This window comes from uncultured Tenacibaculum sp. (genome assembly GCF_947495995.1).
Classification (GTDB): Bacteria; Bacteroidota; Bacteroidia; order Flavobacteriales; family Flavobacteriaceae; genus Polaribacter.
In genome coordinates, this window is the sequence record NZ_CANMAX010000003.1 from 57672 (window position 1) to 173014 (window position 115343).

At 30.8% G+C, this 115343-nt stretch carries 113 protein-coding genes and 2 tRNA genes (1 of these 115 only partly in view); 48 read left to right on the plus strand and 67 right to left on the minus strand.

Going from position 1 to position 115343, the window contains the following annotated elements; translation table 11 throughout:
• The 3 genes in view from Q1A15_RS09365 to Q1A15_RS09375 are tightly spaced (at most 56 nt apart) and all read right to left on the minus strand, a layout consistent with a single transcriptional unit that may run on beyond the window.
• Window positions 1-2372: the 5' portion of a carboxypeptidase-like regulatory domain-containing protein gene (locus Q1A15_RS09365; protein WP_299622312.1), read on the minus strand. It extends 199 nt beyond the left edge of the window; only the first 2372 of its 2571 coding nucleotides appear in the window; it begins with the start codon at window positions 2370-2372; its stop codon lies off the left edge, out of view.
• The gene (locus Q1A15_RS09370; RefSeq protein WP_299622315.1) at window positions 2372-3280 is read right to left on the minus strand and encodes a FecR family protein; all 909 of its coding nucleotides are present in this window, start codon (window positions 3278-3280) and stop codon (window positions 2372-2374) included. The genes Q1A15_RS09365 and Q1A15_RS09370 overlap by 1 nt, the downstream gene beginning before the upstream one ends.
• A gap of 56 nt (window positions 3281-3336) precedes the next feature.
• A complete protein-coding gene (locus Q1A15_RS09375; RefSeq protein ID WP_299622318.1) occupies window positions 3337-3846 on the minus strand; it encodes a sigma-70 family RNA polymerase sigma factor in 510 nt (169 codons plus the stop codon).
• 104 nt (window positions 3847-3950) lie between these two features.
• Here Q1A15_RS09375 and Q1A15_RS09380 point away from each other — a divergent pair, with 104 nt between their 5' ends.
• The 12 genes from Q1A15_RS09380 (at window position 3951) to Q1A15_RS09435 (ending at window position 17512) form a co-directional block, all read left to right on the plus strand.
• On the plus strand, window positions 3951-4946 hold the full coding sequence (locus Q1A15_RS09380; protein WP_299622320.1) for a putative zinc-binding metallopeptidase: 996 nt from the start codon (window positions 3951-3953) through the stop codon (window positions 4944-4946).
• A gap of 5 nt (window positions 4947-4951) precedes the next feature.
• A complete protein-coding gene (locus Q1A15_RS09385) occupies window positions 4952-5344 on the plus strand; it encodes a DUF6438 domain-containing protein (RefSeq protein ID WP_299622323.1) in 393 nt (130 codons plus the stop codon).
• Window positions 5345-5481: 137 nt separating this feature from the next.
• Complete coding sequence (locus Q1A15_RS09390) at window positions 5482-7014, plus strand: tetratricopeptide repeat protein (protein ID WP_299622326.1); 1533 nt, start codon at window positions 5482-5484, stop codon at window positions 7012-7014.
• Between the two features lie 142 nt (window positions 7015-7156).
• Complete coding sequence (locus Q1A15_RS09395) at window positions 7157-9997, plus strand: TonB-dependent receptor (protein ID WP_299622329.1); 2841 nt, start codon at window positions 7157-7159, stop codon at window positions 9995-9997.
• A 19-nt stretch (window positions 9998-10016) separates the two neighbouring features.
• Entirely contained in the window at window positions 10017-11030 is a 1014-nt protein-coding gene (locus Q1A15_RS09400; RefSeq protein ID WP_299622332.1) for a phytase, read from the plus strand.
• A gap of 326 nt (window positions 11031-11356) precedes the next feature.
• A complete protein-coding gene (locus Q1A15_RS09405; RefSeq protein ID WP_075343776.1) occupies window positions 11357-11581 on the plus strand; it encodes a hypothetical protein in 225 nt (74 codons plus the stop codon).
• Window positions 11582-11650: 69 nt separating this feature from the next.
• Window positions 11651-12118 carry an SRPBCC family protein gene (locus Q1A15_RS09410; RefSeq protein ID WP_299622350.1) on the plus strand — a complete coding sequence of 156 codons (468 nt, stop codon included), beginning with the start codon at window positions 11651-11653 and terminating at the stop codon, window positions 12116-12118.
• Entirely contained in the window at window positions 12108-13418 is a 1311-nt protein-coding gene (locus Q1A15_RS09415; RefSeq protein ID WP_299624045.1) for a deoxyribodipyrimidine photo-lyase, read from the plus strand. Before Q1A15_RS09410 ends, Q1A15_RS09415 begins: the two co-directional genes overlap by 11 nt.
• Before the next feature lie 69 nt (window positions 13419-13487).
• Window positions 13488-13850 carry a nuclear transport factor 2 family protein gene (locus tag Q1A15_RS09420; RefSeq protein WP_299622353.1) on the plus strand — a complete coding sequence of 121 codons (363 nt, stop codon included), beginning with the start codon at window positions 13488-13490 and terminating at the stop codon, window positions 13848-13850.
• Window positions 13851-14152: 302 nt separating this feature from the next.
• Window positions 14153-16702: a M20/M25/M40 family metallo-hydrolase gene (locus Q1A15_RS09425; RefSeq protein WP_299622356.1), complete on the plus strand. Its 2550-nt coding sequence runs from the start codon at window positions 14153-14155 to the stop codon at window positions 16700-16702.
• A 78-nt stretch (window positions 16703-16780) separates the two neighbouring features.
• Window positions 16781-16855: transfer RNA gene (locus Q1A15_RS09430), tRNA-Pro, on the plus strand.
• Between the two features lie 60 nt (window positions 16856-16915).
• Window positions 16916-17512 carry a DUF4230 domain-containing protein gene (locus tag Q1A15_RS09435; RefSeq protein WP_299622359.1) on the plus strand — a complete coding sequence of 199 codons (597 nt, stop codon included), beginning with the start codon at window positions 16916-16918 and terminating at the stop codon, window positions 17510-17512.
• A 44-nt stretch (window positions 17513-17556) separates the two neighbouring features.
• Here the strand turns inward: Q1A15_RS09435 and Q1A15_RS09440 are convergent, their stop codons facing one another.
• From Q1A15_RS09440 to pdxA, 8 genes are all read right to left on the minus strand, one after another.
• On the minus strand, window positions 17557-18801 hold the full coding sequence (locus tag Q1A15_RS09440; RefSeq protein ID WP_299622364.1) for a glycosyltransferase N-terminal domain-containing protein: 1245 nt from the start codon (window positions 18799-18801) through the stop codon (window positions 17557-17559).
• Window positions 18802-18866: 65 nt separating this feature from the next.
• Window positions 18867-19718 (minus strand): DUF2911 domain-containing protein, encoded by an 852-nt coding sequence (locus tag Q1A15_RS09445; protein ID WP_299622367.1) that lies wholly within the window; start codon window positions 19716-19718, stop codon window positions 18867-18869.
• Window positions 19719-19818: 100 nt separating this feature from the next.
• On the minus strand, window positions 19819-21156 hold the full coding sequence (accC, locus tag Q1A15_RS09450) for an acetyl-CoA carboxylase biotin carboxylase subunit (RefSeq protein ID WP_299622370.1): 1338 nt from the start codon (window positions 21154-21156) through the stop codon (window positions 19819-19821).
• 48 nt (window positions 21157-21204) lie between these two features.
• The gene (accB, locus tag Q1A15_RS09455) at window positions 21205-21696 is read right to left on the minus strand and encodes an acetyl-CoA carboxylase biotin carboxyl carrier protein (protein WP_299622406.1); all 492 of its coding nucleotides are present in this window, start codon (window positions 21694-21696) and stop codon (window positions 21205-21207) included.
• Window positions 21697-21721: 25 nt separating this feature from the next.
• Window positions 21722-22717, minus strand: coding sequence for a beta-ketoacyl-ACP synthase III (locus Q1A15_RS09460; protein ID WP_299622410.1), 996 nt, complete (start codon window positions 22715-22717; stop codon window positions 21722-21724).
• A gap of 136 nt (window positions 22718-22853) precedes the next feature.
• On the minus strand, window positions 22854-23048 hold the full coding sequence (gene rpmF, locus Q1A15_RS09465) for a 50S ribosomal protein L32 (protein WP_095069128.1): 195 nt from the start codon (window positions 23046-23048) through the stop codon (window positions 22854-22856).
• A 2-nt stretch (window positions 23049-23050) separates the two neighbouring features.
• Window positions 23051-23593, minus strand: a complete 543-nt coding sequence (locus tag Q1A15_RS09470) for a DUF177 domain-containing protein (protein WP_299622420.1) — start codon at window positions 23591-23593, stop codon at window positions 23051-23053.
• A gap of 63 nt (window positions 23594-23656) precedes the next feature.
• Window positions 23657-24691 (minus strand): 4-hydroxythreonine-4-phosphate dehydrogenase PdxA, encoded by a 1035-nt coding sequence (pdxA, locus tag Q1A15_RS09475; RefSeq protein WP_299622423.1) that lies wholly within the window; start codon window positions 24689-24691, stop codon window positions 23657-23659.
• 57 nt (window positions 24692-24748) lie between these two features.
• Between pdxA and Q1A15_RS09480 the strand changes: the two genes are divergently transcribed.
• A complete protein-coding gene (locus Q1A15_RS09480; protein WP_299622426.1) occupies window positions 24749-25339 on the plus strand; it encodes a riboflavin synthase in 591 nt (196 codons plus the stop codon).
• A 19-nt stretch (window positions 25340-25358) separates the two neighbouring features.
• On the opposite strand, the gene Q1A15_RS09485 is transcribed toward Q1A15_RS09480, so the two are convergent.
• The 24 genes from Q1A15_RS09485 to Q1A15_RS09600 all read right to left on the minus strand — a co-directional run bounded on the left by Q1A15_RS09485 (window position 25359) and on the right by Q1A15_RS09600 (window position 36537).
• Entirely contained in the window at window positions 25359-25571 is a 213-nt protein-coding gene (locus tag Q1A15_RS09485; RefSeq protein ID WP_299622429.1) for a hypothetical protein, read from the minus strand.
• Between the two features lie 60 nt (window positions 25572-25631).
• Window positions 25632-25808, minus strand: coding sequence for a hypothetical protein (locus Q1A15_RS09490; RefSeq protein ID WP_299622432.1), 177 nt, complete (start codon window positions 25806-25808; stop codon window positions 25632-25634).
• A 32-nt stretch (window positions 25809-25840) separates the two neighbouring features.
• On the minus strand, window positions 25841-26056 hold the full coding sequence (locus tag Q1A15_RS09495) for a hypothetical protein (protein ID WP_299622435.1): 216 nt from the start codon (window positions 26054-26056) through the stop codon (window positions 25841-25843).
• An 18-nt stretch (window positions 26057-26074) separates the two neighbouring features.
• Window positions 26075-26293, minus strand: coding sequence for a hypothetical protein (locus Q1A15_RS09500; protein ID WP_299622438.1), 219 nt, complete (start codon window positions 26291-26293; stop codon window positions 26075-26077).
• 23 nt (window positions 26294-26316) lie between these two features.
• Complete coding sequence (locus Q1A15_RS09505; protein ID WP_299622441.1) at window positions 26317-26529, minus strand: hypothetical protein; 213 nt, start codon at window positions 26527-26529, stop codon at window positions 26317-26319.
• Between the two features lie 12 nt (window positions 26530-26541).
• The gene (locus Q1A15_RS09510) at window positions 26542-26748 is read right to left on the minus strand and encodes a hypothetical protein (protein WP_299622444.1); all 207 of its coding nucleotides are present in this window, start codon (window positions 26746-26748) and stop codon (window positions 26542-26544) included.
• Window positions 26749-26771: 23 nt separating this feature from the next.
• Window positions 26772-26984 carry a hypothetical protein gene (locus Q1A15_RS09515; protein WP_299622447.1) on the minus strand — a complete coding sequence of 71 codons (213 nt, stop codon included), beginning with the start codon at window positions 26982-26984 and terminating at the stop codon, window positions 26772-26774.
• Window positions 26985-26995: 11 nt separating this feature from the next.
• Complete coding sequence (locus tag Q1A15_RS09520) at window positions 26996-27211, minus strand: hypothetical protein (RefSeq protein WP_299622450.1); 216 nt, start codon at window positions 27209-27211, stop codon at window positions 26996-26998.
• Window positions 27212-27231: 20 nt separating this feature from the next.
• Window positions 27232-27438 carry a hypothetical protein gene (locus Q1A15_RS09525; RefSeq protein ID WP_299622453.1) on the minus strand — a complete coding sequence of 69 codons (207 nt, stop codon included), beginning with the start codon at window positions 27436-27438 and terminating at the stop codon, window positions 27232-27234.
• A 58-nt stretch (window positions 27439-27496) separates the two neighbouring features.
• Window positions 27497-27688, minus strand: coding sequence for a hypothetical protein (locus Q1A15_RS09530; RefSeq protein ID WP_299622456.1), 192 nt, complete (start codon window positions 27686-27688; stop codon window positions 27497-27499).
• 172 nt (window positions 27689-27860) lie between these two features.
• A complete protein-coding gene (locus Q1A15_RS09535; protein ID WP_299622459.1) occupies window positions 27861-28067 on the minus strand; it encodes a hypothetical protein in 207 nt (68 codons plus the stop codon).
• 127 nt (window positions 28068-28194) lie between these two features.
• A complete protein-coding gene (locus tag Q1A15_RS09540) occupies window positions 28195-28407 on the minus strand; it encodes a hypothetical protein (protein ID WP_299622462.1) in 213 nt (70 codons plus the stop codon).
• Between the two features lie 20 nt (window positions 28408-28427).
• A complete protein-coding gene (locus Q1A15_RS09545) occupies window positions 28428-28619 on the minus strand; it encodes a hypothetical protein (RefSeq protein WP_299622465.1) in 192 nt (63 codons plus the stop codon).
• 20 nt (window positions 28620-28639) lie between these two features.
• Window positions 28640-28813 (minus strand): hypothetical protein, encoded by a 174-nt coding sequence (locus tag Q1A15_RS09550; protein WP_299622468.1) that lies wholly within the window; start codon window positions 28811-28813, stop codon window positions 28640-28642.
• A gap of 261 nt (window positions 28814-29074) precedes the next feature.
• Window positions 29075-29239 carry a hypothetical protein gene (locus Q1A15_RS09555; protein ID WP_299622471.1) on the minus strand — a complete coding sequence of 55 codons (165 nt, stop codon included), beginning with the start codon at window positions 29237-29239 and terminating at the stop codon, window positions 29075-29077.
• Window positions 29240-29315: 76 nt separating this feature from the next.
• Window positions 29316-30605 carry an HlyD family efflux transporter periplasmic adaptor subunit gene (locus Q1A15_RS09560; RefSeq protein ID WP_299622474.1) on the minus strand — a complete coding sequence of 430 codons (1290 nt, stop codon included), beginning with the start codon at window positions 30603-30605 and terminating at the stop codon, window positions 29316-29318.
• A 115-nt stretch (window positions 30606-30720) separates the two neighbouring features.
• On the minus strand, window positions 30721-30963 hold the full coding sequence (locus Q1A15_RS09565; protein ID WP_299622477.1) for a hypothetical protein: 243 nt from the start codon (window positions 30961-30963) through the stop codon (window positions 30721-30723).
• Window positions 30964-30972: 9 nt separating this feature from the next.
• Window positions 30973-31167 carry a hypothetical protein gene (locus Q1A15_RS09570; protein ID WP_299622480.1) on the minus strand — a complete coding sequence of 65 codons (195 nt, stop codon included), beginning with the start codon at window positions 31165-31167 and terminating at the stop codon, window positions 30973-30975.
• A gap of 30 nt (window positions 31168-31197) precedes the next feature.
• Window positions 31198-31449: a hypothetical protein gene (locus Q1A15_RS09575; protein ID WP_299622483.1), complete on the minus strand. Its 252-nt coding sequence runs from the start codon at window positions 31447-31449 to the stop codon at window positions 31198-31200.
• Window positions 31450-31659: 210 nt separating this feature from the next.
• Window positions 31660-31893, minus strand: a complete 234-nt coding sequence (locus Q1A15_RS09580; RefSeq protein ID WP_299622486.1) for a hypothetical protein — start codon at window positions 31891-31893, stop codon at window positions 31660-31662.
• An 88-nt stretch (window positions 31894-31981) separates the two neighbouring features.
• Window positions 31982-34168 (minus strand): peptidase domain-containing ABC transporter, encoded by a 2187-nt coding sequence (locus tag Q1A15_RS09585; RefSeq protein WP_299622489.1) that lies wholly within the window; start codon window positions 34166-34168, stop codon window positions 31982-31984.
• Window positions 34169-34252: 84 nt separating this feature from the next.
• Entirely contained in the window at window positions 34253-34522 is a 270-nt protein-coding gene (locus Q1A15_RS09590; protein WP_299622492.1) for a hypothetical protein, read from the minus strand.
• Between the two features lie 25 nt (window positions 34523-34547).
• Window positions 34548-34802 carry a hypothetical protein gene (locus Q1A15_RS09595; protein ID WP_299622495.1) on the minus strand — a complete coding sequence of 85 codons (255 nt, stop codon included), beginning with the start codon at window positions 34800-34802 and terminating at the stop codon, window positions 34548-34550.
• A 124-nt stretch (window positions 34803-34926) separates the two neighbouring features.
• On the minus strand, window positions 34927-36537 hold the full coding sequence (locus tag Q1A15_RS09600; protein ID WP_299622498.1) for a vitamin K epoxide reductase family protein: 1611 nt from the start codon (window positions 36535-36537) through the stop codon (window positions 34927-34929).
• A gap of 250 nt (window positions 36538-36787) precedes the next feature.
• Here Q1A15_RS09600 and Q1A15_RS09605 point away from each other — a divergent pair, with 250 nt between their 5' ends.
• From Q1A15_RS09605 to Q1A15_RS09625, 5 genes are all read left to right on the plus strand, one after another.
• On the plus strand, window positions 36788-37543 hold the full coding sequence (locus tag Q1A15_RS09605) for a helix-turn-helix transcriptional regulator (RefSeq protein WP_299622501.1): 756 nt from the start codon (window positions 36788-36790) through the stop codon (window positions 37541-37543).
• A 157-nt stretch (window positions 37544-37700) separates the two neighbouring features.
• A complete protein-coding gene (locus Q1A15_RS09610; RefSeq protein ID WP_299622504.1) occupies window positions 37701-37922 on the plus strand; it encodes a helix-turn-helix transcriptional regulator in 222 nt (73 codons plus the stop codon).
• Between the two features lie 164 nt (window positions 37923-38086).
• Window positions 38087-39682: a DNA cytosine methyltransferase gene (locus Q1A15_RS09615; protein ID WP_299622507.1), complete on the plus strand. Its 1596-nt coding sequence runs from the start codon at window positions 38087-38089 to the stop codon at window positions 39680-39682.
• Window positions 39675-42497 (plus strand): ATP-binding protein, encoded by a 2823-nt coding sequence (locus Q1A15_RS09620; protein WP_299622510.1) that lies wholly within the window; start codon window positions 39675-39677, stop codon window positions 42495-42497. Before Q1A15_RS09615 ends, Q1A15_RS09620 begins: the two co-directional genes overlap by 8 nt.
• The gene (locus Q1A15_RS09625) at window positions 42498-43421 is read left to right on the plus strand and encodes a hypothetical protein (RefSeq protein ID WP_299622513.1); all 924 of its coding nucleotides are present in this window, start codon (window positions 42498-42500) and stop codon (window positions 43419-43421) included.
• Between the two features lie 235 nt (window positions 43422-43656).
• Here Q1A15_RS09625 and Q1A15_RS09630 read toward each other — a convergent pair.
• Together Q1A15_RS09630 and Q1A15_RS09635 are read right to left on the minus strand one after the other, a co-directional pair.
• Window positions 43657-43730: transfer RNA gene (locus tag Q1A15_RS09630), tRNA-Ile, on the minus strand.
• A 52-nt stretch (window positions 43731-43782) separates the two neighbouring features.
• Window positions 43783-44754, minus strand: coding sequence for a polyprenyl synthetase family protein (locus Q1A15_RS09635; protein WP_299622516.1), 972 nt, complete (start codon window positions 44752-44754; stop codon window positions 43783-43785).
• 127 nt (window positions 44755-44881) lie between these two features.
• Here Q1A15_RS09635 and Q1A15_RS09640 point away from each other — a divergent pair, with 127 nt between their 5' ends.
• The 5 genes from Q1A15_RS09640 to Q1A15_RS09660 all read left to right on the plus strand — a co-directional run bounded on the left by Q1A15_RS09640 (window position 44882) and on the right by Q1A15_RS09660 (window position 52170).
• The gene (locus Q1A15_RS09640; protein WP_299622519.1) at window positions 44882-45490 is read left to right on the plus strand and encodes a TetR/AcrR family transcriptional regulator; all 609 of its coding nucleotides are present in this window, start codon (window positions 44882-44884) and stop codon (window positions 45488-45490) included.
• Between the two features lie 5 nt (window positions 45491-45495).
• Entirely contained in the window at window positions 45496-46905 is a 1410-nt protein-coding gene (locus Q1A15_RS09645; protein WP_299622522.1) for a TolC family protein, read from the plus strand.
• An 8-nt stretch (window positions 46906-46913) separates the two neighbouring features.
• Complete coding sequence (locus tag Q1A15_RS09650; protein WP_299622525.1) at window positions 46914-48086, plus strand: efflux RND transporter periplasmic adaptor subunit; 1173 nt, start codon at window positions 46914-46916, stop codon at window positions 48084-48086.
• Between the two features lie 12 nt (window positions 48087-48098).
• On the plus strand, window positions 48099-51611 hold the full coding sequence (locus Q1A15_RS09655) for an efflux RND transporter permease subunit (RefSeq protein ID WP_299622528.1): 3513 nt from the start codon (window positions 48099-48101) through the stop codon (window positions 51609-51611).
• A 70-nt stretch (window positions 51612-51681) separates the two neighbouring features.
• Window positions 51682-52170 (plus strand): regulatory protein RecX, encoded by a 489-nt coding sequence (locus Q1A15_RS09660; protein WP_299622531.1) that lies wholly within the window; start codon window positions 51682-51684, stop codon window positions 52168-52170.
• 32 nt (window positions 52171-52202) lie between these two features.
• On the opposite strand, the gene Q1A15_RS09665 is transcribed toward Q1A15_RS09660, so the two are convergent.
• The 3 genes from Q1A15_RS09665 to Q1A15_RS09675 form a co-directional block, all read right to left on the minus strand.
• Entirely contained in the window at window positions 52203-55628 is a 3426-nt protein-coding gene (locus Q1A15_RS09665; RefSeq protein ID WP_299622534.1) for a T9SS type A sorting domain-containing protein, read from the minus strand.
• Window positions 55629-55751: 123 nt separating this feature from the next.
• Window positions 55752-56246: a nuclear transport factor 2 family protein gene (locus Q1A15_RS09670; protein WP_299622537.1), complete on the minus strand. Its 495-nt coding sequence runs from the start codon at window positions 56244-56246 to the stop codon at window positions 55752-55754.
• Window positions 56243-56812 (minus strand): hypothetical protein, encoded by a 570-nt coding sequence (locus Q1A15_RS09675; protein ID WP_299622540.1) that lies wholly within the window; start codon window positions 56810-56812, stop codon window positions 56243-56245. The genes Q1A15_RS09670 and Q1A15_RS09675 overlap by 4 nt, the downstream gene beginning before the upstream one ends.
• 183 nt (window positions 56813-56995) lie before the next feature.
• Between Q1A15_RS09675 and Q1A15_RS09680 the strand changes: the two genes are divergently transcribed.
• The 4 genes from Q1A15_RS09680 to Q1A15_RS09695 all read left to right on the plus strand — a co-directional run bounded on the left by Q1A15_RS09680 (window position 56996) and on the right by Q1A15_RS09695 (window position 64924).
• On the plus strand, window positions 56996-57964 hold the full coding sequence (locus Q1A15_RS09680) for an NAD-dependent epimerase/dehydratase family protein (protein WP_299622544.1): 969 nt from the start codon (window positions 56996-56998) through the stop codon (window positions 57962-57964).
• Between the two features lie 47 nt (window positions 57965-58011).
• Window positions 58012-58605, plus strand: coding sequence for a thioredoxin family protein (locus Q1A15_RS09685; RefSeq protein WP_299622547.1), 594 nt, complete (start codon window positions 58012-58014; stop codon window positions 58603-58605).
• Window positions 58606-58683: 78 nt separating this feature from the next.
• Window positions 58684-59160 (plus strand): ABC transporter ATPase, encoded by a 477-nt coding sequence (locus tag Q1A15_RS09690; RefSeq protein ID WP_299622550.1) that lies wholly within the window; start codon window positions 58684-58686, stop codon window positions 59158-59160.
• Between the two features lie 100 nt (window positions 59161-59260).
• Window positions 59261-64924, plus strand: coding sequence for an Ig-like domain-containing protein (locus tag Q1A15_RS09695; protein ID WP_299622553.1), 5664 nt, complete (start codon window positions 59261-59263; stop codon window positions 64922-64924).
• Window positions 64925-64982: 58 nt separating this feature from the next.
• On the opposite strand, the gene Q1A15_RS09700 is transcribed toward Q1A15_RS09695, so the two are convergent.
• Entirely contained in the window at window positions 64983-65519 is a 537-nt protein-coding gene (locus tag Q1A15_RS09700; RefSeq protein WP_299622556.1) for a hypothetical protein, read from the minus strand.
• 94 nt (window positions 65520-65613) lie between these two features.
• Between Q1A15_RS09700 and Q1A15_RS09705 the strand changes: the two genes are divergently transcribed.
• Window positions 65614-66117, plus strand: a complete 504-nt coding sequence (locus tag Q1A15_RS09705; RefSeq protein WP_299622560.1) for a hypothetical protein — start codon at window positions 65614-65616, stop codon at window positions 66115-66117.
• On the opposite strand, the gene truB is transcribed toward Q1A15_RS09705, so the two are convergent.
• The 9 genes from truB to Q1A15_RS09750 all read right to left on the minus strand — a co-directional run bounded on the left by truB (window position 66106) and on the right by Q1A15_RS09750 (window position 72212).
• Window positions 66106-66798 (minus strand): tRNA pseudouridine(55) synthase TruB, encoded by a 693-nt coding sequence (gene truB, locus Q1A15_RS09710; RefSeq protein ID WP_299622563.1) that lies wholly within the window; start codon window positions 66796-66798, stop codon window positions 66106-66108. The genes Q1A15_RS09705 and truB overlap by 12 nt on opposite strands.
• A 2-nt stretch (window positions 66799-66800) precedes the next feature.
• Window positions 66801-67595, minus strand: a complete 795-nt coding sequence (locus Q1A15_RS09715) for an undecaprenyl-diphosphate phosphatase (RefSeq protein ID WP_299622566.1) — start codon at window positions 67593-67595, stop codon at window positions 66801-66803.
• A gap of 2 nt (window positions 67596-67597) precedes the next feature.
• The gene (locus tag Q1A15_RS09720) at window positions 67598-67843 is read right to left on the minus strand and encodes a DUF3098 domain-containing protein (protein ID WP_299622569.1); all 246 of its coding nucleotides are present in this window, start codon (window positions 67841-67843) and stop codon (window positions 67598-67600) included.
• 3 nt (window positions 67844-67846) lie between these two features.
• Window positions 67847-68725, minus strand: a complete 879-nt coding sequence (locus Q1A15_RS09725; RefSeq protein WP_299622572.1) for a permease-like cell division protein FtsX — start codon at window positions 68723-68725, stop codon at window positions 67847-67849.
• A 159-nt stretch (window positions 68726-68884) separates the two neighbouring features.
• A complete protein-coding gene (locus tag Q1A15_RS09730) occupies window positions 68885-69511 on the minus strand; it encodes a hypothetical protein (protein ID WP_299622575.1) in 627 nt (208 codons plus the stop codon).
• 121 nt (window positions 69512-69632) lie between these two features.
• On the minus strand, window positions 69633-70037 hold the full coding sequence (gene mce, locus Q1A15_RS09735) for a methylmalonyl-CoA epimerase (protein ID WP_299622578.1): 405 nt from the start codon (window positions 70035-70037) through the stop codon (window positions 69633-69635).
• A 39-nt stretch (window positions 70038-70076) separates the two neighbouring features.
• Window positions 70077-70619, minus strand: a complete 543-nt coding sequence (locus Q1A15_RS09740; RefSeq protein ID WP_299622581.1) for a hypothetical protein — start codon at window positions 70617-70619, stop codon at window positions 70077-70079.
• Between the two features lie 2 nt (window positions 70620-70621).
• Window positions 70622-71296 carry a hypothetical protein gene (locus Q1A15_RS09745; RefSeq protein ID WP_299622584.1) on the minus strand — a complete coding sequence of 225 codons (675 nt, stop codon included), beginning with the start codon at window positions 71294-71296 and terminating at the stop codon, window positions 70622-70624.
• Between the two features lie 16 nt (window positions 71297-71312).
• Window positions 71313-72212, minus strand: coding sequence for a DUF2589 domain-containing protein (locus Q1A15_RS09750; RefSeq protein WP_299622587.1), 900 nt, complete (start codon window positions 72210-72212; stop codon window positions 71313-71315).
• Between the two features lie 433 nt (window positions 72213-72645).
• Here Q1A15_RS09750 and Q1A15_RS09755 point away from each other — a divergent pair, with 433 nt between their 5' ends.
• The 6 genes from Q1A15_RS09755 (at window position 72646) to Q1A15_RS09780 (ending at window position 77913) form a co-directional block, all read left to right on the plus strand.
• On the plus strand, window positions 72646-73281 hold the full coding sequence (locus tag Q1A15_RS09755; RefSeq protein WP_299622590.1) for a hypothetical protein: 636 nt from the start codon (window positions 72646-72648) through the stop codon (window positions 73279-73281).
• Between the two features lie 247 nt (window positions 73282-73528).
• Complete coding sequence (locus Q1A15_RS09760) at window positions 73529-74077, plus strand: hypothetical protein (RefSeq protein WP_299622593.1); 549 nt, start codon at window positions 73529-73531, stop codon at window positions 74075-74077.
• Between the two features lie 616 nt (window positions 74078-74693).
• Window positions 74694-75443: an ATP-binding protein gene (locus tag Q1A15_RS09765; protein ID WP_299622597.1), complete on the plus strand. Its 750-nt coding sequence runs from the start codon at window positions 74694-74696 to the stop codon at window positions 75441-75443.
• A gap of 56 nt (window positions 75444-75499) precedes the next feature.
• The gene (locus Q1A15_RS09770; RefSeq protein WP_299622600.1) at window positions 75500-76144 is read left to right on the plus strand and encodes a response regulator transcription factor; all 645 of its coding nucleotides are present in this window, start codon (window positions 75500-75502) and stop codon (window positions 76142-76144) included.
• Between the two features lie 136 nt (window positions 76145-76280).
• Window positions 76281-76676, plus strand: a complete 396-nt coding sequence (gene rbfA / locus Q1A15_RS09775) for a 30S ribosome-binding factor RbfA (RefSeq protein ID WP_299622603.1) — start codon at window positions 76281-76283, stop codon at window positions 76674-76676.
• 40 nt (window positions 76677-76716) lie between these two features.
• Window positions 76717-77913 (plus strand): FtsX-like permease family protein, encoded by a 1197-nt coding sequence (locus tag Q1A15_RS09780; RefSeq protein ID WP_299622607.1) that lies wholly within the window; start codon window positions 76717-76719, stop codon window positions 77911-77913.
• Window positions 77914-78165: 252 nt separating this feature from the next.
• On the opposite strand, the gene dusB is transcribed toward Q1A15_RS09780, so the two are convergent.
• Window positions 78166-79167, minus strand: coding sequence for a tRNA dihydrouridine synthase DusB (dusB, locus tag Q1A15_RS09785; RefSeq protein WP_299622610.1), 1002 nt, complete (start codon window positions 79165-79167; stop codon window positions 78166-78168).
• Between the two features lie 79 nt (window positions 79168-79246).
• Here dusB and Q1A15_RS09790 point away from each other — a divergent pair, with 79 nt between their 5' ends.
• From Q1A15_RS09790 to Q1A15_RS09805, 4 genes are all read left to right on the plus strand, one after another.
• Complete coding sequence (locus Q1A15_RS09790; RefSeq protein WP_299622613.1) at window positions 79247-79984, plus strand: prolipoprotein diacylglyceryl transferase family protein; 738 nt, start codon at window positions 79247-79249, stop codon at window positions 79982-79984.
• Entirely contained in the window at window positions 79974-81368 is a 1395-nt protein-coding gene (locus tag Q1A15_RS09795; protein WP_299622616.1) for a radical SAM protein, read from the plus strand. Before Q1A15_RS09790 ends, Q1A15_RS09795 begins: the two co-directional genes overlap by 11 nt.
• On the plus strand, window positions 81365-81562 hold the full coding sequence (locus Q1A15_RS09800; protein WP_299622619.1) for a hypothetical protein: 198 nt from the start codon (window positions 81365-81367) through the stop codon (window positions 81560-81562). Before Q1A15_RS09795 ends, Q1A15_RS09800 begins: the two co-directional genes overlap by 4 nt.
• 96 nt (window positions 81563-81658) lie before the next feature.
• The gene (locus Q1A15_RS09805) at window positions 81659-82654 is read left to right on the plus strand and encodes a Gfo/Idh/MocA family oxidoreductase (RefSeq protein WP_299622622.1); all 996 of its coding nucleotides are present in this window, start codon (window positions 81659-81661) and stop codon (window positions 82652-82654) included.
• A gap of 19 nt (window positions 82655-82673) precedes the next feature.
• Here the strand turns inward: Q1A15_RS09805 and Q1A15_RS09810 are convergent, their stop codons facing one another.
• Genes Q1A15_RS09810 through Q1A15_RS09825 form a run of 4 tightly spaced genes read right to left on the minus strand, consistent with a single transcriptional unit; the run spans window position 82674 to window position 84859 of the window.
• A complete protein-coding gene (locus tag Q1A15_RS09810; RefSeq protein WP_299622625.1) occupies window positions 82674-83573 on the minus strand; it encodes a DUF5777 family beta-barrel protein in 900 nt (299 codons plus the stop codon).
• Entirely contained in the window at window positions 83555-83944 is a 390-nt protein-coding gene (locus Q1A15_RS09815) for a hypothetical protein (protein WP_299622628.1), read from the minus strand. Before Q1A15_RS09815 ends, Q1A15_RS09810 begins: the two co-directional genes overlap by 19 nt.
• Window positions 83922-84455: a YceI family protein gene (locus tag Q1A15_RS09820; protein WP_299622631.1), complete on the minus strand. Its 534-nt coding sequence runs from the start codon at window positions 84453-84455 to the stop codon at window positions 83922-83924. The genes Q1A15_RS09815 and Q1A15_RS09820 overlap by 23 nt, the downstream gene beginning before the upstream one ends.
• 41 nt (window positions 84456-84496) lie before the next feature.
• Window positions 84497-84859, minus strand: coding sequence for a hypothetical protein (locus Q1A15_RS09825; protein WP_299622633.1), 363 nt, complete (start codon window positions 84857-84859; stop codon window positions 84497-84499).
• A 357-nt stretch (window positions 84860-85216) separates the two neighbouring features.
• Here Q1A15_RS09825 and lepA point away from each other — a divergent pair, with 357 nt between their 5' ends.
• Together lepA and Q1A15_RS09835 are read left to right on the plus strand one after the other, a co-directional pair.
• Complete coding sequence (gene lepA, locus Q1A15_RS09830; protein ID WP_299622636.1) at window positions 85217-87013, plus strand: translation elongation factor 4; 1797 nt, start codon at window positions 85217-85219, stop codon at window positions 87011-87013.
• Window positions 87014-87060: 47 nt separating this feature from the next.
• Window positions 87061-87780, plus strand: a complete 720-nt coding sequence (locus tag Q1A15_RS09835; protein ID WP_299622639.1) for a Bax inhibitor-1 family protein — start codon at window positions 87061-87063, stop codon at window positions 87778-87780.
• Window positions 87781-87854: 74 nt separating this feature from the next.
• On the opposite strand, the gene Q1A15_RS09840 is transcribed toward Q1A15_RS09835, so the two are convergent.
• From Q1A15_RS09840 to Q1A15_RS09865, 6 genes are all read right to left on the minus strand, one after another.
• Window positions 87855-91001, minus strand: a complete 3147-nt coding sequence (locus Q1A15_RS09840; RefSeq protein ID WP_299622642.1) for a S41 family peptidase — start codon at window positions 90999-91001, stop codon at window positions 87855-87857.
• An 86-nt stretch (window positions 91002-91087) separates the two neighbouring features.
• Window positions 91088-91852, minus strand: coding sequence for a LytTR family DNA-binding domain-containing protein (locus Q1A15_RS09845; RefSeq protein WP_299622645.1), 765 nt, complete (start codon window positions 91850-91852; stop codon window positions 91088-91090).
• Window positions 91853-91861: 9 nt separating this feature from the next.
• A complete protein-coding gene (locus tag Q1A15_RS09850) occupies window positions 91862-92869 on the minus strand; it encodes a histidine kinase (protein WP_299622648.1) in 1008 nt (335 codons plus the stop codon).
• Window positions 92850-93986, minus strand: a complete 1137-nt coding sequence (locus Q1A15_RS09855) for a hypothetical protein (protein ID WP_299622651.1) — start codon at window positions 93984-93986, stop codon at window positions 92850-92852. The genes Q1A15_RS09850 and Q1A15_RS09855 overlap by 20 nt, the downstream gene beginning before the upstream one ends.
• Before the next feature lie 25 nt (window positions 93987-94011).
• The gene (locus Q1A15_RS09860) at window positions 94012-94788 is read right to left on the minus strand and encodes a CPBP family intramembrane glutamic endopeptidase (RefSeq protein WP_299622654.1); all 777 of its coding nucleotides are present in this window, start codon (window positions 94786-94788) and stop codon (window positions 94012-94014) included.
• A gap of 5 nt (window positions 94789-94793) precedes the next feature.
• Window positions 94794-97175, minus strand: coding sequence for an outer membrane beta-barrel protein (locus Q1A15_RS09865; RefSeq protein WP_299622657.1), 2382 nt, complete (start codon window positions 97173-97175; stop codon window positions 94794-94796).
• A 660-nt stretch (window positions 97176-97835) separates the two neighbouring features.
• Here Q1A15_RS09865 and Q1A15_RS09870 point away from each other — a divergent pair.
• Window positions 97836-99815 (plus strand): M12 family metallo-peptidase, encoded by a 1980-nt coding sequence (locus tag Q1A15_RS09870; protein ID WP_299622660.1) that lies wholly within the window; start codon window positions 97836-97838, stop codon window positions 99813-99815.
• Between the two features lie 28 nt (window positions 99816-99843).
• Entirely contained in the window at window positions 99844-103125 is a 3282-nt protein-coding gene (locus tag Q1A15_RS09875) for a discoidin domain-containing protein (RefSeq protein WP_299622663.1), read from the plus strand.
• Window positions 103126-103165: 40 nt separating this feature from the next.
• On the opposite strand, the gene Q1A15_RS09880 is transcribed toward Q1A15_RS09875, so the two are convergent.
• Both Q1A15_RS09880 and Q1A15_RS09885 read right to left on the minus strand, forming a co-directional pair.
• Complete coding sequence (locus tag Q1A15_RS09880) at window positions 103166-103672, minus strand: hypothetical protein (RefSeq protein WP_299622666.1); 507 nt, start codon at window positions 103670-103672, stop codon at window positions 103166-103168.
• 68 nt (window positions 103673-103740) lie between these two features.
• Window positions 103741-104445: a zinc metallopeptidase gene (locus tag Q1A15_RS09885; RefSeq protein ID WP_299622669.1), complete on the minus strand. Its 705-nt coding sequence runs from the start codon at window positions 104443-104445 to the stop codon at window positions 103741-103743.
• A gap of 101 nt (window positions 104446-104546) precedes the next feature.
• On the opposite strand from Q1A15_RS09885, the gene Q1A15_RS09890 reads away from it, so the two are divergent.
• The 6 genes from Q1A15_RS09890 (at window position 104547) to Q1A15_RS09915 (ending at window position 108843) form a co-directional block, all read left to right on the plus strand.
• Window positions 104547-105578 carry an asparaginase gene (locus Q1A15_RS09890; protein WP_299624048.1) on the plus strand — a complete coding sequence of 344 codons (1032 nt, stop codon included), beginning with the start codon at window positions 104547-104549 and terminating at the stop codon, window positions 105576-105578.
• A gap of 228 nt (window positions 105579-105806) precedes the next feature.
• On the plus strand, window positions 105807-106520 hold the full coding sequence (locus Q1A15_RS09895) for a MotA/TolQ/ExbB proton channel family protein (RefSeq protein ID WP_299622672.1): 714 nt from the start codon (window positions 105807-105809) through the stop codon (window positions 106518-106520).
• 52 nt (window positions 106521-106572) lie between these two features.
• The gene (locus Q1A15_RS09900; protein ID WP_299622675.1) at window positions 106573-106971 is read left to right on the plus strand and encodes a hypothetical protein; all 399 of its coding nucleotides are present in this window, start codon (window positions 106573-106575) and stop codon (window positions 106969-106971) included.
• Between the two features lie 6 nt (window positions 106972-106977).
• The gene (locus Q1A15_RS09905) at window positions 106978-107610 is read left to right on the plus strand and encodes a biopolymer transporter ExbD (RefSeq protein WP_299622678.1); all 633 of its coding nucleotides are present in this window, start codon (window positions 106978-106980) and stop codon (window positions 107608-107610) included.
• An 18-nt stretch (window positions 107611-107628) separates the two neighbouring features.
• Complete coding sequence (locus Q1A15_RS09910) at window positions 107629-108102, plus strand: biopolymer transporter ExbD (RefSeq protein WP_299622682.1); 474 nt, start codon at window positions 107629-107631, stop codon at window positions 108100-108102.
• 81 nt (window positions 108103-108183) lie between these two features.
• Window positions 108184-108843: a porin family protein gene (locus Q1A15_RS09915; RefSeq protein WP_299622685.1), complete on the plus strand. Its 660-nt coding sequence runs from the start codon at window positions 108184-108186 to the stop codon at window positions 108841-108843.
• Here Q1A15_RS09915 and Q1A15_RS09920 read toward each other — a convergent pair whose 3' ends face one another.
• From Q1A15_RS09920 to Q1A15_RS09935, 4 genes are all read right to left on the minus strand, one after another.
• The gene (locus Q1A15_RS09920; protein WP_299622688.1) at window positions 108844-109443 is read right to left on the minus strand and encodes a hypothetical protein; all 600 of its coding nucleotides are present in this window, start codon (window positions 109441-109443) and stop codon (window positions 108844-108846) included. It abuts the gene before it with no gap.
• Window positions 109443-110906 carry an RNA polymerase factor sigma-54 gene (rpoN, locus tag Q1A15_RS09925; protein ID WP_299622691.1) on the minus strand — a complete coding sequence of 488 codons (1464 nt, stop codon included), beginning with the start codon at window positions 110904-110906 and terminating at the stop codon, window positions 109443-109445. Before rpoN ends, Q1A15_RS09920 begins: the two co-directional genes overlap by 1 nt.
• An 87-nt stretch (window positions 110907-110993) precedes the next feature.
• On the minus strand, window positions 110994-112427 hold the full coding sequence (gene asnS / locus Q1A15_RS09930; RefSeq protein ID WP_299622694.1) for an asparagine--tRNA ligase: 1434 nt from the start codon (window positions 112425-112427) through the stop codon (window positions 110994-110996).
• 524 nt (window positions 112428-112951) lie between these two features.
• A complete protein-coding gene (locus Q1A15_RS09935; RefSeq protein WP_299622698.1) occupies window positions 112952-115315 on the minus strand; it encodes an efflux RND transporter permease subunit in 2364 nt (787 codons plus the stop codon).
• Window positions 115316-115343 lie beyond the last annotated feature (28 nt).

A 115343-nucleotide genomic window follows, 5' to 3' on the forward strand; every position in this document is an offset into this window, starting at 1 on the left:
GTAGAAAAATCTAAACGATGATAAGGGGTTAAACGTTCTGCATTTACATCGCCAGCAATAAATTCTGTAAGTCCATTATTCGTTGTTTCTGTAACACCAGTAAAAGGAATTCCAGTTCGATACAACCAACCTAAAGAGAAATCTAATCGGCCTAAATTATAACTGTGAGACCAAATAAAATTATGTCGAATATCATCATTTCCAGAGAATGATTTTACTTCATTAGTAAAAGGAAAAGTAAATGTTGTTTCTCCTAAACTATAACTTACCCAAGATGTATATTTCCCAATATTCTTTTTCACCAAAGCAGTGATACCTTTTGTATTACTTTTTCCGCTTGTAATAATATCTGGGTTTGTAGATACACCTCTAGATAACGAAGTTAATCCGTTTACTTCTTTCATATAAAGATTTAAGTCTAACAACCAACCTTTGTTTTTATAAACTAAACCACCAGACAATTGGTCGGCTTCTAAAATCGGAATTTCTTCATTGTTAGATAAACTCCAAACTTTATTTTCTAAACCAAAATCGCTAGTAGAGAATTCAATCAACTGACTTAAGTTTTGATATTTCTTTTCATAAGATGCATTTAACCATAATTTCGGAATAATTCTAGCTTGAAAATTGATTCTTGGTGAAACTAAAAACTTTTTATTCAGTGAAAAATAAGAACCACGCAAACCAGCACTAAAGTTAATTCTCTCTTCTTTCTGATGTTTAAATTCAGAGAATATTGCGATTACATTACTAATATTATTCTCTGTAACATTGTAATAAAAATTAGGAGTTAAAGAAAGCGATCTGCCTAAGGTAAAATCAACTCTATTTCTAACATATTCTGCTCCAAATTGAATAGCATTTACATCACTGAAAGATTTGTTTAATGCAGTTTTAAATCCGTATTCGCTAATGGAATTCTCTTTTATCGAAGATTCTCTATAAGCAACTCCAATAGTTTGTTCACCATTAAATGTATAATCTAAATTGTAATTCGAATAGTATAAAGTAGTTTCTTGACTGATATCATCATTCCATATTCTTTCCCAAGTTCCGCTAATTCCAAAGTTTTGAACAGAAAGTTTATCAGTTTGTATGAATGCTTGATTTAAACTTCCAAAACGATAATCTAATTTATTATTTATGTAAAGCTGACTAAGTGAAATTGTGTTATTATCGTCAAGTTCAGTAATGAATTTAGTTTGAAAATCTTGAAAGTAGAACTTGTTATCCTTATCAAAGAAATTTTCACTATCATCAATTCTATTATTTGCAATAATGGTATTTTGAAATACACGATCTGATATTTTCTGAAATGTAATACTATTAAAAACATCGGTTAAAGATCGTCTTCCAGAGATTTGCAACGAAGTTTTCTTTCCTAAAGGAAATCTAATAAAAGCATCGGCATGAGTTAGGTTAGATCCAATTCCACCAGAAATTTTAGAAGCCAGTCTTTTATTTGTTTGAATATCGATTATTCCAGCAATGTGATTTCCATATCCAACACCAACACCATTCGTTTGTACTTTTACTTTATCTATAACGTATGGATTAAAAGCAGAGATCATTCCGAAAAAGTGTGCAGAATTATATATTCTAATTCCATCAAATAACACAAGGTTATGATCAGGCGTTCCTCCTCTTACATGTAAACCAGAAGTGGTTTCACTCGGACTTTGAATGTCTGGTAATAACTGTAAACTTTGCAATACATCAGGTTCTGTTAAACCTGGAAGAATACCTCTTTTTTGAGGTGAAATTACGATTGAACCATCATTACTTTTGGTGATTCCATCAGTTAAATAACTATTAATTAAAATCTCACTGAGTTGAGCAGAATATTCTTCTATAAAATAATTACCACATTTCGATTTTTTACTTTCTGAAAGTTCGGTAGTAATAGTTTTGTAACCTAATAAAGAAATGATAATACTATTGTTTTTTTGAACTTCAGATAACTCAAAATAACCATCTTCGTTAGTCGTTGTTCCTACGGAATTATTAGATGCATATACATCTACGCCAAGTAGAGGTTGTAAAGAGAATTTATCGATTACATAACCGCAAATTGTATGTTTTTCATCTTTTTCTAAAATCAAGAAATAGCGAGCTGTAATCTTTTTAAAAATAAGTCCGGTTTGGTTTTGTAAATCAATTAACTGATCTTTCAAAGCAGTAGCTTCTGAAAAGCGACTCACTTTTTTATCAGCAATAAGATGCTCAGAAAACGAAAATTTAATTTCATGTTTCTTTTCTATAGCTATAAGTACTTTTTTTAAAGGAATTGAACTATCATCATTTCCTTGTGAATAAAGTAGCTTTACAGATAAAGCGAGTGTAAGAAAAAGGAATCTTATTTTAAATCTCATTACCTTTTAACGAGTAAAATAGTGTTTTTATTAGTGAATTCTGAACGAATTTTTAAAGGAGCACAAACAGTTTCTAAAGCAGTTTTTAAATCATTATGTGTAAAAACTCCTGTAAAAAGATGATTTTTATCTACATCATTAGAAAACTTTATTGAGATATTGTATTGTTCTTCAATGGCTTTAACTACATTTTTTAAAGGCACACTATCAAAAGTACTTTCTCCAAATTGCCAATTAGGTTGTGTTTCCGTAAACTCCCATTCTCTAGAATTGGTTGTACTGGCACTAAAAGCTTTTCCTTTAGTTAAAACAACTTCTTTAGAGTTTGTACTTACTTTTACTTTTCCTTCGTAGCAACTTACTTGAATTAAATCGTCATCTAAATCTACATTAAATTGTGTTCCTAAAACTTCAACTGCACCTAAAACTGTATTTACAGTGAATTTCTGACCTTTTTTAACTTTAAAAAAAGCTTCACCTGTTAAGTTTAAACTGCGATCTTTTTCCCATTTTCTTGCTTTAAATGAAATAGAAGATTTTGCATTTAAAATCACTTCAGAACTATCAGGTAGAAAAACAGTTAATTGTTCACCAAACTGAGTCTTATGTGTTGTTGAATTATTAAAAAAGAATATACTGAAGAAAATTAATACAGCCGCAGCTGCTAAAGATGCTATTTTACTGTAAAGCGGTATTACTTTTTTCGTAGATTTTTGTTCTAAATTATCTTTTACTTTTTGTAGAAGTTTTTGCTTATCATACGGTGGAGCAGCTAACTTATCTGATTTGAAAATTATCTTTTCATAAGTTTGAAAATCAGGATGCTTTTTAAATGCTTCAAGTTCTGAAGCACTTAATTCTCCGTTCATCCAACGGGCTAAAAAAGTTTCATCTTTATTGATTTCCATATCTAAGTTTTAGAACTTTATAATTGTATAAACAGTTTTCCGAAAATTTACCCTACTTACAGTCCGTCTATTTTTTCTCTAAGCTTTTTTAAAGCGGCAGAAATTCTTTTTTCAACAGCTTTTACAGAAATGCCTAACATTTCAGCAATTTCAGAGTATTTCTTTTTATCGATTCGATTTAATAAAAAAACTTCGCGTTGTTTTTCAGATAATTCACTGATTGCATTTTGGAGTTTTGTCATAAACTCTTGTTCTTCTAAAAGAAATTCAGGAGTCTCGTAAGTGTATTTTTTTCTTTGTGTATTCTGATGTTTATACACTACTTTTTTATGTGCAACATGATTTAAAAATAAATTATTTGCTACTGTAAATAAAAAAGATCGTGCTTTTTGTAATAATACTTTAGCACAGTTTTTCCATAACCGAACATAACTTTCTTGAACGAAATCTTCAGCTAAATCTACATCTCCACATTTATAAAACATATAATTCCGTAAGCTTTCAGAATGCTCGTTAAAAACATCCTCAAAAACTTTGGGTTTACATATTGAATTTTCTGACTCCATATGAGACAAACATAAAAAAAATAATCAAAAAAGTAGGGTAGAATTCGAAGTAGCGGTTTACTATCAAATTAAACGAAAATTATAAATCATTAAAAAGGATGAGTATGAAGAATTTTAAACGCCCTCTTAAGTTTCTATTTTTAGCAGTATTAGCATGTACAACTTTATTAAGCTGTAGCGACAACGAATTAGTTTTACCACCAGACACTGTTGTGCCTGATAATACTGGTGGCGATAATACCGGCGGAGGAGATAGTCAAGGAAGTAGTCAAGAAAATGGAGAAATTACGTTATACAAGGTTGAAGGAGACAGAATAAGTAAGATTAAAGATTACACGGTTACAGGTCAGGATTTAGAATATCAAAAAGATGTTACGAAGCACAACGAAATATGGGATTTAGTAAAAAAGATAGTTCCTATCGCACAATTACAAAAAGTTGGTGAGTTTGTAATTTATAACGGAACGCCTACTGGAAGTGCTGGATTTGTAGTTGAAATTAAACAAGATCTTTCAAGCTGGAAAATGGGAATCGCAATCAATTATGCTTACGAAGGTGGATTTAATGCTAACGGAGAATTAGCTTACACAATTATTCATGAGTTTGGTCATGTGTTAACATTAAACGATACACAGTTAAATTCAAGTCAAACAAATTGTACTACATACAATCCAGGAGAAGGATGCGCGAAACCAAACGCATACATTAATGAATTATATCAAAACTATTGGGCAGATATTTGGAGTGCTTATCAAACTGCTTCTAATCAAGGAGAAGATGCATTAAATAGTTTTTACCAAACCAACAGAGATCGATTTGTTACCAATTATGCGGCAACAAATCCAGCAGAAGATATTGCAGAAGTTTTTGCTACGTATGTAACTAAAAAAGATATTCCTGCAGGAAATACAGTAGCAGAAAAGAAGATTCTTTTAATGAATAATAGAAGTGAGTTAATAGAATTTAGAAATCATATACGAACAAATTTAAACTTACGAAGTAGAGGAAAAAATACCGGTTTTATTTTACCTGAACCAGGACAATGGAAGCAAGCAAGTAAGATTGGAAAATCATGTAGAAGACATCATTTTAAGAGATAAGAAGTATGAAATATGTGTATTTATTTATTATAGCAACTCTATTGAGTTGCTCATCGTCTAAGCAATTTGCTACTGATGTAATTCACTATAGAAAATCGAGATGTTTAGGGAAATGTCCAGTATTCGATTTATATGTTTACGATAACGGAAAAGTTATATTCAAAGGCGTAGATCATGTAAAAGTGAAGGGAGAAGCTGAATATCAAATATCAGAGCAAAAAGTAAAACTTTTAAAAGGAGAATTAACAAGATTATCGTCTGTTAATCCTAAAACTCAAAAAGGAAGAGATCTTCCAAAAACAATTGTGAGTTTTGAAAATAGAACATTGACTTTCAATGGAAATAAAGACTTAACTGTTTTTAATATTTTATTGAAAGAACTAGATGTTGTTAACTAAGAATTCCTAAACATAGTTAATTAAAAACACCTTATTTAAGGTGTTTTTTCATGTAAATACCCTTCTGATAATCTTGAATAAATAAGATAACAATTCGTTAACTATAACTTTATTGAAGATTAATTCTTTTGCTGATAATGAAGATTGAAGTCAATTTTATTCTCAGTTTAAGTGTAAGTTTTTGGGTATTAATCGCTAATAGTACTAATTCGTTTTCTGATATTGATAACGAAAAGTTTGTCAGTAAAAACGATAAAAGATACAATCACTTTTCTAAAGGTTCTTTTTATGCCAAAAATGGATTAAACACAGAGGCTATAAAAGAGTTAAACAAAGCATTACAGGAAACAATTACAAGCGATATACTTTCGGTTCGTATTAAAAATCAAGTCGGAAACGTATATTTTATCATGAAAAGCTTTGTAACGGCTGAAGAATATTTTCGGAAAGCTTTACAAGAATCGAAAGATTTAAAATACAAAAAAGGAGAAGCTAATTCATTAGCAAATATTGGAAGTGTTTATGAGAAAAAATCAGATTATTTAAAAGCATTAGAATATCAAGAAAAGAGTTTAAAAGTATTTTCAATAACTAAAGATAATCACGGAGTTGCTTCTGTAAAACTCAATATTGGTAGTATTTACGAAGATTTAAATCAGTTTGATAAAGCTTATGAATATTTTTTTGAAGCGTATCAGTTACTCGAGAATGAGAATTCTTATCAAGAAGTTGATGTTTTAAACAATCTAGGTGACGTTTTTCGAAAAAGAGGAAAAGTATTAGAAGCTATAGAGTTTTACAATAAAGGTTTGGTTTTAGCTATTCAATTAGATAATAGTGAGTTGTTAGAATCAGCATATAAAGATCTCTCAAAATCATTTTCTGAAATAGAAAACTTTGAAAAAGCTTATGCTTACCGAGTAAAATCCGAAGAATATAAAGAAATCACATTAACAAAACAGAAATCGAATCAGCTTAATATTTTACAAACAATTTACGAATCAGACCGAAAAGAAGCAGAAATAAAATTATTAAAAGAAACAAATAAAGTAAGTGAATCGAATCAAAAGCTACTCTTGGTAACACTTTTAAGTTCAGTGTTATTATTGAGTTTTTTCTTGTTTTTTTATTTAAAACGACAAAAATCTAAACAGAAATTACATGAATACAAACAAAGAGTTTTACAAGCTGAATTAGATAACAAAAGAATGATGGAAAAATCATTAAAAGACGATATTCAACTAAAAACAGCATCACTATCCAAATACAGTTTACAATTATCTGAGAAGAATAAAATGTTATCAGATGTTTCTTCTAATTTAAAGAAAATTACAAAAAGAGAGCACTTAGATTTTAAAAGGAATTTACAAACGTTAGCTAAAGAAATTGATTTTAGATTAAAACAAGAAGATGAGTGGTTAGACTTTAATAATCTGTTTTCAGAAATACATCCAAACTTCAGCAAAAAAATAACAGAAATAGCCACGAATAAATTATCATCTTCAGAAATAAAATTGGCGATGTTATTACGCTTAAATATTTCCTCAAAAGAGATTGCAACAATTCTAAGAGTAACTCCAGATAGTGTTCGAGTAGCAAGACATCGGTTACGTAAAAAATTACCTATTCAATCGAAAGAAGATTTAGTAAATTTCATGTTATCTGTGTAGATATTTCCATAATATTTCCCAAGTGTAAATTTAACCTTAATGTTGCCTGTTTGTTTCCTGTGTTTTTACAGTTTGTTGCCTTAAAAAAAACGATAAAAAATCAATAAACATCTAGTTTTGAGCGGAACAAAACTATATAAAAATGAAACAGTCGAACTTTATTAAACTACTATTTGTAACGCTTGTTTGTATGCTATTTCATGCTAAAATGCATGCACAAGCTGGAACTGTAAATGGGATAATTACAGATGAAAATGGTATTTATGTTCCTGGGGCAAATATTTACATTGAAAACACAAAAAAAGGAGCTGTATCTGATTTTGATGGTCGTTTTACTTTGCTAAATGTTCCTTCAGGAGAACAAAAATTAATCGTTACTTTTTTAAGTTATCAAAAGATTGAAAAAGCGATTAAAATTACACCAAATCAAACCACGTTTGTAAAAATTAAAATGACTCCAAACACAACGGTTTTAGATGAGGTAACAATTTCTACAGCTATCGGAGGAGAAGCCAAAGCAATTAACAAACAAAAGTCGAATATTAATATTACGAATGTAATTTCTACAGATCAAATCGGTAAGTTTCCTGATACAAATATTGGAGATGCAATAAAAAGAGTGCCAGGAATTACGATGCAAGTAGATCAAGGTGAAGCAAGAAATATTATTGTTAGAGGTTTATCTCCACAATTAAACTCGGTTACTTTAAACGGAAGTAGAATTCCTTCGGCAGAAGGTGATAACAGAAATATTCAAATGGATTTAATTCCATCGGATATGATTCAAACTATTGAAGTTAACAAAGCCGTTACACCAGATATGGACGGAGATGCTTTAGGTGGTTCGGTAAATTTAGTAACGAGAACTGCACCGCAAAACTTTAGATTATCGGCTACTGCAGGTTCTGGAATTAATTTCATTAACAACAAGAGAATTTTAAATGGTTCTTTTTTAGTTGGTGATAGAACAGCAGATAAAAAGTTTGGATGGATGGTTTCTGCTTCTGTCAACGATACAGATTTTGCGTCTCATAATGTTGAAGCAGAATGGGACAACGAGTTCGAATATGATGCTGGAGAAGTTGATGTTAATCCGTATACAAAAGAAACCCAAATAAGAACATATTTAGTACAAAGAATTAGAAGAAGTATTGCTGCTAATCTCGATTTTCAATTAGATAATGAAAATAGTTTATACTTCAAGTCGATGTACAATTGGAGAGACGATCGTGAAAATCGTTTACGTTTAAAACAAGAAATTTTAGATGGAGACGATATAAGTGCAGGACAGTTTGTAGTTACGCCAAACAACGATTTAGTACAATTTCCAGTAGAAGTTTCTAGAGAAACTAAAGGAGGAATTGATAATAATAGAAATCAAAACAGACGTTTAGAAGATCAACGTATGCAAAATTACTCTTTAGGAGGAAATCATTTATTAGGAAACATAAAAGCAGATTGGTTGTTTTCTTATGCTGAAGCTTCTGAAGAACGTTTGAATGAAAGGTATGCAAGTTTTCAAAGTGAATACATAATTACTAATGATAATTCTAATCCGAGATTTCCAATTTTTACTCCAGTAAATTCAGCTGATGCGAACAATTTAAGCAATTTCGAATACGACGAAATCACAGAAGAAAATCAATTTACAAACGAACAAGACTTCAATATGTTTGTGAATTTTGAAATGCCTTTGCATCTTTTTAATAGTGATGACGGAACATTTAAATTCGGAGCTAGAACTCGTTTAAAAGAAAAGAAAAGAGATAACGACTTTTTTGAGTACGATTTAGAAGGAATTTTCCCAACATTAAGTTTAGCTCCAGTAAAAGATTATACAAACTCAGATTTTTTAGCAGGTAGCCAGTATCAAGCAGGGAATTATGCTTCAGAAGTTTGGTTAGGAAATTTAGATTTAAATCCCAGCGATGGAGAATTGGTTTTTGATGAGTTTTTAGGTGAGAATTTTAATGTAAGAGAAGATGTGTATGCAGCTTACGCGATGACACAGCAAAAGTTTTTAGATAAGTTTACGGTGTTAGCAGGAGTTAGAGTTGAACATACAAAAACAAACGCAACTGGAAATATCGTGAATTTTGATACAGATGGTGATTTTGAAAGTTTTCAGCCTGTAACAGATGCTGGATCGTACACAAACTTTTTACCAGCGGTTCATCTTAAATACAATTTCAATCCAAATGCAGTAATCAGATTTGCGTATACAAATACAATTGCTCGTCCGAATTATGTAGAGTTGGTTCCTTTCAGAAATATTATTCGTGAAGATGATGCAATTCAATTAGGAAATCCAGATTTAGAGCCAGCAAAATCAATGAATTTAGATTTAACTGCTGAGTATTACTTTACCAACATCGGATTAATTTCTGTTGGTGCGTTTTATAAAGATATCGAAGATTTCTCTTACGTTTCTTTTTCTGAAGCTACCGATAATAGTTTAGGGGCAAATACTCAAGGTTTCACAGTTTTTACTCCAAGAAACGGAGATAATGCTACTGTTCTAGGAGCTGAAGTAGCTGTTCAAAAAAAGTTAAACTTCTTACCTGGTTTTGCAAGAAACTTTAGCGTGTATGCAAACTATACATTCTTAACTTCTAAAGCAAACGGAGTAAACGATAGAAGCGATGATTTAGAGTTGCCAAATACAGCACCAAATATGTTTAACGGATCTTTAGGTTACGATGATGGTAAATTAACAGCTCGTATTTCCGCTAATTTTTCAGATGCTTATGTAGATGAATTTGGAGGTAATGAATTCGAAGACAGATATTATGATCAACAGTTCTTTTTAGATTTTAATATCGGATATGCAATAACGAAAAATCTTCGTTTGTATGCAGATTTTACCAACTTAACAGATCAGCCATTACGTTTTTATCAAGGTGCAGTAGATAGAACAATGCAAGTAGAATTTTATGGTAGACGTTTAACTTTTGGATTAAAATATGATGTATTTAAAAAATAAAAACAATCTTATAAATAATATGATTTTTTTCTTCGCAGGATTTCTTTTGATTTCCTGTGAAGTTAACAACAAGATTGAAAAAATAACTCCAGACATTATTACAGAGAAAACTGCAAATGATGCAGATGATCCAGCAATTTGGATTAACAAAAATGATCCATCAAAAAGTATTGTTTTTGGAACAGATAAAGCATCAGAAGGAGCAGTTTATGCCTTCAATTTAGAAGGAAAGATTATAAAAGAGAAGTCAATATTTAATATCGCAAGACCTAATAATGTTGATATTTCTTACGATTTTGTATTAAGTGATAGTACAAAAACAGATATTATAGTTTTTACTGAACGTGAAAAAGAGCAAATCCGTTTATTTTCTGTGCCAGATATGAAACCCTTAGATAATGGCGGATTTAAAGTTTTTGAAGATGAAAAAGAACAATCGCTAAGATTACCAATGGGAATTGCATTATACAAATCGTCAATTTCTAATAAAACATATGCTATCGTTGGTAGAAAATCTGGACCAAAACAAAAGTATTTATATCAATATGAATTGATTTCCGATAGTACTACAGTTAAGGCTAAATTAGTTCGAAAGTTTGGTGATTTTAGTGGAAAAAAAGAAATAGAAGCTATAGCTGTTGATGCCGAATTAGGATATGTGTATTATTCTGATGAACAGCATTGTATTAGAAAATATTACGCAGATCCTGAAAAAGGAGATAAAGAAATTTCTTGTTTTGGAGGTGATTATTTCAAAGAAGATATTGAAGGAATAGCAATTGCTAGAACTCAAGGATACCAAGGGTTTATTATTGTTTCCGATCAGCAAAGAGGAACGTTTAATGTTTTCGATAGAAATACAAATGATTTTATAAAAGCCGTTAATCTTTCTACTTTAGAAACTGATGGTTGTGAGGTAACTACTGTTTCGTTGGGAAGTAAGTATCCGAATGGATTATTTGTAGCCATGAATGATGAAAGTAACTTTTTCTTTTACGACTTAAGTAGGCTTTCGTTATCTAATGTAGAGTAATGATTTTGAATCTTTTTTGAAGAATACTAATGTCTTACATTTCTTAAAAATGACCAATATATTTTGTTTTGTTTAATTTTTTTATAAATTTGCTAAACAGAATGGTTTATATAAGAAAAAATAATTAACATATTGTTTAAATCAATCGAAAAATATGTGTATATGTCAAAGATATATATACATTTGTTGCCCCAAGTTTCTTTATCAGAAAAATAATGTCCTTTTTTTGAAAGATTCCATTCGTAAAAACGACAGAAATTTGGAGACGATTTATTTATTCAAACCGCATATGTAGTTTGACAGAACATTATAATTATTGAATAGTTATGACATTAATAGAAAAAGCATTAGAGTTTGAGAACCGAAAATTTAAATTCGTAACTACCAGCGATAGAATTTTAGCTTCAAGAGAAGCAAAAGCTCTTATTTTAGAAATAAATGAAGAGTACAAGAAAAGTAAAGATGGTGAGCTAATGGATTTAATGAAAAGGTTAACCGTTGTTAAGCAAAGAATTGAAAAAAGGCTTAAAGGGAAACCTCTAACTGCATAAGAATTTAAATGAAAAGCTGTTGATAATAATTAACAGCTTTTTTTATACACAAAATTTACGTTTTTATATATGAAAATTTATCGTCTTCACAAGAAACAAAACTTACCAATTAGTATAGATAAGGCATGGGAGTTCTTATCGAGCCCTAAAAACTTAAAAATAATTACTCCAGATTATATGTGGTTTAATATTTTATCTGGTGCAGATCGACCTATGTATCCAGGACAAATTATCCAGTATATTGTTACTCCGATCTTAGGAATTAAAACAAAATGGGTAACTGAAATTACACATGTTCAAGACAAGAAATATTTTGTCGATGAACAACGTTTTGGTCCTTATGCATTATGGCATCATAAACACTTTATTCATGAAATTGAAGGTGGAGTAGAGATGGAAGATATTATAGATTATAAAATTCCATTAGGAATTTTAGGTCAAATGGTTCATCCGTTTTTAGTGAAACCTAAATTAGAAGAGATTTTTAGTTATCGTCAGAAAAAATTAATTGAACTTTTTGGAGAGTATAATGGATAGTATTTCAATTTTTTGGTTTAGAAGAGATTTAAGACTAGATGATAATAAAGGTTTTTTCGAAGCTCTGAATAGTGGAAATAAAGTTGTACCAATATTTATTTTTGATAAAAATATTTTAGATAAACTTCCGAAGAAAGATACTCGGTTAGATTTTATTCATTCGAGAATTACTCACATTCATCATAAACTTCAAGAAAAAGGAGGAAATCTACTAACTTTTTATAGTACACCAGAAGAGGCCTTTGAAAAATTAAGTCAGCAATTTGAAATAGATACGGTTTTTACAAATAAAGATTATGAACCGTATGCAAGAGAACGTGATCGTAATATTGAAGCTTTTTTATCATCAAAGAATATAGGGTTTAAATCATTTAAAGATCATGTGATTTTTGAAGAGAAAGAAGTTGTTAAAGATGATGGAAATCCATATAAAGTATACACACCATATTCTAAAAAATGGTTAGCGAAATTTTCAACCATTGATTTTAATTTTTACCCATCTGAAGCACATTTAGATCAAATATTTACTTCAGAAAGTAAAGCTATTCATTCAATGTCTGATTTAGGTTTTGAACCTTCAGGAATTGAAATTCCTGATTACGATGTAAGTCAGCAAATTATAGATGAATACGAAGCAAAACGAAATTTTCCAGCTGTAAAAGGAACTTCAAAATTAGGATTACATCTGCGATTCGGAAGTTATTCAACAAGAAAAGCTGTACAAGAAGCTCGCAAGAGCGATAATATTACGTTTCTAAAAGAATTAATTTGGCGAGAGTTTTTCATCCAAATTCTTTGGCATTATCCGCATACAGTAGATCAAGCATTCAAACCTCAATACGATAGAATTGAGTGGAGAAATAATGAAGATGATTTTAAACGTTGGTGTGAAGGAAAAACAGGATATCCATTAGTTGATGCTGGTATGCGTGAATTGAACGCTACAGGTTTTATGCATAATAGAGTGCGTATGTTGGTGGGTAGTTTTTTATGTAAACATTTACTAATTGATTGGAGATGGGGAGAAGCTTATTTTGCAGAAAAACTTCTAGATTTTGAGCTAGCAAGTAATGTTGGAAATTGGCAATGGGTTGCAGGTTGTGGAGTAGATGCAGCGCCATATTTCAGAATTTTTAATCCAACGACGCAGATTAAAAAGTTCGATAAAGATTTGCAGTACATCAAAAAATGGGTTCCAGAATTTCAAGAATTGACTTACGCTAAAGAAATAGTAGATCATAAATTTGCAAGAGAACGTTGTTTAACAACTTATAAAAGTGCGTTAGCCGTTGATTCTTAACGAGTAATTAATAATTAGTGCGCTTGTTTTGTGTAACTTTAAAGCAATTAACAAGTAAATTAAATTATTATGACCACACAAGAAGTTGCAAATCAATGGGCACAAATGTGCAGAGAAGGAAAGAACCTAGAATGCATTACTGAATTATATGCAGAAAATGTAGTAAGCAAAGAAATGCCAGGAGTACCATACGGAGAAGTTGTTTCTGGAAAACAAGAAGTTTTTGAAAAGAGCAAACAATGGTTAGATAACGTTGTTGAATTCCATTCTTCTGAAATTTCTGATCCAGTAGTAGCACATAATCATTTCACTTCAAAAATGGCTTTCGATGTTACTTTTAAAGATCGAGGAAGACAACAAATGGAAGAGGTTTGTGTATTTGAAGTACAAGAAGGAAAAATTACAAACGAACAGTTTTTCTACTCGATGTAATCATCAAAATAAATAAAATAATAAAAAGGTATTGTATGTTTTTACAATGCCTTTTTTGTTAAAAAAATCTTTCTTATTTAAAAGTTGTTTGAAATCTAACTATCAGTAAATTAACTTTTAAGAATTCATTAGAAGTTTCGCTTTTTTTCTATATTAAGCATTGTAAGGTAATTAGTTAATGTTTTTCCTCCTATGTCAAATATTATCTAACAGCTGCTATTCTTCTTGCAGTAACTCCCAGAAAAGGATAATAAGTATACTCTTTTCTTAACCTAAAGTAATTAACTAAAAAACCCTATAAAATGAAAACAATCCGAACAATTTGTCTCGCTGTATTATTATGCAGTACACTTTTGGTATCTCATGTTTTTTATGCACAAGAAACCAATGAAATGTTTTATGCAACTATGCAAACTCGAGACGCACAAGGATTAAAAATTAACCATCCTAAAGAAATTAAGATTATACATTCTCTTAATGGTTTTAGTGCAGTATTGTTAAGTCATAATGCTGCTGAAGAATTACATCATAAAGTTTTAGTTCATGGTCCAGGTTTTATTTTTGAACCTTCAAGAGAAAGTGCTTTAGCAGCAATCAATTCAGCAAATAAAATTGCATCTAAAGTTTCTTCAAATAACAGTTTAGTTTCTTTTTCTATTACTCAAGAGCCTTTAGTAAGGCAGAGTTTAGATTTAGTCAATAACTTAAACATAGCAAACCATATTCAAGAATTAGAAGCTTATGGAACTAGGTATCACACAACGAATAGTGCAACTCAATCTGTTTTAGATTTAAAAACAAAATGGGAAAATATGGCTTCTGGTAGAAGTGATGTATCTGTAAGAATTGTAAATCATACAAGTACGAATATGCCTTCTGTAGTTATGACTATCACAGGAACTGAAGCTCCTGAAGAATTTGTAATTATTGGTGGACATATAGATTCTACAGCAAGAGGAAATAATAATAATGCTCCTGGTGCCGATGATAATGCTTCTGGAATTGCAACATTTACTGAAGCAGCGAGAGTATTATTTGAAATGAATTTTAAACCAAAAAGAACGATTGAGTTTATGGCTTTTGCTGCTGAAGAAGTTGGGCTAAGAGGTTCTAGAGAAATTGCTGAAGATTACAGACAGCGTAATGTAAACGTAGTAAGTTATATGCAACTGGATATGACTAATTATAAAGGTTCTACTAATGATATTTATATTTCTACAGATTCTTATAACGATGATACGCTGAATAATTTCCTAATTCAACTTATGGATTTTTATAATGCATCTGGAACACATAAATTAACTTATGGAACTTCACAATGTAACTACGGATGTTCAGATCACTACAGTTGGGCACAAGAAGGTTATAATGTGGCTTTTCCTTTTGAAGCTAGTTTTAATCAAAGTAATCCTAATATTCATACTTCTCAAGATACTTTTGATAGATCTCCTACGCCTAATGCTACACATGCAGCTAAGTTTGCTAAGTTGGCTTTAGAGTATTTAATTGAAATTTCAAACGGAATAAATTCATCTCCACCTGTAGGATGTTCACAAACTGTAAATTCTTTTCCTTATGAAGAAGGTTTTGAAAATTCTTTAGGTTTTTGGACAGATGATACAAACGATAATTTAAACTTCACAAGAAATTCTGGAGGAACACCGTCTAATAATACTGGACCTACTGGAGCTGCATCAGGGAATTTTTATGTTTATGTTGAAGCTTCAGGTAACGGAACTGGTTTTCCTGATAAGAAAGCAATTTTAAATTCACCTTGTTTTGATTTTAGTCAGTTAAGTACACCACAACTAAGTTTTCAATATCATATGTTAGGAAGTGCAATAGCTTCTTTAGAGGTTGAAGCAAAATTGAATAGCGAAACTACTTGGAATACAATTTTTATTAAAAATGGAGCTCAAGGAAACAACTGGGAAACAGCAACAGTGGATTTAGGAACTTATGCAAATACTGCAGATGTTCAAATTCGTTATGTTATTGCTACTGGTTCAGGAAATGAAGGTTGGCAAAGTGATATTGCTATCGATGAAATTTCAATTGCAAATAATACAACACCACCACCGCCTGCTTGTGAACCGTTAAGTTTTAATGATTACACAATAACTTCTTTTTCAAACCAAGATTCTGACGGTACATTTAGTGTCACCAATGCAGGAAATTCATTAAGCTTAACGAATAACACTTGGAAATATATTGATTATAATTATACTGTTACAGCTAATACGGTTATTGAATTTGAGTTTAGCAGTTCTTCACAAGGAGAGATTCACGGAATTGGTTTTGAAGATGATAATAGTTTAACATCAACAAGGTATTTTAAAGTTCACGGAACTCAAAATTATGGTGTTACAAATTATGATAATTATGGAAGTGGAACTCAAACTTATGTTATTCCAGTAGGAAGTTTTTATACAGGAAATATGGATCGATTAGTATTTGTAAATGATAACGATGCAGGATCTGGAAATACTTCTGTATTTAGTAATGTGAAAATTTACGAAGGTTCATGTAACAATTCTACTGTAAATCGAGTTTCTTCAGCTTCAATAGCACCAGTAATTGGAACCGATAAAGAAGGAATTTTACATTCAGTAGTAGTGAGTCCTAATCCAAGTACAAATTTTTTCTTTATCAATACTCAAAAAAGTTCAGTTGCTTACGAAATCTATGCATCTATGTACGATATAACAGGTAAGGTGGTAACTAAAATGAAATTAAGTACAGGTGAAAATAAAATATCAGTAAAGAAACATAAATTAAATACAGGAGTATATTTAATAAAAATAGAAACAGAAGGAGAAGACCAAGTAATTAAAAAAATTATTATTAATTAATATTTCAAACTTAGTTGATCTTCAGTATAAGAGGCTATTGATTTAGCCTCTTTTTTTATATTTGTTTTAGAATTAATTCGGGATGTAGCTTAGTCCGGTTAAAGTGCTGGTCTGGGGGACCAGAGATCGAAGGTTCGAATCCTTTCATCCCGATTTTAATTGCTACTTCTGTAAAATAATTAGTAATTTACTATCAATAAATTTTGAATTGTTATGCGCTTTCTTAAATACATTGCTGTTTTTTTATTAGGTTTTTTAATCGCCAAATTGTGGTACGATAGGAAAGAACAAAAACATCAGAAAGAAGAAATTAAAGTGATGTTAGCTGGAGTTAAAAATCTAAGCAAGTTAGTGGTTTCTGAAGGAACATATTCTGAGATGTATAGCTTTTCGGATACTAAAAAGTACTTTTTTGATTATGTTGAATTTCAGAAAAAAGCAATGTTATCTGTAAATGCAAAAGTCGAAGTAGGTTACGATTTATCGAAATTAGATATACAAATAGATAGTGTTGCCAAACAGATTGTAATTAATAAAATTCCTCAAGAAGAGATTAATATTTCACCAGATATTAAATATTTCGATTTACAACAAAGTAAGTTTAATACATTTTCAAACGAGGAACTAAATAAACTGAGTGATAAAGCTGTAGCAATGATAAAAGAAACCATTGAGTTTACTACACAAAAAAAAGAGGCTAAAACACGCTTATTTGAAGAATTATCTAAAATCTATCAGTTGTCAAGAATATACAATTGGGCTGTAGTTGATAACACAAATACGTTTAAAGAAATACCGTTGTTAGATTGATTTTCTTTTTGATCATTTTTCTGAAATAAAAAAAAAGATAAAATTCAGGAATTAATATTCTTTTCAATAAAGTCAAGTATTTTACTTGTTGCGCCAATATTATTTTGAATGTATTCGTTATTGATGTTCCCCATGGTTACACGAACATTTATATCATTTTTCAATTGACTAAAGATATTGGAGAAATCAGTTTTGTTAAGTATCGTTTTTGCTCCACCTAATGCTATTAAATCCTTAGCTTCTTGAAATTTTTCATGTTTAATTCCTCCAAAAATCACAGGAATACCAAATGTAGCAGGTTCTAAAATATTATGAAGTCCTGTTGCTAAACCACCACCAACATAAGCAGCATTTGCATACGAATATATTTTAGTGAGCAATCCTATATTATCAATAATAAGAACTTTGTAATCTGTTAAATTCACATTATTTCTTTCAGAATACAGAATAGTTTTCTCTAGAATGCTATTTCGTAATTCTTCTATTTTATTTTTATTGATGTTATGCGGAGCAATAATAAATTTCTCTTCCTTATTTGAGTTGTTATTAATGTAATTAACAATACATTCTTCATCCTCTTTCCAAGTACTTCCAGTGACAACAGTATAGGTGTTGTTTTTAAATACTTCTATGGGTTCTATAGTGTTATTTTGTTTTAAAATTTCAGAAACGCGATCGAATCTCGTATCACCAGAAATAATAACATTATCTAATTTAATACTGTTTAGTAAGTTTTTAGAAATTTCATTTTGAACAAAAAAGAATGAGAATGTTTGTAAGAATTTACGCATCCACTGTCCGTAAGATTTAAAAAATAGTTGATCTTTTCTAAAAATTCCAGAGACTAGTATCGTTTTGGTGTTAGACTTATTTAATGCGCCAAGTAAGTTTGGCCAAAACTCATATTTTACAATAATTGCTAATTCTGGATGAACTAATTTTATAAATCGATTTACATTTTTTTTCGTATCGAAAGGTAAATAACAAACAACATCTGCAAGATCATAGTTTTTTCGAATTTCATATCCTGAAGGGGAGAAGAAAGTAACTACAATTTTATGATTTGGATAATTAATTTTTAGCTTTTCAATTATTGGTCTCGCTTGTTCAAACTCACCTAAAGAAGCTGCATGAATCCAGAACACACGATCACTAGATGAAATCGCAGTTAGTTTTTTAAAAGTTTCTTTGCGCCCACTAACAAAAAACTCTAGTTTTTTATTGAAAAGGCTTATAACCTGTATTATAAAATACGCAATATGTATTAGGATATTATAAAAGAAACTCATGCATCAAAAATATAAAAAGGCTAATTATAATTAGCCTTTTAACACGTCAAAAAATATTTCTTGAGTTATTTTATAGCTTTTAAAAGCAAAGAACATTTCGCAATGTAGCCATAATCTGAGCTCTTACTATTTTTAGCAGCTTTTAAACATTTTTCTGCTCCAGCTTTAGCGATATCTTTTTGATTCAATTTTAAAGCTAATTCCGACTTATAATACGTGTACCAAAATGCTTGAGGTCTTAATTCTTCTGCTTTTGCAAACCAAGCTAAGGCTTGTTTTAAATCTTTGTTTTTTTGATAGTAAAATTGAGCAGCATCGAAATATGTTTGCGGACTCACTTTACCTTCAGCATTAGTTATTTTAGAAGTAATTTGTTCTTCTATAATACGATCTGAATTTACTGTAACTGGGATTTTAATGATAGTATATTCCCATGCGATTACCATAGTTGCACCATCAATTGTAAAATCTTCAAAGCTTATAGCAAGAGTTTCTCGTAATTGCTTTGAAGTTGTTACAGGTATTTTAAAATGAATAACATCATTTTCTTTGTTATATCCTGCACTTCCCCATAAGTTACTTTTATTATTGAATATGATTGTCCATTCTTTCTTTCCCGGAATAGAGTATAAACCATAAGTCCCAGCAGGAAGTTTTAAACCATTAATGGTAATTTCTTGATCTGTCGTGAATTTTGTTGAAGCATTAGCACCAGTTCTCCATAATCTATTATACGGAATTAAAGAACCAAAAATTGTTCTTCCTTTCACACTTGGTTGACCATATTGTAAATCAATAGTTGCTAATCCTACTTTTTGTTTTGAGGTAATTTTCGGACTTAAACTTGGTTGAGCAATTTGAGCCGTTACCGCTACAATACTTAACAAAAATAGAAGTATGGTTGTTTTGATTTTCATAAGATAAGTTTGTTTTATAATGAAGTAGACGAGAAAACTAGAATTAATTACAAATAGCCATAAATAAAAAAGACTGCCTATTTAGACAGTCTTTTTGAGTTTATTTAATTTCGAAATCTTCCATGAATTTCGTAGTGTAATTACCAGCTACGTAATCTGGATGATCCATTAATTGTCTGTGGAAAGGAATAGTAGTTTTAATTCCTTCGATGATATACTCATCTAAAGCACGCTTCATTTTGTTAATTGCCTCTTCACGAGTTTGTGCAGTTACAATTAATTTAGCGATCATAGAATCATAGTTTGGCGGAATTGTATATCCAGCATAAGCATGCGTATCAATACGAACTCCGTGTCCACCTGGCTCATGGTAAGAAGTGATCTTTCCAGGAGAAGGTCTAAAGTTCTTGTGAGGATCTTCAGCGTTAATTCTACATTCTATAGAGTGTAATTGAGGTGTATAGTTTTTACCAGAAATTGGCACACCAGCAGCCACTAAGATTTGCTCACGAATTAAATCATAATCAACAACTTCTTCAGTAATTGGATGCTCTACCTGAATACGAGTATTCATCTCCATAAAGTAGAAGTTACGGTGCTTATCTACTAAGAATTCAACCGTACCAGCTCCTTCGTATTTAATATACTCAGCAGCTTTAACAGCAGCTTCTCCCATTGCATCTCTTAATTCATCAGTCATGAATGGAGAAGGAGTTTCTTCTGTTAATTTTTGGTGACGACGTTGTACTGAACAATCTCTTTCAGATAAGTGACAAGCTTTACCAAATGAATCACCAACAATTTGAATTTCAATGTGTCTTGGTTCTTCAATTAATTTTTCCATGTACATTCCGTCGTTTCCGAAAGAAGCTTTTGCTTCCATACGAGCAGAATCCCAAGCTGGTTTTAAATCTTCTTTGTTCCAAACAGCGCGCATACCTTTTCCACCACCACCGGCAGTAGCTTTAAGCATTACAGGGAATCCCATGTCAACTGCTATTTTCTCAGCTTCTTCGTAAGAATCTAAAATTCCTTCAGAACCTGGAATACAAGGTACACCAGCAGCAATCATCGTTGCTTTAGCTGTTGCTTTATCTCCCATTTTAGAGATCATTTCTTCAGAAGCACCGATAAATTTAATATCATGTTCTTCACAAAGTTTAGAAAACTTCGCATTTTCAGAAAGGAATCCATATCCTGGGTGTATTGCATCTGCATTAGTGATTTCAGCAGCAGCAATAATTCTATCCATTTTTAAGTAAGATTCGTTACTTGGTGCAGGACCAATACAAACTGCTTCATCAGCAAATCTTACGTGTAAACTCTCTGCATCTGCTTTAGAGTATACAGCAACGGTTTTTATGCCCATTTCTTTACAGGTACGAATTACACGTAGTGCAATTTCACCTCTATTGGCAATTAATATCTTTTTAAACATAATTGTAATAGTTTATAAATAGCTCAATCGATTAAGCTATACGATAAATTAAGATGGGTCAACTAAGAATAAAGGTTGATCGAATTCAACAGGAGTTGAATCATCTACTAATACTTTTACGATTTTTCCTGAAATCTCAGATTCAATCTCGTTGAAAAGTTTCATTGCTTCAATGATACAAACAGTATCTCCGGCTTTAATCTCATCACCAACTTCAACAAAAACAGGCTTGTCTGGAGATGGTTTACGGTATAAAGTACCAATGATTGGTGATTTTATAGCTACGTATTTAGAATCGTCATCTGATTTAGCAGGAGCAGCCGGTGTAGCAGCTTCAGCAACTTGTTGTTGTACTACTGGAGGTGCAGCAACAACTTGTGGTGCAGCAGCAATAGGGGCAGCAGCTTGAATAATTTTTGTTTCTGGTGCATCTGATCCAGTCTTGATAGTGATTTTTACATCATCCATCTCTAGTTTTACTTCACTAGCACCAGATTTCGCTACGAACTTAATAAGATTTTGAATTTCTTTAATGTCCATTGTCTATAATTTTAGTTGATTGTGTCTATTTATTATACGCCCATTTTAGGTAAATGGCTCCCCAAGTGAAACCACCACCAAATGCAGCAAAAATTAAATTATCACCTTTTTTAAGTTCTTTTTCATAGTCTGCAAGTAATAATGGTAAAGTTGCAGATGTAGTGTTACCATATCTGTGAATATTCATCATTACTTTTTCTTCAGCTAAACCAATTCTGTTGGCTGTAGCTTCAATAATTCTTTTATTAGCTTGATGAGGTACTAACCAGTTTACTGTTTCTTTAGTAAGGTTATTACGCTCTAATATTTTTTCTGAAACATCTGCCATGTTAGAAACTGCAAATTTGAATACAGTTCTTCCTTCTTGATGTACATAATGTTGTCTGTTCTTAATTGTATCTTCAGAAGTTGGTAAGATAGAACCTCCAGCATCAATCTTTAAGAATTCTCTTCCTATTCCATCACTTCTTAAATACTCATCTTGAAAACCTAAACCTTCTTCATTTGGTTCGAATAAAGCTGCACCAGCTCCATCACCAAAAATAATACAAGTAGCCCTGTCTGTATAATCAATAATTGAAGACATTTTATCTGCACCTATTAATAATACCTTTTTATAACGTCCAGATTCTATATAACTAGAAGCTGTAGACATACCATATAAAAAGCTAGAACATGCTGCTTGTAAATCGTAAGCAAATGCATTAACAGCACCAATCTTAGTAGCAGTGTAAACAGCTGTAGAAGCAACTAACATATCTGGTGTAGCTGTAGCTACAATAACTAAGTCAATTTCTTTTGGATTGATATTGTTTCGGGTAATTAAATCTTCAGCAGCTTTAATGGCTAAGTAAGAAGTACCTTCGCCTTCTTCTTTTAAGATTCTTCGTTCTTTGATACCAGTTCTACTAGTTATCCATTCATCGTTGGTCTCTACCATTGTTTCTAACTCTTGGTTGGTTAGAATATAGTCAGGAACATATTTTCCTACTGCTGTAATTGCTGCAGTTATTTTAGCCATGTTTGTTACTTCTAGTAAATTTAGTTTTCAAAAGTAGTGATTTTTTTTTCACTTGAAAACGAAAAAAACGTCAAAAACTTTCGTTTTTGACGTTAAATATGTTAAACTACATAAACTTCTAAGAAGTTATAATGTATTAAGCTTCAGCTTCAGTACTATCAATTACTACTTGACCACGGTAATATAACTTACCTTCGTGCCAGTGAGCTCTGTGATATAAATGTGCTTCTCCAGTAGTAGGATCAACAGCTATCTGAGGCATAGTAGCTTTATAGTGAGTTCTTCTCTTATCTCTTCTAGTTTTTGATATTTTTCTCTTAGGATGTGCCATTTCTATGTGTTTTTTCCTGTTAGTAAATCTTTTAACTTATCCCACCTCGGGTCGGTTGCTTCATCTTCAACCGATTTTTCTTTATTAATTTCTAATTCCTTTAACTTCTCTAAAGTTTCAGATTTCATTGTTCCGTTAAGTACATCTGGATGCACTCTTTTTTTAGGAACAGATAGAATGATTAATTCGTAAATGTATTGTGCAATGTTTAATTGGTATTCTTCAAAAGGAATTATTAAAATTTCTTCATTGTCATCATTAAATTCTTGACCGAACTTAACAATTAACTTGAACTCTCCTTCAATTTCTTGGTCAAATGGTTCGCTTGTAAGATCACAAGGAACATTTACATGTCCATTAACAGAGAATAAAATTTCGAATAATGTACTTTTTTTTACAAACTCAACATCAACTTTTACATTAGTTGCATTAAATTCTTCGTACTGAAATTCTTCAAAGAACGTGTTTTCAATTTGGTATTGAAATTGGTGGCTGCCTTCCTTAAGTCCGACAAAAGGAATAGTATATTGTTTTAAACCTTTCATTTACAATATCAATTTGAGGGCGCAAATATAATAAAATATTTTTTTAAAAAAGAAGAATTAATACTATTTTGATTTTAATGTATTAGACTCTAATTCAATATTTTCTTTTCTGTTTCGATAAATTTTCAAAGAACTAAATAAAGCTTCTTTGAAAGATTCAACGTTTGCTTTGTTTTTTCCTGCGATATCAAAGCCTGTTCCGTGGTCTGGTGATGTTCTAATTTTATCAAGTCCAGCAGTGAAATTTACACCGTTTCCAAAAGAAAGTGCTTTAAACGGAGCTAAACCTTGGTCGTGATACATTGCTAAAACACCATCGAATTGCTCATAAGTCTTAGATCCGAAGAAACCATCAGCAGCGTAAGGTCCGAAAACTAACTTACCTGTTTCTTTAATTTCTGCTACTGTAGGCCTAATAATTTCATCATCTTCTTTACCCATTACACCTTTATCACCACAATGAGGATTTAATCCTAAAACTGCAATCTTAGGTTTATTAATGTTAAAATCTCTTTTAAGTGATTTATGCATTATCTCAACCTTCTTCTTAATTAGTTCTGGAGTGATAAGTTCTGAAATTTGTGATACTGGTACATGACCAGTAATAAGTCCTATCCTTAAATCACCACACATTAGTATCATTAAACTTTCACCTTCGAGTTCATTTTCTAAAAATTCTGTGTGTCCAGGGAAATTAAATTCTTTAGACTGTATATTTTCTTTATTGATAGGAGCTGTTAACAATACATTAATATCTTCATTTTTTAAAGCTTTTACAGCTTCCGCTAAAGATTTTAATGCATATTTACCTCCGTCTGGTGTTGTTTTACCGATGTCAACTTTTACATCTTCTTTCCAAATGTTTAGTAAATTAATTTTACCGTGAACTATTTTATCGAAAGATTGAATACCGTGGATGCTGTTGTTTAAGTTTAAAGCTTTCTTATGAAAAGAAATTACTTTATTAGAACCAAAAATTACAGGAGTACAAAATTCTAACATTCTCTTATCCTCAAATGTTTTAAGAATGATTTCTATACCGATACTGTTAATATCTCCAATAGATATACCAACAATAATTTTATTTGTTTTTTCCATATTTAGAATCCGGATGTTGTATTTTTGATATCAACAAAAGTAACTAAATTTTAAGGAATGTTTACAGGTATAATAGAAACACTTGGTAGTGTTACAGAATTGGTAAAAGAGCAAGAAAATATACACTTAACTTTAAAAAGTACGATTACTGGAGAGTTAAAAATCGATCAAAGTGTTGCGCATAATGGAGTTTGTTTAACTGTAGTTGCTATTGATAATGATGAATATGTAGTTACAGCAATTAAAGAAACTATAGATAAGAGTAATATAGGAGATTTAAAAATTGGTGATGAAGTTAATCTTGAACGTGCCATGAAATTGGGAGATAGATTAGATGGACATATAGTTCAAGGTCATGTTGATCAAACAGGTGTTTGTACAAATATTCAAGATCAAGAAGGAAGTACTTTATTTACTTTTAAGTACGATACTGAAATGAATAATATTACTATTGAAAAAGGTTCGGTAACTGTAAACGGAGTAAGTTTAACTGTAGTGAATTCAAAAGAAAATGAATTTAGCGTGGCTATTATTCCTTATACACTAGAGCATACAGTTTTTAAACACTTTGAAGTTGGAACAAAAGTAAATTTAGAGTTTGATGTAATTGGTAAATATGTAACAAGATTACAGAGTTTACACAAATAAAAAAACTAATAAATAAAGGCTACTTACTAGCCTTTATTTGTTTTATAAATTGTGATAACAAGCGATCTGCCAAATCTGTGTAAGCAAAAACCCATCCACAAGGTCCATAATCCCATGCACCTTTTACTTCTTTTAATTGCTTTTTGTTTAATACTTTTCCTAAGTCTGCAAATAATTGAACTTTAATAATAAATAGTAATAGTAGAAAAACAAAAAAGAGCAATGTAAACATTGCCCTTTAGTACTACATGAGTTGTTTTATTTCATAGAAATAAACAACTTATTTATTATTTTAGAATGGATTTGTATTATATACGCAGTAGTTTCCATTTAGAGCTGGAGTCCAATCTACGCACAAACATGCTGTCCCATCAAAAGAAATAGCTTCTCTACAACCTAGACCTCCGTTTATTTGTCTTTGTTGTTGCTTGTCTAAAGCAATGCCGATATTTGAAATTGATTTTTTCATAATAATTAAGATTTTAATTGATTAATTTTTATTTAGATTCCGAAACAAGTAACGCTTACTAAAACTCTAGATTTACAAGCATTAGGTAAAGCGTTATATTGTTCACAAGTTCCGCAAGAAAAATTAAAAGGACCTTGAAAAGCACCATAACAAATAGGAGTAGAAGGGCAATTTGCATTTCCACCATGAATATTTTTTTGTTCTGATTTACTTAGGTTTTTTCCAATATTTAAGATTGATTTTTTCATGATTTTGAGTTTTTAATTTTAAATAGGGAAGCAAAAAACGCTCACTTTAACACGTATCCTACATTCATAAGGTAGGTCATGATATTGCGCGCAAGTTCCACAACTAGAGCTATCAATTCCGTCAAAATACCCAAAACAAGTTGGTGTAGGGAAACAACGAACATCGCTACCTCCATTAATATTTTTTTGAGTGTTTTTATCTAGGCTTTTACCTAAGTTTAAAATTGTTTTTTTCATAATAAAGATTTAATTAAAGTTTTCTATTGTTGGAAACAACTTACACCTACTTTAACTCTCATTTTACATTCTTGAGGTAAAAGGTGGTATTGTTCGCAAGTTCCACATGGAGTAGGTACTCCTGAAACCCCATAACATGTTGGAGAAGACGGACAATTTGAAAACATACCTCCATTAATGTTTTTTTGAGTTTTCTTATTTAAAGATTTTCCTAGAAATAAAATTGATTTTTTCATGTTTTTTAATTTTTAGAAAGGAAAGTTTCCACTACGACAAGAACCATAATTTTCGCAACGATACATTGGATCGTTTCCTAAAAATGGATAGTTACTTAACCAAAATCCTTGAGTTCTAGTGCAACAGAACTGGTATGGTGTAGGAATAAATCCTCCATGAACTTCTTTTTGTTGAGCCTTATTTAAAGTTACTCCTAATTTTAAGATTGAATTTTTCATAATTTTTAAAGTTTTTAGATTTTTTAATACACAATTCCTCCACCGTTTGGAGTACAAGAAACATCTTCACAATCCCATCTTGGTCTAAAACCATATTCGGCTATCCAAGCACTTACGGGTATTGGTAAACAACAAAAATTATATTCAGTAGGAGCTGGAAAGCCACCACTTCCTTTAACTTCTTTTTGAGCTTTTTTATTTAAAACTGTACCTAAGTTTAAGATTGATTTCTTCATGTTTTTAAGTTTTAGTAAACAATATCTCCAGCTGGTTCACATACATATCCTTCACAGGTATAATTAGGTCTGTAGCCATATTCAGCTATCCAAGCACTAACAGGAAATGGAAGACAACAGAAATTATATTCTGTTGGCGCAGGAAATAATCTTATCCTCCCGCCTAAAATTTCTTTTTGAGATTGTTTGTTTAATGCTTTTCCAATATTTAAGATTGATTTTTTCATAATTTTTTGTGTTTTAATAATTAGTCATAAAAGCATCCGAAGTCTATTTGAGGACAAGTCTCTGCTCCAGGATAATTATGTAATTGATTGCAAGGAATACATAAAGGATCGTTGTCGGCAAAGCAAAAATTTTGGTTTGCATAATAATAACAATTGTCGCCACCTTTAATAAACTGTTGTTGATTTTTGTTTAATTGTTTTCCTAAGTTTAAGATTGATTTTTTCATTTGTATAGTTTAACAAAGAGGAGTTATAAAACTCCTCATTTGTTTGTTGAATATTGTATTAATAGTTTACCCAACCACCGCGTCCATCGCATACACCAGGACAGTGTGGAGGTCCGCATTTTATTGTTGTAGTTGCTGTTGGGCAGGCTTCAGCGCAAGTTCTTATTCTAATTAAGTCAATTCCCCCATTAACTTTTGTTTGCTCAGCTTTATTTAAAGCTTTACCGATGTTTAAGATTGATTTTTTCATAATCTAAAGATTTAAAAATTGATTAAATCCTTGAACATTTAAAGACACTCAAGGTTTGTGTCTGATCTTCGCGAAAAAATTGTTCAAAAAAGTCAAGACTTTTAATTAATGAACAATACTGTTGTGTGTTTTAATACAGTTAAAAGACTGTATCTAAGTTTTTGTAGTTAGATTAACTACAAGGAATTTCGAAATAAATTCCACGAACACATATGTTATCTGAGTTACAGATGTATCCATAAGACAAGTTACTTGGAAATGTTAAAAAACAGTCGCAATCGCTACTGCATCGGTTTACAGATAAACCACCACTTCCTTTAATCTCTTTTTGCTCAGTTTTAGCTAAAACTTTACCAAGTTCTAAGATTGATTTTTTCATAATAATGAAAGATTTAAAAAATGATTAAATCCTTGAACATTTAAAGACACTCAAGGTGTATGTCTATTCTTTGCGAGAGAATTGTTCAAAAAAGCAATTGCTTTACGAACGATATTTTGATTAAAGCTTAAAAACAAGCACATAAATCTGTAGTACCGTATTGACCAGGATAAGTATTAGCAATTATACCTCCGGTTTCACCACAATGTTGTGGAGTACAACAGATACGATCTCCAGTGTTTACTAAACATCTAAATTTAATTAGAGTTCTTCCACCAGTGATTTCTTGTTGTGTTGTTTTATGTAAAGCCTTACCTAAACTTAAAATTGATTTTTTCATGATATTTAATTCTTTAAATATTAAAATTGACAAGCTCCATGAGTAGGTAAAACACACATAAAGTTACAGCAGATATGATCTGGTACTCCACAGAAGAATCCAAATCTTGTTCTACATAATCCATATTCATCAGGATCGTTAAAACTACCTGTGATATTTTTTAATTCGTTACTTGAAAGTTTTTTACCTAAGTTTAAGATTGATTTTTTCATGATAATTTTTGTTTAAATATTTAGATACACACTGGTCTTGAAGAAAAACTATAACGGCAGTTTCTTGTTCCGCCTGGTCTACAACAATGTAATGCAGGGTCGCAACAAATAATTAATGATAATCTACCACCATTGATTTCTCTTTGTTCGGTTTTATTTAAAGCCTTACCAACGTTTAAAATTGATTTCTTCATAATGTTTTGATTTTAAAAGGTTAATTAAAAAGTGTAGTGTTTTAACTTTAAAACAGTAATAGTTGAAAAGCTAAATTTCTTCATTTACGAATTGCATCAAATAGTCGAGTGACTCAAATTTTATAAATATGAGGTATACGAAAATTTAAAAGCAATTTTAACAACAGTATAGACAGTAAGTTCTCTAAAAAAGACGTTGAATAGTTACTTTTTTAAGTAAGGGATATACTCTAGTATATCCTGTATTTTAAAACAAAGTGTTTAACAAACACTAGAACAATTGTCGAAGCAAATACCGAGTTCCATTCTATCTCTAGAATTGGCTACGCAATTGTCGTAACATTCATAACATGATGTTCCACCATGAATTCTTTTTTGTTGAATTTTGGAAATAGGAGTGCCAAAATTTAGGATCGATTTTGTCATAATCGAAAGATTTAAGGTTAATTAAATCCTTGTTTGTTTTAAGACATCAAGGTTTATGTCTATTCTTCGCGAAAATTTATTTTATAGCTTTTTTAAGTTGATAAAAGAATCGTTCTATCAACCTAAGATCTTCAGTAATTATATCTGCACTACCTTGCATTTCTTGTCTAAATTCCAATTGTTTTTGGTATGTAGTTTTTAAGTTTTCAGGTAGTTCAACATCAATTATATAATTTCCTTCTTGATCTGGTACAAATGATATGTGTTTTACTTTTCCATTAAGTTCACCAAATTCATCTGAAGGATAATTTAATAACTTGATTTGTACTTTTTGTCCTAATTTTATTTTACCAGAATTGGCAATCGGAGCTTTAATTTTTCCGATAAAATCTTTTGAGTTCTCTGGTATAATTGTAAATATTAAATCACCTGCTTTTACAGTTTGATTTTCACTCCAAAAAGAAAGGAAAGAAACTTTTCCACTCATAGAAGTTGTTAAAGCATAACTGTTTTCCCAATCACTTATTGCTTTCTTTAATAATAAGAAAGATTGTTTAGCTCTTTTTTGAAGCCCTCTATCGTTTTGAGTTTGTTTTATAGTGGTGTCGTCTAAATTTTGAGATGAACTATTAATTAATTCTCTAATCTGTAAAATAGATGCTTCCATCGATTTGTCGTTTCTTACAGCTTGTATATATTGAATCTCTCTTTGTTCCATCTCTTTAGCAGAGATTACACCTTTTTCAAAAACTTTCTTACTTCGTTCAAAATCTGTTTTTTTATACTCAAGTTCTTTCTCACTTAATTTTTTTTGATAAAGCATATTTTGTAGCCTTCTGCGAGCTTCAATTACACTCATCTTATTTGCCATCACTTGAGATTGAAATGGTGCTAGTTCTTTGTTTAATTGGTAGCTTTGATAGTCATTTTCAAATTGAGAATAGCTTGAGTTTATGTCACCCAAGATTAATGGAGGAATATCATCTATAGGAAAAGTGAATTCTTCATTGTTAATCGTAATTGTATCAACTATACTCTTTAAAAAAAGTACATTTTTATACGATGCACTGTTTTCTATTACAGCAATAATTTCATCTTTTTCTACTTCACTTCCTTCGTTTGCTAATAATACCTCAAACTGACCAGAAGCTTTTGCATAAATTTTTTCTGGTGGAATTGCTGTAGTAACCATTACTTGAGTGGTAATTACATCTGGGTATTTAACGAACCAAGAAATAAAAAGTAATATTAAAATTAATACTAAGATTAACATATTACCATACCTAATCATCCAACTTGGAACTTTGTTAAGTATTTCTTGAACTTCTTCGCTTCTAATCTCTATGTCTTGACTATTCTGTGGCATCTATTTGAAAAAGTAAGGGGAAATGTTTCCCCTCACTATTTTTATGAGTTAATTTTAAATATAAATAAAGAAAATTCATAGCTTTTTATGTCGAATGAATGTTTCTTTATTTTGTTTACAATACTGATCCTACTCTAACTTTAAAACCAGATTCTCCAGATTCTGTTATGCAAGAAACACAACGACCATCATTAGGGTTGGCTCCATATCCTAAAACAGAACTAAGTGCAGCTAAACAAGAACTTTGTTCAGCGTAACATCTGCTTTCTAAAAAGCTCCCTGTTACAGAAGAACCTTTTATGTTCAAAAGTTCTTTTTTGTTAAGAACTTTACCTATGTTTAAAATAGAATTTTTCATAATGTTTTATTAGTAAGCTTGAACACAACAATTTCTGAAACAGAAAGTTGGGCCGTTAGGTATAATTGTGTTTACACATTGGTTACAAGAGCTAACTGGGTATTGTGCAAATCCAGAACAAGTAGATCCAAAACCTCCACCGTTAATATTTTGTTGTGCTTTTCTATCTAAAGCTTTTCCTATGTTTAAAATTGATTTTTTCATGTTTTTTTAATTAAAATAATTGATGTTGTCCTAGCACAAAGGATGTGTAGGGTTTAGTAAGCAAAAAGAAGTTAAATCTATTGGAGGTCCAATCGGTGAAGGACCAATAGGATTTTCAATTTCAATTTCTCTACAATCGAAGTTTCCACATATTGGATGACTCCATCTACCAGTACTGTAATTACATGTACAAGCTGGTAATTGTATATCGCTACTACCTTTTATATTAATTTGTTCTTGTTTATTAAGAACTTTACCTAAATCTATAATTGATTTTTTCATTCTATCTGATTAACAGTTTCCGATACAGATGTTAAATACACAAGTGTAACAAATTACAGAGCCTACTGGGCAACCTGTATTTTCACAACTTGGACAATCTGAATCAACGTTACAAGAGCTTATACCAACCCCACCACTTATTTTTTTCTGCTGAGATTTGTTTATTGCTTTTCCTAGATTTAAAATTGATTTTCTCATGATTTGGATATTTTAGAATCCTCCTGAGAATCCTCCTCCGTCTTCACAGCTAACATGAGTAAATAAACCACATTCTCTAGCGTTTACATAGTCATCAATACGACCGCATGGTTGACATCCTGGAAGAGGTCCAAAACAAAGATTGTATTGACGATAATATGCACATTGGAAAGGTTCTCCACCTGTAACCTTTTTTTGTTCAGCTTTGTTTAAAGCTTTACCTACATTTAAGATTGATTTTTTCATAATTATATAGATTTTAAAAAAATAAATCCCTGAACATTTAAAGACACTCAAGGTTTGTGTCTATCTTCGCGATAATATTGTTATATGTTTAGTTCCCTAGTTCAAGTTGATTCTTAACTAGGTGATAATAACTTCCTTTTAATTTAATAAGTTCTTCATGATTTCCTTGCTCTACAACTTTACCTTGATCTAGAACAACAATTTGATGAGCATTTTTTACTGTACTTAAACGGTGTGCGATTACAACCGCAGTTTTATCAGCAAAAAAGTTATTTAAATTCTCCATGATTACTTTTTCATTATTTGCATCTAAAGCAGATGTTGCTTCATCAAAAAATAAGAATTTCGGGTCTTTATATACAGATCTAGCAATTAACATACGTTGCTTTTGTCCTGTACTTAAACCATTTCCTTCGCTACCAATTTTAGTGTTGTATCCTAAAGGTAATGCTTCGATGTAATCAGAAATATTGGCAACATTAATAGCATGACTTAATTTTTCTTTATCTACATAATCTTCTCCAACGGCAATGTTTTTAGCAATACTGTCATTAAAAATATAACCTTCTTGCATTACCACACCACAATTCCTTCTCCATTCTTTTTGTGAAATATTTTTTAAGTTGAAATTACCTACCATAATTTCTCCTTTTTCTATTTGATAGAAACCAAGTAAAAGTTTCATTAAAGTAGTTTTACCACTACCACTTACTCCAACAATTGCTGTGGTTTTATTTGCTGGAATTTCTAACGATAAGTCTTTGATAACAGGTTCTAATCCTCCGGTATATCTAAACGAAACATTTTTTAGTTGTATAGCTTTGTTTACCGGGATATTTACAACTTTTTCGTCGCCAGGTTTTTCTTCATCCTCCATGTTGTGAATTTCACCTAAACGATCTAAAGATATTTGAGCATCTTGAACGTCTCTCATGAAATTGATCAGTTGCATAATCGGACCATTTAATTGTCCAACAATGTAACTAATGGCCATCATCATACCTAAAGTGATATCTCCATCAATAACAAGCTTAGCAGATAAAATAGTAATGAACATGTTTTTAAGCTCATTGATAAAATTAGAACCTACACTTTGTGTTTGTTCTAAAGCTAAGCTCTTTGTAGCAACTTTAAATAATCGTGCTTGAACATATTCCCAGTTCCATCGCATGCGACGCTCAGCATTATGCAATTTAATTTCTTGCATTCCATTAATAAGCTCAATAACCTTACTTTGTTCTTGACTTACCTCTGAGAATCTTTTATAATCGAGTTCTTTTCTTTTCTTGAAGAAGAATAGTACCCAAGTAAAGTAAAGTACACTTCCTAATACGAAAACACCAAAGATCTGTAAGCTGTAAAAACCTAAAACGAAACTGAATATAATTAAGTTTATAAATGAGAATAGAACAGTTAAAGACGATGTCGTTAAAATTCTCTCGATTCTTTTATGATCGTTAATTCTTTGTAATAAATCTCCTGTCATTCTTACATCGAAGTAAGAAATAGGAAGTTTCATTAATTTAATAAAGAAATCAGAGATTAATGAGATGTTTATTCTCGTACTTAAGTGAAGTAAAATCCAGCTTCTAATAATTTCAAGAGATGCTTTTCCGAAGAAAAGAAACAATTGAGCAAATAGAATAAGATATACGAAATTTAAATCCTGATTCTTAATACCAACATCAACTACACTTTGCGTTAAAAAAGGTAATATCAGTTGCAGTAAACTTCCAGCTAATAATCCAATAATTAACTGTGCAATGAATTTTTTGTATTTGATTAGATATCTAAAGATGAAAGAAAACCCAAACTTTTCATCTTCTTCAAATTCTTGAGAGTAAAATGCAGCAGTAGGTTCTACTAGTAAAGCAATACCTTCTTCTGTGTTTTCATCAGCATTGTTTCCAATCCAATGCTTTATAAATTCTTCTTTGGTTAGTGTAATTAAACCGTGAGCTGGATCTGAAATATAAACACTGTTCTTTTTGATTTTATAAAGAACTACGTAGTGGTTTTTGTTCCAGTGTACAATACAAGGTAACGGAGCTTCTTTTAATTTTTCAAAAGCTAATTTGATACCAAGAGATTTGAATCCCATAGATTCAACAGCATCACTTAAACCAAGTAAACTACTTCCTTCTCGTGTTGTTTCACTTAATTCTCTTAGCTGTTGCGTGTTTATAGTTTTACCATAATGTTTAGCTATAATTTTTATACAAGTAGGTCCGCAATCCTTTGCTTCAGTTTGTTTATAATGTGGAAATTTTCTCAAGTAATTTATTTAAAATACTGGAGAACATAAAGCTCTCCAGTTTGGTTGATTAATACAATATCTAATTTTAAAAAATGAAATATTCTAAGCCATTGGACCGTCTATTGGTCCGTCTCCTCCGCCGTTTGATGGACGACAAACAGGATGATTATATACGAAATAAGGAAGTTCTAGATAGCAACTTTGTGATTGTCCTCCGTCTAAACTTGCTCTACCAGATCCAATCATTAAGGTACATGAATATTTACACCATGTTCCAGATCCAGTTCTTCTGTGAAAAAAAAGTCCCCCTTTAACTTCTTTTAATTGTTTTTTGTTTAAAGCTTTTCCTAAGTTTAAAATGTGTTTCTTCATAATTAAAAAATAAAAGGTTATTGGTTTAGATACAACATGTATCAAATTCATCTACACAGAAGTGAGTTGGTAATGTACATCCAATTCCACCACCGTTTCCGCCGCCATTTCCTCCTCCATTATCAGAGTTGTCTTCGTAACATAAGTGGTTATCACAATAACTTCCTTGAGGGCATTCTCCATTAGCATCACAAAATGCTATGAATCTTCTGCCTCCATTAATTTCTTTTAATTTTTGCTTGTCTAAAGCCTTTCCTAAGTTTAAAATTAATTTTTTCATAATAATTAAAATTTTAAAACTACATTTGTGGCGAACATTTTAAGACACTCACCGAGTGTGTCTATTCTTCGCGAGAGAATATTGTTCAAAAAAGCAAAGTCGTGAAAACGACTTTGCTTATATTTTATAGTTCTGTATGTTGTGGGATGTTACTACAACTTTCTTCTAAATCTTCAATAAAGAAAATTAAGTCAGGTCTGTTGTACTCTTTCGGATAAGATTTACCGTTAATAAGAATTTCTGGAGTAAAGTTTATTCCATTAGCAACGCACCAATCTTTCTCAGATTTTAAAACTTCAATTGGATTCGTAGTGTGGTCGTTTTTGTTCCATTTTTCTAGCCATTTTTCGTGATTTTTTCCGCTGTATATTTCGTCTAAAGCAATTTTACAATCTTCAATTTGCCCTCTGTTGTATAAGTCTATTAAAGTAGTTGTTACTTTAACTCCAGGGTTTTCAAGATCATCTATACCAACATTAAATCGAATAACGATTTTAACAAGGTCGTTGTATTTTTTTAATATTTCATCTACGATTTCATGCACTCCTTTACAGTGTCCGCAAAAAGGATTTGTTACCGTAATGATTTCAAGAGCAGCATCTTTGTTTCCAAAAATAATTTCATTCGGAGAATCTATTGCAGTATTTAAACTTGGTGATTTTACAAGTAAGCTGTTAAATAAGTTGAAATTTCGTTTAAACTTTACAAAATCTATTTTCTCTTTTTGTAATTCACTCAATTCTTTAGCTCTAGGTTTAGTAAAACTCCATGCTAAATATGTAGCAACAAAAGAAAGTACTGTTACGGCGATTGTTGTAACATCTATACTATTGAATAAAGTAACAGGATTGTTACCAATAAAAGCTAACGAAGCTTGTAGCCATAAAACTCCAACAATTGTTAAACATAATAAACACCAAGATTTAACAACTTTGTATTGGTAGTAAATTGAGTATACCGTGATTGGTAATGAAGCTAAGCTGATTAAATATAATGTGCTTAGGTTTCCTGATAGGAGAGAAGTTAACAAGACACTTGAAAAATAAATGATACTTAAATCACTTAATTTATGTCCTTTAATTATTTCAGCTCCTTTCGAGTTTAATACTGCATCACAATCTTTTTTCTCATCAGTACCAGAACAAAAAGCATTTCCAATAGCTGTACTTTCACCTAATTCTTGTTTTAAAATACTGTAACTAGTTATAACTCCTAGAATAGAAAGGATCGTATAAGCAAAAGAAGTAATACTGGTTTCTCTATTAATAAGTAAAAATATTACAATGGCAGAAGCAATAGCTGCGAGAGCAATACTCTTGACTTTGCTTTCTTCTTTAGTTGTTGTAATATCATCAGTTTTTTCAACAGCAACAATAATACCTGTAAACTGAGTTAAAAATTCACCTTCAGATAATTTCTTTTCTTTATTATCTTCTCCGCTAACTAATGTGTAAATAGCGTTTTTAGGATTTCTTTTAACGGTAACAAGATCGTTTCCTTTGTCTGTTGAAACTTGAGCAATAAAACTATCTGGTAGTTGTTGTAGCGTTTGACTGTCAGTTGGAACTTCAGCAGCAATATTTTCAATATTGAAATGATCTAAAACTCCTGTAATTGCGTGTAAACTTGGATAAGAAGGATGACTTTGAATTTGAAAGGCTAATTCTTTCTTATCATAAACAATTCCGTTATAAGATAGTAACTTTTGTACTATCAGAGATAATGCATTTTTCATAGGGAGGCAACGGTATTTCAACTTAGAAATACCAATTTAATTTATTGGTTGATGCCAATAAAGTTACAATTTTTTTTAAATAACCAATTTCTTGTTGTTAAATTTAACATTTTTTTCTTTTTAATAAGATTGTGTTTTTTATCTTGAAAAGGTAATTTAAAAGTTAAAAAATTATTGATTTTCAAAAAAGTAGAAGGGATTCGTTGAAAATTATTTTACTTATTAAATTAGCAAACGTTAAGAATATTAAATGAAGGGAGAAATTTTAAAAAAGCATATAGAGGAACTTCACAACTCTAATGTTATAGATAAAAACGATCTTAACTCGTTTTTAGAAAAGTATAAAGTATTAGGTGATATAGGTATTAATTCAAACTCGTTATTCTATATTTTGAATTTAAATACAATGAAGTATGAATATGTTAATAATGCTTGTTACAGTTTTACAGGTTATAATACTTCTGATTTCTATGATTTAGGAATGGCTATTTTACCTAAAATAATGCTCGAAAAAGATTTTGAATTACTATCAAATGATTTATTTCCTAAAATGAATGAGTTTTCAAAAAACTTAAACGTTACTCAGCAAGGAAAAATTGTATTTGAAATTTATTATAAGGTAAAGCATAAATCTACAGGAAAGATTGTTCAGCTAGTAGAGTTTAGTTCGTACACGAAGTTTGATGTTAATAATGTGCCCATTTTATCTACAGGTTTATGCTATGAATCTAGTCAGGAATTAAATGGAGTAAAAGGAATTGTACGTTTAAATGAAAACGAAAAGCAAACCACTTTGTTTGAAGAAAAACTAAGTTACAAAAATGTGAAGTTAACCAAAACTGAAAACATAATTTCTCAATTACTAATTAGTGGTTTGTCAAGAAAAGAAATTGCATTAAAACAAAATACTTCTCTACATACAGTAAATACACATATAAAGAATATGTATAAAAAACTGAATGTAAATAAGGTCTCTGAACTTATAAAAATTATAGGAGAGCGATAGTTTTCTGATTGCTAACAGTATAAAAACAAAAATTAATAATTTTAAAGCATTACTTTTTTTATGTCAAATTTATCTTAGATGTTGGGCGTAAGGCAAATATAAAGGTAATGACCGAATAGTCATTAATATTTTTACTCTAAAAAATGACCTTGCTGTCATGGATAATAAAGAAGAAAAGGCTATCCTAACTTCGTTAGCCAAGAGAGTAAAAGAATTAAGAAATCAAAAAGGAGTAACTCAGGAACAAGCCTATAACGATACAGGAATTCATTTTGGGAGAATAGAGCAAGGAAAAAGAGACGCATCTTTTATAACATTGAATAAAATTTGTTCTTATTTTGAAGTCAGCTTACATGAATTTTTTAAAAAAGGTTTTTGATGTATTAAACAAAGACCCTCTATTATGCATAGGTATTTTTACCAGTTTTGAGTTGTTTTTTTAACAAACTAATTTAACTAGTAGAGTATTATAGGAAAAATGAAAATCTTGTACCGTAGCAATAATATGGTTATATTTCGAGGTTTATAAAGTTATATAGGAGATTGAGTAAGAAACTGAAATATATTGAACTTTTTTCTGGATGTGGAGGAATGAGTTTGGGATTAGAAAATGCAGGTTTTGATTTAGTATTTGCAAATGAATTATCCCCAATGGCAGGAGAAACGTATGCTTATAATTTGTTAAGTAATAGTTTGTCAGATAATGAATCTGACAAGGTTTTATGGTTAGGGAGTAATTATAATAGAAATAATATTGAGTCTAGACTCAGAGAAAATCCATTTGAAGCTGAAAAAGGAGGATTTTCTGATATGGAGTTATTTAATATTGAAGACAAAAAACTCTTAATAGGGAATGTGGACTTATTATTGGAAAAAATTACTAACAATGAGAAAATTCAAAAATCTTTAGTAGAATTAGATGTTGATTTAATTTCAGGAGGACCACCATGTCAAAGTTTTAGCTTAGCAGGTAAGAGAATTAAGAATGATTCGAAAAATTTATTGCCTTTATCTTTTGCTAGATTAACAGGTCTAATAAGACCAAAGGCAGTTCTTTTAGAAAATGTTAAGGGTATAACATCACCATTTAAAGAAGAAGGAAATAAATACTATGCTTGGTTAGAAGTTTCTAAAGCTTTTTCTTTAGAGGGTTATGTGCCAGTGTGCATGATGTTAAACTCTAAATATTTTGGAGTGCCTCAAAATAGACCTAGGTTTATTCTTCAAGCTTTTAGAGAAGATATTTTTGATAGGATATTTAAAACCGAGGTGAATAAAACTATTTTAAAAAAATCAAGAACATTTTACAATTTAGTAAATAGTAATAGAGAAGAATTAGAGAATGTTACTATCAAAGATTTTAAATATTATGATATAGAAAATGAGCCAGAGTGTTTTGATGGAACTTTATTGCCTAAAATAAGTCACTTTGAAAAGAGTTTTATAGGTGTAAATGAGGCTATAGGGGATATTAGAAGAACTGATATTGACTACATATTAGAAGATATGAAAGGTAGTTATATTGAGTCTCTTAATGAAAGTTTTAAGAATAAAAATGAAAATAATGTTCTAAAAAATCATGAACCTAGAACCCATAGTTTTACAATCAAATCAAGGTTTAGGTTTTATCAAGTTATATCAGAATTTAGAAATGGTTTAAAGAAGAGTGCAACTGAGTTGTTTACAGGAAAGAAAGTTTCTGATGAAGATAAAGAAAAGCTGATTAAAGAGTTTTCGAATTATAACTTATTATTCAGAGATTCAAGAAAAGAAGAGTATTATAAAAAGCCAAAGACAATTAAAGAGGTAGAAAAATTAATAGATTCTATACCAACAAAAAAACATTCACAAAGAGCTCTCAAAGAATTTGAACCTGCTCCAGCTCAGTTAACAATTCCAGATGATATATGTCATTATCATATTGAGCAGCCTAGAACTCTAACGGTTCGAGAAATGGCAAGAATTCAATCATTTCCCGATTGGTTTGAGTTCAAGTCAAAGGTGACAACTGGAGGTAAGATGAGGAAATTTGAAGTGCCTCAATATACACAAGTCGGTAATGCTGTTCCTCCTTTGTTAGCACTATCTTTAGGTAAAAATATTAGAGCTATATTAAGAAAAATAGAAAAAAATGGCTAAGTATAAAAGAGTAAAAGGAGGAGAAAAAAATAATCTTTCAGGAAAAACATTTACGAGAGATGAATTAGAGAGGGTATATGAATTGTATGTAGAGTTAGAAGGAAAAGGGATACATGAGAACAACCCTAAAATACATGCTTTATCTTCTGAATTAGGGAGGACTATTAGGTCGGTAGAAAATCAACTTTTAGGTTTTAGAGCGGTTGATACCAAAAAGACGGGAAGAGCTAATTATAATAAATTGATTCCTAAAATATGGAATGAGAAAAAAAATGAGTTAGAAAACTTAGAAAAAGAAAAAGAAAAAAAATTAGAAGAGAAGAGAAAAGCTAGAGGAGATTTTGAAGATTTTAAATTTAGAATTAGCTCCAAATTAAAAAATATAATAGGAAAAGACTTAATTACTGATGAATTTATTGCAGTTTTTGAATTGGTTAAGAACTCCTTTGATGCCCATTCCAAAAAAGTAGAAATAGTTTTTCTAGAAGATAAAATTATAATAAAAGACTCTGGAAAAGGTATGAATAAGCATGACCTAATTAATAAATGGTTGTTTGTAGCTTATTCTGCAAAAAATGAAGGAAAAGAAGATGAAGAATTATTAAAGAGTAATAATTCTAGTTACAGAGATAAATTACTTTTAAGGAATAATTATGCAGGAGCTAAAGGTGTTGGTAGGTTTTCCACAGATAGATTAGGAGCTAAACTGAAGTTAATAACGAAAAAAGTTACTAAAAGCTCAAAATTATGGCAACTAGAGTTCAGTTGGGATGATTTCGAGTTCGATGCTGAAGAAGAGTTTCAAAATATTGATATAAAATATAATAACCCTAGTTCTATTGAATATAAAAACTTTGAAAATGGTTTAATTTTAGAAATATCAGAATTAAGGTCAGTTTGGGATAGAAAAAGAATACTACAGTTAAAGAAGTCGTTAGAAAAATTAATTAATCCATTTGCTTCTTTTAGTGGTAGGAGTTCAGATTTTGATATTGAGATAATTTGTGAAAGAGAAAGAGAGAGAGATAAAGAAGTAAGGGAAAAAGATGGGTTTAGTAATAGAGATGTTGTTAATGGGAAGGTTGAGAATTTTGTTTTTGAGACACTTAACTTAAAAACTACGAGTATAAAATCTTACATTAGTGATGATGAAGATTATATTATTACCGAGTTAAATGATAGAGGTAATTTAATATATGAAATTAAAGAAGAGAATCCCTATTTACATATCCCTTCAGGTTCTAGAATAAATTTATTTTACCTCAATACATCTGCTAAAATTAACTTTAAACATTTAATGGGGGTGTCTTCTAGAGGATTTGGTTCTGTTTTTCTTTTTAATAATGGTTTTAGGATTTTCCCTGTTGGTGAACCAGGAGATGATACTTTTGGAATAGATTCAAGAAAATCTCAGGGTTATGCTAGATATATTGGAACAAGAGATTTAATTGGAGATATTGAAATTTGGGGAAAAACAGAGGGGTTTAGGGAAACTTCAAGTAGAGACGGGGGGCTTATCGAAACTAGTGGGACTAAAGAGTTGGAAACTTTTTTAAGGTTGACTCTAATAAAGTTAGAGAATTTTGTTACTCCGATTTTGTGGAAAATTAAAAAAAGAACTAAAAAAGATGACCAAAAGTTAGATTTTGATTCTTATGAACAAATTGTTGATTTAGTAGGTGATTTAGTAGAAAAAGATAATGTTAGAGTTTTAAAGTATCACGATAATTTTTTATCATTAATTGATGATAAAATAGATGCAGTTTCTCCTCAATCATTTTTGAAGTTAAAATTAATAGCTTCAGAAACAAAGGATGAAAAGTTATTAAAAGATGTTGTAAAAAGTGAGCAAGACTATTATAAAATATTAGAAGAGAAAGAAGAAGAAGAAAGGAAGAGGAAAGAGGAAGAGGAAAGAAGAAAAAAAGCCGAGAAAAAAAGAAGAGAGGAAGAAGAGAGAAGAAAAGAAGCAGAGAGAAAAGCAAAAGAAGAAGAAGAGAAAAGAAAAGTAGCAGAAAGAAAGGCAGAAGAAGAAGAGTATAAAGCTTTGAAAGCTCAAGAGGAAGCAAGAAGGGAAAGAGCAAGAAGAGTTGAGGAAGAGCAAAGAAGGAGGCAGAAGGAAAGTCAAGTACGGTTTTTAGAGTCTGTTAATTCATTAGATATTGAAGATGTTTTAAATTTACATCATCAGATAGGAATTGATTCTAATACTATTGATACTTTATTGGCAAACATTAAAAGAAAAATTGATAGAGGAGAAGAAATAACGAATGATAAGGTTCGTGATTTTATAGAACGTGTCTCTTTGGCTAATAAAAAGATATTAGCAGTTAGTAAGTTTACTACTAAGAATAATTTCATGGCTGCTGCTAGGGTTACAGAAGATGATTTAATAAGTTTTTTGAAAAATTATATACTCAATATTTATAAATATCATTTAGGTCAAGAAATAAATATTAAAATTATAGAGCATGAGGATATTGGCTATGTAACTAGATTTAAGCCCATTGAGTTGACTATAATAGTTGATAATTTAATTAATAACTCAAAGAAAATGAATGCTAAAAATTTAATTTTTGAGTTTGAAAGTGTTGATGATAAAAATACTTTAATAATGAATTATTATGATGATGGAAAGGGGTTTGATGCTAAAATTGATGATTTAAATCAAATTTTTGATAGAGGATATACAACCACTAGAGGTTCTGGATTAGGGCTTTACCATGTGAAAAAAATAATAGGTGAAATGAAAGGAGAAGTAAAAGCCGAAAGATTAGATAAAGGAATAAAACTAACTTTTAAATTTAAAAAATAAATGAGATTGAATTACAAAATTCTATGGATAGAAAATGAAACAGAATGGTTAGAATCAGCGATTGAGTTCCCTAAGGAAGTAGTTGAAGATGCTGGTTTTGAGTTTGTATATGAAAGAATATCAAGAGAGCAGGAAATTGATGAATTATTAAGTCAGCCTGAACCTTTAAAAGATTTTGATTTAATATTGGTTGATTTCAATTTGGATAGTGGAGATAGGGGAAATGTTATTATAAATAAAATAAGGGATCATGATATTTATACGGATGTGATTTTTTATTCTCAAGATATAGAAGGGATAAGGAACGTGCTTAAGGCTGAATGGATTGATGGAGTTTATCATACTAGTAGAAATAGGGGCGATTTTGAAGATAAATTTGAAAAAGTTTTTTTATCAACAATAAAAAAAATACAACATATAAGTGCTATTAGAGGGCTGGTTTTATCTAGTACTAGTGAGTTAGATAATGTTATAGATGATATTACGGAAGCTTTTTGTGATAAAAATAAAGATGAAGGAAAGGACTTAATTAAATATCTGGTTAAAAAGATTAAGGATTCAGCAAAAGGAAATAATAACAAGGCTGGAGGGCTTAATTATGATACTTTATCAATTGTAGAGTTAAATAAGTTAAGAATTTATGATGCTGATAAAAGAAAGCTTGCTATAGGAAAGATTTTAGAATTCTTAGGTGATGAAAAATTGGGTACAAAAGAAAAGTTTAATACAAGTTATAAGGAAGAAGTACTTGATGTAAGAAATGAATTAGCTCATTCAAAAGAAATAGAAGTTGAAGGAAAACCTGTTTTAAGAACTAATAACGGAGGTAAAAACTTTGATGAAGCTTCATGTGTCGAAATTAGAAAAAACCTTAAGAAACACCTTAAAAACCTAAATGAGGTTAAAGTGTATTTGAATAATTGATTTAATGTGTGTGATGACTAACCCCCTTCATGTTTTACGGGGGTGGTATTTGTTTTTTTGGGTAGCCCCCCGTCTTAAATATTTAAGTTTAGAATTATATAATATTAATTTTTAAAGATAAGAGTTTTTATTAGTTAAAATGAGGAAATCTTTTATTGTTGTAACAAATGTTGTTACGTTATAAAACACGAAATCCATAACTACTTAATTAAAAGTGTGTTATGGATTTTTTGTGTGGTCCCACATGGGCTCGAACCATGGACCCCCTGATTATGAGTCAGGTGCTCTAACCAACTGAGCTATAGGACCAGTAAAATGGATTGCAAAAATAAAAACTTTTTTGAAATTAAAAAGCCTTTTTCTACACTTTTCTTACCATTAAATTTTTTCCGAAATTAATTAAACTTTCTCTTGCTGATTCTGAGATGTTTAGTCGTTTTAAATTTTCGAAAGATTTATTCGTGTAATCTTTAATTAAGTCTTGAATAAGGTTTGGAATATCGTTTTGTTCAAAGATTCGAGTCACTTCAGTTATCTTTGTTCCGTTATCTTCAAGTTTTTGATTGAAGAAAAATTTAAGTTTTTCCTGATCATTCTCATTGGCAACTTCTAAACACTTTAAATAAAGGAAAGTCTTTTTGTTTTCTATAATATCACCTCCGATTTGTTTTCCAAAAGTTTCTGGGTTTCCAAAAGTATCTAAGAAATCATCTTGTAATTGAAATGCAATACCAAGATTTACTCCAAAAGCATAAAGTTCATCAGCTTGATCATCTGAAGCTTCTGCAACTATAGCTCCCATTTTTAAAGCAGCACCAACTAAAACAGAAGTTTTTAAAGTAATCATTTTAATATACTCATCGATAGTAACATCATTACGAGTTTCAAAATCAACATCAAGTTGTTGTCCATCACAAACTTCAATAGCAGTTTTACTAAATAACTTGGCAAGTTTTTGGAAAATTACTGGTTCATAATTCTCAAAATATTGATACGCTAAGATCAACATAGCATCACCAGAAAGAATTCCAGTATTAATATCCCACTTTTGGTGTACAGTTTCCTTTCCTCTTCGTAACGGAGCTTCATCCATAATATCATCATGTACTAAAGTAAAGTTATGGAAAGTTTCCACAGCCATAGCAGCTGGCAAAGCTTGCTCAAAAGAACCTGAAATAATATCAGAAGCAATTAAAGTAAGAATAGGTCTTAATCGCTTTCCGCCCAATTGTAAAATATAGTCTACTGGAGCATAAAGATTTTTAGGTTCTCTGTTAAAATCTTGATTATTAAGATAGTTTAAAAATGATTGTTGGTATTTAGATAATTCCAAAAGTAAAGTTTTTGTTACAAAAATAAGTCAATTATGAGAACTGAGTAAGGCTAATGTTAAAAAATGATTAAAACTTAGGAAACTTTTTTTGTTTCTTAAGTTTCCTTGTGTAACTTTGCACCGTATTATGGAAGATAAAATTATAAACAAAGCAGGAGAAATGTTTTTAACCTTAGGGTTTAAAAGCGTTACTATGGATGATATTTCTAGTGAGTTAGGAGTATCTAAAAAGACCTTATATAAATATTTTTCTAATAAAGCCTCTTTAGTAAGTGCATCTTGTGCAACGATTCATAAGTCTATTGAAGGAACAATAGATTTAATTAAAAGTCAAAATCATAATGCAATAGAAGAAGAATTTGCTATCAAGGCAATTTTTAAAGAAATGTTTAAGAATGCTAAAGCATCTCCTATGTTTCAGCTTAGGAAGTTCTACCCAGAAACTTATGCAAAGTTAATGGAAAGAGAAGTATGCATGTTTAAAGATTACAATAGTGATAATTTAAAAAAGGGAATTGAACAAGGTTTATACAGAGCAGATATAGAACAGCCTTTAATTACAGATTTCTATTTCACTTTGATATTCGGTTTTTTTGAAAGCGACATGTACGGACAAAATATTCAAGAATTAGTGAAAATAGAATATAAGATATTAGAATATCATATAAGAGCCATTGCGACAGAAAAAGGATTGGTAGAATTAGAAAAACAACTAAAAATAATTAATCAAAATTAGAACTAATGAAGAAATACATAACAAGTGTATTTGTTTTATTTTTTGTGAGCATTGTAGTGAATGCTCAAGAAAAAGTATTGCACTTATCAATGCAAGATGCTATTGATTATGCAATCAAAAATAACTACGATAATAAAGTTGCAGCTAAAAATATAGATGCAGCTAAGGAAAGAAAGTGGGAAACAACGACTATAGGTTTACCACAAATTAACGCCAAAGTAGATTATCAATATTGGCTTAAGCAACAAGTATCATTGTTGCCTGCAGCAGCTTTTGATAATAGACAATCTGTTATTCAAACTGTAGAAGATTTCTTCGGTTTAACGGCAAACGGTTCACCAGTTCCACCAGAAGGCTTTATTCCTTTAGTATTCGGAACCAAGCAAAATGTAAATGCGGCAGTAACCTTAAGTCAGTTAATTTTCGATGGTTCTTACTTAGTAGGATTACAATCTGCAAAAACGTATTTAAAAATCTCAGAACAAGCTAAAGAGAAAACAGAATTATCTACTAGAGAAGCTGTTGTAAATGCTTACGGAAATGTTCTTGTAGCAGAAAAAACGTTAGAAATTCTTGAGCGAAACAAACAAGTTTTATCTAAAAACTTAAATGAAACACAAAAGATTTTTGATAATGGTTTAACTGAAGAAGAAAACGTTGAGCAATTACAAATTACTTTAGGAAACTTAGAAAGCAATATCAATAACACAAAAAGGTTAAAAAAGATTGCTTATCAAATGTTAAACATTGCTTTAGGAATCAATATTGAAAAGCAAGTTGCACTATCTGATAACTTAGAAAACTTGGTAGTTAAGAATACTGATTTAGAATTGTTATCAAAGACTTTCAGTTTAGAAAATCATATCGATTACAGAATAGCTGAAAATAACAAAAGAGCTAACGAACTTTTAGTAAAGTTAGAAAAAAGTAAAGCTTTACCATCGTTAAGTGCATTTGTAAACTACGGAGCTAACGCAAATTCAGATACGTTTTCATTTTTCGATAGGGAGCAACAATGGTTTGATTATTCTTTATTAGGAGTTTCATTAAATATTCCGATTTTCAGTAGCTTCGGAAGAAGATCAAGAACTGCACAAGCAAAAATCGAATTAGAAAATACTGAGATTAGATTACAAGAGATTGAACAAAAATTAGACTTACAAGCACAAACAGCTAGAAGTCAATATCAATTAAGTATTGAGAATTTCGATACAGCAAAGAAAAATTTAAGATTGGCAGAGCGAATTGAGAAGAAACAACAAGTAAAGTTTTTCGAAGGATTATCATCAAGTTTTGATTTATCTCAAGCGCAAAATCAATTATATAGTCAGCAAACAAATTACGTGCAATCAATGTTAAACGTAATTGCTAAAAAAGCACAATTAGAAACAGCATTAAATATACCTATAAAATAACCAACTCAATGAGAAAGATATTCATACTAACAATAGCTACAGTTCTTTTAGCTTCATGCGGAAAAAAAGGACAATCAGTAGACGCTGTAATTGCATCAGGTGATTTGAAGCAAATTAGAGTCAAGAAAGACGAATTAAGCACAAAGAGTCAAGAGTTATTAAGTCAACTTAAACAACTTGACGGAGCAATCGCAAAATTAGATACGAATAAAAAGATCCCTTTAATAACAACGATAAATGCAAATTCTTCTGAGTTTATCCATTACTTAGAGTTACAAGGAAATGTACAAACAAAGAAAAACGTATTAGTATATCCTGAAGTACCAGGACAATTAGTAAGTGTTTTTGTAAAAGAAGGACAAAAAGTTGCTAAAGGACAATCTTTAGCTAGAATAGATGATGGTGGAATGACTAATCAATTAGCGCAATTAGAGGCTAATGCTGCTTTAGCAGAAACAACTTACCAACGTCAAAAGCGTTTATGGGAACAAAAAATAGGATCTGAGATTCAGTTTTTACAAGCTAAAACAAATTACGAAGCGCAAAAAAATGCAGTAACAAACTTACGTAAAACTATAGCAAAGTATACAATTAAAGCTCCTTTCACAGGAATTATTGATGACGTAATTAAAGAGCAAGGAACAGTTGTAGCTCCAGGACCAGGTGCTGAAATTTTCAGAATTGTAAACTTAGGGGACATGTATATCGAAACAGATGTTCCAGAAAGTTATATCAGTTCAGTTCAAAAAGGAAAAGATGTTGAAGTTGATTTCCCAATCTTAGGAAAGAAAATCGATTCTAAAGTTCGTCAGGCAGGAAACTTTATCAATCCTGCAAACAGAACATTTAAGGTAGAAATAGGAGTTCCTAATAAAGATAGAAGTATCAAGCCAAACCTAACAGCTAAACTTAAGATTAACGATTACACGAATCCAAATGCAATCTTAATTCCACAAAGTATTATTTCAGAAAACGCAAAAGGACAACAATATGTTTATGTAGTAAATACAAAAGACGGAAAGTCGATTGCGAAACAAGTAATTATTAAAACTGGTAAAACTCAAGGAGATGTAATTGAGGTGCTTGAAGGAATTAAAAGTGGTATGAAGATTATCAACGACGGTGCAAGAAGTGTAAAAGATAGTCAGGAAGTAAAAGTATTACAACTAGCCAAAAAATAAAAAAACATTCTGATGACAGAACAACAAAAAAAAGTAGATAAAGAGTTTGGTTTATCTTCTTGGTCAATAAACAATAAAACTACTATTTATGTATTAATGGTAATTATATTGTTCTCTGGAATCTCAGCATTTATTAACATGCCGAGAGAGAATTTCCCAGAAATCAAGGAAACCAAAATTTACGTAAGCTCTGTTTTCCCAGGAAACACAGCTGAAGATATAGAAAAGCTTATTACAGATCCTTTAGAAGAAAAGTTAAAAACAGTAAGTAATGTTACTAAGATTAATTCTACTTCTCAAGAGAATGTATCGATGATCACGATCGAATTTAACGAGAGTGTCACCGTTGATGAAGCAAAGCAGAAAGTTAAAGATGAAATTGATGAAGAAGTTTCAGGTGAAGATTGGCCAACCTTTAACGGAGCAAAAGTTGAACCTAATGTTTTCGAATTAAACATAGCTGAAGAAACACCTATTTTAAATATTAATATTTCTGGTGATTATACTGTAGAACAACTTAAAGAGTATGCAGAATACCTTCAAGATGAAATTGAAGATTTAAAAGAGATTAAGAAAGCAGACATTCGTGGAGCTGAAGAAAAGGAAGTTGAAGTTGCTGTAGATATCTATAAAATGATGGCTGCTCAAGTTAGTTTTAACGATGTGCTTCAAGCTATTGGAAATGGAAATGCTACAATTTCTGCGGGTAATATTATTTCAAGCGGACAAAGAAGAACGATTAGAGTTTTAGGAGAAATTACGCAACCAGATGAGTTAGATAATTTCGTAGTTAAAACTGAAAGAGGAAATGCAATCTATTTAAAAGATATTGCAAAGGTTACTTTTAAAGACAAAGACAAAACTACTTACGCTCGTGAAAATGGTGAGTCTGTAGTAATGCTTGATGTAAAAAAACGTTCTGGAGAGAACATGGTTGAGGCTACAGATAAAATTAGAGATATTGTAAAAGAGGCTCAAGAATCTGAAGCATTACCAAAGAATTTACAAGTAACATTAGCGAACGATCAATCATCTAAAACCGTTGGTCAAGTAGATGATTTAGTAAATAATATCATTTTCGGAGTTATTCTGGTAGTAACAGTTTTAATGTTCTTCTTAGGATTAAAAAATGCGCTATTCGTAGGTTTTGCAATTCCAATGTCGATGTTTATGTCGTTAATGATTCTAAACATGATGGGTTACACAATGAATACCATGATCCTATTCGGATTAATTATGGGACTGGGAATGCTGGTAGATAACGGTATTGTTGTTGTAGAAAACGTGTATCGTTTGATGGATGAAGAAGGAATGTCTCGTTTAGAAGCAGCAAAGAAAGGTATTGGAGAAATTGCTTTCCCAATTATTATTTCAACAGCAACAACTGTAGCAGCATTTATTCCTTTAGGAATGTGGCCAGGAGTAATGGGACAATTCATGATCTATTTCCCAATTACATTATCTGTAGTATTAGGATCTTCATTATTCGTAGCAATTTTCTTCAACTCAGTATTAGTATCTCAATTCATGAGTACAGAAGATAAAAATATGCCATTAAAAAAGATTATTCGTTTAACAATAATCTTAGGAGTTTTAGGATTGCTTTTCGTGATTTTTGGAGGAGCGATTAGGCCATTAGGAACATTGTTAATTTTTGCTGCAGCAAACTTTTGGATTTACAGATTTATTATGCGTCCAGCTGCAAACGGATTCCAAGCAAGAGCATTACCAAGATGGGAACGTTTTTACGAAAGAATGATTAGTGGTGTATTAAAGGGTTGGAAACCTCAAGTAATTACAATAATTACTTTTGTAATGTTGATTGTTGCTTTCATGGGATTCGGAAATTCTGTTCAAAGTAAAAGAACTAAAGTAGAATTCTTCCCAGATAATACTCCAAATCAGATTATTGTATATGTAGAATATCCTCAAGGAACGGATATTGAGAAAACAAACGCAATAATGAAAGATATTGAACAGCGTGTTACTAAGGTGATCAATTCTTCAGATTATTTAGATGGAGAGTATAATTTCTTAGTAGAAAGTTCAGTTACTCAAGTAGGAGCAGGTTCAGGAAATCCACAAACAGATGGAGGTTCAACAGCAGAAATGCCACACAGAGGAAAAGTTGTAGCATCGATGCGTGAATATAAGTACAGAAAAGGTGCTGATAGTAAAGTGTTGAAAAAAGCAATTACAGATGATTTAAAAGGAATTTATCCTGGATTATCAATTTCTGTTGAGAAAGATCCTGTTGGCCCACCTGCTGGTTATCCAATTAATATTGAATTAGAAGGAAAAGATTACGTACAGTTAATTAATGTAGCTGAAAAAATGCGTGATTTTATCAATACGAAATCTATTCCAGGAATCGCAGAGCTTAAGATCGATGTAAATAAATCTAAGCCAACAATGTTAGTTGATGTTGATAGAAAGAAAGCAGGAGAGTTAGGTGTTAGTGCTGCACAAGTAGGAACACAATTACGAAATTCTATATTTGGAGCGAAAGCTGGAGTATATAAAGAAGATGGTGAAGATTATGATATTTATGTAAGATTTAATGAAGAGAATAGATATAATACAAGTGCTATTTTCAATCAAAATATTACATTCAGAGATCCTTCAAATGGTCAAGTAAAATCTATTCCAGTTTCTGCTTTAGCAACACAAAAGAATACTTCTGGTTTTAGTGCAATTAAGCACAAACAAGGAAAAAGAGTAGTTACGGTTTACTCTGCTTTAGCGCCAGGTTTTACAGATGCAGGAGCAATTGTAGCTAAAATTCAGAATGAAATGAAAACCTTTACAGATTTGCCTGCTACAATTAAAGTAGATTATACAGGTCAGATTGAAGAGCAAAATAAGCAAATGGCTTTCTTAATGGGGGCATTCTTCTCTGGTTTAGGTTTAATTTTCTTAATCTTAATTTATCAGTTTAACTCAGTGTCTAAGCCTGCAATTATCATGTTGGCAATATTCTTAAGTTTAATTGGAGTATTTGGAGGTATTGTAATTTCTGGTTCTTCTTTCGTAATTATGATGACAATGATGGGAATTATTTCTCTCGCCGGAATTGTAGTAAACAATGGTGTGGTACTACTCGATTATACCCAGTTATTAATTGATAGGAGAAAAGTCGCTTTAGGTTTAGATGAAGATGAGTTTGTGAGTATAGAAGACTTAAAAGAGAGTATTATAAAAGGAGGTAAAGCAAGATTACGTCCAGTATTATTAACGGCTATAACAACAATTTTAGGTTTAATTCCGTTAGCTACTGGATTGAATATTAACTTTTACACTTTAGTATCAGAATTAAATCCGCATATCTATGTCGGAGGAGATAACGTAATTTTCTGGGGACCATTAGCTTGGACAGTTATTTATGGTTTAATTGTAGCTACTTTCTTAACGTTAATTGTAGTGCCAATTTTATTTTATCTGATCACGAAATTTAAAATGTGGATCAAAAACAGAAATAGTGTAACAGAAGAATCTTTTGATGAAATTGCTGAGATCGGAAATTAAAAGATAATTATGTTTGTATTAAAAAGAGTTAGTAGTTGTTTCTTACTAACTCTTTTTGTTTTTTTGAGGTATGATTAAAAAGAGTGTGTTAACGGTAGATGAGGTAAAGAGAAAACTTGAACGTTATTGCGTTTATCAAGATCGTTGCCATAAAGAAGTTGAAGAAAAATTAAGAGGTTATCATTTAATTCCAGAAGCTAGAGCATTTATCTTATTGCATCTTTTAGAACATAATTTCTTAAATGAAGAACGCTTTGCTAAAAGTTTTGCTCGAGGTAAGTTTAGGATTAAAAATTGGGGTAAAGTTCGAATTACTAGAGAACTAAAATATAGAGATATTTCTGCTTATAACATCAAACATGCACTTTTAGAAATTGATGAAGAAGAATACATTGCTAAACTCAATAATTTAGCTGAAAAAAAGTGTGATTCAGTAAATGAAACAGATGTATTTAAAAAGCGAAAAAAAGTATTCGATTATCTAAATTACAGAGGCTACGAAATTAGTTTGATTAATGAAGTTTTGAATATTACTATAAATAAAAAAGAGTCTAATTAGGCTCTTTTTTATTTATAGTAATTAATGTTTCTTTATTTTAAAATTAGTTTTTGTGTTGATGTTTTCCCTTCTGAAGACATGTTTAAAATATAAATACCTTTAGCATAATTCCCTAAGTCTATAGAGATGTTTAAATTTTTATCATTTTTTCTAGTGAAAACTTCTTTACCAGATAGATCAAAAACTTTTATATCAAGGTCTTCGTTGGTGTTTCTGGAGATATTAAATATGTTTTCTGAAGGATTAGGGTATAATGTGATCCCTGTAAGAGCTGTAGTTTCATCGTTTATAGATAATACTCCTCCTATTACTAGATTATCAATTATTACACCTTCTTCATTAGTGTTTTGATCGCTAAAAAACTTAAATCTAAAAATAATATTAGTTTCGCTAGCAAGTGCAGAAAGATCGTGACTATACTCTTTAATAGTTGCATTAGTTAAACCATCAACAGGATTAGTGCTTTCGCCTACACCAGTCCACTGTTTGCCAGGTAAACCATTGTCTGTTGTATTACTATTATACCAATTAGGATCTGTTGAGTTTCCTAAAATAGACCACGATTGTCCGCGATCATTAGAATATTCAACAACCAAATAATCGTAATCAGCTTCAATATCAAATCCCATATCAAATTTTAAAACTGGATTTGTAATTTGGGAAAGATTATAGCAAGAAGTATATAAATACCCAATAGATCGATCAGCATAATTACCAGCTCCAGTACTATATGCTTTGTTTCCGTCAGGTATATTTAAAAGAGTTTTGTTGGATGTTATTATAGACCAAATATCAGCATTTGTAGTTTCAGTAAGTAGTTCGTTATTTGTGTTTTCAAAAGTGTTGATAGTTGTAGGCGTGTCATTGCTGACATTGATAGTAAAGGAAGATGAAAGGCTATTGTTATCAAACGTGTCATTAGTAATATTAACTTCTACATTTAGTTCATGTTCACCTTTGTTAGAAGTTATTTGAGGTAGTTCAATAGAAGTACTTTCATTTGAAGCTAAACTTCCGTTCCAGTTAAAAGTATTATTGGTTCCTCCGTCTAAATTGTAATTAATTATAACATTATTAATTGTTTGATTTCCTTGATTCAAAATAGTGATTTCAGGAGTTACTTGGTCGCCACAGGAAATTAAATTATCTAAATTATTGATTGAAATTAATCTTACATCATTGTCAGGTAATTGCCTAGGTATATCAGTTGAAAAAATTCCTCTACCATAAGTAGCAGCATATAGTTTGGAATCTTCTTCGTTTATATCTAAATCTGTTATTTGCGTATTAGGTAAATTGTTGTCAAAACTTTGCCATTCCATCAAGTTATCATTAATGAAATATACACCTAAATTTGTTCCTAAATATACAGTGTTATTTCCACTTCTTTCATGGTGTTTTATGATTAATTTGTTTTCTGATGGTAGATTGTTTGTAATATCAGTAAATGTAATGAAGAATCCTGATAGAGCAGTGGTTTTATATACTTTGTTATTAGTAGTTACCCATCCTGTACTAGAATCACCATTGCTTATCTCAATTGAAGTGATTGTTTCTCTTGAGAATGTAAATATATTTGAAAAGGATTGACCTTTGTCTTGGCTTCTAAATAATGAATTTCCAGTAGTTACATATATTATGTTACTATTATTTGGATCAATTTCCATATGTGTAATATCAGATCCAAAAGAATTTGATATCTTTTGCCAATTATTATTGACAAGTTGATACAAATGACTATATCCAGCAAATAATTCTCCTTCCTTATTCATAGCCATAGGAGTGATCCATTCTCCTCCATCATCGTTAGGGCCTGTTTCATCTGAAGGGGCATCTATAGAAGTTCTACCCCCAAAAGTAGTACTGTTCCCTTGATTTTCAGTAATACTTAAGCTGCCTCCAAATTGAGTGAAGCCATAAAATTTATTAGGATTATTTACATCAACAATTCCTTCCATACCATCACCTCCATGATAATTCTTCCAATCATTACCATTAAAACCAAATCCTCCATTGTCTTGTAGTCCACCAGCTATTACATTCAATTTTTTCTGTGATACAGAAAGTCTATAAAATTGACTAATCGCAAGATTTTTAGTTAAGTCCGTGAACAAATCGCCATTATTTGTAGATAAATATATTCCGCCATCAGTACCAGCAAAGAATTTACCATTAAAGTACCTTAGGAAATGTATGTCGGCATGAGTGTAAGAGGGTTCATTAGGATTAAACCAATTATTAATTTTCGTAAAAGAATCTCCTCCATCTAGTGATCTCCATAAATCTAATACTCCTACAAAGATCATATTTTCATTAGTATCTGAAACTGTTAATGCTAAATCAAACCATGCTTGTGTACTTCCAAATATATCTGATGTTTCAGTTGTTTTAGAGAAAGTGCTTCCACTGTTAGTAGATTTATAAACACCGTTGAAAGCGTAATTAGATGCTCTGGTAGCTGCACTAACAAAATAAACATAATTAGGGTTAGCGGGAGTAACATCCATAGTTATTCTCCCTGAGTTTGTTAATTCAGGTATAGAGATAGCTGTAAAGGATTCACCACCATCAGTAGACTTATAAAATGTATCATCACTAGTTGCATACCATGTCATTGAGTCACCAGGTTTCATTTTTAAATCATCTATATTAGCTGGCAATGTATTAACCCATGTTGCTCCTCCATCGGTGGTTTTTTGAACTCCTCTGTTTGTAGCTAACAGTAAAGTTTGGGTGTTATTAGGGTTAAAATAAATTTCATTCATTTTAGTCGGATTAGCTTGTAGGCTTCCTGTAGTATTCCATGTTACTCCACCATCTTCAGATTTCCAAACCCCAGCTGTAAATGAATCGTTAGCATCATCATCACCAGTTGCTATGTAGATTATATTTGAGTTATCTGGGTTAATAGCTATACCAGAAACACCTATATGAGGTAAAAAATCAGTTAAAGGTGTCCAGTTTAATCCTGCGTCTGTTGATTTCCAAATACCTCCAGCAGGAGCTCCAATGTAAAAAGTGTTAGAGTTGTTAGGGTCTACGATTATAGCGTTAATTCGTCCTTGTCCAGATTGTTTAAAACTATTCGAACTATATGTGTTAGAGTTCGAATAAGGGCCTAATGGCTTCCATTCACTGGTGTTGTTGTTAGATCGAGATCTTAGTTCTTTCTTCTCTAACCATGAGTTCTTCAAATCATTGAAAGTCTTGAATGAACCATCAGGTTTGAGATAATGCGACCAATGATTTTCCCATCTTTTAAAAGGTTTAAAACCACTACCTTTTTTGTTTCTATCTACTGTTTTGAAGTATTCTTCAGCTCTTTTAGAAACTTTTTCAAGAGTTTCTTTTTCTCCTCTTTTTTGAATATTATTTTTATTCCAGGGTGCGTTATGTTGAATTTGTCCAAATCCCAAAAATGTAACGCAAAAAAATGCGATAACGTAAATCTGCTTCATAAGGAAATTTATATAATTAAATTAAGGATAGCAAATTTACATAATGTTTTGTTAAATAATATAATTTTTAACACTCATGAAGTGTTTTAATTATCTATAATTCAATTTTTTTCTAAAAAAAACTTATTTAATTGCTTCTTTATCCTTTTTCAAAGGAATGACATCATTAACAATTTCGTTAGGTATAGTTATAGATAATACATAATGTTTAATTACAAATTTATTGCCAATTTGTTTTAAAACTCCTGAACCTCTACAAACGCCCATCCATGTATCTAAAATTTCATCAAACCAAATGAAGTTTGTTCCTTTTTCGGTGTAAATATTACGTTCAATTTTTTTAAAAGACCAAGCTTTCCCTTTATCAAAAAAAGGTTTGCTAAAATCTTGAAATTGCTTTTTAGACCATACTTCACTAGCATCTGTTCCTACAAAAACAGAGACTTTGTCCATAGCATCAAAATAATTATTATAGTTTGCTTCTGAAGCTGCTTTATGCCAATTGTCAAGAAATTGATTTACATTTTCTTTGTTGAAAGCAATTGTGTTTTGTTTTACAGTTTGACAAGAGCTAAGAAGAATTTGTAATGTTATCAGTAGGAAGATTAAATTTCTCATTCTTTCTTAGGTATAGTTTTAGTCTTGGTTTCAGTTTCAGTATCTAGCTTAAAAAAATCATCTAAATTAATTTCTTCATCAAACTCTTTTTTACTGTAAATTGTATTCACTTTAGCATTGTAACTACCAAAAATTAATAGAATTTTATCGATTTGTTCATTTACTTCTTTTGCTTTGATTGCAGGAATCATTGTCATGTCATTCAATCGTAACACTTCATTTTCCAAAACATTTGTTCTTGCTTTAAGCGCGTTTGTTTTTAAAGTTTCAATTTTCAAACTATCGTTTAAATTCTTGGCTAATGTTGTTAATTCATTTGCCATTTGTAATGCTTGATTGGGTGAAATTGAAGAAAATCGATCTAGAAAATCGTTAATTTCATTGTATTCTGTCCAATCTTGGATTTTCGACTTAGCTAAATCAGATAAATTAGAAGGCTTACTGTGTTTGCTAACTACACTCATGTCAGAGGTAACAGTTTCTTCTACCACAGTTTTTTGTTCTCCTTTACAAGACAAAAGAAAAAGACTAATTAAGAACAACGTAAGACTAAAATATCGATACATTACAAATCTGTTATTTTGTCCAAAAATACATTATTTAATTTCGTTTTTTCTAAAACTAAACTTAAAGCTTAATTATCAGTTTTTTAAATTTTTGTTTTTATTGATAGTTAAAAAATAACAAATAAATATTACGAATATTTAAATTCATTAACTTTGTAGAGCATTAAAAATAGATTTTTGTAAATGAGTGATACCATTTTAATCCTTGGAGCTTGTGGTCAAATAGGTACAGAATTAACCCAAAGACTACGTGAGATTTATGGAAGTGAGCAAGTAATTGCTTCAGATATTAGAGAGGGAGATGCAGCATTTTTAAATTCTGGTCCGTTTGAAATCATTAATGTATTAGATCGGGATAGAATATTAGAAGTAATACAAAAATACAAAGTTACTCAGGTGTATTTAATGGCTGCAATGTTGTCTGCAACAGGAGAAAAAATGCCTTTAAAAGCTTGGGACTTAAATATGCAATCGCTTTTGCATGTATTAGAATTAGCAAAAGACAAACATATTCAAAAAGTATATTGGCCAAGTTCAATTGCTGTTTTTGGAAGTACTTCACCAAAAATTAATACACCTCAACAAACAGTTATGGAACCTTCTACCGTGTATGGTATTAGTAAAGTTTCTGGAGAACATTGGTGTAATTATTATCATAGTAAATATGGTGTAGATGTTAGAAGTTTACGTTATCCAGGAATTATTAGTTGGAAAACTAAACCAGGAGGAGGAACTACAGATTATGCAGTAGATATCTATTTTAAAGCTAAAGAAGAAGGTACTTATGAGTGTTTTTTAAGTAAAGACACAAAGTTGCCAATGATGTATATGAATGATGCTATAGAAGCAACTATTCAAATTATGCAGGCTAAAAAAGAAGATATCAAAATGAGAACTTCTTACAATTTGGCTGCAATGAGTTTTACTCCTGAAGAAATTACGGAAGAAATTCAAAAGCATATTCCTGAATTTACAATTTCATATTATCCAGATTTCAGACAAGAAATTGCTGATAGCTGGCCACAAATTATTGATGATAGTGCTGCTAGAGCTGATTGGAATTGGAATAATAAGTTCGATTTAGAACTAATGACTAAGGAAATGTTAAGCAATATTGGAACTAAAAATAACGAACTTTTAACGGCGTTGTAAGTTTATCAAATTACTCACGTCATAATCATTGTAAAATGGTTTAAAACATGAAAGAAGTTATAGAAAAGAGCCTTGAAAGCGCACTAACATATTCAGAATATAGAACATTAGTATCAGATTTATTAGAAGAGAATAAATCAACAGGAGAAAATCAATCTGAAGCATTATACAATTATAGTTTTTTAAACGATAGACGTATGAAGCGTTTAGATAAAACATCTAAGTTAACTGAAGATACTTTAACTAAAATTAAAGATGTTGAAGAAAAGCAAACTTGGATTGTTTTAACAGAAGGTTGGTGTGGAGATGCTGCTCACAACATTCCTGTATTAAATAAAATGGCAGAAGAGAATCCGAATATCGATCTTCAATTGGTGTTAAGAGATGAAAACTTAGATTTAATGGATAATTTCTTAACGAATGGCGGTAGATCTATTCCGAAGTTAATTGCTGTTGATCAAAATAAAGAAGTATTATTTACTTGGGGACCAAGACCTACGGTAGCAACTAAAATGATTGCTGATTATAAAGCTGAGCATGGAGTTGTAGATGCTGATGTTAAAAAGGATTTACAAGTATGGTATAACAAAAACAAAGGAACTAATGTTCAAGAAGATATATTAGATCTTTTAGAGAAGTAGAATTTAAATTGATTCGTTTAAATATTTATAAAGCCTCATGATATATTTGTCATGGGGCTTTATTTATATTTGTAGCCTATGATTGTACAATTTAAAGATTTATCAGAAGAGGCGAAAATTTGGATATATCCATCAAGTAGAAAGTTTTATCCGCAAGAGGTTGAGCCAATAAAAAATAAAATAGAAGATTTTTTAAATTCTTGGATTGCTGATAAAGAAGCAGAAGTTGCTTTCACTTTACTTTATAATCGATTTATTGTGTTTTCTGTTGAAGAAGGCGTCGTTATTTCAAATCAAGATTTAGATAAACAGGTTATGTTTATTCTAGAATTACAAAAAGAATACGAGATAGAATTACTGGATAAAATGAATGTATGTTTTAAACAAGGAGAATTCGTTCAGTACAAAGAAGTAAAAGAGTTTAAAAAATTATTGAAGAACAAATCAGTGAATAGTAAAACTGTAGTTTTTGATAATTTGGTGCAAACAAAATATGACTTTGATAACTTCTGGGAAGTACCAATAACAGAGAGTTGGTATAATCGATTTTTGTAGTAAAAACTTAATTTAAAATTTACATTTATTTTTAGTTTAAGTATTTTCAAATCATAGGTTTTCTTAATTAATATTCTACTTTTGTAGAAAAATTAATTATATGAAAAAACTATTACTCCTATTTACAATTTACCTTACCTCTTTATTAAATTCTTATGCTCAAGACGTACCGTTTACGCAAAGGTTACTGCCCAATGGTAGTAACGTTAGAGGTGACATTACTTTCGTGTCAAATAATATATTGAATAGAGAAGATAGTTCATTTTCAGCTAATGATCCATACAATGGAACCGGCTCAAATGGACAATTAAATATTCAATATATAGATGTAGACGACGACCCCACAACATTTTCTTCTTCAAGTGCATTGTTAAATTTACCATTATGTTCAAGAGTTACATTTGCAGGATTATATTGGTCAGCAGTATATCCTTATGAAACTTGGGAAGGAGAAGCTCCAAGATCTGGTGATTTTAGAAATATAAAATTTAGATTACCTGGTCAGTCATATCAAGATATTACAAGTGATGAAGTAATATATGATAATGGAATTGCAACACAGCGACCTTATTTATGTTTTAAAGATTTAACTTCAGAAGTTAGTAGTTTATCTAGTCCTAATGGAGATTATTTTGCCGCAAACATAAGAGGAACAATAGGTGCTGATCAAAACAATGGTTTAGGTGGAGCTGCAGGTTGGGTTTTGGTAATTATTTATGAAAACTCAAATGAAACCACAAAAAACATTTCGTTATTTGATGGTTTTTCTACAGTGAATGTTTCTAATACTTCTGATGTTTTATTTTCAGGAATTACAACTACACCAACAGGGTCAGTTAGAGCAAAAGCTTTAGTGGCAGCTTTAGAAGGAGATCAACCTTTTGCAGGAGATCATTTTCAAATAAGAGGTAGTAGCGGATTTTATACAGATGTGTTTAACCAAGTAAATCCTCAAAATAACTTCTTTAATAGTTCTATTACTCAATACGATAATTATGTTATCGATAGAACTCCTGCTAGTGAAAACACACTAGGTTTCGATGTAGATTTATTTCAAATTAATAATCCTGGTAATTCTGTTATAGCCAATAATCAAGCTGACATTCAAGCAAGATTCACTACTGATAGTGATATGTATTGGCCTTTTTTAAGTGCAATTGCGGTAGAGATTTCAGAGCCAGATTTAAGAGTAGTCAATACAATAGATGATGGTGCTGGTAATGATTTATCAGGATCAGTATTAAGTTTGGGAAGTGATTTTTGGTATAACTTTGAATTTCAAAATATAGGGAACGAAGATGCTACTAATGCAGTAATTAGTTCACGCTTACCTAAAAATATTAGTATAATACCATCTGATGTAATTGTTCCTTCTGGAGTAAACTTCACATATACTCCACCATCAAATGCAAATGGTTTTAGAGGCGAAGTAACATTTAGTATAAACGATAATTTAGTTCAAGAAAGTAATTCGTCACAAAGTATACGTTTTCATGCGCAGTTATCGAGTAATTGTAGTGAATTTACAGAAGCTTGTTCGAATATAATAGAGACGCAAGCATTTTCAAATTTTTCTGGAATTAACAGTGGAATTCAAGTTTCTAATAAACCTAGTGTATCAGGTGTAGACGCATGTAATCAAGGTATTGTTGGAGGCACAAGTTTTTTAGCAGATACATCTTCCTGTGCTGATGTAACAAAAGATGTAGGTTTTTGCGGAGTACCTGTTACTTTAACTGCTGCTGATGGATTTGCTACTTATCAATGGGAAGACAGTAGTGGAACTGTATTAGGAACTACTCAATCTATAACAGTTAACTCTTTAGGAGTATATAAAGTTGCAAAAGGTAGTGGTGCTGGAGCTCCAGCAGCTTGTTTACCTCTTACAGAGTCGTTTAATGTAATTTCAGGTTTTTTAGATTTTACTGCGTTTTCAAATGATGCAACATGTACAGGAAATGATGGTGGTATCACAGTAAATGTTACTAATGGTCAAGCTCCTTTTACATATACAATAATTCAAGCGACAGGTGTTGGAACTGGTTTTGTAGAAGTAACTGAAGATTCAAGTTCGTACTCATTTGTTGGTTTAACTGCAGGAGCTTATGAAGTACAGGTTACTGATGCGAACGGATGTACATCTTTATTAACATTAGTATTATCAGAATTCCCACCTTTAACAGTAACACCATTAACAGTTAGTCAGTTCAATTGTTTTTCTAATAATGTTGCCAACAACGCTAATATTATTATAAACACAGCAACTGATATTACAGGCGGAACTGGAACATATACTTCTATTGAATTATTTAATGAAAACGGAACGCCAGGAAATACTAGTGATGATGTTAAAATCGATGGCGTTGATATGGGGTTAGGCTACATGTATGAAATTTCTGATTTTAATGGAGGTAGTTTTTACGCAAGAATAGTAGATAGTAATGGTTGTATAGCTTTCTCACCTGTTGTGAATATAGATCCTTTAGATGTTTTGCTAGGGTTAACAATTGATCAGGTAGATCCAATCAATTGTTCTAATACAGGAGAAAAAATTAACATTACTTACAATTCTAGTTTAGGTTCAATAAATGCTGATATTGTAATATCAGATAGTACTGGAGTAGTTATAGAAACAATTAATAATGTACAAAATAATGTTGCTGTTACTAACAACTCACGTTTAACATCAGGAATTTATTCAATAAAAGTAATTAATCCAATTACTGGATGTGAAATAAATGAAGTTTATAGTGTAGATGATGTACAAAACTATACAACGAATATTATAAGCTCAACTCCAGGTGCTTGTTTCGGAGATAATAATGCTTCGTTAACTCTTAGCATTGAAGATGCTGGAGGAAATCCATATACTGGAACTTATAATTACGAAGTTTTTACTGATGGAGGTGCTTCTTCAGGGGGTATAAGTGTTGCTACGTCTAATCCATTAACTATTAATGATCTTTCCTCAGGAGTTTATTTAGTAGAAATTACTATGAATGATTTTCCATTCTGTGTATTAAGAACACAAGAAGTCGTAATTGATGGACCAAATGCTGCTATAGCAACTTCAACAGTTGTTAGTGACGATGTGATTACAGTTGAAGCAACAGGAGGTATTCCACCGTATGAATATGCTTTAGACGGAACAACTTTTACAACGAATAATATTTTTATTGTGCCTAATGCTGGAGAATATAATGTAAGTGTTAGAGATGTAAATGGATGTACTGTAAATACAGTGGTGATAGTTCCGGATTTCGGTAATGATCTAATTTTAGCTGATGATGCAGTTGTAACGTTATCAGGTTCGCCATTGATTATTGATATTTTATCGAATGATACAAATATTCCTTCAGTAGGTAGTTTAACTGTAAATAATCCATCTAATGGTTCTGTAACAATTGATGATTCAGGTACAGTTGATGATTTAAGTGATGATATTATTACATATACACCAGATCAAGATTTTGTAGGTTTAGATAGTTTTACTTATACAGTTTGTGATCTTACAACTAACTACTGTGATTCTGCAACAGTATTTGTTACTGTTGATCCAATTTTAACTCCATTAACAGTAGCTTTTAATTCTACTAATATTAGTTGTTCTGGAGATGACAATGGAATTATTGAAGTTTCAGCTACAGGTGGAATTGAGCCATATTCATATGCTTTATCTTCTGAATCATCGGTTATATCGACTAACCCTACAGGTGTGTTCTCAAACTTATTTGCTGCGAATTATAATGTAGAGGTAACAGATAGTGTTGGTAATAAAGAAAATATAGAGGTTGTAATCACAGAACCTACACAAATATTGGTAGGAATCACATCTTCATCGGTAAATTGTAATGGTGGAAATGATGGATTCATATTAGTGGTTTCAACAGGAGGTAGTGGAAATTATACCTACGAAATTAGTTCAGAGCCTGGTGTGTTTAAAACAGGAAACCTTTTCCCAGAACTACCAGCTGCTGATTACGTTGTCACTGTCAAAGATGATTTTGGTTGTACAGTATCTAGAACTGTAACAATTTCAGAACCAGAAAAATTAGAAATAAATCCAGTTGTTGATGGAAATACGGTTACTGTTAATGCAATAAATGGTGTACCTCCTTATAAATATGCAATTGATGGAGGTCCAATTACTACAACAAATGTATTTACTAATTTGAGTGAAGGAACTCATGAAGTTTCAGTAACGGATTTTGAAGGTTGTTTTAGCTCAATTTCAATTGAGATTAGTAATCAGATGGTAGTTTTAGTTGACGATGCTATAGATGTCTTTTCAAATACGCCTTCAATTATTGATGTTTTTGCGAATGATGTAAGTATTCCTACTGAAAGTGATATGATAACTACTACACCATTAAATGGTTCGTTAACAATAGATGATTCAGGAACTACAACTGATCCGAGTGATGATGTTATTACATATACACCGAATCAAGATTTTGTTGGAGTAGATAGTTTTACTTATACCATTTGTGATTTTGGAGGTAATTCTTGTGGTACAGCAACAGTTCTTATTACTGTAAACCCACAAATAACTCCAATATCAGTAGCTTTAACTTCTTCAGATGTAATTTGTAATGGAGAAAGTAATGGAACAATTCAAGCAGTTGCTAATGGAGGAATTCCACCTTACACTTACAAACTTATAGATTCATTCTCAACAACAATTGATAATAATACTAATGGTTTCTTTGTAAATATTGTTGCAGGATATTATACTGTAGAAGTTACAGATAGCACAGGGTCAATAATAATCGATAATGTAACTATTTTTGAACCAGAGTTATTACAAGCTACCTTGGTAACAGAAAATGTAAGTTGTAATGGAGAAGGTGACGGAACTATAACAGTAAATGCAATTGGAGGTAATGGTAATTATGTTTATGAAATTAGTTCTAATCCAGGTAGATTTCAAACAGAAAATACATTTACAAATTTAATCCCAGGTTTTTATAATATTACAGTTTTAGATAGCTCAGGATGTATTAGTGTTATTCCTGCAACTATTGAAGAACCAGAAACCTTATTTATAAGTTCTGTTGATATTAGAGCCACAGGAAGATTCCCTAGTGGAAGAATTAAAATAGGAGCCGAAGGAGGAACACCAAGATATAAGTATAGTATTAATGGAGGAACATTTAAAAGATCTAATAGATTTTTAGATTTAGAAGATGGATCATATATCATTTTAGTTAAAGATGCGAATGGATGTATTTCAAATCCGTTAACTGTTCGCATTGATAAAATTGAAATTAATAATACAGTAAATCAAGTTTTAGATATTCTAGAGGCTTCTTACAAAAATGCTGTTTCTTATCAATGGATTAATGTTGATGATAATACAAGAATCCCAGGAGCAAATCAGGCTGCATATAAACCAACAGAATCTGGTAGATATCAAGTAGAAATGGTAATTAACGAAACGTCTACTAGAATGCAAAATAATACAGTGATTAGAAGAGAAAACAATCAAGTAGTATTATCGCCAGTTATAGAGTATAAAGCTGAAGTTTTAAGTGTAGAGGATGTAGAAGAAAAGATTTTAAAAGTATACCCTAATCCAACTTCTGAAAGATTAATACTACCAGTAAACTTGATGAATAAGTCTTATAAAATTTATTCAATCATAGGGAAAGAAGTAAAATCTGATGTTATTTCTTCTGAAGAAATTCAAGTAAATGAATTAGCTAGAGGAGTGTACTTACTTAAAGTAGATGGTTATCAACCATTACGTTTCATTAAGAAGTAAGAATTATTCCTATACATATAAAAGAAAGCGTTTAGTTATCTAAACGCTTTTTTATGTTTTAAAAGAAAGAAAATCCAATTCCTAAGGATATACTATCTAAGTTTCCGTTTTCAAATTCAGCTATTTTCTTTCTGTGAAAATCTAAACGAATTAAACCATTCCATCGGTTAGAACTAAAGTTCATTAATCCAATTCCAACTTTATAATAATTTCCATTGCTAAAACTTTCCGAAGGACGCCACATTCTTCCTAAACTAGCATCAATAAAATAAGCAGAGCTACTTTTTGCAATAAAATTATAACGTACAGTACCGAAATAAGGAATAGAGTTTATATCGTATCTAAAATGATGATCGTATCCCATACTAACGCTACTAGACCATCTTTTGTCAAATTGATATCCGACTTCAGCTCTTAGTAAGATAGATTTAGGAGTAATAAACGGACCATTACCTTCTTCTGAAAGTCTAAATTGTTGGTTAATACCAAATGTGGTTCCTAAGTTTCCGATAAAAAATGGCTTTTTCTCTTGTATTTGGGCTTCTGAAGTAAAATAACTGACTGTAATTAAAATAGTAAGTAATAGTTTTTTCATATTGGTTTTTAAGTTTTCATCTACTAATCAATAACTGTTCCATGAAATATTTTTGTAACAAAAAATATTTTGTTCGTCCTATAATAAAAAAGTTATGGGAGGATATGGAAGCATACAACCTTTGTTGAATAGTAATAAAGATTTACTACGAAAGAAAAGTTTATTTAAGGATAAAGGGAAGAACTTAAAATCGGAAGAAGGAAAATTAGAGTTTGTAAAACTATCTGAAGAAGAACTAGATGCTCTAAAGAATGAAATAAACAAAAAATCGACTAAAGAACGATTGTTAGGTGTTTTTGGAGTAATCTTTCTTGTTGTTTTTATAGGTTTTACAGCGAATTATCTTATCCAAGGAAATGAAACTTATAAATCTAGTATAGATTCGAAGAATCATCAAATTAGATTAGATGAATTCAATGTAAATATGAAAAAAGGAGATGAGTTTTATTACCAAGCTCATTATAAGAATGCTTTATTCTTTTACAATAAGAGTTTAGTGTTATTTCCAGAGAATACTTTGGTGAAAACTAAAATAAACAATTGTTATCGATTACGTTGTGAAAACGAAAATATAGATTGTAACAAATTAGTTCGTTAAGCTTTCAATAAAACCATCTATACTTTGTGCATTGTCAACTGAAAAATTACCAATTTTAGTGCGTCGTAAAACCGATAAATGAGCTCCAGAACTTAATTCTTGACCGAAATCGTGAGCTAAAGATCTAATGTATGTTCCTTTGCTACAAACAACTCTAAATTCAACATTATTTGAGTTGATAGCTGTAATTTCAAATTCGAAAACTTCTATTTCTCGAGATTTAATTTCAGTTGTTTTTCCCTGGCGTGCTAATTCATACAAACGTTTGCCATCTTTCTTAATAGCAGAGAAAATAGGTGGTTTTTGTTGAATTTTACCTATAAATTTTTCAGTTGTTTTATGAATTAATTCCGAAGTAATATGTTCTGTAGGAAAAGTTTTATCAATTTCAGTTTCTAAATCGTAACTAGGTGTAGTGGCCCCCAAAACGATCGTACCTGTATATTCTTTTACTTGTCCTTGATAGGTTTCTATACTTTTAGTTTGTTTTCCGGTACAAATTATTAGTAATCCTGTAGCTAAAGGATCTAAAGTACCAGCATGACCAACCTTTATTTTCTTAATATCAAAGCGTTTTCTAATATGCCAACGCAGTTTATTTACAACTTGAAACGATGTCCATTCTAAAGGTTTATCAATTAATAAAACCTTTCCTTCTTTAAAATCTTCTAAGGTGTTCATTGTTATTTAAATAAAGCGTATCCAATAGCGATTAAACCTACTATTGCACAGTAAATGGAAAAGTATGAAAGTTTGCTCTTTTTTACTAAAGCTATCATCCATTGACAAGCTAGTAATCCGGTAACAAAAGCAGCAACAAAACCAGCAGAAATCGGAACAATTTCAGAAGATTGAAAATTAATATCTCCGCCTAAAATATCTTTCGCAATTTTACCAAAAATTAAAGGTACAACCATTAAAAATGAAAAACGTGCGGCTTTTGTTCTATCTATTCCTAATAATACAGATGTCGAAATTGTTGCTCCAGACCTAGAAATTCCAGGTAACATTGCTATTGCTTGAGAAATACCAATAACTAGAGAGTTAGAAAAAGACACATTTTTTTCTGTGTTTTTTGCTTTATCTGCAAACAATAAAAGTAAAGCAGTTACTAAAAGCATAAAACCAATTAGTAGTATGTTTTTGCTGAAAAAGGTTTCTAATTGCTCTTCAAACAACAATCCAATAATTACTGCAGGAATCATTGAGATTACAATTTTGGCTGAAAATTGAGATTCTTCATTCCATTTAAATTGAAATAAACCTTTGAAAATTTGGGCAACTTCTTTTCTAAAAATTACCAACGTACTTAAGGCAGTTGCAAAATGCAAAACAACAGTAAAAGTTAAGCTTTCTTTTGGTACAGAATTGTCACCTAAAATAGCTTTTACCAATTCTAAATGTCCACTAGATGAAACAGGTAAAAACTCTGTCAATCCTTGAATAATTCCAAGGATAATCGCTTCTAAAATATCCATAATTACTTTTTAGGATCGGCAAAAATAGCATATATTTCAATACCTAAACCAATAATAACAAGAGTAGGCGCTAAACGAATTCTTCTCCAACTATATAGTTCTTCATTAAAAACATTTGGATCATCACTTCCTCCTCCAGACATTAAAATAAAACCTAGTGCGATTACAGCTAAACCAATTAGCATAATCTTATAATTTCGTTTACCGAATAAAAATTCTGGTTGTTCTGAATTTTTATTTTTTTCCATAGTTTAATAATATAAATCGTTGGTTTGTAAGTTTAAGAATCGTTGTGTTGCAAAATAAGTGCTAATCCAAGAAATAAGGAAAGAAGCAGTTATAATACCACTAGATAAGTAAATTAGTGACATGTAATCTTTCAATAATTCTAAGGCTGGTATGTTTTTATCTATATAATAGATCATTACACCCAAAGCAATAAGTGCAAGTACAGCACCAATAAAACCTAATCGTATACTTTGCCAAATAAATGGTTTTCTAATAAAACGTTTTGTTGCGCCAACCATTTGCATGGTTTTAATATTAAAACGTTTTGCATAAATAGAAAGTCGAATAGAACTGTTGATTAAAATCACAGACACAACAGCGAAGAATCCACTTAAAATTAAAAGCCAAAAACTTATTTTCTTAATGTTTTTGGTAAGTTGTTCGACTAGAGGTTTATCGTAAGAAATGTCTGCAATAAAATCGTTTTTCTCAAACTTAGCTCTAAGTTCCTCCATTTTTTCAGGAGTAACATAATCTGCATTTAAATATAAATCGACTCCGTTTTTTAAAGGATTTGTTCCTAAAAAATCAAGGAAATCTTCTCCAAGATCTTTACTGTAAGTTTTAGCAGCATCTTCTTTAGAAATATAGTACAATTCTCTAGTAAAAGCTTCATTACCCAAAGATTCTCTAAAAGATTCGATTTGTTCTTTGGCTACATCATCTTTAAAGAATAAAGACATAACTACTTCTTGCTTAAAATGATTGGCAACTTTAGTAGATTTTAATAAGACTAAGCCCAAAATACCAATCATAAACAACACAATAGCGATACTTATAATTACCGAAGCATAAGAAGATCGTAATCGTCGTTTTTGAAAAGAATCAAAAGAATTTGTCATTAGTGTAACCTATTTAAAACGCAAGGTACAAATAAATGGAATAAACTGATACATAATATCTGTTTAAGGTATTTTTTTAGGAAAGTATTATAAAAAATAGGAGCGAAGAAGTAATTTCGCTCCTATTTGGAAGGATGTTGAAAAAAGTATGAAGTATGTTTATTGTTTTACAAAATTCACTGTGATACAGTCTGAAAACTTACCACATTTTGGAGATTCAGCTTCGTAACAAACTTCTACTGTACCTGATTGTTGAATGTGATCTTCAATTAATACAAATCGTGGACTTCTTGGCGTTACTTCAGTACCGTTAATTGTCCATTTTACAGAACCGTTTACGATATCAGTAATTCCTAAAGTTTTAACTCCTACGAATTGTTTATTACGTACTGTAAATTCAAAAGTACCATCGTAAATAGAACAATCGATTGGTCTTGGTGGACCAGGAGTTTCTTCTTCTGGATTATTACCATCTTGTCCGTTACCATTATCTCCAGTATTTCCGTTATTATCATTATCTGAACCTTCATCGGTATTGTCGCCATTATTGTCTGAATCAGAACCGTTATCAGAATTATCGCCATTGTCACCATTATCTCCGTTATTGTCGTTATCTGAATTGTCTGACTCGTCTTCGTCATTATCATTATCAGATTCTCCATCTAATGCTCCTTCAGCTTCATCTATAATTTCTGATAGGGGATTTTGCTCGTCAACTAAGTTTTCATTTTGCTGACAAGAAGTAAGAACTAATGTGAATACAATTAAAAGCTTTAAAAATTTCATTATGTAAATAGTTTTATGTTTTTAACAGTACTAATACAACTGAATAAAAAAACACCCTACACTTTTTTCGAAAAAAATGCAGGGTGTTTTTTAAGTTTTTTATTTTTAGTCTTTTAGAAGTCTAATTTTTTATTTCTTGACAAAGTTCTATAAGTACTCCGTTAGTAGATTTAGGATGTAAAAAAGCAACTAATTTATTATCAGCTCCTTTTTTAGGTGTTTCATTTAAAACGATAAATCCTTCACCTTTAAGTCGTGCGATTTCAGCTTCAATATCTTCAACAGCAAAAGCAATATGATGAATTCCTTCGCCTTTTTTTTCAATAAACTTAGCAATCGGACTATCTGGTTTTGTAGCTTCAAGCAGTTCTATTTTATTTGGTCCAGTTTTAAAGAAAGAAGTTTTTACGCCTTCGCTTTCAACTTCTTCGATTTTATAATGTGCTTCACCAAAAAGAGAAGCAAATAAAGCATTCGATTTTTCGATACTTTTTACAGCGATACCAATGTGTTCGATTTTATCCATAAACAAAGTAAAATTGATCACAAAATTAAAGAAATAGATTTAAAAATCGTTTAAATCTATTTCTTCTGCCATTACTAATAAAACGTCTGATTTATGTAGTAAAGCCAAAACTTGTAGTGTAATACTTCGTAATTGTTCGTGTGTATTACAAAAATGCCAAATGCCCTCTAAGAAATGTGTGAAATCTGTTTTTCTGTCAAAACTGAAAGCTTTGGTTTGTGCTACTAAATTTAGTAATTGCTGAATAAGTTCTCTTGCTTGTTGTGTTTTCTGAGTGAATAATGCATTTGTTTCCCAAATATCATGTTGAGCCTGTTTTAATAAACGCGCTACTAAACTGTATAATTCTTTACGTTTTCCTTTTACACTCGGAACATAAGTTACAAGTTCTGCTCTAATAGCGGCGAGTTGTGAAACCTGCGGAAGATTATTTTTTGTCAAAATTTCTTCGGTAGTAAACAACCAATTTCTAAACTCAGAGATACTAGTACTATTTTTTGATTCTATTAGATTTGTTAGCTGATGTACTTCTAGTAACTTTTCATTTAGAGCTTTAACGATATTTATTTTTGAAGGGCGCATAATTATTCAGGTAATAGTTTCATGTTTGTACTGCCATCTTCATTAGCAGATGAATGCCATTCCATTCCATCTTCACTCAATTTCAATTTAATTTGAATAATGTTTTCAGGTTTAATTTCTCTTAACTCATTGGCTTGAACTATCACTTTTGTTTGATGTTGTATTACTTGTTTTTTCTGAATACGAGGTGTAAGCTCAGTTTTTATTTTCTGAATTAAACTTTCCATATTAATATTATCATCAATACGAGTCGTGTATAGTTTTGCTAAGTTTTTTGAAAGCGACTCCATTGCAGCTTCTTTTTGAGTTTCGTCGGCTTTAATTCGCTTTTCTAAGTTTTCAGTTTCCTTAGCAATTGCACTACGTAACATGGTAGAGGTTTTTCGATCAAACGCAGATGTTTTTGAAAAATCTTTCAGTACAGTATAGGTAGCAGAGTTAAACTGAATGTTATCTATAGGTTGATAGTCTTTTGTTTGCTCACTCTCTAAATTTCCAATAGCAACAGGAATATTTAATTCAATATCTGGAGTACGAAAACGAGGAATAGAAAATGTTTTTAATAAGTTGTCTTTAGCATAAATCTCGGCAATTCTGGCAGACTCAAGGTCTGCCATCATTCTTGCCTGATTAATTCCTACGACTAAAGAACTTAAATAGTCTTTTAAATCAATCATTGTCTTATGTTTTTATTTATTCTACTGGTTGAGATACAATAGCATCTTCTAAAATTCCAAGAAGTTTTTCCATTCCTTCTGGCATTTCATCTTGACTCACTTTTACTTTTACACCTAAGTGGAAAGTTTTGTCAATTTTATGTCCTTGACGCGTGTTTCTCTGATAAGATATACTCGTATTTAACTTAACTGTACTCGTATTTTTATTCGAATTCAAGAAACCTGGTCCTAACGCATAATTTTTATTCGTATTCTGATTACTAAAAGAAAAACCAGTATTGAATTTAAATTCGCTTCCTACACGTTTATATTCCATTGAAGTAATTTTCGCATTAAAGTCGATATTACCTTCTTCAACACGAATAAAAGGAATAGGCATCATAGTAATAATAGGAACTTGTAATTGCATTTCCTCAAATGATGCAGGAACAGAAGCAATATCTTCAACAGTAATGTCGAAAGAAGCTCCAGATCCACTACCACCAGTTGCAGAAGCATCTGTTGCAGCAGCAATTCCAGCAGCATCTAAATTTGGAGAAATAGTTAAAATATCACCACTAGCACCTACACTAGCAACAGTAACAGAAACTCCGTTTACATTTAATGTGTCTCCGTTTACGTAATCAATACCAGCTTTGTTAATTGTAACCGTTTTTGGTTTTCCTTTAATTGCAGGCTGGTATGGCTCTACCATTTTAGGATATTTAAAACTAACGTAAACTGGTTCACCTGGTTTTATTTCACCAGTTGTTTCATCTTCAGTATCTGGTGTAAAACCAATACTCTTTACAAAATCTACAGTAGATAAGGCAGCTTTAGACTGTGCGTCTACAATAGCACTTAATGGTCCCCCAATCATACCTGCAAAATCAATACTGGACAATTCCTGACCAGGATTGTAGTTTGATAAACTCATAATAGTAATTTTATTGATTAATGCCTACTCTGTTTCTGTGGTTTTTCGGCTATCACCACTTATGTATTTCGAAATAGCATCAACAAAATTCCATAAAAGAAGAAGCTAAATAGCAAGTCATAGCGCCTGAAAAATTAGAGTGATTATCCTGTGTTTTTTATGGTGCTTTTCTAAAAAGAGAAAGGAAAAGTATGTGGAGGTTTTTTCGTTAAATTGTTTATGAGGTAGACTTTGATTTTTGTTTAAACAGATGAAATAGAATGAAATATTCTTAATCAGGAAAACGCAATCATTGATTTTTTTTATTAACCCATACTTTAATTTTTGTAACTTTGATAAAAATTGTTAGCCTAAATTTTCTTTTAAAAATTGCATTTCAAAATATAGAAAATTAGCTATTAACTTATTTATTAACCATTATTATAATTTAATTATGAAAACAATTAAAATTGTTAAGCTTGCCGTATTGGTAAGTGTCGTTACGTTTGTTGCGTGCCAAAAAGATGAAGAAGCTATGAATCAAAACTTGGAAGTAAGTAAAGTTGAAAGACCTTACAATGCTTTAATGTATAAAGAAATGATTGATATGCTTGAGCATTATGATAAAACAAGAAAACCAGTTTTAGAAGATGCATTAGGATATGAAGATACTCGTATTAACTTTTATTCTATTGAAACTTTAGAAAATTACATAGCGTATGTGAAACAACTATCTAAAGAAAAAGGAATAGAATTAACAGGAATCAATTTTGTTTCAGGTTCTTATCCTGAAAATACAAGCCACGGTAAGCCAGGTTATCAGAATATAATGTTAATGCCTACAACTAGCATTAATGGAAAGAATATAGCATTTGACCCTGTTCATTCTCAAGAAAATAAAGTAAAAACAATGAAAGAAATGTTTGCTACTTATGGATACAATTGGGTGTATGACAGTAAAGAAGATTACAATAATAGATTTGTAACGAATAGCAAGTTACAGAAAAGTTATGCGAAAAGAATACAGACTTCTGATATAGAGAGTTCAGGAGCTAATTGGGGAAATGCTACTCCTCCTTATGATGATTAGATCTAAAAGAAATTTAAATTTTATTAAGCTGCTTTACGATGTAAAGTAGCTTTTTTATGTAGGATTAAAAATAATAATAAAAGCTCATATTATCCTGAAAACTGAACAGGAAAGACCCTTTGAAGCAAAAGGTGTTTTTCCTGTATTTTGTTTTTAAAAACTTGATTTACTTGATGTATCAAAAAAAAAGCTCTTTTTTTTCAATTTTTACCGTGTATTTTTGGCTATGAATTAAAACAAAAACATCATGAAAACAACGAAACTACTACTAACTTTACTTTGTGTATGTACACTACTATTAACTTCTTGTAAATTTTTTCCTGGAGATGGAAATACAGGAGGAGGAGAAAAATGTGAAAACTGTTACGATTTTAATGGGCAAAAACCAAAACAGACTATTTCCAAAAAAAAGGCTATAGTTTTACAAAAAGAATATATAGAAACACGATCAAGGTTTTTAAATGAATTTTTAAATGATAAAGGGCACATCAAAGGAGAAGATACTAGAGAGGTTAGTTATGATTTAGAAACTATTAAACAATATATAGCTTATGTGGAAGCTGAAGCTAAGAAGAAAGGCTATGATGGTTTAGGATTACGACTATATTTTGGAGCTTATCCAAAAGGAAGTAACTATAAAGATGCGGGTTACAGTACTATATTTTTTATGCCCACTTATAAAAAGAAAAGTGCTACAATGAATTTTATCTATGATCATGGAGGAGATCATATAATGGAAGGAGTAGACGGACTTAATTTTGGAGGTATGGGAAGACCACCTAAAGATTTACACTAAATATGATATTTTCTGATCTATTATTACTAACTGTTTTTTTCGAGATACTAGCTTTTTTATTTGGAATTCTTAATTATAAAAAGATTAAAAATTCTAAAGAGAAATACTTTATTTATCTTTTGTTTTACACGTTCATTAATGAATTGATTGGGAATTATTTTATTTATTTTGAGAAAGTTAATTTTTCAATTATTTATCAAGTTTTTGCAATAATATCATTCTTGTTTTATAATTGGTGGTTCAATACAATTTTGATTTCCAGTTATCAAAAGTTAATAATTAAATTAGGAAGCATAATTTTTATTATTCTATCAATTTATAATTTGATAAGTTATAGTTGGGATGAATATCATTACACAACTTTTTTATATGGAGCGTTTATATTAATACTTTCGGCTTTATTTTATTTTGCACAATTACTTAACGATAAAGAGGAGATTGACGTTATTTATAATTTGAGATTTTGGATAACTACAGGCTTATTATTATTTCATGTAGGAATGATACCATTAACTTTGTTTTCAGAACAATTTGACGGTAATAATGAAATAAGAATTATTATTTTAGTTACACTTAATTTAATTTTATATGCTTGTTATTCTATAGGATTTATTTTATGCAAACCGATCAAAGATTAGTTTTTATTCTTACAACATTAATAGTGGTTTTAATGGCTTTAGTCGTTATCACTTTATTTGTTGTGTTTTCAAGAAAAAAGAACCGGTTGTTAAGAGAAAAAGCTACCGAAAAAAAACGTTTTGAGCGTGAAATCGCAGAAACACAAATAGAGATTCGAGAAGAAACTTTAAGAAATATTAGTTGGGAGTTACACGATAATATCGGGCAACTCCTAACTTTAGCTAAAATACAATTGCAAAATGCAACTCCCGAAAGTTTAGATGATATTTCAGAAACAATAACTAAAAGTTTAAATGAAATTCGTTCACTATCTAAACTCATCAATCCAGAATTTATAAAGAATATTGCTTTAAAAGACGCTTTACAATTAGAAATAGAACGCTTTAATCGTTTACAGTTTATTAATGCCAGTTTAAAAATTGTTGGAGAAGAAAAAGAACTCAATCAAAAACATGGTATTATCCTATTTAGAATCCTTCAAGAATTCTTCTCAAACACCATTAAGCATGCAAGAGGTTCTAAATTAGAAGTTTGTTTAGAATTTAATTCAGATAAACTTACAATAAAAGCTATAGATGATGGTATAGGTTTTAATATGGAAGATATCCAGAAAAAAGGGATTGGCTTAGAAAATATGAAAACAAGAGCCAAACTTATTAATGCGGATATAAATTTGGAATCTAAACCAAATTATGGTACAGAATTAAATATTTATTACTATTTTTAAAAAGTGTAATCCCCTTATGCAGTAGTATTTTTACTAACTTATTAACCCGTTTAACTATGAAGTATTCAGTTGTTGTGGTTGACGATCACACGTTGTTGTCACAGGCTATTGAAGGCATGGTTAATACTTTCGATAAATTCAAAGTATTATACACATGTAAGAACGGTGGGGAAGTAAAAGAAAAGTTTAAAGCTTCCCCCCGAAACATTCCGGACATTGTCCTCGTAGATGTTAATATGCCAGTAATGAATGGTATAGAAACAACAGAGTGGATTGTGTCTAACTACCCAAACGTTCACGTATTAGCGCTTTCTGTAGAAGACGCAGATGGAACTATTCTTAAAATGCTAAAAGCAGGAGCAATTGGTTATCTTTTAAAAGATACTCAAAAGCAAGTGTTAGAAAAAGCATTATTAGAAATAATGGAGAATGGTTTTTATCACACAAGGAATGTTACGAACTTATTACTAGATTCTGTTTCTGGGAAAGGAAATAGAAATCAGGTTAGTTTTAAGGAGAATGAAATTAAATTTATGCGATTGGCTTGTTCCGAGCTCACGTACAAAGAGATTGCAGAGAGAATGTTTTTGAGTCCAAAAACAATCGATGGCTATCGAGACAGTTTGTTTACCAAACTCGATGTACGAAACAGAGTAGGATTGGTTATGTATGCTATAAAGAATAAGATCTATACTCCTTAAATTAATTAAGAATTGCTCCCTATATTTCATTTATCTCCTCGCTCACTCTATGTAAAAAGTAGAGATAGGTTTATAATGACTATACTTTTAGCATTTTTAGAAATGGTTTTACACAATAAATCAATAAATTTGCAGTATGGAAGAAACTAATAGACAGCGAAAGATAGCAGCAGTTTTACAAAAAGATCTTGTAGATGTTTTACAAAGAGCTGCTCAAAATGGAATGAAGGGAGTAATTATTTCTGTATCGAAAGTATCGGTTACAGCAGATTTAGGTGTAGCTAAAGTTTTCCTAAGTGTTTTTCCTTCAGATAAAAGAGATGAAATTCTTGAAGGAGTAAAATCGAACACACCACTTATTCGTCATGAATTATCTCAAAGAACTAGAAATCAATTAAGAAGAATGCCAGAATTAATGTTCTTCGGAGATGATAGTTTAGATTATATTGAAGAGATAGACAAATCTTTAAAAGGAGAGGATGAAAATCCAATTAAAAATCCTGAAATATTACCACGTCGTCAAAAAAGATAATCGATAATAATTGTTACATTGCCAATAATTAAAGTAACAATTGAATTTCTCACTATACATAGCAAAGCGTTACTTACGCTCTAAAAATAGTACAAATGCTATTAATATAATTACCATTATAGCCATGCTAGGTGTAATTATAGGAACATTAGCATTGTTTATTATTTTATCAGGTTTTTCAGGTTTACGAACTTTCAGTTATTCTTTGTTAGATAGTTCAGATCCTGATATCAAAATTACAGCTAGTATAGGAAAAAGTTTCTTGTACGAGAAAAATATCGATGACGCCTTAATTTCCAATCTTAATATTGTAGAGTTTTCAAAAGTTCTAGAAGAAAGAGCTTTTTTAAAATATGGAGATAAAAATCATGTAGCTTATATAAAAGGTGTAGACACAAACTATACAAGTGTTTTAAAAATAGACACGATGTTGTGGAGAGGATTTTGGATCGATAGAGAATACAAAAATACAGCTGTTGTTGGTTTTGGAATTGATTCAAAACTATCGATACAAGAAAATTTAAAGCCTCTTGAGATTTTTATGCCGAAACCTGGTACAGGAATTATCAATCCGAATAGTGCTTATCGATCTGTAAAAACACAAGTAGTTGGAATTTACGGTGGAGCTGAAGAGTTTATAAATAAGTATGTTTTTACTGAGTTAGAAGTAGCCCAAGAATTAATGGGATATGAGGCTAATAAAATTTCTGGAATTGAATTAAAAGTTAAGAATACTGATAATGTCGATCGCATTGCAGAAGATTTACAACAAACACTAGGAAGTAAATACAAAGTTCAAACTAGAGCACAGCTAAACGAACTGTATTTAAAAGTAATAAATACTGAGAATTTTGTTTCTTATCTAATCTTTACACTTATTGTAATTATAGCATTGTTCAATCTTATTGGAGCTATAATTATGATGATTATAGACAAACGTAAAAACTTAAAAACCTTATTGAATTTGGGGACTACAGTTAAACAAATTAAGAAGATATTTGTTTATCAAGGTTTCTTATTGTGCGTAGTTGGAATGATAACAGGATTACTATTAGGAATTGTATTAGTGTTCCTTCAACAACAATTTGGACTATTCAAAATTGGTCCAGATTTAGCATATCCAGTAGAGTTCAGATGGTTTAACTTGTTTGTAGTAATTGCTACTATATTATCACTTGGATATTTAGCTTCTAGAATTGCTAGTAGTAGAATTACTAAGAATTTTATCGAAAGTTAAACTTAATATAACCCAGCGCTGAGAATTAGTTTTTCCATTATATAAATGTTTCTTTTTAGGGATCTATTATTGCAAGATTTACTTTATGTTTCATCTATATAGTAAAAAATGGATTAATTAATTGTAAATAGGGATTATTTGTAATCAACTAACAATATAAAGTTACAACAATAAAAAAAACTTGCTTACATTTTTTGGATGCAAGCAAGCTAAATTATCGATAAACGACTGTATTATTAAGATAAATGGTAATTACTTTATTTCAGGAATTCTAGTATTACCAAATTGCTGTTCAATTTCATCAAAAGCACTAAAAACATCTTTAGGATCATCAGAAGTTACAAGCTTCAATCTATATTCTTTAAAATGTGGAATTCCTTTAAAGTAGTTTGTGTAATGTCTTCGAGTTTCAACAACACCTAAATGTTCACCTTTCCAATCAATAGACATTTGTAAATGACGACGCGCTACTTCAACACGCTCAGCAATTGTTGGTTTTGGTAAATGCTCACCAGTTTCGAAGAAATGTTTTACTTCATTAAAAAACCAAGGATAACCAATAGAAGCTCTACCAATCATAGCGCCGTCTAATCCATATGAATCACGCATTTCCATAGCTTTTTCAGGAGAGTCTACATCACCATTACCAAAAACAGGAATATGCATTCTAGGATTATTTTTTACATCAGCAATTGGTCTCCAATCTGCAGAACCTTTGTACATTTGAGCACGAGTACGACCGTGAATTGAAATCGCTTTAATTCCAACATCTTGTAAACGTTCAGCAACTTCAACAATTCGAATTGAATCATGATCCCAACCTAAACGTGTTTTAACAGTAACAGGTAAATCGGTATGTTTTACCATAGCTTCAGTAAGCTTAACCATTAAATCGATATCTTTTAAAATACCTGCTCCAGCTCCTTTAGAAACTACTTTTTTTACAGGGCAACCAAAGTTAATATCGATAATGTCTGGTTTGGTTTTTTCGACAATTTCTATAGAACGTAACATAGAGTCCATGTTAGCACCAAAAATTTGTATACCAACAGGTCGTTCTTTTTCGTAAATATCAAGTTTAATAACGCTTTTTGCGGCGTCACGAATTAATCCTTCCGAAGAAATAAACTCGGTATATACTACATCTGCACCATTTTCTTTACATAGTGCTCTAAAAGGCGGATCACTAACGTCTTCCATTGGAGCTAAAAGCAATGGAAAATCAGGAAGTTCTATGTTGTCTATCTTTACCATAATTCAAAAAATCCTTGCAAAATTACTGTTTTTTTATAGAATGATTTTATAAGTTTGAGTTCATCTAAAAAATAAATTGTTGGAAATTCCTTTTGAACCTATACTTTTTGGAGTAAAAATCAATATTCATTTGATATTAGAGTATTTAGCTTTTTTTCTTGGATATCGATATTATGCATATTTAAAAAAGAAATCTAACGATCAAATTCCTTCAGAAAATCGATTGTATATTATTCTTGGAGCCGCAATAGGAGCGTTTTTTGGTTCTAGATTGATGGGGTTTTTAGAACATCCAATCGTTACTATGGATAAATCTTTCCTTTATATTTTTAATGTGAAAACAATTATGGGAGGTTTGTTTGGAGGTTTACTAGGTGTTGAGATTTCTAAAAAGATTATTGGAGAAAAACAATCTTCAGGTGATTTGTTTACATTACCGATAGTTCTTGGGATTTTTATTGGAAGAATCGGATGCTTCTTAACAGGAACAAACGAATTTACGTACGGAAAAGAGACTTCATTCTTTATGGGAATGGATTTAGGCGATGGTATTTTACGGCATCCTTTGGCTTTATACGAACTGATTTTTTTATTGATGTTATTTTTCTTGCTGAAATCTATTCAAAGAAAACTGACTGTAAACGGAGAGTTATTCAAATGCTTTATGCTGAGTTATTTCGGATTCCGTTTTTGTATCGAATTTTTAAAACCAAATCAGTTTTTTGTTTTCGGACTCAGTTCGATTCAAATATTATGTATAACTTGTTGGTTATATTACTATAAATTTATTTTAAAAGCTATGAAATATGCCCGTTAGAAAATATACGTATTACGATTTCACATTGAGTTTATGTCCTGAATGTTTAAGAAGAGTAGATGCTAAAATCGTATTTGAAGATGATAAAGTGTATATGTTAAAACGTTGTCCTGAACATGGCAATTCAAAAGTTTTAATAGCAGACGATGTAGAATATTATAAAAACATTAGAAACTATAATAAACCATCGGAAACACCTTATACATTCAATACTAAAACACATTATGGTTGTCCGTACGATTGTGGATTATGTCCAGATCACGAACAACATTCTTGTTTAACAGTTTTAGAAGTTACCGATCGATGTAATCTAACTTGTCCGACTTGTTACGCAGGATCTTCACCAACCTACGGAAGACATAGAACATTGGAAGAGGTGAAAAAAATGTTAGATACCATTGTGAAAAATGAAAAAGAACCTGATGTTGTTCAAATTAGTGGAGGAGAGCCAACTGTACATCCGCAGTTTTTTGAAATTTTAGATTATGCTAAAACGCTTCCAATTCGTCATTTAATGGTAAACACGAATGGAATTAAAATAGCAAAGGACAAAGATTTTGTAAAGCGGCTAAAAAATTATACGCCAGACTTTGAGATTTACCTTCAGTTTGATTCTTTTAAAGATGAGGTTTTACAGCAAATGCGAGGCGCAGATTTATCTGAAATTCGAAAGCAAGCAATAGCCAATTTGAATGAAGTTAATTTATCAACAACTTTGGTAGTAACGCTTCAAAAAGGATTGAATGACGATGAAATCGGAGAAATAATAGAGTATGCTTTACAGCAACAATGTGTACGTGGAGTTACTTTTCAACCGACACAAATAGCTGGTCGATTAGAAAATTTTGATCCAGAAAAAGATCGATTAACATTAACAGAAGTTCGAAGAAGAATATTAGAACAGTCTCCTGTTTTTAATTCAGATGATTTAATTCCGGTTCCTTGTAATCCAGATGCCTTGGTTATGGGCTATGCTTTAAAATTAGGAGGAGAAGTATTTCCTTTAACGCGTTATGTAAATCCTGCAGATTTATTGGATAATAGTAAAAATACGATTGTTTATGAGCAAGATGAACAATTACATGGAAAAATGATCGAATTGTTTAGCACGGGGAATTCTGTAGAAGTAGCTCAAGAAAATTTAAAGTCGATTATGTGTTGTTTGCCTAATATCGATGCACCCAATTTGGGATACGATAATTTGTTTCGAATTATTATTATGCAGTTTATTGATGCATATAATTTTGATGTAAGAGCAATTAAAAAGTCGTGTGTTCATATTGTGGACAAAGACTATAAAATTATTCCGTTCGAAACTATGAATCTGTTTTATAGAGACGATAAAAAACAACGTTTAGAAGAACTTAAAAAAGAAAACATATGAATTTTTTAGAAGTAGGAGATTTATCAGGACTATTTGCAATCATCATACTAGTTATGTTTGGTCCGCCTTTGTTATTAATTATCATTGGGGCATCTATTAGAAAAAAAAATAAAGATATTTCTACAGTATTATTCATCTTAGCTGCTTTTTATCTTTTAGTCGGATTAGGATTATGCTTTGGAGGTTTGGCGTAGAAAACATTTATTTTTTACGTTACAATTGAAAAATTAGTATCAATTTCCTCATGCTCCATTATACTATCTTTATCTTTTTAGATTAAACATACTATTTTGAAAAAATACAATTGGGCCATTTTAGGTTGTGGATGGATTGCAGAAATATTTGCTGGAGATTTAAAGACATTAGATAATGCTGTTTTATATGCAACAGCGTCTAGAGATATAAAAAAAGCTGAAAAATTTGCTGATCAATTTGGTTTTCAAAAAGCTTATGGAAGCTATGAAGCAATGTTGCAAGACGAAAATGTTGATATAGTATACATTGCCACACCACATACATTTCATTGTGAACATACATTACTTTCTTTACAACATAAAAAAGCAGTTTTATGTGAAAAAGCGCTTGCAATAAATTCTACTGAAGTAGAAAAAATGATAGCCGCTTCTAAAGCAAATAATACTTTTTTAATGGAAGCTTTTTGGACACGTTTGGTTCCTACATTTAAAAAAGTTTTAAACATTATCGAGTCAAAAGAACTTGGTGAACTAAAAGTAGTACAATCAGATTTTATGTTTCATGGAGCTTACAATCCTGAGAGTCGTTTATATAATCTAGATTTAGGAGGCGGAGCATTATTAGATATTGGAATTTATCCTGTATTTACAGCACTGCAAACTTTAGGTGTACCCAATAATATTATAGCGAATGCAATTAAAAGTCCGACAGGTTCAGATGAACATATCGACATCATTTTTGAATATGAAAATCAAAAAAGAGCATATTTAAGAGCTGGTTTTACTTGTGATGCACCAAACTATTCTGTTTTTCATTTTGAAAAAGGAACCGTTCAAATTTCTAGAGAAATGAACTGTCCGATTATTATAAAAACTGAAGATGGAATTCAAGAGTTAAGAGAAAATGATGGAGAAGGATATGGGTATTATTTTGAAGCTACCCATGTTATGGAATGTTTAGATAAAGGAGTTATAGAAAGTCCTATTTTATCTAATGAATTTAGTGTTGAGTTAATTTCTACTTTGGATAAAATCAGAAAAAAAATAGACCTAACTTACCCCAATCATGATGGAGTAAGTAGATCTAATTAAAAAGGACCGTATTTATTTACTAAAATACTCTCACAATGTTAAAGCCAAAAGCAATATCCCCCCCGGCGTTGCTTATATATCCTGGCTCGTTTGACGATTGTGCATTTGTAAATAGTAATTGAAAAACATGACCTCCCGTTTCAATATCTACACCAAACGTATAGGGATTGTAAAAGATTGAATTTTCATCTCTATTGAAATTATGTACATATTCAGCATTTAAGCTTACTCGTTTGCTTAATTTTAAACGACCACCAAATCCCATTGCAAATTGATTATGGTTTGCCGTTCCTGTTTCTTCTAAAATTTGAAGATTTTCTCTCACATAAGTCGGCGCAAATTCGAATGAAAAACGTTTAGAAAACCTGTGAGATGCTAAAAGTTGAACAGCGTAACTCATTCGATCGCCACTTTGTAATGTGTAATTTGTAAACCTACTATTGCTAATTTCAGTATTAATATTAGCCGTAGCATATCCAACTAAATTAAAAGGAAACGATTCCGATTGTTTTGTGAATCTACTTTTTACTGCAAAAGCGACTGTTTTTTCAAACGATTCTCTACTTAAACTAAATTGAGTTCCTTCCCAAAAACTATATAAAAGCTCAATTTTAGTATTTGCTTGATCTAATCCTAAGAAAGTATCGAATCCATCTTTTAATGGTCCGAATCTATGGGACACGATTAAATATAATTCTCCTTTATCGCCTATTTTAGTCGATTGTAGGTTTCCTATTTTTAGTGTTTTAAAAGCAGGTAATTCAAACTTTGTGTTTGCTTTTTTACCCTTTTCTTTATTGTTTGCTTCTTCGTTTGTATAGTTGTCTAATTCGTCAAGAAGTTGATCATCTTCTTGTGCAGAAATAACTATTACTTGTAGAGCAAGTAAAAGTGAAAATATTATTTGTTTAAAATGCATTGGTTTAGTTTTAATTCATTTAAAAGATCATCATAACCTACCACCATACCTTTGATTGTGATATTTTGATTTTCTTTTAATGTGTTTAAATTTTGATTTTCAGAAAATTGACAGAAAACAGAGCTGTCTATAATAACTCCTTCTGTATCGATATTGGAAATTTTTCCAGTAAGAACAATCACTTTATTGTTCCACTCAGTAACATTACTTCCAATAGTGTTCATGAATTCTTGAGAAGTCCCTTCAAAAGAAATCTTGGTATCCTCTACCTTTTCAGTTTCTTTAAAGACATAACTATAAGCAATTATTCCTGAAATTGTAATTATAATTAAGGCTATAAATAACTTTTTATTTTTTTTCAGAAAAGTCATAATTTAAATCAACAGTAACTATTCTTGCTATTTTACGTCTTACCACACTCGGAATTTTAATATTAAAATCACCAGGTGTTAATTCAAAAGTTGTGGCCAAGTTAATTTTATCGCCTACTTTAGAAACTGTTCCTTTCGTTTCAATTTCTTTGCTTATACCTTTAATAGTGATGTTTCCTTTTATAGTTACGTCTTTGGTTCCTGTTAAAGAATTAAGATCAAAATCTTCTATTTTTCCTCTAAATACAGCTTTAGGAAATTCATTAGATTCCATAAAGCTTTCATTAAAGTGTTCTTGCATTAAAGCTAATCTAAACTTAAAAGCACTAATAAATAATTGTGAAGCTATTTCTCCTTTATTAGTTAAAATAGCAGTAGTACTTTTATTTAAAGCTTGTACAGGTTCAAATGCGTCTACAGATGCTTTAAATCCTGTAGAACCTGTTCTTGTATAATATTTTTGGCTAAAAATTGATTGTGAAATCAATAAGATAATTACGAAAAGTCTCATGTTGTATTTTTTTGGGGTTATATTTTTTGATACTATTTTTTCTATTGTTCTAAATAACCATCGGCTCTCCATTGGCTAATAATATTCCTTGTAGAAGAAGGAAGTAATCCAGATGGTGGCATCGGACTAGCTGTATTGTTAATACGGCCAAAAATATTTCCTGTTTCTGCAGCATTTCTAACACGAGTATATGTAGTTAAAGCTAAACCTGCAGTTGGGTTTACATCATCGTGACAATTCGTAGTTGCGCAACTACTATTTATAATTCCTTTTACGTCTTTTTCGTAAGTTACTTTTTCTAAAGGTGGATTTGTTGGTCCTTCTTCAGCAGGAACTTCAGAAGTAGAACAACTTGTAATCATCAAAACAGTTGCTAATGATAATAATTTGATAGGTGTCTTCATCTTTTTTGAAAATTGTTAGTTAGTATTAATGTTCTTTTTGTCGTTATAATTTAGTTTTTCTTAACTATTCAGTGAAATTATTTTTCGAGAACAAACATATCTTAATTCCTTGTTTCGTAACTTATTAAATAAGGTGAAAGGGAAAAAATGGTGGTTAAAAAGGAAAAAAATAGGTTGAAAAACATGCTTAAAACAGTAAATAGGGTTAATTGTTTTTTAAACTGAATTTATTAGGGTCCATTAAATATATAACATATAAATTAATAATGTTTTTTAAGCAAATTTAGTATACGACTTTTATTTGATCTAGCTTACAAATACTGTATCTTTGTCGGTCATAAGAAGTTAATAGAACGAATGAAGAACATTAGAAACTTTTGTATTATAGCCCACATTGATCATGGTAAAAGTACACTTGCAGATCGACTTTTAGATTTTACTCAAACCGTAACTGAACGTGAAAAGCAAGATCAATTATTAGATAATATGGATTTGGAGCGTGAGCGTGGAATTACCATTAAATCTCATGCAATACAAATGGATTATGTTCATGAAGGAGAACAATACATTTTAAACTTAATTGATACTCCAGGTCACGTAGATTTCTCTTATGAGGTTTCTCGATCAATTGCTGCTTGTGAAGGTGCATTATTAATTGTAGATGCTGCACAGAGTATTCAAGCACAAACAATCTCTAACTTGTACTTGGCGTTAGAAAACGATCTTGAAATTATCCCAGTATTAAATAAAGTTGATTTACCTTCTGCGAATCCAGAAGAAGTAACTGATGATATTGTAGATTTATTAGGGTGTGAACCTGAAGAAGTAATTCCAGCAAGTGGAAAAACTGGTTTTGGAGTTGATAAAATTTTAGAAGCTATTATTGATAGAATTCCTGCTCCAAAAGGAAATCCAAATGCACCATTAAAAGCTTTGATTTTTGATAGTGTTTACAATTCTTATCGTGGAATTGAGACTTACTTCAGAATTATTGATGGTTCTATTAAAAAGAATCAGAAGATTAAATTCATGGCTACTGGGAATGATTATTTTGCTGATGAAGTAGGTACATTAAAATTAAATCAAGAGCCAAAGAAAGAAATAAAAACAGGAGATGTTGGATATTTAATTACTGGTATTAAAACTGCGAAAGAAGTAAAAGTAGGAGATACGATTACAGATTTTGCTAATCCAACTACAGATACTATTGAAGGTTTTGAAGATGTAAAACCAATGGTATTCGCTGGTATTTATCCTGTAGATACTGAAGACTATGAAGAACTTCGTAACTCTATGGAGAAGTTACAATTAAATGATGCTTCTTTAGTATTTCAACCAGAAAGTTCAGCAGCTTTAGGTTTTGGTTTCCGTTGTGGATTCTTAGGAATGTTACACATGGAAATTATTCAAGAGCGTTTAGAGCGTGAGTTCAACATGACTGTAATTACTACAGTTCCTAACGTATCTTACCATGCATATACAAAGAAAGAACCAGACGAGATTATTATTGTAAATAACCCTTCTGATTTACCAGATCCATCAAAATTAGAAAGAGTAGAAGAGCCTTTTATTAAAGCTTCTATTATTACAAAATCTGATTTCGTTGGTCAAGTAATGAGTTTATGTATTGAAAAACGTGGACAAATTATCAATCAAACATATTTAACTCCAGAACGTGTTGAGTTAATTTTTGAAATGCCATTAGCAGAAATTGTATTCGATTTTTATGATCGATTAAAAACAGTTTCTAAAGGGTATGCGTCTTTTGATTATCATCCAATTGGTATGAAGAAATCAAAATTAGTTCGTGTAGATATGTTATTAAACGGACAATCTGTTGATGCACTTTCTTCTTTATTACACGATAGTAACGCTTATTCTATTGGGAAAAGAATTTGTGAGAAGTTAAAAGAATTAATTCCTCGTCAGCAATTCGATATTCCAATTCAGGCAGCAATTGGTGCTAAAATTATTGCTCGTGAAACGGTAAAAGCATTACGTAAAGATGTAACAGCAAAATGTTATGGAGGTGATATTTCTCGTAAGCGTAAACTTTTAGAAAAACAGAAAAAAGGTAAAAAGCGTATGCGTCAGGTTGGAAATGTAGAAATTCCACAACAAGCGTTTATGGCTGTTTTAAAGTTAAATGACTAACATTTAGATTAAATAGTATCTTAGACAAAACTTAAATAAAAATTAATATGGAAAATTCATTCGATTCATTTGATAACCCATCAAACAGAATTCTAGTTGCACATTCTACAGATGTTGAACGTGTAGCATTTTATAAGAAAACGTATGCTCACGTAGCGGGAGGAGTATTGCTATTTGTATTATTTGAATACTTTTTATTACAAAGTACAGCAGTAGTTAGCTTTATGATGTCAATGATGCAAGGTTACAAAATGTTATTACTTTTAGGTGGTTTTATGTTAATTACCAACTATGCTGAAAGTACAGCATTACGAACTACAGATAAGAACTTACAATATATGGCTTATGCAGGTTATGTATTTGCTGAAGCTTTATTCTTTGTACCATTAGTATATAAGGCAGCAATTTATACGCAAGGTTTTGAAATATTTCAACAAGCAGGAATTGTAACGTTAACCTTATTTGCAGGTTTATCTGCTGTAGTGATATTAACTAAAAAAGACTTTTCTTTTTTAAGATCTGCTTTAACAATAGGATTCTTCATAGCAATGGGATTAATCTTAGCTGGAATTTTATTTGGATTTAATTTAGGATTATGGTTCTCTGTTGGTATGTGTGCTTTAGCTGGAGGATCTATTTTATATCAAACATCTAACTTAGTTCACAGATTTACTACTGAAGATTATATTCCTGCTGCAATAGGTTTATTTGCTTCTTTAATGTTATTATTCTGGTATATATTAAGAATTTTTATGAGTAGAGATTAATCTACAACAGAAAATATAAAAACAAAAAAGATCTAACGAATGTTGGATCTTTTTTGTTTTTAATATCAATTAACCTATTTCTTAGGAAGCTCTTTCATGATTTCTAAGATCGCTCTATCTAATTGTGGTTGTAAACCATTAATTCGATCTTTAAAGTCTTCTTTTACGTAGATATCAGGCTTAACTCCGGTTTTTTCTAAATCTTCTCCGTTTAAAGTGTAACAACCCCAAGAAGGAAGTCTGTAAAAAGAACCATCGACTAAACCTTTTCCAGAAGTGAAAATGATCCATCTGTAGGTTTCAGTTCCAATAACCTTTCCTAGTTTTAATTGTTTAAATCCTTCTGCGGTAACTTCTGCATCACTTAAAGATTGTTCGTTAATTAACAAAACTATTGGTTTAGCAGCCGGTGTGAAATTTGGTTGAGTGGTTAATTTTCCACCTCTATATTTCCATTGTAAATATGGTTTTTGAGATAAGAAATTTAAGACATCATTATGTACATTTCCTCCAGTATTATTTCTAAGGTCAAGAATTAAAGCGTCTTTTTTATAATACTCAGAAACCATTTCTTTTTTAAAGTTTTTAAGTTCGTTACTGCCCATATCTTTCATATGTATGTAAGCAATTCTATTATTACTTTTCTTATCAACATACGATTGATTATTGTCTACCCATTCATCATGCAATAAATTCTTTAAAAAGAAACTAGGAATAGGGTGTATATTAACAATCTTACTTGCAGCATTACTTTTAAAAGTAAGTTCCATTTCACGATCTAAAGAAGGTAACGAAAAGTAAAATTCTCTATTTCTTTTCGAATCTATTTTTACGCCATTTACAGCAACTAAAATATCACCAGCTTTTACCTTGTTTCCAACTACATCAGCTGGTCCGTCTTTAATGATTCGTTCAACTTTGTATGGATTATCTTTAGAGAATACAATACCTGTAGATAGTGTACTACTTTTATGAAATTTGTTTTCTTCTTTACCGAAAGATCTAAAACCAACATGAGAAGTATTTAATTCACCCAACATGTCGTTAAATATTCTTCTTAAATGTGTTCTTTTAGTAATATATGGTAAGTATTTACTGTATCTTTTTTTGATGATAGACCAGTCTTCGTTGTGGAATTTTTCATCATAGAAGTTCTCTTCAAAACCAGCCCAAGCTTCTTCAAACATCTGTTGAAACTCTTCAGATAATGATTTTCTATACTTGTAATTAATACTAATAGCTTTCGTTTTGTTGCTTTGTACATTTAAAGTATGAATGTTTCCTCTATAAAGAATATAATTTGATTTCTTTCTAGAAACAATTAGATAACCGAAAACTCTATCAGCAACTTTTTCTGTTTTAGGTTTTTCAAAAGGTTTTAATGTTGTTTTCCATAATTTAGAACTTCCTTTATCGTGATTAGAGATATAATAAATATGATGCGCATCGGCAACTGCAATTACAGTAGAACTAGTTTGATTTCCAAAAGATGGACTAATCAAGTCTAATCGATCCATTAAACCATCTTCGTTGATTGTAATTTTAATTTCCTTCTCAGCCTTTTTACTTTTATCGTCTTTCTTTTTAGTGTCTTTTTCTTTAGGCTTAAATAAGTCGTCTAATTTTTTAGTTCTATATGGTTTATCATATTTATTTAAAGCCATTCGATATACACTTTGGTTTCCTTTTCTTCGTGGGAAAGTTGGCTCAAAACCTGTATTAAAGTAAATGTATTTTCCATCAGGTGACCAAAACGGACTTCCTTCATTGGCTCCTGTTTGAGTTAAATTGATGATTTTACCAGACTTAATATTATAAGTAAAAATGTCGTTTTCAAAATCTCTAAAGGCATTGTACAATAAGTATTCATTGTTTGGTGAGAATTTGATTGGTGAAGGATATAAAGCCCAAAATTCATCTTTAACTGCTGTTTTAGATTTAAAATTCTCTAAATCTAAAAGTTTGATGTAATCTCTACCACTTAAATAAGCTGCTTTTTTGTAATCTGGAGAAATAACAATGTTTACATTATTTCTAACATCTTTAGTGATTTGTTTTTCACCTTCTTTTCCGTCAGCAGCAATTGTAAAAAGATTTAAATATCCGTTATAAGTTTGCGAGTATAATAACGTTCTGTTATCGTTTAACCATTTAACTTCTACAACGCGTTCTTTTGCATTTAAAGGAATTTGACGAATGAATTTACCTTTGGTATCAGATATGAATAATCGTCCTCTTGACACAAAAGCCATCTTTTTATTGTCAGGCGAAACATCAAAATAAGTAATGCTATTTCTTACATTAAAATCTTGAGATTTATCTAGCGTGTTATTGTTGTAAATAGTGATATTAACCTTCTTTGTTTTTTTACTAGCAATGTCGTAAACGTGAATTTGATAATCTTTTGAAAATACAATTTTAGTACCGTCACTATTTACTTTAGGATTGAATACAGAGGTTTTAAATTCTGTTAAAGGTGTTTTGACAGTACCTTTGAATGTATATAAATTGTGTTCACCATTCTTTTCATCAGAAGCAAAATATATAGTTCCGTTTTTATCAATTGTTGTCCAAAAATCTTTTCCTTTATAATTTGTGTGTTTTTTAAAAACTTTGGTTTTCGGGTTGTAAGATTTAATATCTGGATTAAAATCTCCTTTGTAGCGTTTACGTTCTGCGAAATATGAACTTTCCCAACTTTCATTAAAATAATAACTTCCATCTTTTGGATGTTGCACTAGATTATGAATTCTATTGAAAAAATGTGGAAATAAACGTTTTGGAGTTTCTCCCGAGATTGAAATTTCATAAGTTGAAGTCGAGTTCTCTCTTGATGAAGAGAAAAATATCTTCTTAGAATCCCACGACCAGCTACTTACAAGATCATCGCCATCGTGAAATGTTAATTGTTTTATTTCTCCTCCTTTTACTGGAATAATATAGATGTCTCTATTTCCGTATTGATTTGCAGAAAAAGCTATCCATTTTCCATCAGGCGAAACTGATGGACGAGACTCTTCTCCTTCCATTGCTGTGATTCTATATGCATTTCCTCCCTCACTAGGAACTTTCCATAAATCTTCATCATAACTGAAAATTATTGTTTTTCCATCTGGTGTTAACGCAGGATCTTTTGCGAAATATAATTCTTGACTATATGAAGGGAAAGAAAATATCGTGTACAGAAGTACAGATAAACAAATAGATTTGAATAGATTCATTTTGGTTAGGTTAATTTTTAGGTTGCAATTCTTTTTAATATGTTCAACGCTAAATGTACAAAAAGAGATCTACATACAAATTATTTTTAACTCTCGAGCCACTTTCTAAACTCTGAAGTAGTAGAAGAACTTGTCATAGGTTTTTCTTTACAACCTGTTACCGATATTAATAATCTATTTTTGAAATGGTTTTCAATGTTTTCAATGTAATCGATACTTACAATTTCACTTCTGTTGATTTTGAAGAATTTATTCGGATTTAACTGTTTGAAAATAGAACTTAAGTTTTGTGATATTGTGTGTCGTTTTCCTTGTGCATCTGTAGCAATACAAAAATCGCCAGAAGCTTCAACTAGAGTGATTTCAGAAACATTTAAAAGTTGAATTCCGCTTGTTTTTTTAATAACAAAACGTTTCTTGTAGTTGGTGTTTTCTTCTTTTAAAGCAGATTTTAACTCTGTAATAATTTTAGTATCCAAATTATTGTAATCACCTTTTTTAAATAACGATTCATATTTTTCAATTGCCTTATTAAATTCTGATTTGGTATAAGGTTTTAAAATATATGCAATACCATTTGTATTAAATGCTTTAAATAAATATTCGTCGTGAGCAGAACAGAAAATGATTGGTGCTTCTGATTGAATTTCATCAAATAAATCGAATGAAATTCCATCTAAAAGTTGAATGTCAGATAAAATAAAGTCATATGAATTCTGACTCAACATTGTTCTTCCGTCTTTTATAGATCTTGCCCAGTCATGTTGAATTTCAGTATTAAAATAGTCGTTTAAATAACTAGTTAACTTCTTGTATGCTGGTACTTCATCTTCTAAAATTAAAATTTTCATAAGTCTATTTTATGCTGAAAGTTGTAAAACAGGTATAGATACCTTAAAGTTTTTATCTGTATTAATAATGCTGATTTCTTGATCTGAAAGTAATTGATATCTCGTTTTTAAATTATCTAATCCAGTTCCAAGAGAATCTTTTTTAGTTGCAAAGTCAGATTTAGTATTGGTAACTGTCAGTAAATTTTGATCAATAGTAATGGTTGCTTTTATAGGAATAGTTCCGTTAGGTTTATTGTGCTTAACTACATTTTCAAGTAATGTTTGAATTGCACCGGTTGGAATAAATAAATCTTCAAAAGAACTATTTTTTATAATTTCAAAATCATAATCGTCTTCAAACCTTGTCTTCATCAGAAAAATATAATTTTCAGCAAACTGTATTTCTTTAGATAATTCCATGACTTCAGAATCTTTAGTTTGAATTAAATAACGATAAATTAAAGACAAACGATTGATATATTCTTTTGCTTTTTCAGAATCGGTATCAATTAAACTATCTAACGTGTTTAAGTTATTGAATAAAAAATGGGGGTCTATTTGTGAACGTAAAAGTTTTAATTCACTTTCTTTTTGCTGTTTTTCTACTTTTAAAAACTGAGTTTGTCCTTCGTAAAATTTCTTAATCAATAGTATTCCTATAGGGAAACCAATCATATCGGTGGCATCATATAATCCAGCTTGGAGAAATAAGAAAAAATTAGGAAAATCGCTCCAACTTCTTCCAGCAGTTACAAAACCAACAAGCCTGTCTAAGCATCCAATTGTAGTTAATACAACCAAGCTAACCAAAAAGAATATGGTATATTTTTTTGTGTTAATTAGATACTTAGGGATAATAAAGTATAAAAAAATTAAAATAAGTACAACAGAAGAAACTGAATCTAAAGGTAAATCGATTAGATATTCAATAAGTTTGTTTTCACTTCTGTAATAATCTATTCCATTTAAAATAGTTGTTGCTCCGTATAAAAGAGCAAGTAATATCCAGTCAGATTTATTTAGTTTTGTATTCATTTGGTGCTTTTTGAAATAAAATCAGTCCATATCCAATAGCGGAAATTAAATACACATAAATTAATCTATAAGGTATAAAACCTAAGAAAAATATGATGATGGTTGCTAAAACAATTAAAGCAACTCCAATTTTATTTCTTTTAATGTAATTAAAACTTAAAAGTAACAATCCTATGTTTAAAAATCCGGGTCCGGTTGTAATAAAAGTTTTCCAGATAGAAGGAAATTGAGATAAATGCCCGGCCAATTCATTTCTTTCAGGTTGTTCAGTCATATTCCACCAAATAAAGTCAAGAATACACATTCCTATCATAGAGACAGCACCAATTACAGCAATAGGCAATCCTATATATGTAATTAATTTGTTAGGAAAGTTCATGATTTTTGGGAGCATAAAAGCAGCACCAAGTAAAATAGACCAATGTGCGTAATCAATAGGTCTGAATGCATAAACAACATCATTACCAAGAGTCAGTAAAATTTGCCCAATCATTTCTAATGCAAGTCCGATTACAAAAAGATAATTATAAATTGAATTCGATTTTAAACCTAAATTTTCTTTTTTGATAAGAATATAAACTGCACCAAAAGAGAAGATAATGTAACCAATCACCATTATGAAATGATATTCTTGAGGTAAAATTAATCCGCCTAAGCCTGTTAAAATTGAACCAATATTAAGAATAATTACACCGCGTAAATTTGTTTTCAAATGCTCAAAAGAGATAAGACTTAAACCCACAAAGAAAAAAATAGGTCCTACAGATATAAAAACAGGCCAAATTGCCGGTTGTTTTACCAATTGTAAATACATTTCATATCTAGCTTCAGGATTATCATTAAAAGTCCATAAAACAAAATCGATTACACACATTCCAATAGTTGAAATTATTCCAATCATAGTTATTGGTGTTCCTATTTTAGATAATGTTCCGTTGGAGAATCGTAGAATACCTGGGATAATTAAAACAATCCCAATTAAGATTGACCAATGAATAAAGTCTATTGGTTTTAAAAGCTCAATAGTATCTGTGAAAGAAAACGATATTTGTGCTAAAGCTAATAATGTAAACCCTAGAACAAAGCTAGTTTTGATAAGTTTAGTGTTTGATAGCATTACAGATTGTTTTTACTTTATTACGTTATTGAGAAGATTCTTCTGGAATGTACTTTTTCATAATGTACATTCCATAGAATAAACAAGGTAAAGTGAAAAGCGTTGTAACTATTGCACCCGCTAAACTAGTTTCACTTGCACTACTTTCTAGTAGCGGTGTACCAATATCATCGATTTTTGCAGCAAAATCTATTAGCATATGAATAATAATCAATGGATAAATTCTTTTCGTTATTATTAATAAAGCTCCGAACATTACACCAATAAACGTGGCAAATAAAAACTGAGAAACTTCACCGTAAATACCTTTGTCAAATTTTATAAAATGTAAAGCTCCAAATATTGCAGCAGCGACAAATATTGATTTGATTATTGATTTTTTAGAGTTTCCAAAATGTCTTATGAAAAGCGGTAATAATACACTTCGTAAACTCAATTCTTCTGAAATACCAATGCTTAAACAATACACTGTTAGGATAATCAGGTTTTCTGAGGTGAAACTCGGAATATCATCAGCAAATAGTAAGTTTAAGGCCACTAGAAAAACTAAAGGGAAAATCAGTAACTTTTTGTGTTCAGTCTTTTGAGATGTTAAACCACCTAATTCAAATAGATCTAACTTTTTAATTACAAATAATGAAACTATACTTAGTATTACATTACTTGCTGTTCTAACTAATAAATAAGTGTTATAATCTTGTAATTCGTTAGCGATTAAGTAATTTTTCACACTATTGTTGGCAATTAAGAGTATTAATACAAAACCAAGGAATAGTATAATTTGTTGTAATGTCTTTTTCATAGTTATTAGTTGTTGTTATCAATTCTGTTTTGTTCTTCTTCAGAAGCATTTCTTTTTGCTTTTTTCTTACCAAATCTAGAACCAAAATTATACGTTAAACGTAATTGAACATTTTGTCGAGAACCGTTACTTTCAATATTAGCATTAATATTATCGTAGTTTACAGTTCCTACGAAACCTCTATTCAATACTTTATTGATTCCTAAATTGACTTTCAATCTATCATCTAAAAATTTCTTTCCAAAAGAGAAACTTAAATCACCAATCCAACCTGCATCAATTTGTCCTTCTAATGCACCTGTTCCAAAATAACTAGACATTTCAGCAGTTACAGCCCAAGGTAATTTATAACTAGCTTGAGTATACCAACCTAAATTCCATTTTGATAATAATAATTCAGGAGATAATTCATCTGATTGAAATTTATTATAATCTACAATAAAACCAGTGAATCCATCAAGATTATCGATAAAGCTTAAAGGTCCGAATAATCTAAAGTTCCAATTTTGTCTGTCTTTTAAGTTAATTGTAGTTCTAGAGATTTGTGCTGTTGCGTCATCTTGTGAGATAAATAAGAATAAATCGTCGCTTGTTTCACTATAACTAACCGTAAAGAAAGGTTGGTTGTCAAAAGTTAAGTTGAATTGTAAGTTGTTTGTAAATGCTGGTTTTAAAGCAGGATTACCAACCTCAGAAGTTAACGGATCGTAAAGTGTAACAAAAGAGTTTAAACTGTTATAATTTGGTCTTCTAATTCTATAACTATAAGCGAAGTTAGCGCCTAACTTTTCTGTTATTTTTCTACTCAAAGAAGCACTTGGAAAAAGTTCTGAAATAATTCGAGTTCGAGTTTCATTATTGTTTGTAGAAGTTCCTCTAGTGTCACTGTTTTCGTAACGAACTCCTGCTGATAAAGACCAATCACTCCATTTATAATTTACTTTAGTGTAAAGCGCGAATATTTTTTCATCAATTATAAAGCGATTACTGTTAGCTCCTTGAAAATCGAAACCTCCTGTAGCATTTTGTGTAAATAATCGTAAATCACTATCTGTATCTACATCAGAGAATTTAGATCCGAAACTTAATTTAAAGTCATCCGTAAAGTTTTTGTTATAATCTGCTTTAATCGTTCTAATCGTATATTTTCCATCTTGTAAATATCTTTGATTTACAAAAGGAACAGTATTTCCATTAACAGCCTCAATTGTATTGATGTTTTCGTTTACAAAGTTTACATAATTGAAATCTAAAATAAACTTATCGTTATCTGATTTATATTCATAATACGGATTAATACTAAACGTGTTTCGTTCTCTATCAAAAGAATTTTCTGTTACAAAACGTTCTAAACTAGAAGCCGAACTAACATTCGTATTACTGCTACCAATTCTGTCAGACATAGAATTGTTGAATCTTGTATTAAATCCTATGGTGTTTTTATCATTAATATAGTAATCAATGTTACCAGAAATCCATGAGTTTTTAGGGTCAAAAGGTTCAATAGTTGCTTGGTCGTAAGTAACCACTTCGTTTGTGTTAGGATCGTTTACGCTACGATTAATAAAAAGATCATTTCTCCATGTCGGAGCAGAATATCCCGCACTTAATTGCCAGTTCAATTTGTTTTTATAACTAGCAATAGAAGTATTTGCACCATATTCAAAACCTTCATCTTCACCAACCCAAATACCAACAGAACCATGAGTTCCTAAACGAACATTCTTTTTAAGAATAATATTAATAATTGGTCCAGAACCTTCAGCGTCAAATTCAGCACCAGGTTGTTCAATTAATTCAACTTTAGAAATATTATCAGCCGGTAAATTTTGTAATAAGGTTTCTACATCCATATAATCTGTAGTTTTTCCATTAATTAAAATTCTAACATCCGACCTACCCGCGAAGTTAATACCGTTATTAGTAACAATAACACCAGGTACTCTTTTTACAACATCTTGTAAATTGCTATTTAGCATTTCAGATTTCTCTAAATCTAATACAAGTTTTTCAGCTGTTTGTTTAATAACTGGTCGTTTACTTTTTATCACTACTTCATCAAGTGCTTCGTTTTCTTCTTCAAGAGTAAAGTTGAAAGTTTTATTACTGTTTAATTCGAAAGCTTTTAACGTTTTAGTTTTAAAACCTAACATTGATATTTCTATACGATATGTTCCTTTAGCAATATTTTGAAACGAATAATTACCATTGTCGTCTGAAACTACTCCTTTCGGAAGTGAACCTTTTTCGTTATTTAGTAAAATAACATTAGCAAAAGGTAGGCTTTGGTTTTGTTTGTCTGTGATTTTTCCGTTGATAGAAAACTGAGCAGATAAGTTATAAAGTCCTATAAATAGAAAGAATAGTAATTGTTTATATAATTTCATAATTGATTTTTTACATTTTTAAAGACAATTCAAAACTAAGTTTGTTACAGAGGGTATAAAATGTAAAACTGTTGAATTGGGATAAAAAGCCGTTGAATTAGATTTTTATGGAGTCAATTTATATTTCATTAATTTTTTAATTAATAATCAATACTTTATAGGAACTCAGTTAAAATGCGCTAAAATTAAGCTTGAATCATTGAGAAAAGTGTAGTGATGTTGCTGATAAACATGTGTTTATATCTAATTTTTTTCGTAAAAATCTATTAATTTTTTATGATGGTTTGGTTTAGAGTATGTATATTTGGTTAACCAATTTGATTAACCAAAATCCCCTATTATATGAAAACCAACTTAATACCCTTAAAATCAATAAGCAATTGTTGTAGTCGTGTCTTAAGATTATAGTTTAGTTTGTGAAATACAAACTATGATTGTTGTTGATTAACACAGCAGAATTTATCCGGATATTTTATTGTAGAGTGTAAAGTCTTTCAAGGCTTTACTAGATTTTCTATGGATAGCTTTTAAAATGAAAATTTTTAAGGCTTAGCTACCCTTATATATCATTTTAAGCGATCTCTCAATTAAAATTTTTTAACTAAAACCATGAAAACAAACTTTAAGTTGTTGGTATTGTATATGCTAACAATAACGTTAATGTGCCAAGCACAAAAAATAAAACCCAAAGAGCGAATTATTTCAGCTAAATCGGAAGGAAAAACATTCGAGGAAATTAATCTCTTTAATTTTGGAAAGAATAGCGGAAGAAAGCAACGAGTAAAAATTCCTAAAGAATTTAAAAATTATGAATTGTTATCGTTGAGTCAACAAGCTATGGGAAGATTTTCAAATGCGAAAGTAGCTCCTGAAGCAATCAATTTACCGCTGCCTAATAAATCATCAACAATGATGTTACAACTGGTAAAGGTTTCGATAAAATCTGATAATTTTTCATCGCTTGAATTGCCATCCAAACAAATTATAAACCCTTCAAAAATTACGCATTATAGAGGAATTATTAAAAACAAAAACAATTCTAGAGCAGCAATTTCTATCCAAAATGGAGAAGTATACGGTTATATAAGTTTAGATAACACAGTTGGGAATCTTGTTCTTGGAAAAGTAAAAGGAAGTAGTAATCATATCTTATATGAAGATAAAGATATTAGTCACTTAAATGATTTCATTTGTCAAGTTGATGACTCCTATAAAACCAAGTCTTCAAAAGCCGTAAAAAGTAAAACAGAACTTCCTCAAAGTAATGTAGGAAAGTGTCCTGAAATTTTCTTTGATATTGCAAATGATGTCGTAAGAGATAAAGGCGGAGCAAGTGCTGCATCTGCATTTGTTGAAGCGATGTTTAATCAGGTTGCTATTTTATATAATGATGAAGGAATCAACCTTAAACTTTCAGGAATTCGAGCTTGGACTTCCGCTGCTCCTTTTAATGATTTAGATAGTTATAGAAGCTATAGGAACCGAAATGGATTTAATGGAGATTTAGGTCATTTTGTAACCTATAATTATTCTGGAGGAGTTGCTTGGGTAAATGCACTTTGTGGCTCTTATCGCTACGGATTGTCTGGGATTTATAGAAACTATTCTAATGTACCTCGTTATTCTTGGAATATTTCAACAATTGCTCATGAACTTGGACATAATTTCGGATCGAGTCATACACATGCTTGTGTTTGGAATGGAAACAACACAGCAATTGATGGATGTTATCAAACTGAAGGAAATTGTAGTCGACCAGGCGCACCATCCGATGGTGGAACAATTATGAGTTACTGTCATTTAAATAGCGTTGGAACAAATCTTAGAAAAGGATTTGGTTCTCAACCGGCAAGTGTAATCCGAAGAAATATCAGAAACGCTAGTTGTGTAGATTCATGTTCTGATAATGGCGGAGGCGGAGATGGTAACGGAGATGAAACTAGTTGTGCGGGGATTGCAGATTGGTCTGGAAACACCAATTATTCAGCTGGTGATAAAGTTGTGTATAATGGAAGACTATTTGAAAGAACTGCAAATGACGATTGGAATGATCTAGGAACTTGTAGTTCTGATAAGTGTTACGGTGTCGATGAATGGACTAGCAATACTACTTATAAAGAAGGGGATTTAGTCGTGTATCAAGGAAACTTGTTTAAACGAGAAAATGATGATTGGACAGGTTTGGGATCTTGTGATAGCCAAAATGGAAATCCATGTTCAGGAATTGACCCTTGGCAAGAAAACACAAATTATCAGGCAGGAGATAAAGTTATTTACCAAGGCAAAGCTTTTGAGTGGAATGGTTCTGAATGGATAGAATTAGCAACTTGTACTTCTCAACCTGGAATTAAATCAAACTCTCTTCAAAAAAATAATTTCAAAACAATAGCACTTCATGTATATCCAAATCCTGTAAGAACATCATTGAGTTTTAAAATTACGCATATGAAAACTAAAGAAACTCAAGTGAATTTAGTGAACATATTAGGAAAGCTAGTGTTAAGTAAAAATATCAGTAGAATCTCTCCTGGTGCTACAGTAACAGAAAGAATAGATGTAAAAACTTTACCTAAAGGAATATATCTATTAAAAATAACAAACGGAAATAAAAGTATAACCAAAAAAATTATGATAGAGTAAAATACCTTCAACTAAAAACCAATTATAAATGAAACAATTAACCTCAATCAAACTAACGATAGCAGCATTGCTGCTATCGTGTAACTTTTCAGTCGTAAAGGCTCAAGAGTTGTACGAATTATCTCAGAAAGAGAACTTAAAAGTCAAAAAGTTAAAACGTCTGGGAGAAAAATATTACGAAACCCATAGCAAAGGTAAAGGCAGCGGATTTAAATTATTCATGCGAAACTTATATTGGGCAAAACGTAATCAAGATGCCAATGGTCGTGTTTTTAGCGATCGACAAGTTGTAGATGAATGTGAGAAATTTAACAAACAATATAACACAAAAGAAATTCAATCTAGACAAGCGCGAAATGTAAATGGATGGAAAGAATTAGGTCCTTTTAACTGGACAAGAACTAGAAGCTGGTCTCCAGGTTTAGGTAGAATAGTTTCTATAGCTGTAGAACCAAACCAACAAAGTATTATTTACGCAGGTTCTCCTGGAGGTGGTATTTGGAAAACCACAAACAGAGGTTCGTCTTGGACTCCTCTTGGTGATAATATGACAAATATGTCTATTTGGTCTATCGCTATAGATCCAACAAATTCTAACACTGTATATCTTGGAAATTCAGCTGGACAGATTATGAGATCTACCAATGGAGGTTCGTCTTGGTCGCAGATTTATCGTGTAAGTGGAACACCAAGAAGAATTTTAATTCACCCAAATGGAAGTACAATTTTCATTGGAACTTCTAGAGCTTTATATCGTTCAACAAATAAAGGGGCTAGTTTTTCTTCAGTATTGAATGCTAATTCAGAAGATGTAGAGTTTAAACCAGGAAATACAAACGTAGTTTATGCCTGCGGAAGCAGTTTTTACAAGTCTACCAATGGCGGTGCTTCTTTTAGTAGAATTACTAGCGGTTTAAGTCATACAGAACGTATGAAAATGGCAGTAACTCCTGCGAATCCAAATCTTGTGTATTTAGTACAAAAAAGAGGAAGTAGTTTTGGTTATGTGTACAGATCTACAAATAGCGGATCTAGTTTTTCTACAAGATCAAGTTACCAAACAGTTTCTACAAACGATGTGTATTTTACTCAAGCTTCTAGAGATATGGCAATCACAGTTTCTAACACAAATGAAAATGAAGTTCATGTAGGAGGAATGGACTATTCAAGATCTTTAGATGGTGGAGTTTCATTTACAAAGTTAGCTTCTTGGAGTAGTCCAGGCGATAGATCATATGTTCATGCTGATATTGAAGTAATGCAATATATCAATGGAACCATTTATGTAGGTAGTGACGGTGGAATTTTCAGAAGTTCAGATCGTGGAAATAACATGCGTGATCTAACTCAAGGAGGATTAGCTGTTCGTCAATATTATAGAATAGGTGGTTCTGCTACAGATGCAAACATGATCGTCGGAGGAGCTCAAGATAATGGAACAAATATTATGAAAGGTTCTAATCGTCAATTTATCGAATGGTTAGGAGCAGACGGAATGGAATGTTTTATTGATCATAAGAATAGAAATGTAGTTTATGGAACTGTTCAGTTTGGTAGCTTATATAAAAGTACTGACGGAGGAAATAGTATCGGAAATATTAGTAAACCTGGAAACTTTAGTGGAGAATGGGTAACACCATTTACTATGGATCCTATTGATAATAACAAAATTTACGTTGGATATAGAGATTTATATAGAAGTAATAACGGAGGAAGAAGTGGAAGTTGGACAAACATTACTTCTAGAATAAATGTTGGTGGTAATTTAGATGAAATAGCGATCGCAAAATCGAATAATAATTACATCTATATTGCTCAAGAAGGAAGAGTTTGGAGAACTAAAAACGGACAAAGTAGTAGTCCGACTTGGACAGAAGTAAGTAATTTTAGAGGTGATGTAAATTTTATTACTGTTGATCCAAATAATCCAGAAAGAGTTGCTATTGCTGCTACTGGTTCAAGAATATATGTTTCTACAAATGCGGGAACTGACTGGACAAACATCAGAGGTAATTTACCAAATATTGCAGCTCAATGTTTAGTTTTTGATGATACAAGTAAAAACGGACTTTACGTAGGAATGCAATCTGGTGTTTATTATACAAACGACGATTTAAGTTCTTGGGTGTCGTTTTCAAAAAATCTTCCAGGTGTTCAAACTACCGATTTAGAAATTCATTACGGAACAAGAAAACTTCGTTTGGCTACTTACGGAAGAGGTATTTGGGAATCTGATTTATACAGTGAAGATAATACCGACACTAAAATCAATCCACCAAGTGATTTAGCAGCTTCTTTAAATGAAAGAAATGTAACATTAACTTGGAAAGACAATTCGAATAACGAATCTGGTTTCACAATTCAAAGAAACGATGGTCAAGGATTCAGTAGAGTTGATTATGTAAATGACTTAACTACTTATACAGATGAAAATCTTGCTGATGGAACTTATACTTATCGAGTAAGAGCTTATGATAATTCAGATTATTCTGATTTCTCTAATGTTGTTGAAGTAAAAGTAAATGACAATTCAAACGAACCAGATATCAAAGAAGATTGTATTGGTTGTGTAGTTTACGATACCAATAGTGAAGAAACTACAAACGCAGATCATGCTAAAGAAAGAGCTGCAGATGGTGATCCGAATACTTATTGGCATTCGAATTGGTATGATGATAATACATCGCATCCACATTTTATTGCGATAGATTTAGGAAAAGAAAAAGAGCTAGTTGGTTTTTCATATCAAGGTCGTCAATCAGGAACTACAGGAATGGTTAAAGAATATATTCTTTTTGGTTGGGATGGAAGTAATTGGAAGCAACTTTCAACAGGATCATTTCAAAAATCAACATTAAAGCAATCTGCAGATTTCGAACAATTCAAAACACGCTATTTATATTTTAGAGCACTTTCTGAAGTAGATGGTAAAAGATGGGCTTCTGTTGCTGAGTTTTCAGTAAAATACATAGAAACCCCAAACGTTGTAAGTCAAGCAGAAGGGACAGATGAAGTTGCTCCAGTTGTTTCAGAAAATGAAACTCCACCAAATGTAGATTTACAAGATTTTGAAGGAATAAAAGTTTTTCCAATTCCATTTAAAGACAAACTAATTGTTAAAGGAATTCCATCGAAAAAATCAGCTAGAAACTTAAAGTTGATAGGTGTTAATGGTAAAGTTTTACCGATAGGAAAAGTGTACGATGGAGAAAACTTAATTATTAACGTGAATACTATTTCAACAGGTTTTTATATACTTCAGTTCGAAGATGGCAAAACCATGAGATCAATTAAAGTATTTAAAAAGTAATAAATTTAAAAGCCTCGGTAATTATACCGAGGCTTTGTTTTTATATTTTTTTGATGATTTTTCTCTCAATCTTTTTAGGCTTTTCTGGTGGTTTTCTGTTTCCAGGAAAAACTAAAGATGTACTCGAAAATGTAGTTCCAAAGTTTACATGTGCATAATAAACTTGACTTACGGCATCATACACTTGATCTTCTGTCAATTCTTTTAAAGGATGTATAAAAACTGCCCATAAAATATTATCCGAAATGGCATATTTTACATCTAAAGCAGTATGAAAATTAGCCATTAAAGAAGCCGTTTTTAATTCTTCATTTAACTTATCACTTTCTCCAATTGGCGAAATTATTCGCATTCTATTGTGCGTAGAGTCGGCTATAGTTATAAAAGGAACATCTCTAATAATAAAACGCCATTGTGGTTTTTGACTAATTATACTATCGCTTGCTCTTTCTAAAATTGTACCCAATTTTGTAAGTGTCATTTCCTGACTAGAAACTGATGCAGAAAAAGCAAGAATTAAAATTAATGAAGCATAGAGTTTTTTCATAAGTAGAATTTTCTCTTTCGACGAATAAAAAATACTTCCCTTACATTAATAATAAACTTATTTAAAACTTAATCATCTCTATTGGCAGCCATTAACTTCATTACCCAGTATAATAGCATAGCTAAAGAACCAAGTGCAGCAACTAAATATGTTTTTGCAGCAGCTTTTAAAGCATCTTGTGCGCCAGCTAATTCTTCACGAGTAACCATATTTTTGTTTTTTAGCCAAGCTAAAGCTCTATTGCTAGCATCGTATTCTACAGGTAAAGTAACGAAACTAAATAATGTTGTAATACCAAATAAACCAACACCAACAGAAAGTACTAAGTATCCAAAACTAGATGTTAATCCTAATACTAATCCTACCATAATTAAAATGTTAGAAAACTTAGAGGCTACACCAACTAACGGGACAATGTTCGAACGCATAGTTAACCATTTGTAAGCTCGTGCATGTTGCACTGCATGTCCTACTTCGTGTGCGGCAACAGCGGCAGCGGCAGCATTTCTTTCATGATACACAACTTGACTTAAATTTACAGTTTTGTTCTGAGGATTATAATGATCGGTTAATTTACCCGGAGTAGAAATTACTTTAACATCGTAAATACCGTGGTCAGCTAACATCTTTTCAGCTATTTCGGCACCGCTCATTCCATTTCTTAATCGAATTCTAGAGTACTTATCAAACTTCTTTTTTAAAGAGTTGCTTACCGCACTACTTATTAAAGCAACGATACCAATAATTATATAATATCCGAAATCTACTATCATAGTTGTACTTTTTTATTTTTTATAATTCTATTCTTTCTTAGTTTGATAAATTTACAACATAAATTATTCCATAATTAAAAATGGAATTAAAAGTTGACAAAATGGCAAACAATCCTACTATTCTATTAGTATATACAGGAGGAACCATAGGTATGGTTAAAGATTATAAAACAAATGCGTTAAGAGCATTTGACTTTAGTCAGATTCTGGAAAAAATTCCAGAATTGAAACAATTAAATTGTGAAATCGACACCATTTCGTTCGAAGAGCCAATCGATTCTTCGAATATGAATACCAGTTATTACATAAATATAGCGGAAATTATTGCGAAAAATTATAATGCTTATGATGGTTTTGTAGTTTTAACGGGATCTGATACTATGTCTTATATTTCTTCAGCAGTAAGTTTTATGTTCGAGAATTTACAAAAGCCAGTAATTTTCACAGGGTCACAATTACCAATTGGAGATTTAAGAACAGATGCTAAAGAAAATTTAATTACTTCAATAGAAATAGCATGCGCATCAGAAAATGGAGAACCAATAATTCAAGAAGTTGGTTTATATTTTGAATATAAATTATACAGAGCTAATAGAACAACCAAAATCAATGCAGAACAGTTCGAAGCTTTTTCATCTATGAACTATCCACCGTTAGCTGAAAGCGGTGTGCATTTATCGTTTAATAAACACTTATTACTTCGAAATGAATCTAAAAATTCAAAACTGATTTTTAGAAAAAACTTGGTTGAAGATATTGTAATTCTAAAACTATTTCCAGGTATCACTTCTAAAGTTGTTGAAGCTATAGTAAGCGTTCCAAATTTAAAAGGATTAATACTAGAAAGTTATGGTTCAGGAAATGCACCAACAGAAGCATGGTTCATAAATTTAATTCAAGAAACTATCAATAAAGGAGTTCGAGTAGTAAATGTAACTCAATGTGCTGGAGGTAGTGTTATTCTTGGGTTGTATGAAACTAGTACAGACCTTAAAGACATGGGGATTATCAACGGAAAAGATATTACAACAGAAACTGCCGTTGCTAAGATGATGTATTTACTTGGTGAAGATTTAACAGAAGAAAGGTTCAAGTATTATTTTGAAACTCCATTACGAGGAGAGATTTCATAAATTTATCATAATTCAATTATTGAATGTGTCAAAAACTTAAAGTATTTTAACAATAACCGTTAATTTTCTTTACTGAACCAACATTTTTTTGTTAATTGGCAGTCTGAAAACTTGGGGTACATATATTTTTACAAAAAAATTATAACGGATGGTAAAAATAACTCCAGTTTTGACAATTTTAAAATTTGTATTTTTATCACGTTAACTATTTAAATTAATTATAACAAAATGAAAAAAGCAGTAAATGTCCTAACACTTACAGGAATTATGTTCTTTGGGGCTATTCAGTCAACTTTTGCTCAGGAAGTTGAAAAAACTTTCCACCAAGACTTAAAACAACGTTTTATTGAAGGAGATCCTAAGTTTATGGGGATTGTTTTAGTTACTTTAATATTAGGTTTAGCTATTGCAATTGAAAGAATCATTTATTTAAACATGGCGACAACTAACACTAAGAAATTAGTTGCTAAAGTTGACGACGCTTTAAGTTCAGGTGGTGTAGAGGCTGCTAAAGAAGTATGTAGAAATACTAAAGGACCAATCGCTTCAATTTTCTACCAAGGTTTAGAAAGAGCAGACGAAGGTTTAGATGCTGCTGAAAAAGCTGTAGTAGGATATGGTGGAGTTCAAATGGGATTATTAGAGAAGAACATCTCTTGGTTATCTTTATTTATCGCATTAGCACCGATGCTTGGGTTCATGGGAACGGTTATTGGTATGATCGAAGCCTTTGATAGAATTGCAGTTGCGAATGATATCTCTCCAGCGGTAGTAGCAGGTGGTATTAAAATTGCACTTTTAACTACAGTATTTGGATTAGTAGTAGCAATTATCTTACAAATATTTTACAACTATATCGTATCTAAAGTAGATAGTATAGTAAACAACATGGAAGACGCTTCAATTTCTTTAATTGATTTGTTAGCTAAGTACAAGAAATAATAAAAGTTAGCAAATGAATAATAGAATATTAACAATAATAGTAGGTATCATTATGGTTGTAGGCTTTGGTCTATATATCAACGTAATGATGACTGATGGAGAAGATAAATTAGCTATCTCAGATGCATCAAGCCCTATGGTTATATTTGGTATAGTTATGTTTTTTGCTGCAGCAGCAATTGCAGTACTAGCATCTGTATTAGGTATAGCTAAGAACCCACAAGCACTTAAGAAAGCAGTTTTAGGACTGGGAGTTCTTGGAGTGATTTTATTAATTTCTTCTTTAGTTGCAGATTCAAACGAAGTTTTAGATGCAAATAAAGAAGTTATTGCAGAAGCTGGAAGTTCAGTTTCTAAATTAACAAGTACAGGAATCTGGTCAAGCCTTATCTTATTAGTAGTAGGTGGAGCATTCTTCGTATTTGATTTATTTAAAGGATTAATTAAATAATTAAACATGGCAAGAAGAGAAAACCCAGAAATTAATGCAGGTTCGATGGCAGATATAGCCTTCTTGCTACTTATCTTTTTCCTTGTAACAACGACAATGGATGTAGATTCAGGAATTTCTAAGAAATTAGCTGAGAAACCTCCAAAAGATTACGATCCACCAAAAATTAAGGATAAAAATATCTTTCAAATAAGTATTAATAAAAACAATGACTTATTTGTTGATGGTGATGTATTAGAGTTAAAAGATTTGAAGACAGCTGCTCTTAAGTTTATTGACAATGGTGGAGGTACAGGTAACCCAATGCCAGGAGAAGAAGCTGGAAAAGAGTGTGATTATTGTTCAGGTGAAAGAAACCCTGATTCGTCAGATCACCCAAATAAAGCAATTATTTCTATTGAAAGTGATAGAGCTGCCGACTACGGTACTTACGTTACAATTCAAAATGAATTATTAAGTGCTTATTCTGAACTAAGAAATAAATTATGTCAGAAAAAATTTGGTACATCTTTCACAGAACTTGAAGAAGCATATAAGAAATCAGGACGTAAAGATCAGGATCTAAAGAAGAAGGTAGAAACTATAAAGAATAGCTACCCTCAGATTATTACCGACTTGGATTCTAGTGACGGAAATTAAATTATAAAACATTGTATTATGTCTAAATTTAAAAAGAAAAAATCAGGTCAACAGGCCATTTCGACAGCATCTTTACCGGATATCGTATTTATGTTATTATTCTTCTTCATGGTAACTACAGTAATGAGAGAAACTGATCTTAGGATAGACAGTCCTCGTTTACCTAGTGCAACTGAAGTTAAGAAATTAGAGCATAAAAGTTTAGTAAGTACAATCTACGTTGGTAGAGCGAAAGATACTGATAAATGGGGTGGGAAATATAATAGAATTCAATTGAATGATAAGATAGCTACTCCAGAAGAGATTCCTGCTTTTATACTTAATGAGAGATCTAATGTAAGTGAAGAGGAAGTTAAGTTTATGACAACTTCTATAAAGGCAGATAAAGAATCGAATGTAGGTACACTTACTGATATTCGTTTCCAATTAAGAGAAGTAAATGCACTTAAATTGAGTTTATCTACTCAAAAAGGAAGTAGCATTAAAAAATAAGAAACATCGTTTCTTAGTATTATAAAAAAGAGCAATATTTATATTGCTCTTTTTTATTTTTGTAATCATAATTCAAAGTCTATGAAACATCTATTTTACATTTTCATTTTTACTTGTAGTTTTTGTTATGCACAGATTGATTCTTTAAAAATAGGGGATAAGTATTTAGAAGATCAATTGTATCTTGGAGTGAGTTATGATTTAATGTTAAATCAACCTAAAGGAACTCCTAGTACAAGTTTCTCATACAGTTTATCTGTTGGTTATATTAGAGATTTTCCTTTAAATACAAGAGGAAATTTCGCTTTAGGAGCTGGTTTAGGTTATGGTTTTAATTCTTTTAATCATGGAATTCAAGTGGTGGATGAAAATACAATTCAAATAGGAAATGATGTTTCATCAAATAAATTAAGATTACATAATTTGGAAATACCAATTCAAATTAGATGGAGAACTTCTGATGCGGTCACTTATTCTTTTTGGAGAGTTTATGCAGGAGTAAAAATGACCTATAATTTCTCGAATAATTTCTCATACAATCTAAATAATAACGCTTTTCAGTTTAGTAATATTCCTATTTATAATCGATTTCAAACAGGTTTAGATTTATCAGTAGGTTACGGAACTTTTAACTTCTATATGTATTATGGTTTAACTCCAGTTTATAAAGATGTAATGATAAATAATGAAAGTGTTAACTCAAATATTATTAAACTAGGACTTATTTTCTACATTTTATAGCTATAAAATATAGTAAGTTAATATCTGACATGAAAAACCTAATAAAAAGCCTAAATAGACTTCTTTAGGTGTGTGAGCTTTAAGATCTAATCTTGCAGTTGCTAAAAAACCTGAGAGTAACGTGAAAATTATGATTAAAGGAAGTAAAGAAGTATTGTAAATTAATTGTAGCGTTACAAAAAATCCAATTGCACTCCCCATAGAAAGTAAGTGTAAGCTTGTTTTTACTTTTACAAAGAAGATAAAATAGACAAAAATTAAGGCTAATAAGGTTCCAAAAAACAGGTAAGATAAATCACTGTATTTTGAAAACTGACTAAAAAAACGGCCTAAGAAAAGAAAAATACACATCATTACAAAAAGTGGTATTTTTCGTTCTTTAATAGTACTTACTTCAAAAGAATCGATCTTTTTTGTCAACTTTAATACGATTAGTAACAGCATTGGAAATAAATAAGTAGTAACAAAAACAGTAAATAATAAATACAGCTGTTCTCGAATACTCACTTGATTAGCAGTGACAATAAAATACGTTAATATACCTATGGTTGGCATTACCACAGGATGTAATATTGTAGATAAAATTTTCTGCCAATTCATTAAATTTCTTTTCTTAATCTTGCTACAGGAATATCCAATTGCTCTCTATATTTTGCTACTGTTCTTCTTGCTATAGGATATCCTTTTTCCTTTAAAATTTTAGATAGCTTTTCGTCTGTTAAAGGTTTACGCTTGTCTTCTTCAGCGATAACATTTTCTAGTATTTTCTTGATTTCCCTTGTTGAAACATCTTCTCCTTGATCATTCTTCATAGATTCTGAGAAGAAGTCTTTAATCAATTTTGTTCCGTAGGGAGTAGAAACGTATTTACTGTTTGCAACTCTAGATACTGTAGATACGTCCATGTTAATTTGATCAGCAATATCTTTTAAAATCATTGGTTTTAACTTACGTTCATCGCCAGTTAAAAAGTATTCATACTGATAATGCATAATTGAGTTCATCGTAACCAACAAAGTTTGTTGACGTTGTTTAATAGCGTCTATAAACCATTTAGCGGCATCTAATTTTTGTTTGATGAACATTACTGCGTCTTTCTGAGATTTACTCTTATCTTTCGAATTTTGATATCCTTTAAGCATCTCGTTGTATTCTCTAGATACGTGAAGTTCTGGAGCATTTCTAGAGTTTAACGTCAACTCTAATTTCCCGTCAATAATTCTAATCGTAAAATCAGGAACAATCTGTTCTGCAATTTTATTATTTCCTGCATAAGAACTTCCTGGTTTTGGATTCAATTTAGAGATTTCTCCAATAACTTCTTTAAGTTCTTCTTCATCGATGTTGAACTTATCTAAAAGTTTTTTGTAATGTTTCTTTACAAAATGATCAAAAGCATCTTCTAAAACTTTTATAGCTAAAGCTCTACTTTTTGTTTCTGTTTTTGCTTTTAGCTGTATAATCAAACATTCTTTTAAATCTCTTGCACCAACACCAACAGGATCTAATCGTTGAACTACTTCAGTTAAAATTTTCTCTACTAATTCTTCTGTCGTAAATACATTCTGTGTGAATGCTAAATCATCAACTAAATCAATAATTTCACGTCGTATATAACCGCTATCGTCAATACTTCCAACTAAGAATTCAGCAATTAATCGCTCTTCATCGTTAATTCGAAATGTATTTAACTGGTTTTTTAAAGATTGATGAAATGTTGTTCCTGCTGCATACGGAACTTGTTTTTCTTCATCATCAGCTGAGTAGTTGTTGCTTTGCGTTTTATAACTAGGATACTCGTCGTCACTTAAGTATTCATCGATGTTTATATCTTCAGCATCGATCTTTTCATTTCCGGTATCATCGTATTCACTTTCATTGCTTAAGCTATCATCAAAATTATCAGCTTCTTCTTTTCCAGTATCTAACGCAGGATTCTCTTCGATTTCTTGTTTTAAACGTTCTTCGAAAGCCTGTGTTGGCAATTGTATTAACTTCATTAACTGAATCTGTTGGGGAGACAATTTTTGAAGTAATTTCTGATGTAAACTTTGCTTTAACATAATTACAAATATATGAATTCGATGAAAAAGAAAATCGCCATTCTTAAGGAAGAATGACGATGATCTTGTTAATATATCACTGTAGAATTAAAATTCTGCATTTTGTGGTGTTCTAGGGAAAGGAATAACGTCTCTAATATTACTCATACCAGTTGTGAATAATACTAAACGTTCAAAACCTAAACCGAAACCAGAATGTACTGCTGTACCAAATTTTCTAGTATCTAAGTACCACCATAATTCTTCTTCAGGAATATCTAAAGCAGCCATTTTTTCTTTTAATACATCTAAACGCTCTTCTCTTTGAGCTCCACCAACCATTTCTCCAATTCCAGGGAATAAAACATCCATAGCTCTTACTGTTTTTCCATCGTCATTTAAACGCATATAGAATGCTTTAATTTTCGCTGGATAATCGAATAAGATTACAGGACATTTAAAGTGCTTTTCTACTAAGTAACGCTCATGTTCTGATTGTAAATCTGCTCCCCACTCGTTAATAGGAAATTGAAATTTTTTCTTTTTGTTAGGTTTAGAATTACGTAAAATATCGATAGCTTCAGTATAAGAAACACGTTTAAAGTTATTATCTACAACAAACTTTAACTTTTCAATTAAAGACATTTCGCTTCTTTCAGCTTGTGGCTTTGTTTTTTCTTCTTGTAAAAGTCTGTTTTCTAAGAACTCTAAATCATCTTTACAGTTATCTAAAACATATTGTAAAACATACTTAATGAAATCTTCAGATAAATCCATGTTTGCATCTAAATCGTAGAATGCAACTTCAGGTTCGATCATCCAGAATTCTGCTAAGTGTCTTGTTGTATTAGAATTTTCAGCTCTAAATGTTGGTCCGAATGTATATACTTTACCTAATCCCATTGCATAGGTTTCAGCTTCTAACTGTCCAGATACGGTTAAGTTAGTTTGCTTACCAAAGAAATCTTGACTATAATCTACTTCACCTTCTTCGTTTAATGGTGCTTTGTTTGGTTCAAAGTTGGTCACTTTAAACATTTCACCAGCTCCTTCAGCATCAGAACCTGTAATAATAGGTGTATTTACATAATAAAATCCGTTTTGCTGAAAGTATTGATGTACAGCAAAAGAAAGTGCAGAACGCACACGCATTACAGCACTAAATGTATTTGTACGAACTCTTAAGTGAGCATTTTCACGTAAAAATTCTAAACTGTGTCTTTTAGGTTGAATAGGATATTCATCTGGATTCGAATCTCCTAAAATTTCTAAATTGTTTACTTGAACTTCAACTGATTGACCTTTACCCTGGCTCTCTACTAAAGTTCCTTTTATTGCAACAGCAGCACCAGTAGTAATTCTTTTTAATAAAGCTTCATCAGTATTTTCAAAATCAACAACACATTGAATATTCTTAATAGTAGAACCATCATTTAATGCTATAAAACGATTACTTCTAAAGGTTCTTACCCAACCTTTCACACATACTTCTTGTAAAAACTTCTCTGAGTTTAAAAGCTCTTTTACACTACTTGTTGTCATTATAAATAGGTTAACAAAATTGAGCAACAAATATAATTTATTAAGAAGAATTTACAACATTCTTTAAGAACTACTTGGGGGAGTTCTTTAAAAAAAAGACTTAAAACGATTTTGTATTTATAATTACAGTTACCAATACTTTGTATAATAAAATATAGAAAAGATTGTTATAGTATCGTAGTAGTACATATATATCTGAAAGATAATACAACCAAATTATCTTATTATCATAAGGCTTTCATTCGTTGAAAGCCTTTTTTAATTGTCTTTTTTCAAAACTATAAATTACCCATTTCTAGGTATTTACTAATACAGATTTTGAGTTTAGATTTGATAAGTATAGTTTATCTGGATTAATAAAGAGCTCTTAAATGATCTGATAAACGAGTTTAGGGAAAATGTTGAAAAAGGTAATACCGAAATAGAAATTTGTCTTCAATAGATTGTATTATTTGTATAGAATAATCAAAAAAAGCACACTTTTTAAAAGTGTGCTTTTTTAATTTTATAAGTTGAAATAGAAACTATTTTTTCTCTTTTGGTGGGAAAATTTTAAAGTTAGTTTCTTTTAATACTTTCTGATTGGCAATTTTTCTTTCAAAAGAAAGTAGTAATGATGGTAATAATAACAGGTTAGAAACCATAGCTAATAATAACGTTACTGAAACTAAACCTCCTAAGGCAATAGTTCCACCAAAACTTGATACTGTAAATACTAAGAAACCGAAGAATAGTACAATTGAAGTATAGAACATACTTACCCCAGTTTCACGTAATGCAGCATAAACTGCAGGCTTTATTCTCCAGTTATTGGCTAACAATTCCTGTCGGTATTTTGCAAGGAAATGTATGGTGTCATCAACAGATATTCCGAAAGCAATACTAAATACTAAAATCGTAGATGGTTTTATAGGAATGTCGAAGAATCCCATTAAACCAGCAGTAATTAGTAATGGTAACATATTAGGAATTAATGATATTAAAATCATTTGTGGAGATCTAAACATCCAAGCCATAAAGATAGAGATCAATAATATTGCTAACGAAAGTGAAATAACTAAGTTTTTAATTAAGTAGTTTGTTCCTTTCAAGAATACTAAAGCTTTTCCTGTCATGGACACGCTAAACTTATCTCCTTTGAATTGCTTTTGGATTACCGCATTTAATCGGTCTTGGATAATGTCCATTTTATCAGTACCAATATCTTTCATGAAGGTAGTTATACGAGCATAACGACCAGTGCTATCAACAAAGTTTTTAAGCATACCAGAATTGCTAGTCGAATTCTTAGTATATGCAAAAATGTAACTCTTTTCTTGACTTGTAGGTAATTGATAATATTTCGGATTTCCGTTGTAAAAAGCTTGCTTAGAATATTTCACAAGGTTGTTTACAGAAATTGGTTTTGAAAGTTCAGGGAACGTTTCAATAGTTTCATTAAGCTTTTCCATCTTTTTAAGAGTAGAAAGCTTCATTACTCCTTTTTCTTTTTTGGTATCAATTAAAATTTCTAAAGGCATAATACCACCAAACTCTTTTTCAAAGAACTTAATGTCTTTGTAGAATTGTTTTCCTTTGGGCATGTCTTCAATCAAACTACCAGAAACACGTATTTGATATAAACCAATCATACTTAAAATGATAATGATAACTGTGGTTATATATATGTAAATACGTTGTTTTTTCACCATTCTTTCCATCCAGTCTACAACATTTTCCATCCATCTTTTTTCAAGGTGATTTAAATGTTTTTTCTGCGGAAGTGGCATAAAGCTATACAGTATTGGAATAATTAGTAAGGCTAATATGAAAATACTGATGATATTTATCGATGCAAGAATACCAAACTCACGTAGTAATTTACTTTTAACAAAAACAAACGTAGCAAAACCAGAAGCTGTAGTAATGTTTGTCATTAACGTAGCATTACCAATTTTAGAAATTACACGTTGTAACGATTTTGCTTGATTACCGTGTTTTTTTACTTCTTGCTGATATTTATTAATTAAGAAAACAGCATTAGGAACTCCAATTACAATAATTAATGGAGGAATTAAAGCTGTAAGTACAGTTAATTCGTAGCGTAGTAATCCAATAAATCCATAAGCCCAAATAACTCCGATTGTTACTACTAATAGAGTGATAAAAGTGGCTCTGAAAGATCTAAAAAAGAAGAAGAAAATAATTGCTGTAATAAGTAAAGCTCCAAGGACAAAAATCCCCATTTCTTCCGCAATGTTTTTAGAATTTAAAGTTCTGATGTAAGGCATACCAGATACTTTTACTTCTAAATTATTGTCTTTTTTGAATTTATTAATTGCAGGAATTAAGTTTTCTTCGATGAACTGCGCACGTTCAGGTTTATTAACAATATCTTTCTTTAAGTATATTGCTGTTTGAATAGTTCCTTCGTTGTTAAATAAAATATTCTCGTAAAAAGGAAGTTTTTCAAAAAGTTGAATCTTAATTTGATCTATTTCTTCTTGCTTTGTTGGTTCTTTTTCAAATAAAGGATCAACTACAAATTTTCTTTTTTTACGATCAGCTTTTAACTTCTTTATATCAGATATAGATACTGTAAACTCTACTTCTGGAGCAGCATCTAACTGTCTAGCCAATTTATTCCAAGAATTAAATTTATCTAAAGAATAAAAAGTGCTATCCTTAATTCCTAAAATGATAAGGTTACCTTCTTCACCAAAAATTTCTAAGAATTTGTTATACTGAATATTCGCTTCGTGGTTTTCTGGTAAAAGGTTTGCTTCAGTGTAAGAAAATCTAACGTATTTGGATTGTGTAACTAATAAGGCAGTGATAATAACTATGGTAGTTAATACTAAGTAGCGATTACGTAAAATAAATCCTGCGATTTTAGTCCAAAAAGTCATCTAAAAAAATTTGTGCAAAGGTAACTTA

Coding starts and splice junctions, on each gene's coding strand:
- Q1A15_RS09920 (WP_299622688.1), bottom strand. CDS start 109,443: ATGAATTGGCAGAAAATTTTATCTACAATATTACATCCTGTGGTAATG.
- Q1A15_RS09730 (WP_299622575.1), bottom strand. CDS start 69,511: ATGAAATTTTTAAAGCTTTTAATTGTATTCACATTAGTTCTTACTTCT.
- Q1A15_RS09440 (WP_299622364.1), bottom strand. CDS start 18,801: ATGAGTTTCTTTTATAATATCCTAATACATATTGCGTATTTTATAATA.
- Q1A15_RS09505 (WP_299622441.1), bottom strand. CDS start 26,529: ATGAAAAAATCAATTTTATTTCTAGGAAAATCTTTAAATAAGAAAACT.
- rbfA (WP_299622603.1), top strand. CDS start 76,281: ATGGAAGAAACTAATAGACAGCGAAAGATAGCAGCAGTTTTACAAAAA.
- Q1A15_RS09570 (WP_299622480.1), bottom strand. CDS start 31,167: ATGAAAAAATCAATTTTAAACATAGGAAAAGCTTTAGATAGAAAAGCA.
- Q1A15_RS09470 (WP_299622420.1), bottom strand. CDS start 23,593: ATGAAAGGTTTAAAACAATATACTATTCCTTTTGTCGGACTTAAGGAA.
- Q1A15_RS09800 (WP_299622619.1), top strand. CDS start 81,365: ATGAATTTTTTAGAAGTAGGAGATTTATCAGGACTATTTGCAATCATC.
- Q1A15_RS09405 (WP_075343776.1), top strand. CDS start 11,357: ATGACATTAATAGAAAAAGCATTAGAGTTTGAGAACCGAAAATTTAAA.
- Q1A15_RS09725 (WP_299622572.1), bottom strand. CDS start 68,725: ATGACAAATTCTTTTGATTCTTTTCAAAAACGACGATTACGATCTTCT.
- Q1A15_RS09380 (WP_299622320.1), top strand. CDS start 3,951: ATGAAGAATTTTAAACGCCCTCTTAAGTTTCTATTTTTAGCAGTATTA.
- Q1A15_RS09895 (WP_299622672.1), top strand. CDS start 105,807: ATGAAAAAAGCAGTAAATGTCCTAACACTTACAGGAATTATGTTCTTT.
- Q1A15_RS09410 (WP_299622350.1), top strand. CDS start 11,651: ATGAAAATTTATCGTCTTCACAAGAAACAAAACTTACCAATTAGTATA.
- Q1A15_RS09890 (WP_299624048.1), top strand. CDS start 104,547: ATGGCAAACAATCCTACTATTCTATTAGTATATACAGGAGGAACCATA.
- Q1A15_RS09915 (WP_299622685.1), top strand. CDS start 108,184: ATGAAACATCTATTTTACATTTTCATTTTTACTTGTAGTTTTTGTTAT.
- Q1A15_RS09425 (WP_299622356.1), top strand. CDS start 14,153: ATGAAAACAATCCGAACAATTTGTCTCGCTGTATTATTATGCAGTACA.
- Q1A15_RS09675 (WP_299622540.1), bottom strand. CDS start 56,812: ATGTATCGATATTTTAGTCTTACGTTGTTCTTAATTAGTCTTTTTCTT.
- asnS (WP_299622694.1), bottom strand. CDS start 112,427: ATGACAACAAGTAGTGTAAAAGAGCTTTTAAACTCAGAGAAGTTTTTA.
- Q1A15_RS09770 (WP_299622600.1), top strand. CDS start 75,500: ATGAAGTATTCAGTTGTTGTGGTTGACGATCACACGTTGTTGTCACAG.
- Q1A15_RS09375 (WP_299622318.1), bottom strand. CDS start 3,846: ATGGAGTCAGAAAATTCAATATGTAAACCCAAAGTTTTTGAGGATGTT.
- Q1A15_RS09495 (WP_299622435.1), bottom strand. CDS start 26,056: ATGAAAAAATCAATCTTAAATATTGGAAAAAACCTAAGTAAATCAGAA.
- Q1A15_RS09765 (WP_299622597.1), top strand. CDS start 74,694: ATGCAAACCGATCAAAGATTAGTTTTTATTCTTACAACATTAATAGTG.
- Q1A15_RS09680 (WP_299622544.1), top strand. CDS start 56,996: ATGAGTGATACCATTTTAATCCTTGGAGCTTGTGGTCAAATAGGTACA.
- rpoN (WP_299622691.1), bottom strand. CDS start 110,906: ATGTTAAAGCAAAGTTTACATCAGAAATTACTTCAAAAATTGTCTCCC.
- Q1A15_RS09720 (WP_299622569.1), bottom strand. CDS start 67,843: ATGGAAAAAAATAAAAATTCAGAACAACCAGAATTTTTATTCGGTAAA.
- Q1A15_RS09835 (WP_299622639.1), top strand. CDS start 87,061: ATGGAAAATTCATTCGATTCATTTGATAACCCATCAAACAGAATTCTA.
- lepA (WP_299622636.1), top strand. CDS start 85,217: ATGAAGAACATTAGAAACTTTTGTATTATAGCCCACATTGATCATGGT.
- Q1A15_RS09755 (WP_299622590.1), top strand. CDS start 72,646: ATGAAAACAATTAAAATTGTTAAGCTTGCCGTATTGGTAAGTGTCGTT.
- dusB (WP_299622610.1), bottom strand. CDS start 79,167: ATGGTAAAGATAGACAACATAGAACTTCCTGATTTTCCATTGCTTTTA.
- Q1A15_RS09540 (WP_299622462.1), bottom strand. CDS start 28,407: ATGAAAAAATCAATTTTAAGTTTAGGTAAGGCTTTACATAAAACAACA.
- Q1A15_RS09750 (WP_299622587.1), bottom strand. CDS start 72,212: ATGAGTTTATCAAACTACAATCCTGGTCAGGAATTGTCCAGTATTGAT.
- Q1A15_RS09460 (WP_299622410.1), bottom strand. CDS start 22,717: ATGGCTAAAATAACTGCAGCAATTACAGCAGTAGGAAAATATGTTCCT.
- Q1A15_RS09595 (WP_299622495.1), bottom strand. CDS start 34,802: ATGAAAAAATTAATTTTAAACTTAGGAAAGGCTTTAGACAAGCAAAAA.
- Q1A15_RS09545 (WP_299622465.1), bottom strand. CDS start 28,619: ATGAAAAAATCAATCTTAAACTTAGGTAAAAAACTTTCAAGTAACGAA.
- Q1A15_RS09935 (WP_299622698.1), bottom strand. CDS start 115,315: ATGACTTTTTGGACTAAAATCGCAGGATTTATTTTACGTAATCGCTAC.
- Q1A15_RS09695 (WP_299622553.1), top strand. CDS start 59,261: ATGAAAAAACTATTACTCCTATTTACAATTTACCTTACCTCTTTATTA.
- Q1A15_RS09850 (WP_299622648.1), bottom strand. CDS start 92,869: ATGAATACAAAACTAAATAAATCTGACTGGATATTACTTGCTCTTTTA.
- Q1A15_RS09480 (WP_299622426.1), top strand. CDS start 24,749: ATGTTTACAGGTATAATAGAAACACTTGGTAGTGTTACAGAATTGGTA.
- mce (WP_299622578.1), bottom strand. CDS start 70,037: ATGGATAAAATCGAACACATTGGTATCGCTGTAAAAAGTATCGAAAAA.
- Q1A15_RS09640 (WP_299622519.1), top strand. CDS start 44,882: ATGGAAGATAAAATTATAAACAAAGCAGGAGAAATGTTTTTAACCTTA.
- Q1A15_RS09795 (WP_299622616.1), top strand. CDS start 79,974: ATGCCCGTTAGAAAATATACGTATTACGATTTCACATTGAGTTTATGT.
- rpmF (WP_095069128.1), bottom strand. CDS start 23,048: ATGGCACATCCTAAGAGAAAAATATCAAAAACTAGAAGAGATAAGAGA.
- Q1A15_RS09685 (WP_299622547.1), top strand. CDS start 58,012: ATGAAAGAAGTTATAGAAAAGAGCCTTGAAAGCGCACTAACATATTCA.
- Q1A15_RS09530 (WP_299622456.1), bottom strand. CDS start 27,688: ATGAAAAAATCAATCTTAAACATCGGTAAAGCTTTAAATAAAGCTGAG.
- Q1A15_RS09580 (WP_299622486.1), bottom strand. CDS start 31,893: ATGAAAAAATCAATCTTAAATGTAGGTAAAGCTTTAAACAAAGCTGAA.
- Q1A15_RS09620 (WP_299622510.1), top strand. CDS start 39,675: ATGGCTAAGTATAAAAGAGTAAAAGGAGGAGAAAAAAATAATCTTTCA.
- Q1A15_RS09865 (WP_299622657.1), bottom strand. CDS start 97,175: ATGAAATTATATAAACAATTACTATTCTTTCTATTTATAGGACTTTAT.
- Q1A15_RS09885 (WP_299622669.1), bottom strand. CDS start 104,445: ATGATAGTAGATTTCGGATATTATATAATTATTGGTATCGTTGCTTTA.
- Q1A15_RS09590 (WP_299622492.1), bottom strand. CDS start 34,522: ATGAAGAAACACATTTTAAACTTAGGAAAAGCTTTAAACAAAAAACAA.
- Q1A15_RS09690 (WP_299622550.1), top strand. CDS start 58,684: ATGATTGTACAATTTAAAGATTTATCAGAAGAGGCGAAAATTTGGATA.
- Q1A15_RS09815 (WP_299622628.1), bottom strand. CDS start 83,944: ATGACTTTTCTGAAAAAAAATAAAAAGTTATTTATAGCCTTAATTATA.
- pdxA (WP_299622423.1), bottom strand. CDS start 24,691: ATGGAAAAAACAAATAAAATTATTGTTGGTATATCTATTGGAGATATT.
- Q1A15_RS09500 (WP_299622438.1), bottom strand. CDS start 26,293: ATGAAAAAAACAATTTTAAACTTAGGTAAAAGCCTAGATAAAAACACT.
- Q1A15_RS09370 (WP_299622315.1), bottom strand. CDS start 3,280: ATGGAAATCAATAAAGATGAAACTTTTTTAGCCCGTTGGATGAACGGA.
- Q1A15_RS09605 (WP_299622501.1), top strand. CDS start 36,788: ATGAAGGGAGAAATTTTAAAAAAGCATATAGAGGAACTTCACAACTCT.
- Q1A15_RS09655 (WP_299622528.1), top strand. CDS start 48,099: ATGACAGAACAACAAAAAAAAGTAGATAAAGAGTTTGGTTTATCTTCT.
- Q1A15_RS09715 (WP_299622566.1), bottom strand. CDS start 67,595: ATGGATATTTTAGAAGCGATTATCCTTGGAATTATTCAAGGATTGACA.
- Q1A15_RS09660 (WP_299622531.1), top strand. CDS start 51,682: ATGATTAAAAAGAGTGTGTTAACGGTAGATGAGGTAAAGAGAAAACTT.
- Q1A15_RS09820 (WP_299622631.1), bottom strand. CDS start 84,455: ATGAGACTTTTCGTAATTATCTTATTGATTTCACAATCAATTTTTAGC.
- Q1A15_RS09520 (WP_299622450.1), bottom strand. CDS start 27,211: ATGAAAAAATCAATCTTAAATATTGGAAAAGCATTAAACAAACAATCT.
- Q1A15_RS09705 (WP_299622560.1), top strand. CDS start 65,614: ATGGGAGGATATGGAAGCATACAACCTTTGTTGAATAGTAATAAAGAT.
- Q1A15_RS09395 (WP_299622329.1), top strand. CDS start 7,157: ATGAAACAGTCGAACTTTATTAAACTACTATTTGTAACGCTTGTTTGT.
- Q1A15_RS09385 (WP_299622323.1), top strand. CDS start 4,952: ATGAAATATGTGTATTTATTTATTATAGCAACTCTATTGAGTTGCTCA.
- Q1A15_RS09840 (WP_299622642.1), bottom strand. CDS start 91,001: ATGAATCTATTCAAATCTATTTGTTTATCTGTACTTCTGTACACGATA.
- Q1A15_RS09860 (WP_299622654.1), bottom strand. CDS start 94,788: ATGAAAAAGACATTACAACAAATTATACTATTCCTTGGTTTTGTATTA.
- Q1A15_RS09560 (WP_299622474.1), bottom strand. CDS start 30,605: ATGCCACAGAATAGTCAAGACATAGAGATTAGAAGCGAAGAAGTTCAA.
- Q1A15_RS09420 (WP_299622353.1), top strand. CDS start 13,488: ATGACCACACAAGAAGTTGCAAATCAATGGGCACAAATGTGCAGAGAA.
- Q1A15_RS09665 (WP_299622534.1), bottom strand. CDS start 55,628: ATGAAGCAGATTTACGTTATCGCATTTTTTTGCGTTACATTTTTGGGA.
- Q1A15_RS09880 (WP_299622666.1), bottom strand. CDS start 103,672: ATGAAAAAACTCTATGCTTCATTAATTTTAATTCTTGCTTTTTCTGCA.
- Q1A15_RS09535 (WP_299622459.1), bottom strand. CDS start 28,067: ATGAAAAAATCAATCTTAGAACTTGGTAAAGTTTTAGCTAAAACTGAG.
- Q1A15_RS09400 (WP_299622332.1), top strand. CDS start 10,017: ATGATTTTTTTCTTCGCAGGATTTCTTTTGATTTCCTGTGAAGTTAAC.
- Q1A15_RS09390 (WP_299622326.1), top strand. CDS start 5,482: ATGAAGATTGAAGTCAATTTTATTCTCAGTTTAAGTGTAAGTTTTTGG.
- Q1A15_RS09845 (WP_299622645.1), bottom strand. CDS start 91,852: ATGAAAATTTTAATTTTAGAAGATGAAGTACCAGCATACAAGAAGTTA.
- accC (WP_299622370.1), bottom strand. CDS start 21,156: ATGTTTAAAAAGATATTAATTGCCAATAGAGGTGAAATTGCACTACGT.
- Q1A15_RS09525 (WP_299622453.1), bottom strand. CDS start 27,438: ATGAAAAAATCAATCTTAAACTTAGGAAAACAATTAAACAAAAATCAA.
- Q1A15_RS09825 (WP_299622633.1), bottom strand. CDS start 84,859: ATGAAGACACCTATCAAATTATTATCATTAGCAACTGTTTTGATGATT.
- Q1A15_RS09900 (WP_299622675.1), top strand. CDS start 106,573: ATGGTTGTAGGCTTTGGTCTATATATCAACGTAATGATGACTGATGGA.
- Q1A15_RS09550 (WP_299622468.1), bottom strand. CDS start 28,813: ATGAAGAAATCAATTTTAAACGTTGGTAAGGCTTTAAATAAAACCGAA.
- Q1A15_RS09445 (WP_299622367.1), bottom strand. CDS start 19,718: ATGAAAATCAAAACAACCATACTTCTATTTTTGTTAAGTATTGTAGCG.
- Q1A15_RS09610 (WP_299622504.1), top strand. CDS start 37,701: ATGGATAATAAAGAAGAAAAGGCTATCCTAACTTCGTTAGCCAAGAGA.
- Q1A15_RS09575 (WP_299622483.1), bottom strand. CDS start 31,449: ATGAAAAAATCAATTATAGATTTAGGTAAAGTTCTTAATAAACAAGAA.
- Q1A15_RS09555 (WP_299622471.1), bottom strand. CDS start 29,239: ATGACAAAATCGATCCTAAATTTTGGCACTCCTATTTCCAAAATTCAA.
- Q1A15_RS09435 (WP_299622359.1), top strand. CDS start 16,916: ATGCGCTTTCTTAAATACATTGCTGTTTTTTTATTAGGTTTTTTAATC.
- Q1A15_RS09745 (WP_299622584.1), bottom strand. CDS start 71,296: ATGATTGATTTAAAAGACTATTTAAGTTCTTTAGTCGTAGGAATTAAT.
- Q1A15_RS09510 (WP_299622444.1), bottom strand. CDS start 26,748: ATGAAAAATTCAATCTTAAAATTAGGAGTAACTTTAAATAAGGCTCAA.
- Q1A15_RS09760 (WP_299622593.1), top strand. CDS start 73,529: ATGAAAACAACGAAACTACTACTAACTTTACTTTGTGTATGTACACTA.
- Q1A15_RS09905 (WP_299622678.1), top strand. CDS start 106,978: ATGGCAAGAAGAGAAAACCCAGAAATTAATGCAGGTTCGATGGCAGAT.
- accB (WP_299622406.1), bottom strand. CDS start 21,696: ATGGACATTAAAGAAATTCAAAATCTTATTAAGTTCGTAGCGAAATCT.
- Q1A15_RS09855 (WP_299622651.1), bottom strand. CDS start 93,986: ATGCTATCAAACACTAAACTTATCAAAACTAGCTTTGTTCTAGGGTTT.
- Q1A15_RS09700 (WP_299622556.1), bottom strand. CDS start 65,519: ATGAAAAAACTATTACTTACTATTTTAATTACAGTCAGTTATTTTACT.
- Q1A15_RS09650 (WP_299622525.1), top strand. CDS start 46,914: ATGAGAAAGATATTCATACTAACAATAGCTACAGTTCTTTTAGCTTCA.
- truB (WP_299622563.1), bottom strand. CDS start 66,798: ATGAACACCTTAGAAGATTTTAAAGAAGGAAAGGTTTTATTAATTGAT.
- Q1A15_RS09625 (WP_299622513.1), top strand. CDS start 42,498: ATGAGATTGAATTACAAAATTCTATGGATAGAAAATGAAACAGAATGG.
- Q1A15_RS09740 (WP_299622581.1), bottom strand. CDS start 70,619: ATGCGCCCTTCAAAAATAAATATCGTTAAAGCTCTAAATGAAAAGTTA.
- Q1A15_RS09565 (WP_299622477.1), bottom strand. CDS start 30,963: ATGAAAAATTCTATTTTAAACATAGGTAAAGTTCTTAACAAAAAAGAA.
- Q1A15_RS09600 (WP_299622498.1), bottom strand. CDS start 36,537: ATGAAAAATGCATTATCTCTGATAGTACAAAAGTTACTATCTTATAAC.
- Q1A15_RS09910 (WP_299622682.1), top strand. CDS start 107,629: ATGTCTAAATTTAAAAAGAAAAAATCAGGTCAACAGGCCATTTCGACA.
- Q1A15_RS09870 (WP_299622660.1), top strand. CDS start 97,836: ATGTGCCAAGCACAAAAAATAAAACCCAAAGAGCGAATTATTTCAGCT.
- Q1A15_RS09810 (WP_299622625.1), bottom strand. CDS start 83,573: ATGCATTTTAAACAAATAATATTTTCACTTTTACTTGCTCTACAAGTA.
- Q1A15_RS09645 (WP_299622522.1), top strand. CDS start 45,496: ATGAAGAAATACATAACAAGTGTATTTGTTTTATTTTTTGTGAGCATT.
- Q1A15_RS09490 (WP_299622432.1), bottom strand. CDS start 25,808: ATGAAAAAATCAATTTCAAATATCGGCATTGCTTTAGACAAGCAACAA.
- Q1A15_RS09670 (WP_299622537.1), bottom strand. CDS start 56,246: ATGAGAAATTTAATCTTCCTACTGATAACATTACAAATTCTTCTTAGC.
- Q1A15_RS09485 (WP_299622429.1), bottom strand. CDS start 25,571: ATGTTTACATTGCTCTTTTTTGTTTTTCTACTATTACTATTTATTATT.
- Q1A15_RS09515 (WP_299622447.1), bottom strand. CDS start 26,984: ATGAAGAAATCAATCTTAAACTTAGGTACAGTTTTAAATAAAAAAGCT.
- Q1A15_RS09875 (WP_299622663.1), top strand. CDS start 99,844: ATGAAACAATTAACCTCAATCAAACTAACGATAGCAGCATTGCTGCTA.